At 70.7% G+C, this 110,689-nt stretch carries 114 protein-coding genes, 1 tRNA gene and 2 pseudogenes (2 of these 117 cut by a window edge); 44 read left to right on the top strand and 73 right to left on the bottom strand.

What is annotated here, in order from left to right:
- The 3 genes and pseudogenes from ABD327_RS04835 to ABD327_RS04825 all read right to left on the bottom strand — a co-directional run.
- Positions 1-267 carry the beginning of an anti-sigma factor gene (locus tag ABD327_RS04835; protein ID WP_344448912.1) on the bottom strand. It extends 435 nt beyond the left edge of the window, so only the first 267 of its 702 coding nucleotides appear in the window; its start codon is at positions 265-267; its stop codon lies beyond the left edge, outside the window.
- A complete protein-coding gene (locus ABD327_RS04830) occupies positions 264-863 on the bottom strand; it encodes a sigma-70 family RNA polymerase sigma factor (protein ID WP_344448911.1) in 600 nt (199 codons plus the stop codon). Before ABD327_RS04830 ends, ABD327_RS04835 begins: the two co-directional genes overlap by 4 nt.
- 78 nt (positions 864-941) lie before the next feature.
- A pseudogene (locus tag ABD327_RS04825) lies at positions 942-1,406 on the bottom strand (fasciclin domain-containing protein); the annotation flags it as partial.
- A gap of 630 nt (positions 1,407-2,036) precedes the next feature.
- On the opposite strand from ABD327_RS04825, the gene ABD327_RS04820 reads away from it, so the two are divergent.
- From ABD327_RS04820 to ABD327_RS04780, 9 genes are all read left to right on the top strand, one after another.
- Positions 2,037-3,293, top strand: a complete 1,257-nt coding sequence (locus tag ABD327_RS04820) for a DegT/DnrJ/EryC1/StrS family aminotransferase (protein WP_344448910.1) — start codon at positions 2,037-2,039, stop codon at positions 3,291-3,293.
- Entirely contained in the window at positions 3,290-4,441 is a 1,152-nt protein-coding gene (locus ABD327_RS04815; protein WP_344448909.1) for an MFS transporter, read from the top strand. The genes ABD327_RS04820 and ABD327_RS04815 overlap by 4 nt, the downstream gene beginning before the upstream one ends.
- Positions 4,438-5,373 carry a sulfotransferase gene (locus ABD327_RS04810; RefSeq protein ID WP_344448908.1) on the top strand — a complete coding sequence of 312 codons (936 nt, stop codon included), beginning with the start codon at positions 4,438-4,440 and terminating at the stop codon, positions 5,371-5,373. The genes ABD327_RS04815 and ABD327_RS04810 overlap by 4 nt, the downstream gene beginning before the upstream one ends.
- Positions 5,357-6,184, top strand: a complete 828-nt coding sequence (locus ABD327_RS04805) for an SDR family NAD(P)-dependent oxidoreductase (RefSeq protein ID WP_344448907.1) — start codon at positions 5,357-5,359, stop codon at positions 6,182-6,184. Before ABD327_RS04810 ends, ABD327_RS04805 begins: the two co-directional genes overlap by 17 nt.
- 10 nt (positions 6,185-6,194) lie before the next feature.
- Positions 6,195-7,040, top strand: a complete 846-nt coding sequence (locus tag ABD327_RS04800; RefSeq protein WP_344448906.1) for a family 3 encapsulin nanocompartment shell protein — start codon at positions 6,195-6,197, stop codon at positions 7,038-7,040.
- Positions 7,037-8,254 carry an NAD(P)/FAD-dependent oxidoreductase gene (locus ABD327_RS04795; RefSeq protein WP_344448905.1) on the top strand — a complete coding sequence of 406 codons (1,218 nt, stop codon included), beginning with the start codon at positions 7,037-7,039 and terminating at the stop codon, positions 8,252-8,254. The genes ABD327_RS04800 and ABD327_RS04795 overlap by 4 nt, the downstream gene beginning before the upstream one ends.
- 8 nt (positions 8,255-8,262) lie before the next feature.
- Entirely contained in the window at positions 8,263-8,952 is a 690-nt protein-coding gene (locus tag ABD327_RS04790) for an aspartate/glutamate racemase family protein (RefSeq protein WP_344448904.1), read from the top strand.
- Positions 8,953-9,074: 122 nt separating this feature from the next.
- Positions 9,075-12,011, top strand: a complete 2,937-nt coding sequence (locus ABD327_RS04785) for an AfsR/SARP family transcriptional regulator (RefSeq protein ID WP_344448903.1) — start codon at positions 9,075-9,077, stop codon at positions 12,009-12,011.
- Positions 12,012-12,083: 72 nt separating this feature from the next.
- Complete coding sequence (locus ABD327_RS04780; protein ID WP_344448902.1) at positions 12,084-12,941, top strand: hypothetical protein; 858 nt, start codon at positions 12,084-12,086, stop codon at positions 12,939-12,941.
- 85 nt (positions 12,942-13,026) lie between these two features.
- Here ABD327_RS04780 and ABD327_RS04775 read toward each other — a convergent pair whose 3' ends face one another.
- From ABD327_RS04775 to ABD327_RS04765, 3 genes are all read right to left on the bottom strand, one after another.
- Complete coding sequence (locus ABD327_RS04775) at positions 13,027-14,358, bottom strand: FtsX-like permease family protein (protein WP_344448901.1); 1,332 nt, start codon at positions 14,356-14,358, stop codon at positions 13,027-13,029.
- A gap of 1 nt (position 14,359) precedes the next feature.
- Positions 14,360-15,127, bottom strand: coding sequence for an ABC transporter ATP-binding protein (locus ABD327_RS04770; RefSeq protein WP_344448900.1), 768 nt, complete (start codon positions 15,125-15,127; stop codon positions 14,360-14,362).
- A 230-nt stretch (positions 15,128-15,357) separates the two neighbouring features.
- Entirely contained in the window at positions 15,358-16,233 is an 876-nt protein-coding gene (locus ABD327_RS04765; protein ID WP_344448899.1) for an alpha/beta hydrolase, read from the bottom strand.
- A gap of 140 nt (positions 16,234-16,373) precedes the next feature.
- Between ABD327_RS04765 and ABD327_RS04760 the strand changes: the two genes are divergently transcribed.
- Positions 16,374-18,200 (top strand): class I SAM-dependent methyltransferase, encoded by a 1,827-nt coding sequence (locus ABD327_RS04760; protein WP_344448897.1) that lies wholly within the window; start codon positions 16,374-16,376, stop codon positions 18,198-18,200.
- 44 nt (positions 18,201-18,244) lie between these two features.
- Here ABD327_RS04760 and ABD327_RS04755 read toward each other — a convergent pair whose 3' ends face one another.
- Complete coding sequence (locus ABD327_RS04755) at positions 18,245-18,763, bottom strand: OmpA family protein (protein ID WP_344448896.1); 519 nt, start codon at positions 18,761-18,763, stop codon at positions 18,245-18,247.
- Complete coding sequence (locus ABD327_RS04750) at positions 18,760-19,275, bottom strand: hypothetical protein (protein ID WP_344448895.1); 516 nt, start codon at positions 19,273-19,275, stop codon at positions 18,760-18,762. Before ABD327_RS04750 ends, ABD327_RS04755 begins: the two co-directional genes overlap by 4 nt.
- Before the next feature lie 180 nt (positions 19,276-19,455).
- Between ABD327_RS04750 and ABD327_RS04745 the strand changes: the two genes are divergently transcribed.
- The 4 genes from ABD327_RS04745 to ABD327_RS04730 all read left to right on the top strand — a co-directional run bounded on the left by ABD327_RS04745 (position 19,456) and on the right by ABD327_RS04730 (position 22,508).
- Positions 19,456-19,947: a hemerythrin domain-containing protein gene (locus ABD327_RS04745; protein ID WP_344448894.1), complete on the top strand. Its 492-nt coding sequence runs from the start codon at positions 19,456-19,458 to the stop codon at positions 19,945-19,947.
- A 195-nt stretch (positions 19,948-20,142) separates the two neighbouring features.
- Positions 20,143-21,045 (top strand): MEDS domain-containing protein, encoded by a 903-nt coding sequence (locus ABD327_RS04740; protein ID WP_344448893.1) that lies wholly within the window; start codon positions 20,143-20,145, stop codon positions 21,043-21,045.
- Positions 21,042-22,007 (top strand): anti-sigma factor RsbA family regulatory protein, encoded by a 966-nt coding sequence (locus tag ABD327_RS04735; RefSeq protein ID WP_344448892.1) that lies wholly within the window; start codon positions 21,042-21,044, stop codon positions 22,005-22,007. The genes ABD327_RS04740 and ABD327_RS04735 overlap by 4 nt, the downstream gene beginning before the upstream one ends.
- Positions 22,008-22,256: 249 nt before the next feature.
- Entirely contained in the window at positions 22,257-22,508 is a 252-nt protein-coding gene (locus ABD327_RS04730) for a hypothetical protein (protein WP_344448891.1), read from the top strand.
- Positions 22,509-22,635: 127 nt separating this feature from the next.
- Here the strand turns inward: ABD327_RS04730 and ABD327_RS04725 are convergent, their stop codons facing one another.
- Both ABD327_RS04725 and ABD327_RS04720 read right to left on the bottom strand, forming a co-directional pair.
- A complete protein-coding gene (locus ABD327_RS04725; protein ID WP_344448890.1) occupies positions 22,636-23,367 on the bottom strand; it encodes a 3-oxoacyl-ACP reductase family protein in 732 nt (243 codons plus the stop codon).
- A gap of 78 nt (positions 23,368-23,445) precedes the next feature.
- Positions 23,446-24,888, bottom strand: coding sequence for an MDR family MFS transporter (locus ABD327_RS04720; protein ID WP_344448889.1), 1,443 nt, complete (start codon positions 24,886-24,888; stop codon positions 23,446-23,448).
- 189 nt (positions 24,889-25,077) lie between these two features.
- On the opposite strand from ABD327_RS04720, the gene ABD327_RS04715 reads away from it, so the two are divergent.
- Both ABD327_RS04715 and ABD327_RS04710 read left to right on the top strand, forming a co-directional pair.
- Positions 25,078-25,674 (top strand): TetR/AcrR family transcriptional regulator, encoded by a 597-nt coding sequence (locus tag ABD327_RS04715; RefSeq protein WP_344448888.1) that lies wholly within the window; start codon positions 25,078-25,080, stop codon positions 25,672-25,674.
- 61 nt (positions 25,675-25,735) lie between these two features.
- On the top strand, positions 25,736-25,867 hold the full coding sequence (locus ABD327_RS04710; protein WP_344448887.1) for a hypothetical protein: 132 nt from the start codon (positions 25,736-25,738) through the stop codon (positions 25,865-25,867).
- 323 nt (positions 25,868-26,190) lie between these two features.
- On the opposite strand, the gene ABD327_RS04705 is transcribed toward ABD327_RS04710, so the two are convergent.
- On the bottom strand, positions 26,191-26,616 hold the full coding sequence (locus ABD327_RS04705; RefSeq protein ID WP_344448886.1) for a hypothetical protein: 426 nt from the start codon (positions 26,614-26,616) through the stop codon (positions 26,191-26,193).
- A gap of 154 nt (positions 26,617-26,770) precedes the next feature.
- On the opposite strand from ABD327_RS04705, the gene ABD327_RS04700 reads away from it, so the two are divergent.
- The 3 genes from ABD327_RS04700 to ABD327_RS04690 are packed head-to-tail and all read left to right on the top strand — an operon-like array spanning position 26,771 to position 29,096.
- The gene (locus tag ABD327_RS04700) at positions 26,771-27,415 is read left to right on the top strand and encodes a DUF998 domain-containing protein (protein WP_344448885.1); all 645 of its coding nucleotides are present in this window, start codon (positions 26,771-26,773) and stop codon (positions 27,413-27,415) included.
- A gap of 41 nt (positions 27,416-27,456) precedes the next feature.
- A complete protein-coding gene (locus tag ABD327_RS04695; RefSeq protein WP_344448884.1) occupies positions 27,457-27,828 on the top strand; it encodes a YciI family protein in 372 nt (123 codons plus the stop codon).
- Positions 27,825-29,096: an RNA polymerase sigma factor gene (locus ABD327_RS04690; protein ID WP_344448883.1), complete on the top strand. Its 1,272-nt coding sequence runs from the start codon at positions 27,825-27,827 to the stop codon at positions 29,094-29,096. The genes ABD327_RS04695 and ABD327_RS04690 overlap by 4 nt, the downstream gene beginning before the upstream one ends.
- Before the next feature lie 86 nt (positions 29,097-29,182).
- On the opposite strand, the gene ABD327_RS04685 is transcribed toward ABD327_RS04690, so the two are convergent.
- The gene (locus tag ABD327_RS04685; protein WP_344448882.1) at positions 29,183-29,449 is read right to left on the bottom strand and encodes a helix-turn-helix domain-containing protein; all 267 of its coding nucleotides are present in this window, start codon (positions 29,447-29,449) and stop codon (positions 29,183-29,185) included.
- An 87-nt stretch (positions 29,450-29,536) separates the two neighbouring features.
- On the opposite strand from ABD327_RS04685, the gene map reads away from it, so the two are divergent.
- From map to ABD327_RS04670, 3 genes are all read left to right on the top strand, one after another.
- Positions 29,537-30,301 carry a type I methionyl aminopeptidase gene (gene map, locus ABD327_RS04680; protein ID WP_344448880.1) on the top strand — a complete coding sequence of 255 codons (765 nt, stop codon included), beginning with the start codon at positions 29,537-29,539 and terminating at the stop codon, positions 30,299-30,301.
- A 328-nt stretch (positions 30,302-30,629) separates the two neighbouring features.
- On the top strand, positions 30,630-31,442 hold the full coding sequence (locus ABD327_RS04675; RefSeq protein WP_344448878.1) for a phytanoyl-CoA dioxygenase family protein: 813 nt from the start codon (positions 30,630-30,632) through the stop codon (positions 31,440-31,442).
- Positions 31,443-31,480: 38 nt separating this feature from the next.
- Positions 31,481-31,720: a GyrI-like domain-containing protein gene (locus ABD327_RS04670; RefSeq protein ID WP_344448877.1), complete on the top strand. Its 240-nt coding sequence runs from the start codon at positions 31,481-31,483 to the stop codon at positions 31,718-31,720.
- Positions 31,721-32,127: 407 nt separating this feature from the next.
- Here ABD327_RS04670 and ABD327_RS04665 read toward each other — a convergent pair.
- A tRNA-Tyr gene (locus ABD327_RS04665) sits at positions 32,128-32,209 on the bottom strand.
- Between the two features lie 162 nt (positions 32,210-32,371).
- Here ABD327_RS04665 and ABD327_RS04660 point away from each other — a divergent pair.
- Positions 32,372-32,863: a YajQ family cyclic di-GMP-binding protein gene (locus tag ABD327_RS04660; protein WP_344448876.1), complete on the top strand. Its 492-nt coding sequence runs from the start codon at positions 32,372-32,374 to the stop codon at positions 32,861-32,863.
- Between the two features lie 54 nt (positions 32,864-32,917).
- Here ABD327_RS04660 and htpX read toward each other — a convergent pair whose 3' ends face one another.
- The 11 genes from htpX to ABD327_RS04605 all read right to left on the bottom strand — a co-directional run bounded on the left by htpX (position 32,918) and on the right by ABD327_RS04605 (position 43,062).
- Positions 32,918-33,766: a zinc metalloprotease HtpX gene (htpX, locus tag ABD327_RS04655; RefSeq protein ID WP_344448875.1), complete on the bottom strand. Its 849-nt coding sequence runs from the start codon at positions 33,764-33,766 to the stop codon at positions 32,918-32,920.
- Between the two features lie 73 nt (positions 33,767-33,839).
- The gene (locus ABD327_RS04650; RefSeq protein ID WP_344449080.1) at positions 33,840-35,300 is read right to left on the bottom strand and encodes an NADH-quinone oxidoreductase subunit N; all 1,461 of its coding nucleotides are present in this window, start codon (positions 35,298-35,300) and stop codon (positions 33,840-33,842) included.
- 2 nt (positions 35,301-35,302) lie between these two features.
- Positions 35,303-36,790 (bottom strand): complex I subunit 4 family protein, encoded by a 1,488-nt coding sequence (locus tag ABD327_RS04645; protein ID WP_344448873.1) that lies wholly within the window; start codon positions 36,788-36,790, stop codon positions 35,303-35,305.
- Positions 36,787-38,805, bottom strand: coding sequence for an NADH-quinone oxidoreductase subunit 5 family protein (locus tag ABD327_RS04640; protein ID WP_344448872.1), 2,019 nt, complete (start codon positions 38,803-38,805; stop codon positions 36,787-36,789). The genes ABD327_RS04645 and ABD327_RS04640 overlap by 4 nt, the downstream gene beginning before the upstream one ends.
- Positions 38,802-39,125 (bottom strand): NADH-quinone oxidoreductase subunit NuoK, encoded by a 324-nt coding sequence (gene nuoK, locus ABD327_RS04635; RefSeq protein ID WP_344243778.1) that lies wholly within the window; start codon positions 39,123-39,125, stop codon positions 38,802-38,804. Before nuoK (ABD327_RS04635) ends, ABD327_RS04640 begins: the two co-directional genes overlap by 4 nt.
- Positions 39,125-39,718, bottom strand: a complete 594-nt coding sequence (locus ABD327_RS04630) for an NADH-quinone oxidoreductase subunit J family protein (protein ID WP_344448871.1) — start codon at positions 39,716-39,718, stop codon at positions 39,125-39,127. The genes nuoK (ABD327_RS04635) and ABD327_RS04630 overlap by 1 nt, the downstream gene beginning before the upstream one ends.
- Positions 39,715-40,188, bottom strand: a complete 474-nt coding sequence (locus tag ABD327_RS04625; protein ID WP_344448870.1) for a NuoI/complex I 23 kDa subunit family protein — start codon at positions 40,186-40,188, stop codon at positions 39,715-39,717. The genes ABD327_RS04630 and ABD327_RS04625 overlap by 4 nt, the downstream gene beginning before the upstream one ends.
- Entirely contained in the window at positions 40,185-41,129 is a 945-nt protein-coding gene (locus ABD327_RS04620) for a complex I subunit 1/NuoH family protein (protein ID WP_344448869.1), read from the bottom strand. Before ABD327_RS04620 ends, ABD327_RS04625 begins: the two co-directional genes overlap by 4 nt.
- Complete coding sequence (locus tag ABD327_RS04615) at positions 41,122-41,673, bottom strand: NADH-quinone oxidoreductase subunit C (protein ID WP_344448868.1); 552 nt, start codon at positions 41,671-41,673, stop codon at positions 41,122-41,124. Before ABD327_RS04615 ends, ABD327_RS04620 begins: the two co-directional genes overlap by 8 nt.
- Positions 41,660-42,700: an NADH-quinone oxidoreductase subunit NuoB gene (locus ABD327_RS37425; RefSeq protein ID WP_425547058.1), complete on the bottom strand. Its 1,041-nt coding sequence runs from the start codon at positions 42,698-42,700 to the stop codon at positions 41,660-41,662. The genes ABD327_RS04615 and ABD327_RS37425 overlap by 14 nt, the downstream gene beginning before the upstream one ends.
- Positions 42,691-43,062, bottom strand: a complete 372-nt coding sequence (locus ABD327_RS04605) for an NADH-quinone oxidoreductase subunit A (RefSeq protein ID WP_344448867.1) — start codon at positions 43,060-43,062, stop codon at positions 42,691-42,693. The genes ABD327_RS37425 and ABD327_RS04605 overlap by 10 nt, the downstream gene beginning before the upstream one ends.
- 405 nt (positions 43,063-43,467) lie before the next feature.
- On the opposite strand from ABD327_RS04605, the gene ABD327_RS04600 reads away from it, so the two are divergent.
- The 7 genes from ABD327_RS04600 (at position 43,468) to ABD327_RS04570 (ending at position 52,253) form a co-directional block, all read left to right on the top strand.
- A complete protein-coding gene (locus ABD327_RS04600; RefSeq protein WP_344448866.1) occupies positions 43,468-44,910 on the top strand; it encodes a LolA-like protein in 1,443 nt (480 codons plus the stop codon).
- 269 nt (positions 44,911-45,179) lie between these two features.
- Complete coding sequence (locus tag ABD327_RS04595; RefSeq protein ID WP_344448865.1) at positions 45,180-47,021, top strand: 2-oxoacid:acceptor oxidoreductase subunit alpha; 1,842 nt, start codon at positions 45,180-45,182, stop codon at positions 47,019-47,021.
- The gene (locus tag ABD327_RS04590) at positions 47,014-48,042 is read left to right on the top strand and encodes a 2-oxoacid:ferredoxin oxidoreductase subunit beta (protein WP_344448864.1); all 1,029 of its coding nucleotides are present in this window, start codon (positions 47,014-47,016) and stop codon (positions 48,040-48,042) included. Before ABD327_RS04595 ends, ABD327_RS04590 begins: the two co-directional genes overlap by 8 nt.
- 86 nt (positions 48,043-48,128) lie before the next feature.
- A complete protein-coding gene (locus tag ABD327_RS04585) occupies positions 48,129-48,650 on the top strand; it encodes a SecDF P1 head subdomain-containing protein (protein WP_344448863.1) in 522 nt (173 codons plus the stop codon).
- A gap of 46 nt (positions 48,651-48,696) precedes the next feature.
- Positions 48,697-48,996 carry a hypothetical protein gene (locus ABD327_RS04580; RefSeq protein ID WP_344448862.1) on the top strand — a complete coding sequence of 100 codons (300 nt, stop codon included), beginning with the start codon at positions 48,697-48,699 and terminating at the stop codon, positions 48,994-48,996.
- A 54-nt stretch (positions 48,997-49,050) separates the two neighbouring features.
- Entirely contained in the window at positions 49,051-51,438 is a 2,388-nt protein-coding gene (locus ABD327_RS04575) for an alpha/beta fold hydrolase (protein WP_344448861.1), read from the top strand.
- The gene (locus tag ABD327_RS04570) at positions 51,435-52,253 is read left to right on the top strand and encodes an ABC transporter permease (protein WP_344448860.1); all 819 of its coding nucleotides are present in this window, start codon (positions 51,435-51,437) and stop codon (positions 52,251-52,253) included. The genes ABD327_RS04575 and ABD327_RS04570 overlap by 4 nt, the downstream gene beginning before the upstream one ends.
- A gap of 450 nt (positions 52,254-52,703) precedes the next feature.
- On the opposite strand, the gene ABD327_RS37420 is transcribed toward ABD327_RS04570, so the two are convergent.
- Positions 52,704-52,898, bottom strand: a complete 195-nt coding sequence (locus tag ABD327_RS37420) for a DUF6980 family protein (RefSeq protein WP_425547057.1) — start codon at positions 52,896-52,898, stop codon at positions 52,704-52,706.
- A 277-nt stretch (positions 52,899-53,175) separates the two neighbouring features.
- Between ABD327_RS37420 and ABD327_RS04565 the strand changes: the two genes are divergently transcribed.
- The 6 genes from ABD327_RS04565 to ABD327_RS04540 all read left to right on the top strand — a co-directional run bounded on the left by ABD327_RS04565 (position 53,176) and on the right by ABD327_RS04540 (position 60,873).
- A complete protein-coding gene (locus ABD327_RS04565) occupies positions 53,176-55,434 on the top strand; it encodes an esterase-like activity of phytase family protein (protein WP_344448859.1) in 2,259 nt (752 codons plus the stop codon).
- A gap of 154 nt (positions 55,435-55,588) precedes the next feature.
- Positions 55,589-56,638 (top strand): mechanosensitive ion channel family protein, encoded by a 1,050-nt coding sequence (locus ABD327_RS04560; protein WP_344448858.1) that lies wholly within the window; start codon positions 55,589-55,591, stop codon positions 56,636-56,638.
- A gap of 191 nt (positions 56,639-56,829) precedes the next feature.
- Positions 56,830-57,726 carry a class D beta-lactamase gene (gene blaOXA / locus ABD327_RS04555; protein ID WP_344448857.1) on the top strand — a complete coding sequence of 299 codons (897 nt, stop codon included), beginning with the start codon at positions 56,830-56,832 and terminating at the stop codon, positions 57,724-57,726.
- 42 nt (positions 57,727-57,768) lie between these two features.
- Positions 57,769-59,067, top strand: coding sequence for an MFS transporter (locus ABD327_RS04550; RefSeq protein ID WP_344448856.1), 1,299 nt, complete (start codon positions 57,769-57,771; stop codon positions 59,065-59,067).
- A 4-nt stretch (positions 59,068-59,071) separates the two neighbouring features.
- Positions 59,072-60,211 carry a sensor histidine kinase gene (locus tag ABD327_RS04545; protein WP_344448855.1) on the top strand — a complete coding sequence of 380 codons (1,140 nt, stop codon included), beginning with the start codon at positions 59,072-59,074 and terminating at the stop codon, positions 60,209-60,211.
- Positions 60,208-60,873 carry a response regulator gene (locus tag ABD327_RS04540; RefSeq protein WP_344448854.1) on the top strand — a complete coding sequence of 222 codons (666 nt, stop codon included), beginning with the start codon at positions 60,208-60,210 and terminating at the stop codon, positions 60,871-60,873. The genes ABD327_RS04545 and ABD327_RS04540 overlap by 4 nt, the downstream gene beginning before the upstream one ends.
- Here ABD327_RS04540 and ABD327_RS04535 read toward each other — a convergent pair.
- Positions 60,854-61,492: a DUF2306 domain-containing protein gene (locus ABD327_RS04535; protein ID WP_344448853.1), complete on the bottom strand. Its 639-nt coding sequence runs from the start codon at positions 61,490-61,492 to the stop codon at positions 60,854-60,856. The genes ABD327_RS04540 and ABD327_RS04535 overlap by 20 nt on opposite strands.
- A gap of 177 nt (positions 61,493-61,669) precedes the next feature.
- On the opposite strand from ABD327_RS04535, the gene ABD327_RS04530 reads away from it, so the two are divergent.
- Positions 61,670-62,653 (top strand): NAD(P)-dependent alcohol dehydrogenase, encoded by a 984-nt coding sequence (locus ABD327_RS04530; RefSeq protein WP_344448852.1) that lies wholly within the window; start codon positions 61,670-61,672, stop codon positions 62,651-62,653.
- Positions 62,654-62,692: 39 nt separating this feature from the next.
- Here the strand turns inward: ABD327_RS04530 and ABD327_RS04525 are convergent, their stop codons facing one another.
- From ABD327_RS04525 to msrA, 4 genes are all read right to left on the bottom strand, one after another.
- A complete protein-coding gene (locus tag ABD327_RS04525; RefSeq protein ID WP_344448851.1) occupies positions 62,693-63,289 on the bottom strand; it encodes a hypothetical protein in 597 nt (198 codons plus the stop codon).
- A gap of 94 nt (positions 63,290-63,383) precedes the next feature.
- Positions 63,384-63,773 carry a type II toxin-antitoxin system death-on-curing family toxin gene (locus tag ABD327_RS04520; RefSeq protein WP_344448849.1) on the bottom strand — a complete coding sequence of 130 codons (390 nt, stop codon included), beginning with the start codon at positions 63,771-63,773 and terminating at the stop codon, positions 63,384-63,386.
- Positions 63,770-63,970: a ribbon-helix-helix domain-containing protein gene (locus ABD327_RS04515; RefSeq protein ID WP_344448847.1), complete on the bottom strand. Its 201-nt coding sequence runs from the start codon at positions 63,968-63,970 to the stop codon at positions 63,770-63,772. Before ABD327_RS04515 ends, ABD327_RS04520 begins: the two co-directional genes overlap by 4 nt.
- 49 nt (positions 63,971-64,019) lie before the next feature.
- The gene (gene msrA, locus ABD327_RS04510) at positions 64,020-64,676 is read right to left on the bottom strand and encodes a peptide-methionine (S)-S-oxide reductase MsrA (protein ID WP_344448846.1); all 657 of its coding nucleotides are present in this window, start codon (positions 64,674-64,676) and stop codon (positions 64,020-64,022) included.
- A 119-nt stretch (positions 64,677-64,795) separates the two neighbouring features.
- Between msrA and rarD the strand changes: the two genes are divergently transcribed.
- Complete coding sequence (rarD, locus tag ABD327_RS04505) at positions 64,796-65,695, top strand: EamA family transporter RarD (protein ID WP_344448845.1); 900 nt, start codon at positions 64,796-64,798, stop codon at positions 65,693-65,695.
- Between the two features lie 74 nt (positions 65,696-65,769).
- Entirely contained in the window at positions 65,770-66,411 is a 642-nt protein-coding gene (locus tag ABD327_RS04500) for a C39 family peptidase (RefSeq protein WP_344448844.1), read from the top strand.
- Between the two features lie 30 nt (positions 66,412-66,441).
- On the opposite strand, the gene ABD327_RS04495 is transcribed toward ABD327_RS04500, so the two are convergent.
- The 19 genes from ABD327_RS04495 to ABD327_RS04405 all read right to left on the bottom strand — a co-directional run bounded on the left by ABD327_RS04495 (position 66,442) and on the right by ABD327_RS04405 (position 86,224).
- A complete protein-coding gene (locus tag ABD327_RS04495; RefSeq protein ID WP_425547056.1) occupies positions 66,442-67,437 on the bottom strand; it encodes a polyprenyl synthetase family protein in 996 nt (331 codons plus the stop codon).
- A gap of 14 nt (positions 67,438-67,451) precedes the next feature.
- On the bottom strand, positions 67,452-69,053 hold the full coding sequence (gene nuoN / locus ABD327_RS04490) for an NADH-quinone oxidoreductase subunit NuoN (RefSeq protein ID WP_344448843.1): 1,602 nt from the start codon (positions 69,051-69,053) through the stop codon (positions 67,452-67,454).
- A complete protein-coding gene (locus tag ABD327_RS04485) occupies positions 69,050-70,588 on the bottom strand; it encodes an NADH-quinone oxidoreductase subunit M (RefSeq protein ID WP_344448842.1) in 1,539 nt (512 codons plus the stop codon). Before ABD327_RS04485 ends, nuoN begins: the two co-directional genes overlap by 4 nt.
- The gene (gene nuoL / locus ABD327_RS04480; protein ID WP_344448840.1) at positions 70,588-72,486 is read right to left on the bottom strand and encodes an NADH-quinone oxidoreductase subunit L; all 1,899 of its coding nucleotides are present in this window, start codon (positions 72,484-72,486) and stop codon (positions 70,588-70,590) included. Before nuoL ends, ABD327_RS04485 begins: the two co-directional genes overlap by 1 nt.
- Before the next feature lie 13 nt (positions 72,487-72,499).
- Positions 72,500-72,793 carry an NADH-quinone oxidoreductase subunit NuoK gene (gene nuoK, locus ABD327_RS04475; RefSeq protein ID WP_344448839.1) on the bottom strand — a complete coding sequence of 98 codons (294 nt, stop codon included), beginning with the start codon at positions 72,791-72,793 and terminating at the stop codon, positions 72,500-72,502.
- Entirely contained in the window at positions 72,790-73,572 is a 783-nt protein-coding gene (locus ABD327_RS04470; RefSeq protein WP_344448838.1) for an NADH-quinone oxidoreductase subunit J, read from the bottom strand. Before ABD327_RS04470 ends, nuoK (ABD327_RS04475) begins: the two co-directional genes overlap by 4 nt.
- Positions 73,572-74,099, bottom strand: coding sequence for an NADH-quinone oxidoreductase subunit NuoI (nuoI, locus tag ABD327_RS04465; protein WP_344448836.1), 528 nt, complete (start codon positions 74,097-74,099; stop codon positions 73,572-73,574). The genes ABD327_RS04470 and nuoI overlap by 1 nt, the downstream gene beginning before the upstream one ends.
- Positions 74,086-75,372: an NADH-quinone oxidoreductase subunit NuoH gene (gene nuoH / locus ABD327_RS04460; protein ID WP_344448835.1), complete on the bottom strand. Its 1,287-nt coding sequence runs from the start codon at positions 75,370-75,372 to the stop codon at positions 74,086-74,088. Before nuoH ends, nuoI begins: the two co-directional genes overlap by 14 nt.
- Entirely contained in the window at positions 75,372-77,771 is a 2,400-nt protein-coding gene (locus ABD327_RS04455) for an NADH-quinone oxidoreductase subunit G (protein ID WP_344448834.1), read from the bottom strand. The genes nuoH and ABD327_RS04455 overlap by 1 nt, the downstream gene beginning before the upstream one ends.
- Positions 77,772-79,064, bottom strand: coding sequence for an NADH-quinone oxidoreductase subunit NuoF (nuoF, locus tag ABD327_RS04450; RefSeq protein WP_344449078.1), 1,293 nt, complete (start codon positions 79,062-79,064; stop codon positions 77,772-77,774).
- Positions 79,061-79,732, bottom strand: coding sequence for an NADH-quinone oxidoreductase subunit NuoE (gene nuoE, locus ABD327_RS04445; RefSeq protein WP_344448833.1), 672 nt, complete (start codon positions 79,730-79,732; stop codon positions 79,061-79,063). Before nuoE ends, nuoF begins: the two co-directional genes overlap by 4 nt.
- Positions 79,729-81,087, bottom strand: coding sequence for an NADH-quinone oxidoreductase subunit D (locus tag ABD327_RS04440; protein WP_344448832.1), 1,359 nt, complete (start codon positions 81,085-81,087; stop codon positions 79,729-79,731). Before ABD327_RS04440 ends, nuoE begins: the two co-directional genes overlap by 4 nt.
- A complete protein-coding gene (locus tag ABD327_RS04435; protein ID WP_344448831.1) occupies positions 81,084-81,725 on the bottom strand; it encodes an NADH-quinone oxidoreductase subunit C in 642 nt (213 codons plus the stop codon). Before ABD327_RS04435 ends, ABD327_RS04440 begins: the two co-directional genes overlap by 4 nt.
- Positions 81,722-82,276, bottom strand: a complete 555-nt coding sequence (locus tag ABD327_RS04430) for a NuoB/complex I 20 kDa subunit family protein (protein ID WP_344448830.1) — start codon at positions 82,274-82,276, stop codon at positions 81,722-81,724. The genes ABD327_RS04435 and ABD327_RS04430 overlap by 4 nt, the downstream gene beginning before the upstream one ends.
- 4 nt (positions 82,277-82,280) lie before the next feature.
- Positions 82,281-82,640: an NADH-quinone oxidoreductase subunit A gene (locus tag ABD327_RS04425; protein WP_344448829.1), complete on the bottom strand. Its 360-nt coding sequence runs from the start codon at positions 82,638-82,640 to the stop codon at positions 82,281-82,283.
- 111 nt (positions 82,641-82,751) lie between these two features.
- Positions 82,752-84,002: a geranylgeranyl reductase family protein gene (locus ABD327_RS04420; protein WP_344448828.1), complete on the bottom strand. Its 1,251-nt coding sequence runs from the start codon at positions 84,000-84,002 to the stop codon at positions 82,752-82,754.
- Between the two features lie 229 nt (positions 84,003-84,231).
- Complete coding sequence (locus tag ABD327_RS04415; RefSeq protein WP_344448827.1) at positions 84,232-84,945, bottom strand: demethylmenaquinone methyltransferase; 714 nt, start codon at positions 84,943-84,945, stop codon at positions 84,232-84,234.
- 9 nt (positions 84,946-84,954) lie between these two features.
- Positions 84,955-85,191: a DUF4229 domain-containing protein gene (locus ABD327_RS04410; RefSeq protein ID WP_344448826.1), complete on the bottom strand. Its 237-nt coding sequence runs from the start codon at positions 85,189-85,191 to the stop codon at positions 84,955-84,957.
- A gap of 82 nt (positions 85,192-85,273) precedes the next feature.
- Entirely contained in the window at positions 85,274-86,224 is a 951-nt protein-coding gene (locus ABD327_RS04405; RefSeq protein ID WP_344448825.1) for a threonine ammonia-lyase, read from the bottom strand.
- Between the two features lie 271 nt (positions 86,225-86,495).
- On the opposite strand from ABD327_RS04405, the gene ABD327_RS04400 reads away from it, so the two are divergent.
- Positions 86,496-86,693 (top strand): BldC family transcriptional regulator, encoded by a 198-nt coding sequence (locus tag ABD327_RS04400; protein WP_106397192.1) that lies wholly within the window; start codon positions 86,496-86,498, stop codon positions 86,691-86,693.
- Here the strand turns inward: ABD327_RS04400 and ABD327_RS04395 are convergent.
- The 8 genes from ABD327_RS04395 to hemL all read right to left on the bottom strand — a co-directional run bounded on the left by ABD327_RS04395 (position 86,690) and on the right by hemL (position 93,651).
- Entirely contained in the window at positions 86,690-86,998 is a 309-nt protein-coding gene (locus ABD327_RS04395) for a hypothetical protein (RefSeq protein WP_344448824.1), read from the bottom strand. The two genes, ABD327_RS04400 and ABD327_RS04395, sit on opposite strands and share 4 nt — an antisense overlap.
- A gap of 11 nt (positions 86,999-87,009) precedes the next feature.
- Complete coding sequence (locus ABD327_RS04390; protein ID WP_344448823.1) at positions 87,010-87,813, bottom strand: hypothetical protein; 804 nt, start codon at positions 87,811-87,813, stop codon at positions 87,010-87,012.
- A gap of 62 nt (positions 87,814-87,875) precedes the next feature.
- Positions 87,876-88,820 carry a c-type cytochrome biogenesis protein CcsB gene (gene ccsB, locus ABD327_RS04385; protein WP_344448822.1) on the bottom strand — a complete coding sequence of 315 codons (945 nt, stop codon included), beginning with the start codon at positions 88,818-88,820 and terminating at the stop codon, positions 87,876-87,878.
- A 4-nt stretch (positions 88,821-88,824) separates the two neighbouring features.
- Positions 88,825-90,348, bottom strand: coding sequence for a cytochrome c biogenesis protein ResB (resB, locus tag ABD327_RS04380; RefSeq protein ID WP_344448821.1), 1,524 nt, complete (start codon positions 90,346-90,348; stop codon positions 88,825-88,827).
- On the bottom strand, positions 90,349-91,101 hold the full coding sequence (locus tag ABD327_RS04375; protein ID WP_344448820.1) for a cytochrome c biogenesis CcdA family protein: 753 nt from the start codon (positions 91,099-91,101) through the stop codon (positions 90,349-90,351). It abuts the gene before it with no gap.
- Positions 91,098-91,640 carry a TlpA family protein disulfide reductase gene (locus ABD327_RS04370; RefSeq protein ID WP_344448819.1) on the bottom strand — a complete coding sequence of 181 codons (543 nt, stop codon included), beginning with the start codon at positions 91,638-91,640 and terminating at the stop codon, positions 91,098-91,100. The genes ABD327_RS04375 and ABD327_RS04370 overlap by 4 nt, the downstream gene beginning before the upstream one ends.
- A gap of 52 nt (positions 91,641-91,692) precedes the next feature.
- Complete coding sequence (locus ABD327_RS04365; RefSeq protein WP_344448818.1) at positions 91,693-92,325, bottom strand: histidine phosphatase family protein; 633 nt, start codon at positions 92,323-92,325, stop codon at positions 91,693-91,695.
- An 18-nt stretch (positions 92,326-92,343) separates the two neighbouring features.
- On the bottom strand, positions 92,344-93,651 hold the full coding sequence (hemL, locus tag ABD327_RS04360) for a glutamate-1-semialdehyde 2,1-aminomutase (RefSeq protein WP_344448817.1): 1,308 nt from the start codon (positions 93,649-93,651) through the stop codon (positions 92,344-92,346).
- Positions 93,652-93,834: 183 nt separating this feature from the next.
- Between hemL and ABD327_RS37415 the strand changes: the two are divergent.
- Positions 93,835-94,518: pseudogene (locus tag ABD327_RS37415) on the top strand (serine/threonine-protein kinase); the annotation flags it as partial.
- Here ABD327_RS37415 and ABD327_RS04350 read toward each other — a convergent pair.
- On the bottom strand, positions 94,401-94,721 hold the full coding sequence (locus tag ABD327_RS04350) for a hypothetical protein (protein ID WP_344448815.1): 321 nt from the start codon (positions 94,719-94,721) through the stop codon (positions 94,401-94,403). The pseudogene ABD327_RS37415 and the gene ABD327_RS04350 overlap by 118 nt on opposite strands.
- An 89-nt stretch (positions 94,722-94,810) precedes the next feature.
- Between ABD327_RS04350 and ABD327_RS04345 the strand changes: the two genes are divergently transcribed.
- On the top strand, positions 94,811-95,533 hold the full coding sequence (locus ABD327_RS04345; protein ID WP_344448814.1) for a hypothetical protein: 723 nt from the start codon (positions 94,811-94,813) through the stop codon (positions 95,531-95,533).
- 95 nt (positions 95,534-95,628) lie between these two features.
- Here the strand turns inward: ABD327_RS04345 and ABD327_RS04340 are convergent, their stop codons facing one another.
- The 8 genes from ABD327_RS04340 to ABD327_RS04305 form a co-directional block, all read right to left on the bottom strand.
- Entirely contained in the window at positions 95,629-96,300 is a 672-nt protein-coding gene (locus ABD327_RS04340) for a bifunctional DNA primase/polymerase (protein ID WP_344448813.1), read from the bottom strand.
- 191 nt (positions 96,301-96,491) lie between these two features.
- Positions 96,492-97,460 carry a porphobilinogen synthase gene (gene hemB, locus ABD327_RS04335; RefSeq protein ID WP_344448812.1) on the bottom strand — a complete coding sequence of 323 codons (969 nt, stop codon included), beginning with the start codon at positions 97,458-97,460 and terminating at the stop codon, positions 96,492-96,494.
- The gene (locus ABD327_RS04330) at positions 97,457-99,001 is read right to left on the bottom strand and encodes a bifunctional uroporphyrinogen-III C-methyltransferase/uroporphyrinogen-III synthase (protein WP_344448811.1); all 1,545 of its coding nucleotides are present in this window, start codon (positions 98,999-99,001) and stop codon (positions 97,457-97,459) included. Before ABD327_RS04330 ends, hemB begins: the two co-directional genes overlap by 4 nt.
- Positions 98,998-99,900, bottom strand: a complete 903-nt coding sequence (gene hemC / locus ABD327_RS04325) for a hydroxymethylbilane synthase (RefSeq protein WP_344448810.1) — start codon at positions 99,898-99,900, stop codon at positions 98,998-99,000. Before hemC ends, ABD327_RS04330 begins: the two co-directional genes overlap by 4 nt.
- Entirely contained in the window at positions 99,897-101,222 is a 1,326-nt protein-coding gene (locus ABD327_RS04320) for a glutamyl-tRNA reductase (protein ID WP_344448809.1), read from the bottom strand. Before ABD327_RS04320 ends, hemC begins: the two co-directional genes overlap by 4 nt.
- Positions 101,219-101,920 (bottom strand): redox-sensing transcriptional repressor Rex, encoded by a 702-nt coding sequence (locus ABD327_RS04315; RefSeq protein ID WP_344448808.1) that lies wholly within the window; start codon positions 101,918-101,920, stop codon positions 101,219-101,221. The genes ABD327_RS04320 and ABD327_RS04315 overlap by 4 nt, the downstream gene beginning before the upstream one ends.
- Positions 101,921-102,107: 187 nt before the next feature.
- On the bottom strand, positions 102,108-102,341 hold the full coding sequence (locus ABD327_RS04310; RefSeq protein ID WP_344448807.1) for a glutaredoxin family protein: 234 nt from the start codon (positions 102,339-102,341) through the stop codon (positions 102,108-102,110).
- Entirely contained in the window at positions 102,338-103,666 is a 1,329-nt protein-coding gene (locus tag ABD327_RS04305) for a putative quinol monooxygenase (RefSeq protein WP_344448806.1), read from the bottom strand. The genes ABD327_RS04310 and ABD327_RS04305 overlap by 4 nt, the downstream gene beginning before the upstream one ends.
- Positions 103,667-103,902: 236 nt before the next feature.
- On the opposite strand from ABD327_RS04305, the gene ABD327_RS04300 reads away from it, so the two are divergent.
- Complete coding sequence (locus ABD327_RS04300; protein WP_344449076.1) at positions 103,903-104,775, top strand: HAD family hydrolase; 873 nt, start codon at positions 103,903-103,905, stop codon at positions 104,773-104,775.
- Positions 104,776-104,805: 30 nt separating this feature from the next.
- Here ABD327_RS04300 and ABD327_RS04295 read toward each other — a convergent pair whose 3' ends face one another.
- The 6 genes from ABD327_RS04295 to ABD327_RS04270 all read right to left on the bottom strand — a co-directional run bounded on the left by ABD327_RS04295 (position 104,806) and on the right by ABD327_RS04270 (position 109,444).
- On the bottom strand, positions 104,806-105,732 hold the full coding sequence (locus tag ABD327_RS04295; protein ID WP_344448805.1) for a lysophospholipid acyltransferase family protein: 927 nt from the start codon (positions 105,730-105,732) through the stop codon (positions 104,806-104,808).
- Complete coding sequence (locus ABD327_RS04290) at positions 105,729-106,730, bottom strand: NAD-dependent epimerase/dehydratase family protein (RefSeq protein ID WP_425547055.1); 1,002 nt, start codon at positions 106,728-106,730, stop codon at positions 105,729-105,731. Before ABD327_RS04290 ends, ABD327_RS04295 begins: the two co-directional genes overlap by 4 nt.
- Before the next feature lie 170 nt (positions 106,731-106,900).
- On the bottom strand, positions 106,901-106,999 hold the full coding sequence (locus tag ABD327_RS04285; protein ID WP_012854759.1) for a 30S ribosomal protein bS22: 99 nt from the start codon (positions 106,997-106,999) through the stop codon (positions 106,901-106,903).
- Positions 107,000-107,186: 187 nt separating this feature from the next.
- Entirely contained in the window at positions 107,187-107,390 is a 204-nt protein-coding gene (locus tag ABD327_RS04280) for a helix-turn-helix domain-containing protein (protein WP_106397174.1), read from the bottom strand.
- 111 nt (positions 107,391-107,501) lie between these two features.
- Positions 107,502-108,269, bottom strand: coding sequence for a phosphatase (locus ABD327_RS04275; protein WP_344449074.1), 768 nt, complete (start codon positions 108,267-108,269; stop codon positions 107,502-107,504).
- Positions 108,270-108,283: 14 nt separating this feature from the next.
- Entirely contained in the window at positions 108,284-109,444 is a 1,161-nt protein-coding gene (locus ABD327_RS04270) for an acetoin utilization protein AcuC (RefSeq protein ID WP_344448803.1), read from the bottom strand.
- Positions 109,445-109,629: 185 nt separating this feature from the next.
- Between ABD327_RS04270 and ABD327_RS04265 the strand changes: the two genes are divergently transcribed.
- Positions 109,630-110,664 (top strand): alpha/beta hydrolase, encoded by a 1,035-nt coding sequence (locus ABD327_RS04265; RefSeq protein WP_344448801.1) that lies wholly within the window; start codon positions 109,630-109,632, stop codon positions 110,662-110,664.
- Between the two features lie 16 nt (positions 110,665-110,680).
- Here ABD327_RS04265 and ABD327_RS04260 read toward each other — a convergent pair whose 3' ends face one another.
- A protein-coding gene (locus tag ABD327_RS04260; RefSeq protein ID WP_344448800.1) for an ABC transporter permease crosses the window boundary here: on the bottom strand, positions 110,681-110,689 show its 3' end. Its footprint extends 1,176 nt past the window's final position; only the last 9 of its 1,185 coding nucleotides appear in the window; the start codon falls outside the window, past its right edge — the gene reads right to left on this strand; it ends in the stop codon at positions 110,681-110,683.

Genomic DNA, 110,689 nt, shown 5'->3' with positions numbered 1-110,689 from the left:
GGGGAGGGTCCAGCGGCGGCGGGCTCCCGTTCCGGGCGGAAGCTGCCGGGTGCGGGCGATCTCGTCCATGACCCGGGTGCGGAGCGCGGCGGGCGGGCGGCTGGAGGCGGCGAGACCGAGCATCGCGGTGGTCTCGCGCAGGCCGCGCAGCTCCTCGGCGCAGCTCGCGCACTCGGCGAGGTGGTGCTCGAACCGGCGGCGCTCCAGGTCGTCGAGCGCGTCCAGCGCGTAGGGGGCGAGGAGGCCGTGGGTGTCGTGTGCGGTCATCGGTCCACTCCCAGGCAGTCGCGCATCCGGATGAGGGCGTCGCGCATGCGGGTCTTGATGGTGCCCAGCGGCACGCTCAGCAGTCCGGCCACCTCCGGGTAGGTATATCCGGAGTAGTAGGCGAGAGTCACGGACTCGCGTTGCAGCTCGGTGAGGCCGCCGATGCAGCGGCGGACCCGTTCGCGGTCCAGCCGGGTCTCGACCTCTTCGGCGACCTGGTCGTGCTCCCGCTCCAGGTACGGTACCCGCTGCTCCCTGTCGGAACTGGCCTGCGAGCTGCGGACGCGGTCGACGGCACGGCGGTGGGCGAGGGTCAGGACCCACGCCATCGGGCTCCCCCTACTCGGGTCGAACCGGGACGCCTCCCGCCAGACCTGGACGAGGGTCTCCTGAGCGACCTCCTCGGCCTGCGCGGGATCGCGTACGACGCGCAGCACGGTGCCGTACACGGGCGCCGAGATCTGCTCGTACACGAGCTCGAACGCCTGCCGGTCGCCTCGCGCGACGTTCCGCAGGAGCGCGGAGAGCCCGTCCGGAGGCTCGGGAAGGTCCTTGTCATCGGTCCGCGAAGTGAACCGGGCGAACGGTTCGCTCATGTCTCTCCCTGGTCGCGACGTGCACGGAGCTTGGCGCGCCGGAGCCGCCCCTCGCACGGGGCGGCTCCGGCGCCGGTCTCACTTCGCGGGCATCAGGACGGTGTCGATGATGTAGACGGTGGCGTTGCCGGTCTGCACGTTGCCGCAGACCACGTTGGCCCCGTTGACCGTGTAGTCGGAGCCGCCGCCCTTGGTGGTGACGGTGCCGCCCTGCAGGGTCGTGAAGGAGCCGGACGCCAGGTCGGCGGGGGTCTTTCGGCCCTCTACGACGTGATAGGTGAGGACTCCGGTCAGGGCCTTCTTGTCGGCCAGGACCTTGTTGAGGTCCGCTTCCGGGATCTTGGCGAAAGCGTCGTTCGTCGGCGCGAAGACGGTGACGTCCTGCGCGGTGTTGAGGGTGTCGACCAGCCCCGCCTTCTTCACCGCGGTGACGAGGGTGGACAGGGCGGGGTTGTTGGAGGCCGCGGTCGCGACCGGGTCGGCGGCCATGCCGTCGAAGCTACCGGGTCCTTCGGACGGCACCGTCGAGCACGCCGGGCCGAAGCTCCCGTCCGCCGACGCCTCGGAAGCGACCGGGGCCGCCGGGGTGCTGGAGGCCGCCTCGGTCTCGCCGTTGCGGGGGCGGCGCCGAACGCGAGGGCCAGGAAGAGCCCGGTGGTGAGGGTGACACGCTTCATGACGGTTCTCCTTGTTCGTTGACTCCACCAGCCATTCGCCGCCGGTGACACGGCGGATTGGTGTGACGGGAAGAAATTTCTCCGGCCGGTCCGGGCGGCCGGGGGCGGCCCGATGCGCAGGGCGGCGGTCGACGGATCCGCCGCGGTCCCGGGCCGTCATGGCGTCCGGCCGGATCCGGCCGCCGGAGGGCTTGTTTTCAACAAGATGTTCACGTCAGTCAACACCTTGCGTTTCATGCGCGTTTCCGAGATCAAACGCAGATCACAGACCGTGGAGATGGCCCGGCCGAGCATATTAACGAGTATTAATCAACTATTACCGAGTGTTGACTTGCCCCTGCCCCGTCGAGGAACATCGCAAAGTCTTCGCTGTACTTCGAATCCGTGTCCGCCCGCTGAACGACATTCGCCCTCGACCTCGAAACCCGAGGTGAGAGCGCTATCAGGCGTCCCCGAAGCCGCCTGTCCAGTTGCGTCCAAAAAGGGAGAACGGCCGGTGCAGAGAAATACTGGCAGTACCGCGATGCTCGCGATCGACGGCGGCGACCCCATTCGACGGAGCCCTTGGCCCACCTACGACAAGGGGGCAGTGCACGTCCATCCCGATGACGAAGAGGCTGCCATCCGTGCCATTCGCAGCCATCTCTACTTCCGATACGACTACCGGCCGGAGCAGGAGACGGAGTGCGGTCGGTTCGAGGCCGAGTTGTGCGACTACTTCGGCACCCGGCACGCGCTGGCCGTCTCCAGCGGCACCACCGCGATCGCCTTGTCGATCATGGCGGCGGGCATTCCGCCGGGGTCGCTGATCGCCTGCCAGGGGTTCACGTTCGTGGCCAGCCCGAGCGCGATCACGCTGGCCGGGTGCCGTCCGTTGCTGGTCGAGGTGGACCAGAACCTGCAGTTGGACGTCGAGGACCTGCGGCGGCGCTGGTCGCCCGAGGTCAAGGCCATCCTGGTGGTGCACATGCGGGGGTTCGCCGCCGACATGGAGGCGATCACCCGGTTCGCCACCGAGGTGGGGGTGCCGGTCTTCGAGGACGCGGTGCCCGCGATGGGCGCGGAACTGCACGGGCGCAAGCTCGGCACGTTCGGGCTCGCCGGGGCCTTCAGCACCCAGTCCGACAAGTCGCTCAACTGCGGCGAGGGCGGGTTCCTCGTCACGGACGACAGCACGTTGTTCGCCCGCGCGGTCGTGTTGTCCGGCGCGTACGAGGGACGGGTGCGGCGGCATTTCCCCGACGGCCTGCCGCCGATCGGCACCGACCTGGACCTGCCTCTGCTCAGTTTCCGCATGGACGAGATCCGCGCGGCGCTGCTGCGGTCGGAACTGGCCCGGCTGCCCTCCCGGCTGGAGCTCTTCCGGCGGAACTACGCCTACGTCTCCGGTGAGCTCGCGGACGTGCCGGGCATCCGGATCCGCCGGCCGGTCGAACCGGGCGCCTGCCTCGGCGAGGCGTTCATCTTCCGGGTGGGCGGCGGCCTGGCCGAGTGGTTCGCGCGGGCGCTGTGCTGCGAGGGCATCGACGCGCGCAACCTCGGCTCCGGCGCGGACACGAACGTCCGGGTCTTCTGGAACTGGCGGTTCCTGTTCGGCGACCGGACCGTCCCGGAGATCAAGGCCCTGCTCCCCGCGACCTCGCGGTATCTGGAGGACGCCGTGGACGTGCCGTTGTCCTCCAGCCTGACCCTCGAGGACTGCGACCACCTCATCGCGGCGGTCCGCAAGATCGCCTCGCGGGTCGGCCCGTGAAGGAGGACGAGGCCGACGGGTTCTCGCGCGGCGCGCTCGCCGGGATCTTCGGCGGGCTGTTCTTCGGCTACGTCGGCCTGACCTCGGTGATCCCGGTCCTGCCGGGCTTCGTCCGCGACGAGTACGCCGCGTCGAACCTCGTGGTCGGCACCGTGGTCACCGCGACGGCCTTCACCGCGCTGCTCGTCCGGCCGGTCGCGGGCCATCTCGCCGACCGCTACGGCCACCGCCGGGTCATGCAGGCGGGCGCGCTGGCCGTCGCCGTCTTCGGACTGGCCTACTTCCTGCCCTTCGGCCCCCTCTGGCTGATCGCGGTCCGGCTGGTGCTCGGCGCGGGCGAGGCCGCCCTGTTCACCGCGGGCGCCGCCTGGACGATGTCGATCGCGCCGCACCACCGGCGCGGCCAGCTCATCGGCCTGTACGGGATGAGCATGTGGGGCGGCATCTCGCTGGGAACGTTCCTCGGCGCGCTGCTCGAGAACTTCGGTCGCGGTGCGGTCTGGACGTTCAGCGCGCTGGCCGGGCTCGTCGCGTTCGTCCTGGTCCGTACGGTCCGGGATCAGGAGACGGCCGCCCCTTCCGGAGCCGGGGGCCTGATGCTCCGCCCGGCGCTGGTGCCCGGTCTCGCGCTGGCCCTCGGCTCCGCCGGGTACGCCGGGCTCGCCGCGTTCGCCGTCCTGCACCTGGAGGGAAGGGGCAGCGGCTCCGGGGTCGTCGTACTGAGCTGCTTCAGCGCCGTCTACGCCGGGACCAGGCTGTTCATCGGCCACTTCCCCGACAAGTACGGCGCCCGCCGGGTCGCGATCTGGTGCGGAGCCGGAGAGTGCCTGGGCCTCCTGACGGTCGCGGCCGCCCCGAACCTGCCGGTGGCGGTGCTCGGCAGCGTCGTCATGGGCGTCGGCTTCTCCCTGCTGCACCCGTCGCTGGCCGTGCTGGTGCTGGACCGCGTCGACCCGGCGCGGCAGGGCGCGGCGCTCGGCGCCTACACCTCGTTCTGGGACCTGGGCCTGGCCGCCTGGGGGCCGCTGCTGGGCGTGGTCGCGTCCGGGTTCGGCTACCCGGCGGTCTTCGTCGCCGGCGCGGTCTGCGCCGCCGCGGCGGGCCTGGTCGCCCTGTCCCTCCCCCAGCGGAAAGCGGTGCCCGCATGAAGATCCTCTGCATCGTCGGCTGGTGCCGGAACGGCAGCACGATCATCGGGAACGTCCTCAACGAGGTGCCCTCGTTCTTCCACGTCGGCGAGATCCACTTCCTGTGGAAGAACGCCGCCGGACGGGGCGCGAACACCTTCTGCGGCTGCGGCCTGCACCTCACCGAGTGCGGGCTGTGGTCGAAGGTCCTCGCGGAGGGAAGGCCCCCCGGCCTGTCCGTGGAAGAGCACGCGGCGGAAGTGGTCGCCCGCCAGCGCGCGCACGTCCGCACCCGGCACACGTGGCGCGTGCTCCGCCACGGCCTGGACGATCCCGGCGTCCGGGCGCACACCGGCCTCATGGCCCGCACGTTCCGCTCCGTCTCCGAGCTCACCGGCGCGGACGTCCTCGTCGACACCACCAAGATCCCCGGAGAGGCCGCGCTGCTCCCGCTGATGGACGGCGTCGAACCGTACTTCGTCCACCTCGTACGGGATCCGCGCGCCGTCGCGGGTTCGTGGAGCGTGGACAAGGAGTACTGCATCGCGATGCCCGCGCACACCAGCACCGCCTACTGGAGCGGGTTCAACACCGCTTCACGCGCGCTGCTGCGGCGTTACCCCGAACGGTCGATGCTGCTGCGCTACGAGACCTTCAGGGCCGATCCCGAAAGGACGATCTCACGGCTGCTGCGGTTCGTCGGCGCCGATCCGGCGGACAACCCGGTGCACGGCCGCGAAGTCCGGTTGCACCCCAACCACACCGTCACGGGCAACCCCGACCGGTTCCGCAGCGGCACGACGCTCCTGCGAGAGCACGACGACCAGTGGAAGGAACGGCTGACCGTCCGGGCGCGCCTCGCGACCGCGGCGCTGTCCTGGCCCCAGTTCCAGCGCTACGGCTACAGCCATCGGGGCACCTGGGAGAGGAGAACCAGTGGATCTGGGACTTGAAGGCAAGGTCGCCCTGATCTCGGGTGGATCGAGCGGCCTGGGCCTGGCAAGCGCACGGGAACTGGCCCGGGAGGGCATGCACGTGGCCGTCGGCTCCCGGGATCCGGCCAAACTCGCCGACGCCGCGCGGTCGATCAAGGAGGTCGCCCGCGGCAGGGTGCACACCACCAGCGTGGACCTCACCGACCGGGCCGCCGTCGAACGCTGGGTGGCGGACGTCGCGGACGAGTTCGGCGCCCTGCACGTCGTGCTCGTCTGCGGAGGCAGCCCCCCGGTCGGCGGCTCGGCGGACTTCACCGTGGAGGACTACGGCGCGGCGGTCGACCTGGTGCTGCTGCCCGCCGTCCACCTCGCCCTCACCGCGCTCCCGCACCTGCGCGCCGCGGGCTGGGGACGGCTGCTGTTCGTCGCCTCCGAGACCGCGAGCTCCCCGTCGACCAGGCTCGCGCTGTCCGGGGTCACCCGGGCCGGGCTGGTCCGGTTCGCCCAGTCGCTCGCCTGCCAGACCGGACGGGACGGCATCACCGTGAACGTCCTCGCGCCGGCCACGACCCGCACCCCGCCCATCGAGCGGGTCGCGGCCCGGATCGCCGAGGACGGCGACGTCGAGGCCGCGCTGCGGGCGATGGGCGCGCACAACCCGCTCGGCCGGATCGCCGAACCGGAGGAGTTCGCCGCGCTCGTCGCCTTCCTCGCCGGCGCCCGCGCCTCGTTCATCACCGGAGGGGTCCACCCCGTCGACGGCGGAGCGGGAGCCGTCGGCGCCGAACTGCCCTACCTCGACGACGTCCCGAAGAACATCCTCACCTGAAGGAGCGCTCATGGAGCAGACCCTGGTCGAACGCGGCGGGAAGCTTTCCCCCGGACGGAGGTTCGTGGAGGAGTGCCTGGTCAAGGGCACCGAGGCACACCTCGAGTACGACGTCACGATCACCGATTCGCTGACCAGTTCACGGCGCAAGCCCCGCAACCCGGCGCGGAACATGCTCAAGGTCGTCGACCTGTCCCGCAGCCCGCGCGACCACTACTGGCACGAGAGCCCGCCGCTTCCCGGCGACGCGCCCATCCCGGGCGCGGACGTGCGGCGCGAGGCGGCCAGCCGGTTCCACCGCTCGCCGGTCCCGCCGCTGCTGACCACCCGGGCCTGGGTGCAGGTCCCCGACCGGTTGTGGGAGGACCCCGAGACGTTCCAGTCGTTCATCGACTACCGGCTGATCGTCCGGCTGTGCACCGCGGAGAACGTGACGATCCTCCAGGGCGAGGGCGGGCTGCTCAACATGCCCGAACTGGGCCGGATGACCGATCGCGGGCCCTTCGCCTCGACGCTCCTGCGCGCCTGCGACGAGGTCGAGCAGATGGGCGGCACCGCCGACGGGCTCATCATCAACCCGGCCGACTTCTACCGCTATATGGGCGAAGGCACCCTGATGGACGACCTCGAACGCAACGGGGTGTTCATCGTCCGCACCCGGCTGGTCGAGCCCGGCACCGCGGTCATCGGCGACTTCGGCCACGGCGTCCAGCTGTTCGACGCGGGCCGCTCGGTGATCAGGTTCGCCGAGCCCCCGCCCGGCACCTTCGCCGAGGACGGGATCGCGCTCATGGCGGAGATCTACGAACGGGTCGTGGTGAACCTGCCCACCAACCTCTTCATCGTCGGTCTGTGAACGACCTCGACGTCCTGGTGGTCGGCGGCGGCGCCGCCGGCCTGTTCACTGCCCACCAGCTGCGGCGACGCGGCGCGCGGGTGACGGTCGTCGAACGCGGCCCCATCGGCGGGGACCAGTCCTGCTCGGCGGGCAACACCGGTTTCGCGGGCACCCAGGGCTCGGCGCCCCTCGCCGTGCCCGGCGCGGGCTCGCTCCGCCGCCTCCTCGACCCGGCGGGCTCCCCGCACCTCCGCCCCCGCCCGGATCCCGGCCTGTGGCGGTGGGTGCGCGACTTCCGCCGCGCCTGCACCGAGGAGGCGGCCTCCACCTCCTCGCGGGTGCTGTACGCCCTGAAGAAACACAGCCTCGCGCTGCTGGCCGAACTGGACTCCGCCCACTTCCACGCCCCCGGCATCGTGCTGGCCTACCGTTCGCCCGAAGGGTTCGAACGGGCCGCGGCCGCCGCCGCCCGTTCGCCCGTCCCCCTGCGCGTCCTGTTCCCCGCCGAACTGGCCGAACTCGAACCGGACACCGAGTTCGCCGTCGCGGGCGCGCTCTACAACGAGGAGGGCGCCTACCTGGAGGTCCCCCGGTTCCTGCACGCCTTCGCCCGCGACCTCGCCGAGGACGGCGTCGAGATCCTCGACCGGACGGAGGTGACGGGCTTCGAGCTCTCCGGCGGGAAGGTCGTCTCCGTCCGCGTGCCGGGCCGGGAGCTCCGCCCCGGAACCGTCGTCCTCGCCGCGGGAAGCTGGACGGCCTCCCTGGCCCGCCTGCTCGGCCAGAGGATCGCGCTCCAGCCAGTCAAGGGCTACAGCGTCACCGTCAAGACGCCGCCCGGCGCCCCCCGCCTGCCCGTCCTCCTGCCCGAGGGCCCCGTCGCGGTCTCCCCGCTGGACGGCGAACTGCGGTTCGCCGGTTCCCTGGAGCTCACCGGCATGGACCGGCGGATCGTCCCCCGCCGGGTCGCCGCGATGCTCGCCCCCGTCCGCTCCTGCCTCCCCGCCCTGGACCTCACCGGCGAGCAGCGGGTCTGGGCGGGGCTGCGCCCCTGCGCCCCCGACGGACTCCCCTACGTCGGCCCCGCACCGGCCGTCGACAACCTCTTCCTGTGCTGCGGGCACGGCCACATCGGCATGGGCCTGGCCCCCTCCACCGGCCGCCTGCTGGCCCAGCTGCTCACCGGAGAACGCCCCGATCTCGACCTCCGCCCGTTCCGGATCGACCGCTGAGGACCGCCATGATCGGCGTCATCTGCCTGGACACCTCCTTCACCAAGATCCCCGGCCATATCCGCAACCCGGCGACCTTCGACTTCCCCGTCCGCTACGAGGTGGTCTCGGGCGCCACCGCCGAACGGGTCGTGACCCGGCCGGATCCGGAGCTGCTCGGCCCCTTCGTCGCCGCCGCCCGCAGTCTCGTCGCCTCCGGCGCCCGCGCCGTCACCAGCGGCTGCGGCTTCCTCGCCCTCCACCAGCGGGAGCTAGCCGACGCCGTTGACGTTCCCGTCTTCGCCTCCAGCCTCGTCCAGCTCCCGCTGGTCCACCGCATGCTCCGCCGCGACCAGAGGGTCGGCCTGCTCGTGGCCAGGAAGGGCTCCCTGACCCCCCGCCACCTCTCCGGGGTGGGAGCCGGGCACGTCCCCGTCCGCGTGGTGGGCATGGAGGACCAGCCCGAGTTCCGCGAGGTGGTCCTGGAGGCGCGCCGCGACGAACTGGACGCCTCCCGGCTGGGCCGGGAGGTCCTGGCCCGGGCTTCACGCCTCGTCTCCGAGAATCCGGATATAGGCGCCCTGGTCATCGAATGCACCGACCTGGCGCCCTACTCCCATCTCGTCCAGCAGAAGCTGCGGATGCCGGTCTTCGACATCGTCACCCTCACGGAAATGGTCCACCGCACCCTCGCCCACCGCCCCTACGGCCCGCCGTGAGCCCTTCCGGGAACAGTTCCGGCATGCTCCGGCCGACGGCGCGGAAGGCCTCCGTCTCGCCTGATCGGTCCAGCAGGTTCCGGACGCGCCCCACCGCACGGATGTAGTACACAATCTGGGTCATGCGGTTCGGCATTCTGGGGGCGGTCCAGGTCTGGGACGATCAGGGGACGCCCGTCTCCGTCGGGGGGCCGCGGGTGCGGGCGCTGCTGGCGCTGCTGCTACTCAACGCTGGCAGGGTCGTCCCCTCCGAATCCCTCATCGACGGGTTGTACGGGGATGAACCGCCTGCGGGGGCGGGGAACGCGCTCCAGTCCCAGGTGTCGCGGCTGCGGCGGGCGCTGAAGGGCATCGCCGAGGTCGAGTCCTCGGCGGCGGGGTACCGGCTGGCCGCCGATCCACAGGATGTGGACGCGCACCGGTTCCAACGACTGGCCGACGAGGCCTCCGGGCGGGGGGCCGCCGAGAGGGCCGCCCTGCTGGACGAGGCGCTCGGCCTGTGGCGCGGACCGGCGTTGGCCGACGTGCCGGAGGCCCGCGGGCAGGCCGTCCGGTTCGAGGAGGCGCGGGTCACCGCGCTGGAGGACAGGGCCGCCGCGCGGCTGGAGCTCGGCGGGCACCGCGAGCTCGTCGCGCCGCTGCGGGAACTCGCCGAGGCCCATCCGCTGCGGGAGCGGCCGCGGGCGCTGCTGATGCGGGCGCTGTACGGCTCGGGACGGCAGGGCGAGGCGCTGGAGCTGTACGAGCGGACGCGGCGGATCCTCGCCGACGAGCTGGGCGCCGACCCGTCGACCGAACTGTCGGACGTCCACCTCGCGATCCTGCGGGGCGAACCCGAACCGGCGGCGGGACCCGAACCCGGACCCGAACCGGTCAGGTCGCGGGTCCCGGCCCAGTTCACCAGCTTCGTCGGCCGGGACGACGACCTCGCGCGGGTCGGTTCCCTGCTCCGGGACGCGCGGCTCGTCACCCTGACCGGGCCGGGCGGGGCCGGCAAGACACGGCTGGCGATCGAGGCCGGCGCCCGCGCCGGCGGCACGTTCGTGGACTTCGCGGCGGTCTCCTCCGGAGAGGGGCAGACCGCGCTGGCCCGGACCGTGATGGGCGCCCTCGGGCTGCGGGAGGCCGGCGTCCTGCCGTCCGGGGAGCGGCTCGGACCCGTCGAACGGCTCGAGACCGCGCTCGGCGACCGGCCCGCGCTGCTGATCCTCGACAACTGCGAGCACGTGATCGGCTCGGCCGCCCCCCTGGCCCGGCGGCTGCTCGCCGCCTGCCCGGGACTGCGCGTCCTGGCCACCAGCCGGGAGGCGCTCGGGATCACCGGCGAGGCGCTCTGGCCGGTGCGGCAGCTGGCCGTACCGGACGCGCGGGCGACGCTGACGGAAGCCGCCGCCGCACCGGCCGTCCGGCTCTTCGCCGACCGCGCGTCGGCCGCGTCCCCCGGCTTCCGGCTCACCGCGGCCGACCTCGAGGACGTCATCGGGATCTGCGAGGCGCTCGACGGCCAGCCGCTGGCCATCGAACTCGCGGCGGCGCGGCTGCGAGCCCTGACCGTCAAGGAGGTCGCCGACCGGCTGGGCGACAGGTTCCGGCTCCTGTCGCGCGGTGACCGCACGCAGAGCCCGCGCCACCGGACGCTGCGCGCGGTCGTCGAGTGGAGCTGGGACCTCCTCGGCCCCGAGGAGCAGCGGCTGGCCCGGCGGCTCAGCGTGTTCACCGGCGGGTTCACCGCCCGCGCCGCCCGGGAGGTCTGCGGCGGCGACGAGGACCTGCTGCTCGACCTGGCCGACAGGTCGCTGGTGCAGCGCACGCCGTCCGGCCGCTACCGGATGCTCCAGACGATCTACGCCTACTGCGCGGAGCAGCTCGAAGAAGCCGGGGAGGAGCGGGAGCTGCGCCGGGCTCACGCGGAGTACTTCCTGACGTTCGCCCGCGAAGCCGACCCCCATCTGCGTTCCGCCGAGCAGGTGGCCTGGCTGGAACGCCTCGACGCCGACCAGGAGAACCTGCACGCCGCGCTGCGCTGGGCCCTGGACGCCGACACCGCCCTGGCGTTGCGGCTCGTCGGCGTCCTGGCGTCCTACTGGTGGCTGCGCGGCATCCGCAGCGAGGGCTCGGAGGCCGGGCTGCGCCTGCTCCGGACGTTCGGCGACGCGCCCCCACCGGAGTTCGACGAGGAGTACGTGGTGTCCGTGGCGCTCGTCTCGCTCGGCAACCAGGAGGTGCCGGAACTGCCCTCCCTGGTGGCGCGCGGCGAGGACCTCCTCAACCGCATAGACCGCCCGCTGCGGCAGCCCTACCTGCTCGCGATGTGGGCGCTGGCCGCCGGGCCCCCGAAGGACTCCGACGACGTCGACCGGATCCTGAGCGAGCGCGACCCGCAGTTCACCGGCCACCCCTGGAACCAGGCGCTGGTCGAGATGGGCGCGGGCTACCTGTACCTGTTCCGCGGACGTCCCGACCTCACCGAGCCGTACCTGGACCGGGCCCTGGCCGGCTTCCGCGCCGTCGGCGAACGCTGGGGCATGACGCAGACCCTCGACGCCCTGTCCACCACGGCCGAGCAGGCGGGCGACGCCCCCCGCGCGCTCGCCCTCCTGGACGAGGCCCTGGTCCTGGTCCACGAGCTGGGCTCCCTGGCCGACACCGCCGACATCCTGCAACGCCGCGGCGACGTCCTGACCACGCTCGGCCGCCTGGACGAGGCCCGCGCCTCCCACCTCTCGGCCCGCGACCTGGCCCGCCGCGTCGGCGCGCAGAACACCCTCGTCGCCGTCCACTGCGGCCTGGGCGACCTCTCCCGCCTGGAAGACGACCTGGACACCGCCACCGCCCTCTACGAACGCGCCCTCGCCGAGTGCCCGCCCCGCTGGTACGCCTCCGAGATCCGCGCCCGCGGCCTCCTGGGCCTGGCCCACGTCGCCCTGGCCCGGAACGACCGCCCCACGGCCCGCACCCACGCCGCCCGCGCCGCCGAAGCCGTCCGCGACCACCCCCTGGGCCGCCTCCTCTCCCAGGAGGCGGAGACCCTCCTCACCACCCTGACAGACCCCGTTTAGTCACATGACCAAGACCATAACGATTACCCAAAGTAGCGTTACAGCAACACTACTTTCAGTAAAGTCCCGTACATGCCAAGCCCATCTCACGAAGCCCTGCATCACGCATTCCGGGGCGATCCAGACCTGATCACCCATGCGCTCCGCAAAGTCGGCGGCACTGACCTGGAAGTGATCAAAGCGGTCGAGCTCAACATCGACACCACCGAAACGCGCCCTCTGGAGCGCCGCTGCGACACCGTTCTCGAACTGGAACTGGCCGAACACGGCTCCTGCATCCTGGCCGTCGAGGCCCAGACCGACCCCGACGAGGAGAAGATCACGGCCTGGCCCCAGCTCGTCAGCCACCTGTACGCCAAATACCGCCGCCCGGTCGGCCTCCTGGTCACCACCCAGAAGCCCGCCACGGCCGCCTGGGCCCGTCGCCCCATCCTCTGCGGCGTTCCCGGCCTGCCGACCACCCTCAGGACGACCCCGTACGTCATCGGCCCCGACAACACCTCGAAGGTCACGAATCTGGCAGACGCCTGCCGAAGCGTGTCCTCGACCGTACTCTCCGTAGCGATCCACGGCCGTTCTCCGGACACCGCTGGCATACTGGGGATAGTGGTGGACGCCCTGGGAACAGTCGATGAGGAGAGAGCCATCCGCTACGCGGATCTCATCGAAGGGGCCCTCGTGAACGCGCTGAACGCTCGCACCTGGAAGGCAATCATGAAGACCAGCACCCAGCCCTTCGTCTCCTCCATTCGTGCCGAGATGCGCGCTGAAGGAGAGGCCAGAGCGCTCCTCCTGATGCTCGAACGTCGGGGCATCGCCGTCACCGACGAAGCGCGTGGCCGCATCACCGCGTGCACCGACACGCAGCAGATCGAGACCTGGGTGTACCGCGCCTTCGACATCTCCACCATCGATGAGCTCTTCGCCTGAGCTCCTCGGTCTGCACGAGCTCTCGTTCGAAAAGCCCTGATCCCGGTCCGCGATGTGCGGGCCGGGATCACTGCGTATACGGGGGTCAGGCCATGACGGCGGTGACGGGCGGGACGGCCAGGGAGCGGCGGGTGGTGAGGAGGGCGGCGGTGAAGGTGACCGCGGCGGTGAAGGCGATGGTCGTCAGGTAGACGGAGGGGTCGAGGTCGGGGGTCCAGGAGCCGGTGCGGGCGTAGGAGAAGGGGACGATGGTGACCAGGGAGGCGAGGGTGCCGAAGAGCACGCCGGTGGCGGTGACCGCCAGGGTCTCCAGGGCGACCATCGTCTGGACCTGGCCGGTGGTGGCGCCCGCGAGGCGGTACTGGGCGAACTCGCGGGAGCGGGCCGTCGTCGAGGCGACCAGGGTGTTGATCAGCATGATGCACAGGAACAGGGCGATCATGCCGGTGACGACGTAGTTGAGCGTCTCGACGGCCTGCTGGCCCTCCTCCGCCATCAGGCCGGCGGACGCCTCGCCGTCGAGGTCCTGCATGTAGAGGGTGCCGACGCCCGCGCCGATGAACAGCACGACCGGGACCAGCGCGGCGGCGAGCGAAGCGGTGCGGGCCCGCAGGGTCTCGCGGGTCAGGGCGCCCATCGTGCCGAAGCCCGGCAGCGGGATCCCGCGGACGATCACCGGTGCGAAGCAGGCGAGCCCGAGCGCGAACAGGATGTCGGCCGTGCCCGCGTACTGCTGGGCCTCGAAGCCCGCGCCCTTCCCGAGCGTCACGGTCAGCACGGCCTGAGCGGCGGCCCCGGCGAAGAACAGCAGCCCGAACGCGGTACGTCGGCCGTTCAGCCGGGCCGGAGGCGTCGTGGCGTCCATCAGTGACTCGGCCGCCCGCATCCGGACGGCGCGGCGGGCCGTGATGAGCGAGGCGCCCACCGCGGACAGAAGCGTGATCCCGAATCCCTGCCCGACCGCGACGGCCCCGAAGGCGTGCTCGATCCCCGGCGCGATCTGCCCGCCGTCCTGCAGCAGCCCGAGCACCAGGCTCCCGCCCGCCATCCCGAGCGGGACGGCCAGCGCCGCGCCGGCGAGCGCCAGCACCAGCACCTCGGCGAGGATCATCCGGGTGAGCTGCCCGGGGAGGGCGCCGACGCTCTTCAGCAGCGCGATCTCCTTCGCGCGCTGCCGGACGCCCAGGGTCGCGGTCGAGGTCACCGCGAAGACCACCAGTAGCAGGCTCCAGCCGCCGACGACGCCGCCCATGATGACGAGGGTCTCCTCGCTCGCCGGGTCGACGCCCTCGCCGAGCGCCGTGTCGACGAGCGACCCGAACGTCATGACCAGGGCCGCGCCGAGGAACAGGGCGAAGAAGGCCGCGGCGAAGGCGGCGGTGCGGTGCCGCAGCGAGGACAGCGCCAGCGAGAACATCTCAGGCCCCCTTCTGGACGAGCTCGTCGCCCAGGCGCGTCAGCCGCTCGGCGACGGCCTCGGCGGTCGGGTCGGCCATCCGTCCGACGAGCCGCCCGTCCGCGAGGAACAGCACCGAGTCGGCGTACGACGCGGCCACCGGGTCGTGCGTGACCATCACGAGCGTCCGCCCGTGCACCCGCACCGCCTGCCGGAGCAGCCCCAGGACGGCCCGCGCGCTGCGGGTGTCGAGCGCCCCGGTCGGCTCGTCCGCGAAGACCACCGCCGGCGAGGTGACCAGCGCCCGCGCGATGGCCACCCGCTGCTGCTGCCCGCCCGACAGCTCCTGCGGCCGGTGCGACAGCCGCTCCCCCAGGCCGACCTGTTCGAGGATCCGCGCCGCGCGCCCTTCCTCGACCCGCTTCCCGGCGAGCCTCAGCGGAAGCGTCACGTTCTGCAGGACGGTCAGCGAGGGCAGGAGGTTGAACTGCTGGAACACGAACCCGATGTGCTCCCTGCGGAACCTCGTCAGCTCCGTCTCGCTCCCCGTCATCTCGTGCCCGCCCACGAAGACCCGTCCCGCGGTCGGCCGGTCCAGCCCCGCCGCGCACTGCAGCAGGGTCGACTTCCCCGACCCCGACGGCCCCATGACCGCGGTGAACGTCCCGGCCGGCAGGCTCAGCGAGATCCCCGCCAGCGCGGTCACCCGGTTGTCGGTGTTGTCGGTGTGGTCGGCGTCGCCGTACACCTTGCGGACTTCGTCGAGCCGCAGCGCCTCTGTGTTCGTCATGCCCCCGACTCTCCGCCCCGCCGCTGACCGCCCCCGCACCGTCCGCTGACCGTTCCCCGTCAGCGGACGGTGCGCATCTGTTCTCTCCCGCCGGGACTCACTCGGCGAAGGATCTCCCCTTCTTCATTCGAATCTCCTTCCATAGATGGGAAGCGTCCTCCGGCACACACTGTGTTTCTCTTCTCCGCCAGGAATGAGGACTCCGTGCGATCGAGAATCCGTTCTCCGCTTCAGGGCTTCGCCAGCGCGTGCGTGAGCGAAGGCCAGACTCGATGAAATTCGCGTTCCCAGCAGGGCCAGTCGTGGGTGCCGTCGCGGTAGAGGTGCGCGGTCACCGGGATCCGGTGGACGCGCAGGCGGCGCAGGAAAGGCGCGATGGTGGACCGGACGATCGGCTCGACGAGGTTCGCGGCGTTCCACGGCGTGCCGGGAGCGTCCTGGGGGCCGGGCCGTCCCGTCAGGCCGCAGGACAGGAACAGGCCCGTACCGCGCAGTCCCGCCGCCAGGTGTGTGGGATCGCCGGCCCGCCAGAACCGGTCGTGGACGAGCGGGTATCCCCACATGTCGAAGGGATTGACACGTCCCGCGATGCCGGTGGCGGCCAGGAGCGTGACCGAGGCGAGCGGGGAGCGGATGGTGCAGGGACCGCTGAACGAGGCCGCGTAACGGAACGTCCCCGGGTTGCTCGCGGCGCCCAGCAGGGCCCCGTACCCGCCGCCGGAGACTCCCGCGACCGCACGCACGTCGGCCGCCGCGTACCTTTCCCGCATCAGCTCGAAGACGTCGCGGACGTGGAACGTCTGCCACTGCGGGCCGCGTCTCCAGTCGGCGTAGCCTCCCGCCCTCCCCCCGTCCGGCATCACGATCAGCATTTCGGCGTCCCGGCTGAGCTCCTCCACGTCGGTACGCGCCACCCAGGAGGAGGAGTCGTCGAGGCCGCCGTGGTGCAGGGTCAGCAACGGCCAGAGCCGGCTGCCGCGAGCCGACCAGGAGCGCGGCAGCAGCACCCTGATCTCCAGCTCCCGGGCGCCCACGGCGTCGGCCCGCACGGTCAGTTTCCGGAGCCGGTCGCCCAGCCGTTCCTCATCGAGGACCTTGATGCTCATGAGCGTGCATCATTCCTCTTCCATTCGGAGATTCCCTCGTTCTCGGACGACTAATTCCCGCGCCCTTTTAGCATTTTCGCCTCGCGCTCCACCGGTTCTCTTAAAGCTGCCCTGATCTGCTCCATCATGGGAGAATTCACATGACCCCGTCCCTCTGGTTCGTCTTTCTGGTGGGTCTTTGCATGGTCGTCAACGCGCTGCGGCTGCGGCGGCGGCTGCTCGGGCTGCGGCGGCTTCCGCCCGCCGCCCCGGACGGCGGGCGGGGGTACGGACTGCTGACCGCGGCAGGGGTGGAGGTCTCCGACGGGGTGCGCCGGGCCGCCGAGGCGTACGCGCGGGAGCACGACCTGGGCATGCTCGACCTGCTCCCGGCCGACCTGCCGGTGGACGAGGCGCTGGACCTGGCCCGCCACCTGGACTTCGACGCCTACCGGCAGGACCGCTTCGGGATGGGTCGGGGAGCGTGCCACGCCCTGCTGGCCGATCCCCGGGCGATCGCCGCGGCCGGGATCGAGCGGCTCTCCGGCCTCGACCCCGACGAGCTCGGCGAGGCCACCGCGCGGCTCCGCCTGCACACCGGAGCCGCCGACATCGTCGTCGCCGGCATCCCCGGGACGCGCCGCCTGGAGTTCCGGCGCTCCCGGATCCGCTCCCTGGCGCTGGTGATCCCGCAGACCCTGGCCCTGCCGCAGACGCTCGCGGCGTCCCTGGCCGGGTACTCCCTGGTGCTGGCCGGGCTGGTGCTCGCCCCGCCTGCCGGCCTGGGCCTGGCCGTCCTGTACTGCCTGACGCCCTGCCTGGCCTTCGCCGGGACCCGGGTGAGCCCCCGCGACCTGCCCCTCGTGGCCGCCTTCCGGCTGCTCTACACCCCCTGGTCGGTCTGGCGGACGCTGACGGCTCCCCGGACGCGCTGGGAACGCGGGCTGATCGCCGCGCGCGAGGAGGCCCGCGTCCGGTATCGCGCCGAGATCGAGCGGGGCGTCGAGCGCTTCCTGGGGCCCCCGGCCGAAGAGTGCCCCTGGTGCGGCTCACCGGAGCTCCGGCGGCATGCCGTCGCCCGCGACCTCCTTCAGGGCAAACCAGGCCGCTTCCCCCTGGACCGGTGTGTCCGCTGCGGCCATGTCTTCCAGAACCCGCGGGTGACCCCCGAAGGCCTGGCCTTCTACTACCGGGACGTCTACGACGGCCTGGGCGACGTCCTGGCCGAGCGCATCCTCAGCTCCAACACGTCCTGGTACCGGGCCCGGGCCGAGATGGTCTCCCGCTTCGCCCGCCCGCGGAACTGGCTGGACGTCGGCACCGGGAAGGCCCATTTCTGCCGGGTCGCCCGCACCCTGCTGCCCGAGGTGCGCTTCGACGGGCTCGACCTCGGCTCGGCCGTCGAGGAGGGCGCCGCGCGCGGCTGGATCGAACGGGGCCACCGCGGCGAGTTCCGCGCCCTCGCCGCCGAGCTGGCGGGCCGCTACGACGTCATCAGCATGCACCACTACCTGGAGCACACCGCCGATCCGCGGGCCGAGCTGGGCACCGTCGCCAAGGTCCTGCGGCCCGGCGGCCACCTGCTCGTCGAGCTCCCCGACCCCGAGTCCCGGTTCAGCCGGATCCTGCGCGGCTTCTGGGTGCCCTGGCTGGCCCCCCAGCACCTGCACATGATCCCGATCGGGAACCTGAAGGAGGCCTTGGCCCAGTGCGGGCTGGAGGTCGTGGCCGAGGAGCGCCGCGAGGCCGACCAGGGCCCCGACTTCACCACGTCCGCCGCCGCCGTCGTGAACCTGCTGGGCCTGGACGTCGACCGCCCGTGGTGGCCGCGTCCTCCCGCCCGTGCCGAGTACCTGAGGGTCCTGTGCACCCTCCTGCTGGCGGCGCCCCTCATGGCCGCGGCGATCCTCGCCGACCTGCTCACCCTCCCCCTGGCCCGCCGCGACAGCAACGCCTACCGCGTCCTGTCCCGCAAGCCCGCCGCCTGACTCCGCGCCCGCCGAAGCGACGGGCCGGGCCGCGGCCGTGGCCGTCAGGAGCCGAAGACGAGTTCCACGCGGCGGTTCTCGGCGCGGCCGTCGGGGTTGTCCTTGCCGCCGATCTCGTTGGGGGCGACGGGGCGTGCCTCGCCGTAGCCCTTCGCGGTGACGCCGGTGACGCCGAGCCGGACGAGTTCGGCCTTGACGGCGTCCGCGCGCCGCTGGGAGAGGACGCGGTTGTAGGCGGGCGCGCCGAGGGAGTCGGTGAACCCCTCGACCTTGGCCTCGCGGTCTTTCAGGCGTCCGGCCAGACGGACGAGGTGGGTCTTCGCCTCCGGAGTGAGAGTGGCCGAGTCGAACTCGAACAGCACGTCCGAGCTGATGCGGATCGTGGTGCGGGCGCCGGCCCGTTCCTCCTCTTCGAGGGGGATCACCGATTCGGCGAGCCGCAGGTCGAGGACCTCGGGGAGCAGGGTCTCGACCGAGGAGCCCGGGTCGGGCACCGGCGGTTCGGCGGCGGCCGCGCCGGGGAGGGCCACGGCCAGCAGCGCGGCGGCGATCAGGTGCCTCATCGGCTGACCGGGACGTTGCGGAACGGCGGGAAGTCGTCGAAGTGCACGTCGACGGAGGCCACGTTCTCGGGCGGTGCGGCGAAGGTGTAGTTCAACGTGTTCGGCTGGTCGACGTTGTAGTTCTCGTTCCCCGAGCCGAGCATGTTCCCCGCGGAGTCCTTGACGACCAGATAGCGCTTGAGGCCGACCGGATCGACCAGCGAGACCACCGGATAGTCCCCGCTGAAGTACAGGAAGGCCAGCACCGAGGTCTTTCCCGGATAGTGCGGGGTCAGCGACAGGGTGAGGTTCGCCAGTCTCCCCTTCGCGGTGAGGCTCACCACGGCGAGTTCGAACCTGCCCTTGGGCCCGTCGAAGGTCGCCTGCTTGAGCGCAGCGCCCGGGTCGGCGACCGACACCTCGCCCTGTAGAAGGGGCGCCGCCCCCTGCGGCGTGGGATCGTCCCCCGCACCGCCCGCGCTGCATCCCGCCACCAGCACCACCATCGAACCCGCGAGGACCTTGAGTCTCATGTGATCTAGGTATGCCAGAAGATACGGAGAAACTCTAGGAAAATAACGATCTATACCTATTCACCAATTTGGCCGGACTTGACGGGCCGACGGAACGGTGGTGGGATCCCGGACCAGCGTCGCAGTGCACCCGGCCAAGAGACCGCCGCGGGCATGGAGGCGCCGGGACATGGGACGACCATGGACACACCCCACGGGCGCCTGACGGCGTTCGGCAACCAGCTGATCGAAGTACACCTCTGGCTCCGCCGGGAGCTCGACGACCTCCGCGAGAACGTCGAGACCCAGCTCGCGGAGGGCGCACGGCCCCGCGAGCTGCGGGCCCACTGCCTGACCTTCTGCTCCGCCCTCGACCGGCACCACACCGGCGAGGACGGCGGCGCGTTCCCCCGCCTCGCGGAGGAGTTCCCCGAGCTCCGCCCCGTACTGGAGGAGCTCCAGCGCGACCACCGGCTGATCGAGGACTCCCTCCGGCGCCTGGAGGAGCTCCTCGACGGACTGGACGAGCACACGGACCCCGTCGCGGTACGCGGTGAGCTGGACAGCCTCGCCGCGCTGATGGAGACCCACTTCGTCTACGAGGAGAAGCGGATCGTCGCGGCGCTCAACACACTGGACGTCCCGGGTTGGCGCCGTTCCCCACCCGGTTTCCTGCTCGTCGACGAGCACTGATCTAGGAAAATGTCGGATCTCACATCACGTTCCAGACCGGCCCCCTCCTTGCCTGCGTGACGAAGGACATGCCCGTTCGTGGTTATAAATCCCACTTTGGGCGGCATAACAAGCGGGCCGTCAGGGGTACTGGCGAGTAGGGTGCCGTCAAGTGATGTGTTGTCCCCAACCGATGATCAACGACGCCGCGGAGCGATGGTGACACAGACGATCGATCGTGAACGCCTTGTCGAAGAGGTGGGACACGGCGATCACCTGTGTCTCGCGTTCGACGACGACGCCGAGAAACGCAGGGTCGCCACCCGGTACACGGCCGACGGGCTGATCCGCGGAGAGCGCGTCCTGTACTTCGCCGACCGGAGCGACCCCGACACCGTGCGGGAATGGCTGCACGCGGCCCGGATCGACGTCGCGGGTGCCTCGGCCCGCGGCCAGCTGCGGGTCGTCACCGCGGACGAGACCTACCTGGCCCCGGGCGTCTTCGACCCCGACACGATGGTCCGGAGGCTGCGCGCCGAGATCGGCGCCAGCCTGGACGCCGGCTACACCGGCATGCGGGTCACCGGAGAGATGGACTGGGCGCTGCGCGAGGTTCCCGGCTCCGAACGGCTGCGGGAGTACGAGACCAAGGTCAACGAGGTGTTCGTCGGCAGGCCCGCCTCCGCGATCTGCCACTACGACGCCCGCCTGTTCGGCCCCGACGCCCTGGCCGCCTTCGACGACTGCCATCCGCGTCGGGTCGAGCTCACGCCCCTGTACAGCACCAGCGTGCTGCGCATCGTCCCCTCCTTCCAGGAGGGGCAGCGGACGCTGCGGGTGAGCGGCAGCGTGGACATGCAGACCGCCGACCGGCTGGAAGAGGCCCTGCGCGCCACCCGGGCCTGGCCCGGGGACGTCCGGATCGACATGAGAGACCTGGAGTTCATCGACCTCACCGGCCTGCGCGTCCTCGTCCGGACCGCGGACTCGCTGGACGACGGCAGACGCCTGAGAGTCGAGCACCTGCCCGAGATGCTGTGCAAAGTCATCCACCTGGCGGGGCTGGACCGGTCGCCCGCCCTCATCGTCACCTCCTCCGAGGAGGTCATGGCACGATGAACACCCCTCGAGGCGGCGACGCCTCCGGCACGTTGGTCCACCACGCCCTGATCTACGACACCGACGAGCAGTTCCTCGCCTCGACCCTCCCGTTCTGTCTGAAGGGGCTCGGCAAGGGGGACGCGGTCCTGGCCGTCACCAACCCGGCCAACATCGCCCTGCTGCGCGAGGCGCTGGGCGAGGCCGCCGAGCGGGTGGAGTTCGTCGAGGCGGCGGACTGGTACCGCACTCCCGGCCTCACCCTGGCCGCCTACCACCGCTACGTCGAGGAGCGGGCCGGCGACCACGCGCGGATCCGCATCATCGGCGAGCCGGTGTGGGACGGGCTCGACGAGACGGAGACCGGTCAGTGGACCCGCTACGAGGCGGTCATCAACAGGGCCTTCGCCGACAGCCCCGCCTGGATCGTCTGTCCTTACGACACCCGCGTCCTGCCCATCGCCGTGGTGGCCGACGCCAGGCGCACCCACCCCGACCTGATGTACGACGGCTCGGCCCTGCCCAGCCCCAACTACCTCCCGCCCGACGCCGGGCAGAGCGTCTGGGAGCGGTATCCCAAGCCCCCGCCTCCCGGCGTCCGGACGTCCCGCATGGACTTCGGCTCCGACCTTTCGGCGGTACGCGGCTTCACCGCCGCCCGCGCCATCGAGTTCGGCCTGGCGCCCGAGAGCGTCGACCGCCTGGTGTTCGCCGTCAACGAGGTGGCCTCCAACGCCATCCGGCACGGCGGCGGCGAGCGGAGCCTCGCCCTGTGGCTCGACGGCCGGCGCGTCGTCTGCGACGTCACCGACACGGGCGGCGCCAGCCCCGCCTGGTACTCGGGCTGCCTCCCCCCGAACCCGGGCCAGGCCGCCGGACACGGCATGTGGGTCATCCGCCAGCTCTGCGACCTGGTGGAGGTCCACTCCCTCGATCCGGGCACCCTCGTCCGGATCCAGCTGGACCTGCGAAAGGCCCCCTGAGCCCCGTCGCGACGACGACGCCCGCCCCGTCCGCCTCGGCGCCGGGAAGAGCCTCGAATCGCGGCCTGTGATCGCCGACCGCCCCTTTTCCCCTTGTCCCGGGGGGCTGAGCACGGACCTGTGATTCCTTGACCTGGACGAGCCCTTGAAGGGCCTCCGGCCAAGGACCGGTAAGGAAACTCCAGGGTCACTCTCCCGACCCCAAAACCGGACATAGCGTCGGGTGCAGCAGAGTGAAAGGGAGACATCATGCGGGTCGGCAAGAAGTCCAGGTCCATGATCATGGCGGGGACCCTCGCCCTGGCGGCGACGGTGACCGGGGGTTCGGCCCTCGTGTCCTCCGCGACGGCGGCTCCCGACGGGGGCTGCAGGACCTACTCCAGCGCCACGGCCTGCGGAGAGATCAAGCTGACCACCGAGCAGAGCACCTGCGTGGCCCGTTCGGTCGACCTCGGCATGACCGAGCGCCGCGCCGAGGTCGAGTGCTCGCGCCTGCCGTGATCGACGTCCCGCCCGCCGATCCCGGGCCGCGGCCTTCCCGGGAGAGCGGCCGCGGCCCTCGACGCACGCGGCGGAACGACGTTCGCGCCGCGCCCTCGGCGGGACGAGCACCGGCCGAGGACGTCCGCTAAGCGGCGTGGCCGCCGTCCACGGAGAGCCTGGCGCCGGTGACGTACGACGCCTCCGGGCCCGCGAGGTAGGCGACCATCGAGGCGATCTCCTCGGCGTTCCCGAAGCGGCCGAGAGCGGTCAGGGACGCCTGCGCGTCCGCGTACGGGCCGTCCGCCGGGTTCATGTCGGTGTCGACCGGCCCGGGATGGACGATGTTGGCGGTGATGCCGCGGCCGCCCAGTTCACGGGCGAGCGCCTTGGTCATCCCGGTCAGGGCTGACTTGCTCATCGCGTAGAGCACGCCCCCGGGGCCGGGGACCCGGTCGGCCATGCAGGAGCCGATCGTGATGATCCGCCCTCCGGCCGTCATCAGCGTGGCCGCCGCCTGCGAGGCCAGGAAGACGCCGCGGACGTTCACCGCGAGCACCCTGTCCACGTCCTCGGACGCCAGGCCCTCCAGCGGCCCCAGCACCCCGATCCCCGCGTTGTTGACCAGGACGTCCAGGCGCCCGAAGGCCTCCGCCGCCCGGCGCACCGCGTCGACGGCCTCCTCGGCGTCGCCCGAGTCCGCGCGGAGCGCCAGCCCCTTCCGGCCGAGCGCCTCGATCCGCCGGACGACGTCCTCGGCCGCGTCCTTCCCGTCCCGGTAGGTCAGGACCACGTCGGCGCCCTCCTCCGCGAGCCGCACGGCGGTCGCCGCCCCGATCCCCCTGCTTCCCCCGGTCACCAGAGCCGTCTTGCCGTTCATGATTCCTCCCGGAGCCACATTTCATTGATGTTTCAATGAAATCGGCCGCGACCCCGCCCCGCTGGCGGCATTCGGCCGTCATGATCGTTCGACGAGGTCCCCGCCGGAGGGGCGGCTGCGGGGAAGGAACAACGCGGGGAGGAGCGCCGCCGCCATGATGACGGCGACCCAGAGATAGGTGGACCGGAAGGCGTCCGCGAGCAGCGGCGCCGCGGAGGCCGGCAGGGCGAACGCCTGGTCCAGGTCCCGGACGCCGGGGATCCTGCCGAGGACCTCGTGGTTCAGCCGGGCCGCGAGCACCGCGGTGCCCGTCGCGACGGCCACCTGCTGAATGATCATCAGTCCGGTGCTGGCGGCGGGCGCCTCGTCGTGCGAGAGGCCCCGGGTGCCGGCGGCCATGGAGGGCATGAGCGTCATGCCGATCCCGACCCCCATGACCGCCATCGCCGCCATGAGCCGCCAGTAGGGGACGTCCGCCGAGACCTGGAACAGGAAGAGCAGGACCCCGGCGGGCGCCACGACGGTGCCGAGGGCGACGACCCTGCCGGGCGGGACCCGGTCGACCAGCCGCGTCGCCACCTGCATGGTGAGGCCGACGGCGAGGACCTGCGGAATGCCCAGCATCCCCGTCATCGCGGCGCTCTCCCCGCGGACGACCTGGTAGTACAGCGGCAGGATCGTCATCGACCCGAAATAGGCGGCCGGGACGAGCGTCAGGGTTCCGGCCGCGGCGGCGAGGCGGCGCCGGAAGAACAGCCTGAGCTGGATGAGCGGTTCTTCGCCGGTCAGCGCCCTGACGACGAACACCGCGCCGAGGACCGCCCCCGCGACCGTGAAGGCGGCGCCTCCGCCCGTCAGCCCGTAGATCAGCGAGGCGAGACCGGGCGAGAGCAGCAGCAGTCCGAGGACGTCGAGGCGGCGCCTGGAGCGGGCCGGGTCGGCGGGCAGCGTCCGGGCCGCCAGCAGCCAGCCGCACAGGCCGACCGGCACGTTGATCAGGAAGATCCAGCGCCAGGACGCCCCGTCGACCAGGAAGCCGCCCAGGATCGGCCCGAGCAGCGGGCCGATGAGCGGCGGGATGCCGAGCGTGCTCATCAGGCGGCCGTTGGCGCCGGACCCCGCGGCACGCATCACGATCGTCATGCCGACCGGCATCAGCATGCCGCCGCCGAGCCCCTGCAGCACCCGGAAGGCGACCAGAGACCACACGTCCCAGGCCAGACCGCACAGCGCCGAGCCGATCACGAAGAAGGCGATCGCGGTGAGGTAGAGCCGTCTGGTCCCGAACCGGCCGACCGCCCAGGCGGTGATCGGGATGATCGTCACCAGCCCGAGCACGTACCCGGTCGTCACCCACTGGATCGTGGTCAGCGGGGCGTGGAACTCCTGGGCGAGCGTGCCGATCGCGATGTGCACGATCGTCGTGTCGAGCACCACCATCAGCGAGTTCAGCACCACGACCAGCGCGACGGCCATCGGCTCGGGCCCGGTGCGCGGCGTCGTCGGCGCGACGGCGGTCATGCCGCCGCCCGCAGCGGCTTCAGCGCCCCCGCCCGGACGACGGCTCCTCCGCGTCGTCCGGGCCGGGTACTGCCGGGAATGATGGTGCTGCGCGTCATGGTGCTCTCCTCGCACGGGTCGAATGCGAGTAAAGTACAACGTGCATTGCAATAACTACAACGATCGTTGCATCTATGTGAGGCGGGACACATGACTCCGAGAGCGGACAAGCGGCACTCGATCCTGGACGGCGCGCTCCAGGTCTTCGCCCGGGACGGCTACACCCGCGCCAGCATCGACGTGATCGCCAAGGAGTCCGGCGTCTCCACCCGCACGATCTACAACCACTTCCAGGACAAGGCCGCCCTGTTCCAGGCGGTCGTCTCCGAGAGCACCGACACGGTGGCCGAAGCCCACATCGCCCTCATCGACTCCCATTTCCGCAAGATCACCGATCTGGAGGACGACCTCACCGACTTCGCCCTGGCCTGGACCCCGCACAAGACCACCGGACACACCACCCACTTCGCCCTCGTCCGCCACATCCAGGCCGACGCCGACCACATCCCCGCCCCCACCATCCAGGCCTGGCAGGAAGCGGGCCCCCTCCGCGTCCGCCGCCACCTGGCCGCCCGCCTGGCCGCCCTCCCCGGCCTGACCCTGGACGACCCCGAGCGCGCCGCCCTCCACTTCGTCGTCCTGATCAGCCCGGACCCGGCCTACAACTCCCCCACCCCCGACGAACCCCACATCCGCTCCGGCGTCCGAGCCTTCCTCTACGGCTACGCCACCGCAAGACCGAACTAACCGGCTCGAAGCCTCCTGCAAACTACTCGAAGGACTCACCGCCGTTCCGGAAGGCACCGGCATGCCGATCGACCGGGACTTCGGCGGCCTGCGCCCCCGCCAACCACCCGAAAACCGCGGCATCGTCTACCTGTGCCGCTCCCACAGAGAAGCCCTCCGCTACCCCCAGCAGGCCTCCGAACCCGACCTCTGACTCCCGTCACCGCCCGAGGTCCTGTCGCACCTCAGGCAAAGGCCGCCCCCTGATCGGGGCGGCGTCGACGGGGCTCATCCAGACGATCATCCTCGGCCACTCGACGGGCAGGATCGTCTCTGCTTCGCCCCACCGCCCAGGCGGCCTCAGATACGGCGGTAGCCCTCACGACGGCGCACCCCATCACGGTGGGCAAGGCGGACCCCAGCCGACGCCGACCGCACGGCCGCGGCCGTCGGCGGTGCCATGCCGGAGCCTCCGGCCCCCCGCCGCCCCGACGTGGCCGGATGAAGCCCGTCGGGGAGCGGGGTCGTGCGCCGGTCTCAGATACGGGTCATGGTGGAGGCGTATCCACCGCCGCCGGGGTAGATCCATTCCCCGGTGACCGTGGTGCCGTCGGCGCTGAAGTCTCCCTCGTAGTACGCCGGACCGCCCTTCGCGCCGGCCCAGATGGTCAGCTTGTCGCCTGCGAGCTCGTAGACGTAGTCGAAGGTGTTGCCCTCCGCGTCGTAGAACCGCGACACCACGTCCGCGCCGACCGGCTCGCCGAACGGGTGCAGGTTTCCGATGACCTCCAGACCGGTGACCGGCTGGCCGAACTGACTGAGCTCCACGTGCTGCAGCAGGAAGAACCGGCCGAGCATCCACTCGTACCGCACGGTCCCTTCGGCGCCGCCGGTCACCGACCAGGTGCCGACCAGGCGGTCCAGGGCCTTCAGTTCAGTACTCGGCTGGGTGTTCTCGCCCATTGTTTCCTCCTCGGTGAGTGCTTGCTTGCCGGTACCTCGAAGGCGGCATCCTCGCTTCGACACCCGCCGAGAGTGATGTGGATCACATCATGGACGTGTCGAGACCCTTGGGGCGGCCACGAGGTAGCGGCAGGAACCCATCAAGGAGGAAGCCATGGCCACGGGAACCGTCTCCGCCATTCCCGCCACCCACCGCCCGTCCGAGCGTCTGCTGCTCGCCGGCGCCCTCGCCGGGCCGGTCTTCTTCGCCTCGGCCGCCGCCCAGTCGCTCACCCGGGAGGGCTTCGACATCACCCGGCACCCGATCAGCCTGCTCTCCACCGGCGGCCTCGGCTGGATCCAGATCACCACGTTCGTGCTCACCGGCCTCGGCGGGCTGGCGCTGGCCGCCGGCGTCCGGCGCACGCTCACCGAAGGGACCGGCCGGCGCGCGCTGCCGATCCTCCTCGGAGTCTTCGGCGCCGGATTCATCATGGCCGGTCTGTTCGTCATGGATCCGGAGCACGGCTTTCCGGTCGGTACCCCCGACGGGCCGGTCGCCCGGATGTCCTGGCACGGCGTCGTCCACTCGGCCGCGGCCGCCGTCGCCTTCACCGCGCTGGCCATCGCCGCCATCGTGCTGGCCGTCCGCCACTTTCGCCGCCGGGCCGTGCTCCCGGCCGTGCTGAACACCGCCGTCGCGCTCGTCCTGCTGCTTCCCATGTCACCGGATCACATGAGCATCCAGATCGCCGTGAACGGCCTGGTCGCCTTCTCCTGGACGACCGTCCTCGCGCTGTCCCTGCGCCGCCGCGCATGACCGTCGTATCGTGACCGGACGAGCTCGACCAGAGGAAGACCATGAAGTATCTGCTGCTCGGCTACACGCCCGCCGAAGCCTGGGACGCCGCGACCGCCGGCGCCCCGTCGGAAGAGGCGCTGGCCGCGTTCGCCGCCTACCAGGAGTTCGAACGGGAGCTGATCGAGACCGGCGAGTTCGTCGGAAGCGAGGGCCTCGGCCACCCGGCGGTCAGCACCACGGTCCGCAGGACCCCGGACGGCATGGTCGCGACCGACGGGCCGTTCGTCGAGCTCAAGGAGGTCCTGGCCAGCTTCGCGGTGATCGACGTGGCGGGCCACGAACGCGCCGTCGAGATCGCCTCGCGGATCGTCGAGGTGATGGGCGAGCCGATCGAGATCCGGCCGATCATGGGCGAGGACTTCACGGCATGACACCGGAGGTCGAGCACCTGCTGCGCGCCGAGGCGCCGCAGGTGCTCGGCGCGCTGGTGCGGCGCTTCGGCCGCTTCGACCTCGCCGAGGACGCGGTCCAGGAGGCGCTGCTCGCCGCGAGCCGGGAGTGGCGGGCGGCCGGCGTGCCGGAGAACCCGCGCGGCTGGCTGATCCGGATCGGGTACCACAAGATGGTCGACCTGCTCCGCTCCGACCAGGCGCGGCGCCGGCGCGAACGGCAGGCCGGAACCGCCGAACTGGCCATGCGGGAACCCGGCCGCCTGGCGCGCCCCCCGCGGGAGACCGACGACAGCCTCACCCTGCTGCTGCTCTGCTGCCACCCCGCGCTGAGCACGACCTCCCAGGTGGCGCTCACCCTGCGCGCGGTGGGCGGCCTGACGACCGCCGAGATCGCGCACGCCCACGGGACCACCGAAGCCACCATGGGCACGCGGATCAGCCGCGCCAAACAGCGGCTGGCCCGCGCCGGAGCCCGCTTCACCCCGCCGGACGACGCCGACCGGGACGGCCGGACGGCCACCGTGATGCAGGTGCTCTACCTGATCTTCAACGAGGGTTACACGACCTCCACCGGCGACGAACTGGCCCGCGTCGACCTGACCCGTGAGGCGATCCGGCTGACCCGCATGCTCCGCGACTCCCTGCCGGACGACGCCGAGGCGGCGGGCCTGCTCGCGCTCATGCTGCTCACCGAGTCGCGGCGCGCCGCCCGCACCGACGGCGACGCGCTGGTCCCGCTGGACGAGCAGGACCGCACCCGCTGGGATCCCGACCTGATCCGCGAGGGCACCGAACTGATCGACGCCGTCTGGACCCGCCGCGAGGTCGGCCCGTACCGGTTGCAGGCGGCGATCGCCGCCGTGCACGCCTCGGCCGCGTCACCCGAGCGGACGGACTGGCCGCAGATCGCGGCGCTGTACCTCTGGCTGGAGCGGCTCACCCCGACCGCCCCGGTGCGGCTGAGCCGGGTCGTCGCGGTGTCCCGGGCGTACGGCCCGGACCGCGGCCTGGCCCTGCTGGACGACCTCAACCGCCGCCACCGGCTGGACCGGGAGCCGTTGACCCGGCGACGAGAACGCGCGGTGCGCGCCCACCTCCTGGAGACGACCGGCGACCCGGCCGCCGCCGCGGCTCTCTACCGCGAGGCCGCCGCCCTGACCGCCAACCAGGTGGAGCGGAGATACCTGCTCGACAAGGCCCGCCGCCTCGACCGACCGGCCCGTGGGCGGCCATCGGAGACCGCATGATCCCGAAGTGAAGGCTCCCGCCCGGTTTCCCGGGGCCGGATCGGCGGCCTGCCCGGGCTCGGCTTTTCGACCCGCGGCCCAGCGCGTCAGGCGGTGTTGCGGGCCTGGGGGGCGGAGCGCCAGACCTCGGCCAGGTCGGCCAGGGGGATACCGAGGACCTCGCTGAGCTGGACGATCGTGCCGAAGCCGGGCGTGGGGAGGCGGCCCGTCTCGATCTTGCGGAGGGTTTCGGGGGAGATGCCCGCGGCCAGGGCCACCTCGGCGGGGCGGCGGGTTCCCCGGGCCGCGCGGAGGGCGAGGCCGAGGCGACGGCCTGCGTCGATCTGTTCGGGGGCGAGCGGAAGCCGGACCATGCCGCCAACCGTAAGGCCGCGTCCCTCCGGAGACAACCGGATGGTATAAAAATACCGTTCACGCCATCCGGGAAACGAGGACCACCAGTGATCGAACTCAAGTCGCCCGACCAGATCGAACGCATGGGCGTGACCGGCCGGTTCGTCGGCGAGGTGCTCACGGAGCTCGGCGAACTCGCCGAGGTGGGCGTCGACCTGATGGACCTGGAGCACCACGCCCGGCGCCGGATCAAGGAACGCGGCGCGCGATCCTGCTACTGGGACTACTCCCCCTCGTTCGGGCGCGGTCCCTTCCGCAACGTGGTGTGCCTGTCGGTCAACGACGCCGTCCTGCACGGACTGCCGCACCGCTACAAGCTGCGCGACGGCGACCTGCTGACCATGGACATGGCGCTGACCATCGACGGCTGGTCCGCCGACTCCGCGCGCTCCGTCATCGTCGGCACGCCGTCCGAAGCCGACCTGCGGCTGATCCGCGCCACCGAGGAGGCCCTCGAGGCCGCCATCGCCGCCGCCGTCCCGGACAACCGCCTGGGAGACGTCTCCGCCGCCATCGGCTCGGTCGCCGCCGCCTACGGCTACCCGGTCAACCTGGAGTTCGGCGGCCACGGCATCGGCCGCACCATGCACGAGGACCCGCACGTGCCCAACGCCGGCCGGCCCGCCCGCGGCTACAAGCTCCGCCCCGGCCTGACCCTCGCGATCGAACCCTGGTTCGCCGCCACCACCGACAAGATCATCTACGACTCCGACGGCTGGACGATCCGTTCCGCCGACGGCTCCCGCACCGCCCACTCCGAACACACCGTCGCCGTCACCGAGAACGGCCCCCTCGTCCTCACCCGCCGATGACCACAGGACGTCCATCGAGCGAAGGCTTCGAAGCGGTTCAGCAGTCGTTGAGCCAATCGCCGGAAATCAGATCACGGACGCGGCCGAGAGCCTCCTCGGTACGGGCTCTCGCCATCAGGGTCATGCCGTGGTCCTCGCGGAGGAGCGAGTCGGGACCAGCGAACCAGCGAGTTCCAGGCGGTTCCTCATTGGCCGGATACTCCGGGAACGACAGAAGCGTGTAGTGCTCCGGCGACCACCTGCCCCCGCTCCCGCCCGATGAACACCCGACAAAGGCAGTGCGGAGAATGTCGGGTGATATGGACCGGTGTCGTCGCACGATGGGGACATGGATGACACGACCTTGGTATCCCGCTTCCTCCGCGACGGCTTCGTGAAGTTGGAGGGCGCAGTCGCGCCGCGCGTGGCCGCGGACTGCGTGCGGCTTCTGTGGCGAGAGACCGGCTGCGACCCGGACGATCCGGCGACGTGGACACAGCCCGTGCACTGGGTGGGCGGCCTGGCGCAGGGGCCGTTCGCCGCCGCGCCCAATTCCCCGTCCCTGCATCGCGCGTACGACCTGCTCGTCGGCGCGGGACGCTGGGAGCCCCGCTACTCGTTGGGCACGTTCCCGCTGCGCTTCCCGCACGAGGAGGAGCCGGACGACGCGGGCTGGCACATCGAGGGGAGCTATCTTCCGGAGGGCGAGAGCTGGTACTTCACGAATCTGCGCTCTCGGGGCCGGGCACTGCTGATGCTGTTCCTGTTCAGCGAGGTCGGTGAGGAGGACGCCCCGACTCGGATCCGGGTCGGCTCGCACCTCGACGTGCCGAAGGTGCTGGAGAAGTACGGGGAGGAGGGGGCGAGCGGGCTGGCCCTTGCGCCCGATCTGGTGACGGCGTCCGACCACCGGCCGCTCGCCCTCGCCACCGGGTCCCCGGGCGACGTCTTCCTGTGCCATCCGTTCCTGGTGCACGCGGCGCAACCGCACCATGGGGTGCGGCCGCGCTTCATGGCCCAGCCGCCGCTGATGCCGGCCGCGCCGTACGAACTGGAGCGGGCCGACGGCGCGTACTCACCCGTGGAGATCGCGATCCGTCGGGGCCTGGGACAGGACACCCCCGGTCCGGACGGGGACGGCACCGACTGCAGCACCGGGTAGGCATGCTTCATCCGTTTCCGGAACCGGGCGGAGAACCGGTGTCCGGCGGCGGCCCGCCCGACAGCGCCGCGCAGGCCGGCACCTGGGCGGTCTTCACCGCCGCCGGGCCGGCGCCGCAGACCGTCCAGGAGTTGTGGCGGGACGTGTTCACCGAGTGGTTCCCGTCGAACCCGTACCGCAGCCGCACCGGACCTGAGATCCTGCGCACCCGCCTGTCGCCGGACAAGACCGAGGCCGACGCCGAACTGTGGCTCCCGGTGGAGCCCGAGCACGGCTGAACAAAGCGGCAAGCCCCCGAGCCGACCGGGGCACCCGGTCACATCGAGCGATCTTGAGCAAGCCGGGCCTTCTCGCGCCGGAGGCAGAGCCGTCCCGGCCCTTGGCCCACCGACGTCCAGCTCGTCCAGGCTCTGACGTCGTGGGCCTTCGACCGGGACCGGCCGGGCGAGATCCCCGAGCCGCACGCCCGAGTGATCTCCTGGGCGGCCGGGCGGTCCCGGCCCCCGCGGTCCTGGGACTCGGCACGGCTCAGGGCCGTCCCGTCCCATCTGGTGCGGCGGCTGAGATCGAATCCACGAATAGTCCACAGGCGACCGTCAGAGCCCGGTGATCGCCGGGAACGGCCGTGATCCCAAAGCGAAGAGCCCCTGCCTGGTCTCCCAGGTCAGGGGCTCTTTCGCGAGTGTGGCGGCTGGTGGGTTCGAACCACCGTAGGCTGAGCCGGCAGATTTACAGTCTGCTCCCTTTGGCCACTCGGGCAAACCGCCGTGTGTCGCTTGCGACGTCAGAAATACTAGCGGACGTCGGGAGTGGTCGTCACATGGGTTAGGTGCCGGGGCGGCGGGCGGGGCTGGAAGACTGGGAGGCGGGCGGGACCGGAGAGGGTCCGTCCGGAGTGGTCATCTCTATGCGTGAGGACATCTGAAACCGTGGCATCCGAGAGTTCGTTCGACATCGTCTCGAAGCTTGATCGGCAGGAGACGGACAACGCGCTGAACCAGGCGGCCAAGGAAGTGGCCAACCGGTTCGACTTCCGCAACGTGGACGCCGGCATCAAGTGGTCGGGGGAGTCCATCGAGATCCAGGCCAACAGCGAGGAGCGGGCGCTGGCGATCCTCGACGTCTTCAAGGAGAAGCTGATCAAGCGCGGGCTCTCGTTGAAGATCCTGGACGCCGGGGAGCCCAAGGCGTCCGGGCGGATCTACAAGCTGGGGGTGAACCTCAAGGAGGGGATCTCGCAGGAGGACGCCAAGAAGATCAACAAGATCATCCGCGAGGAGGGGCCCAAGGGCGTCAAGTCGCAGATCCAGGGCGAGGAGCTGCGGGTCAGCTCCAAGAAGCGGGACGACCTGCAGGAGATCATCGCGCTGCTGAAGGGCAAGGACCTCGACGTCGCCCTGCAGTTCGTGAACTACCGGTAGAGACGCACAGGACCCGCCCGGGAGAGGGCGGGTCCTGGAAATCGCGGTAAAGGATCAGCCGCGGATCCCGGCCATCCGCTCCAGGCGGGCTATGCGTTCCGGCATGGGCGGGTGGGTGGAGAACAGCTTGCTGAGGCCGCCGCCGCTGAACGGGTGGGCGATCATCAGCGCGCTGGTCGACTCGATCTGCGGATCGGCGGGCAGCGGCAGGGCCCGGACCCCGCCGGAGATCTTGCGCAGGGCGCTCGCGAGGGCCAGCGGGTCGCCGCTGAGGCGGGCGCCGGACTCGTCGGCCTGGTACTCGCGGGTCCGGCTGATCGCCATCTGGATGATCCCTGCCGCGACGGGCCCCAGGACGACCATCAGCAGGGCGCCGAACATCCCCGGGCCCTCCCGGTCGTCGGAGCGGCCCGGCAGGAACATGCCCAGGTACGTCAGGTACGTGACGACCGTGGCGAGGGCCGCCGCGACGGACGCGATGAGGATGTCGCGGTTGTAGACGTGCGACAGCTCGTGTCCGATGACGGCGCGCAGTTCCCGCCGGTCGAGCATCTGCAGGATTCCCCGGGTCACGCAGACCGCCGCGTTGCGCGGGTTGCGGCCGGTCGCGAAAGCGTTCGGCTGCGGCGTCTCCGAGACGTACAGGCGCGGCATCGGCTGCCGGGCGGCCGTCGCCAGCTCGCGGACGATCGCGTACAGGCCTGGCGCCTCGACCTCGCTGATCGGGTGCGCCCGCATCGAGCGCAGCGCGATCCTGTCGCTGAAGAAGTAGGCGACCCCGTTGCTTCCCAGGGCGATCACCAGAGCGATCATCAGCCCGCCCCGCCCGCCGAGCCCCCACCCGACGAGCAGCATCACCGCGGAAAGCGCGGCGATCAGAACAGCAGTCTTCACGCCGTTCATAGCTCAGAACCTCCCCTTGGCTCTACGTCCGGCACAACGTGCGGATCAGGGGAAACGTTCCGTCATGGGGTTTTCAGCCGGTGGGGAATACCGCCTGGAGCAGCAGTTGCGGCACGACGGAGAGCACCACGGCGCCCACTCCGGTGACGCCCAGCGCCAGCCGGTAGGGCAGCCCGGCCGGCAGCATCGGTCCCGTCCCGGGCGCGAACAGCCGCACCGCCCACACCAGGTAGTAGTAGAGGCCGATGACGACGTTGACGGCCATGACGGCGGCCAGCCACAGCACCGGCCCGGTCACCACCGCCTTGAAGACCAGGACCTTGGCGACGAGCCCCATCACGCCCGGCGGCAGACCCGCTAGACAGACCAGGAAAAACGCCAACGAAAACCCAGAAAGCGGGTTACGTCGCGCCAGTCCCCTGTAGTCCGCCAGCAGGTTCTCCTCGGACGAGGCCGCGAACCGGTGGACGACCGCGAAGGCCCCCAGGTTCATCACCGCGTAGAACGCCAGGTACCCGGCGGTCGCCGCGATGCCCTGCGCGATGTCCCCGGCCCCCACGGCCAGCGGCGCCAGCATGTAACCCGACTGCGCCACGGACGACCAGGCCAGCAGCCGCACGGCCTGCGTCTGGCGCAGCGCCATCACGTTGCCGACGGTCATCGTCACCGCCGCCAGGACCGCCAGCAGCGGCCCCCAGACGTGGTCCTGCGCCGGGAACGCCAGCGCGACGACCAGCGCGATCCCGGCGAACCCGCCGGCCTTGGAGACGACCGACAGGAACGCCGCCACCGGAACCGGCGCCCCCTGGTACACGTCCGGCGCCCAGAAGTGGAACGGCACCGCCGCGACCTTGAACGCGAACCCGGCGACGACCATGACGATCCCCGCCGTCAGCACCGCCTCCAGCGGCCCCTCGACGGAGGCCGCGGAGATCCGGTCGAAGTGCATCGCCCCGGTCGTCCCGTAGACGAGGCTGACGCCGAACAGCAGCACCGCCGCCGAGACCACCGAGACGAGGAACAGCTTCACCGCCGCCTCGGTGGCCCGCCCGTCGTAGCGCTTCAGCGCGACCAGCGCGAACACCGGGAGTGAGAGCGTCTCCAACGACACGAACAAGAGCACCAGGTCGCGCGCCGCGACGAGCGTCATCGCGCCGGTGACCGCGCACAGCAGCAGGAAGTAGTACTCCCCCGCCGGGATGTCCGCCGCCTCCAGGTCCGCGAGCGACATCAGGACGACCACGACGGCCGCCGCCAGGACGATGCCCTGGAAGAGCAGTGTGAACTGGTCGACGACGTAAGAGCACGACGCGGGCCCGTCTCCGCGCAGCGTCTCCGGCACGCAGAACGTCCGCCGGGCCTCTCCCGGGATCAGCGTGAAGACGGCGACGAGCCCCGCGGACAGCGCCAGGGCCGTCAGCCAACCCAGCCACTTCGCGCCCAGTTCGAACGCCCCGGCCAGCAGCAGCCCGACCGCCGCGAGCGCGACGACCAGCACCGGCGCCACCGCCGCGTAGTCGATCTCCTGGATCACGTTCAAGACCCCGCTCCGATCAGTGCGCGTACCGGGCCGTCGGTGAGGGCCAGCAGCACCTTGGGCCACAGTCCCACCAGCACCACCAGGATGATCAGCGGCACCCACGACGCCCATTCCACGGGGTGCACGTCGGCGACGGCGGCGCCCGTCCCGGACCGCCCGTGGGTGATCTTGCCGAGCAGCCGCAGGAAGTAGGCGGCCGTCAGCACCGCGCCGACCGCGGCCACGGCCATGTACGTCACGAAGGTCTCGCGGGGCAGCCCGGCGCCGGGCTGGTAGGCCCCGACCAGCGCGAGCATCTCGCCCCAGAACCCGGCCAGCCCCGGCAGCCCGAGCGACGCGACGGCCGCGAAGGCGAGCACCCCCGCCAGGTGCGGGGCCTTGGCCAGCATCCCTCCGCCGATCCCGGCCAGGTCACCCGTCCCGTACCGCTCCTTGATCGACCCGGCGAGGAAGAACAGCAGCCCGGTGATGAGCCCGTGCGCGATGTTCCCGAACAGCGCCGCGTTGATCCCGGTGGCGGTCAGCGTCGCGATGCCCAGCAGCACGAAGCCCATGTGCCCGATGGACGAGTAGGCGATGAGCCGTTTCAGGTCGGTCTGCGCCAGGCAGGCCAGCGACCCGTAGACGATCCCGACGACGGCCAGGCAGCCCAGCCAGGGCGCCCAGAACTCCGCCCCCTCGGGCAGGGCGGGCACGGCGATGCGCACCAGCCCGTAGGTGCCCATCTTCAGCAGCACCCCGGCCAGCAGGACGGACCCGACGGTGGGCGCCTCGGTGTGCGCGTCGGGCAGCCACGTGTGCAGCGGCCACATCGGCGCCTTCACCGCCAGCCCGAGCCCGATGAACGCGAACGCCGCGATCTGGACGCCGCGCGCGATGTCGAAGCCCTGCCGCTCCGACAGCGCGACCATGTCGAACGTCCCCGCGCTGACGCCCAGCAGCATCAGCCCGGCCAGCAGGACGGCGGACCCCAGCAGCGTGTAGAGGATGAACTTGTAGGCCGCGTGGCGCCGCTTCTCCCCGCCCCAGATGGCGATGACCGCGTACATCGGGATCAGCACGATCTCGAAGAAGACGAAGAACAGCACCAGGTCCAGCGCGAGGAACGTCCCGATCATGCCGACTTCGAGGACGAACAGCAGCGCCGTCAGCAGCTTCGCGTCCGGCGTCTCGCGGCGTCCCAGGTACAGGAAGCACAGGAACGTCAGCAGCGTCGTGAGGACGATCAGCGGCAGCGAGATCCCGTCGACGCCGAGGTGGAAGCGCACCCCGATGGCCGGGATCCACGCGACGTTCATCGACTGCTGCATCCGCTCGGGTTCGGCGTAGTCGAACGCCGCGACCTGCACGAGCGCCATCGCCAGGATGAACCCGGACGCGACCCGCCCGAACCCGACGGGGTCGAGCCTGGCGCCGGCCGGCACCAGGTAGGGCAGGACGGCTGCGACCAGCGGCAGCCAGAGAAGGTGGATGAGAGTGCTCACGTGAGGGCCACCACCGCGAGGACGAGGAGCACGGCACCGGCCAGCAGGCCGGTCAGGTAGGTCTGCGGGTTGCCCGTCTGCGGGAGCCTGGCGAGCGCCCCCAGCCCGCGTGCCGCCGGGACGGTCGCCTCGACGGCCCCGTCGACGACGCGCGTGTCGGTTCCGCGCACCACGCGGCCCGCCCATTTCACGGGGCGGACGATGGCGCGGTCGTAGAGGCCGTCCATGTAGAAGGCGTTCTCCAGCAGGGGTCGGACCCTTCCCATCCGGTCGGACGGGTCGGAGGCCGGGGCGTCGCGCCAGGCCAGGAACATCCCGGCGGCGCCCGCGGCGGTGAACAGCAGCGCCATGGCGGCTGCCCCGAAGTGCGGCCGCAGCTCCTCGGCGGCCAGCCCGAAGAACCCGATGACGGCGCTCGCCCCCGCCAGCACGATGATCGGCCACCGCATGGCGGCGGGCGCCTCGTGCGCCTCCCGCTCCGGGCCGAAGAACGTCATCAGCCAGGCCCGCAGCGCGTACGCCGCCGTCAGCGCGGTCGTGAGGAGCAGCGAAAGGTAGACGGTCCAGGCGACCCATCCGGGAATGCCCTGGTCGCCGGCCGGCAGGACGTCGAGCGCTCCGCCGTTGAACGCGACGCTCTGGGCGTGTTCGATGACGGCGTCCTTGGAGAAGAATCCAGCGACCGGCGGCAGCCCGGCCAGCGCCGCGTACCCGATGGTCGCGCACACGAACGTCACGGGCATGGCCTTGCGCAGCCCGCCCATGTCGGCGAGCAGGTTCGACCCCACGGCGTGGATGACGCACCCGGCCGCGAGGAACAGCAGCGCCTTGAACGCCCCGTGCGTCACGAGGTGGAACATCGCCGCCGGCCTGGATCCGACCGCCAGCCCCGCCGTCATGATGGCGAGCTGGCTGATCGTGGAGTAGGCGAGGACCCGTTTGAGGTCGCGCTGGGCGAGCGCCGCGAGCGCCGCCCCGACCATGGACACCGCCGCGAGGACGCCCAGCACGGCCAGCGCGACGGGCGCCGCGAGGAACACCCCGTACAGCCGCGCCACGAGGTAGACGCCCGCCGCGACCATCGTCGCGGCGTGGATGAGCGCGCTGATCGGGGTGGGGCCCGCCATCGCGTCCGGCAGCCAGGTGTGCAGCGGGAACTGGGCGCTCTTGCCCGCGACCCCGCACAGCACCAGGAGCGCGGCCACGACGACCGTCGTGTGCGGCATCCCGCCGACCTCGTCCAGGACCGTCGCGATGTCGAAGCTGCCCGCGCCGAGCCCCAGCACGATGATGCCGAGCAGCAGCCCGGCGTCGCCGACGCGAGTGACCAGGAACGCCTTCGTCGCGGCCCGCGAGTTGGCCTTGTCCTCCCAATGGTGGCCGACGAGGAAGTACGAGCAGATGCCCATGATCTCCCAGCCGACGTACAGCACCATGAGGTCGCGGGCGAAGACCACCAGCAGCATCGCGGAAGTGAACAGGGACACGAACGCCGCATACGACGAGTAGCGCGGCTCGTCCCGCATGTAGGCGACCGAGTAGACCTGGACGGCGAGCGCGACGACCCCGACGAGGACGCCCAGCAGCGCCGCGAGCCCGTCGACGCTCAGGCCGACGAGGATCGGCGGGCCCCCGGTCTGCACCTCGACCAGCGTCCCCGTCCTGGTTCCGGGAGTACGCCACACCGTCAGCGCGATGACCAGGGTGAGGACCGTCGTCAGCGCGGTCGGCAGCACCGCGAACAGCACCGGCCCGAGCGCGCCGCGCGAGCCTCCGCCCCGCAGCCCGGCGGGCGCCGGGCGCCCCTCCTCGGGCACCGGCTCCCCGGGCACCCCGGGGACGGCCTCCACGTGCTCCTCGACGCCCCGCGCCTCGGTCGGCGGGGCGGTCGGCGCGTCCTCCGCCGTGCGCAGCCCCCCGGCCACCAGGACGCGGGTGAGCCAGGGACCGAGCAGCAGGCCGCAGAGCGCGCCGAGGAAGGGCAGGACGACCGCCTGCGCGGCGAGGACCGTCACCGTGCCTCCTGCTTCGTCTCGCGCAGGGTGTCCTGGCGGTCCACGTCGATGTTCTGCCGGTTGCGGTAGAGCAGCAGCACGATCGCCAGGCCCAGCCCCACCTCGGCGGCGGCGACGACGATCGTGAAGAGGGTGAGCACCTGGCCGCCGTGCAGCGCGTCGCGCAGCCACACGTCGAACGCGACGAGGTTGAGGTTGACGGCGTTGAGCATGAGCTCGACGGACATCAGCACGAGGATCGCGTTGCGCCGCGCCAGGACCCCGTACACGCCGACGGAGAACAGCAGCGCCGAGAACACCACCGGATAGGCGACCGACATCAGCGTCCCTTCCCGTTCGGCCTGGAGGACGACCCGGGGGACGACCCCCGGACCCCCGGACCGGACCGACCGATCCTCGCTCCGCCGCGGTCGTTCGGTCCGCGGCCCTTGGAAAGGACGATCGCGCCGACGAGCGCGGCGAGCAGGAGGACGGACAGGACCTCGAACGGCAGCACCCACTCCCGGAAGATCGCCTCGCCGAGCGCGTCGGCCGACCCTCCTCCGGGCTTCAGGTCGATCCGGGCGTCCTTGAAGCCCCGGACTAGCAGCGTCACCAGCACCGCGGCCGTCCCGAGGGCGACCGCCAGGGCGGGCAGCCTGTTCCCGGAGTCCAGGCCCTCGCTGGGCCCGATCGGCGCCCGCGTCAGCATGATGCCGAACAGCAGGAGCACGACGATCGCGCCGACGTAGATGAGCACCTGCACCCAGGCGACGAACTCGGCGGTCAGCACCAGGTACATCCCGGCCAGCGCCCCGAACGACACCACCAGCCAGAGCGCCGCGTGGACGAGCTGCTTCGTGGTGACGACCAGCACGCCGGATCCGACGGCGACGACCCCGAGCGCGGTGAACACGATCTCCGGCGTCGTCAACGCAGCTCCTTGGGGGGGTCGGCGTTGGGCTCGTGGGCCTGCGGCGGGGGCACCGTCCACATCCACTCGCGCAGCCGGTCCTTCTCGTGGGTCAGTTCGGCGATGTCGTAGGCGGCGTACTCGAACTCCGGCGACCAGAACAGCGCGTCGAACGGGCAGACCTCGACGCAGATCCCGCAGTACATGCACAGCGAGTAGTCGATCGCGAACCGGTCGAGGACGTTGCGGGAGCGGGCGCGCGCCGATCCCTCGGCGGGGAGCGTCTCCTTGTGGGAGTCGATGTAGATGCACCAGTCGGGGCACTCCCTGGCGCACAGCATGCAGACGGTGCAGTTCTCCTCGAACAGCGCGATCACGCCGCGGGAGCGGGGCGCCAGGTCCGGCGCCACCTCGGGGTACTGGCGGGTCCCCGAGCGCTTCATCATGGTCCGCAGAGTGACGGCCAGTCCCTTGGCCAGGCCCAGTTTCACGGTCCGGTCACCACCTTCACCACACCGGTCAGCGCGAGCTGGAACAGGGAGATCGGCACCAGGTACACCCAGGCCAGGCGCTGGAGCTGGTCCTCGCGCAGCCGGGGGAAGGCGACCCGGAACCAGATCACCACGAACGCCAGCAGGAAGACCTTGATCAGAGTCCACACGAAGCCGGGCAGCAGCGGGCCCTGCCAGCCGCCCAGGAAGAGCACGGTGGTCAGCGAGCAGACCACCAGGATCCCGGCGTACTCCGCGAGCAGGAAGAACGCGAAGCGCAGCCCCCCGTACTCGGTGTACGGGCCGAAGATGATCTCCGAGTCGGCGACCGGCATGTCGAACGGCGGGCGGCGCAGCTCGGCGACCCCCGACAGGAAGAACACCACCAGGGCCGGAGCCTGCCAGGCCAGCCACCACCACTCCCACGCCTCGGCGATGCCGCTGAGGTTCAGCGTCCCCGCGGCCATCGCCGCGGACGCCGCCGCCAGCACCATCGGCAGCTCGTAGGAGACCAGCTGGGCCGCCACCCGCATGCCGCCCAGCAGCGAGTACTTGTTGGCCGACGCCCAGCCCGCCATGATCGAGCCGATCACGCCGATGCCCATCACGGCCAGCGCGAAGAACAGCCCGAGCGACAGGTCGACCGCGACCTGCCCCGGCCCGACCGGGATCACGGCGAGCACCACCAGGTACGGCACGAGCGCCACGCCCGGCGCCAGCAGGAAGATCCGCCGGTCGGCGGCGGCCGGGACGGTGTCCTCCTTCTGCGCGAACTTCACGCCGTCCGCCACCAGCTGCGCCCAGCCGTGGAAGCCTCCGGCGTACATGGGGCCGAGCCGGCCCTGCATGTGCGCCATCACCTTGTGCTCGGCCTGGCCGATGATCAGCGGGAGGGTCAGGAAGGCGACGGTGACCAGCACCAGGGCCACGACGTCACGCATTCGGCCCCCAGCCCGTCGGCACTCCCGGCGGAAGGTTCTTGCGCCGGGACGGCGCCCCGCCGCCCTCGCCCGGCTCCTTGGCCCCCGGCCACGCCTTGGCGACGCGGGCGGCCAGCACGAAGTCCTTGCGCAGCGGGTGCCCCTCGAAACCGTCGGGCAGCAGCAGCGGCTTCAGGTCGGGGTGGCCCTCGAAGAGGACCCCGAACATCTCGAACGTCTCGCGCTCGTGCCAGTTCGCCCCCCGGTAGACCCCGACGGCGGAGGGCAGCACGGGCTCCTCCCGGGGCACCAGGGTCCGCAGCAGGACGTGGTGGCGGCGTTCCAGGGAGTAGACGTGGACGACGATCCGGAACCCGTCGTCCAGCTCGTCCACCCCGGTCAGCCAGTCGAAGAAGTCGCAGCCGAGGTCGTCGCGGGCGAACTCCAGCGCCTCCAGCCACGAGGCCGCGGGGACGTCGACGGACAGCTGCCCGAAGACGTCCTCCGTCCGGACCTCGGAACCGAACCGGTGGATGAACTCGACGGCCGTCTCAGTCGTCGTCATCGGCCATCCCCGGGATGATCGAGTAGTCCACGACCTCGGCGGGGCGCGTTCCGCTCCTCCGGAACCGCTGCGTCCACTCCGTGCCGCTCGTGCTCCGGGCCTCTTCGGGGCCGCCGGCGCTCTCGGGCTTCTCCAGGCTCACGGTCTTCTCCGCGTCCGCGGGTTCCCCGGTGCCGGCGGGCTCCTCGGGCCCGGCGTCCTTCCCGGTGTCCGCGTCCTCGCCGACGTCCGCCGGCCTCTCAATGCTCACGGTCTTCTCGGTGCCCGAAACGTCCGCGGGCCTCTCGACGGCCGCCGTCTCCTCGGCATCCGAAGCGTCCGCGGGCCTCTCGACGCTCACGGTCTTCTCGGCGTCCGGAGCGCCCGACGCCCCGTCGAGCTCCCGCGTCCGCTCCGGGTCCTCGACGACGCCGAGGGCCTGGGTCGGGAGGTCGGCCTCGGCGAGCATCTCGGGGACGGGCTGCAGCGGCCGCTGCAGCACGCTCGCCCGGTGCTCCCAGGGCGGCGGCGAGGCGGGCCCGGAACCGGTGTAGCGCTCGCCGAGCGACTCGCCGGCGATCTTCTCCTGGAGCCGGACGATCCCGTGCAGCAGCGCCTCGGGGCGCGGCGGGCAGCCCGGCACGTACACATCGACGGGGATGATCTGGTCGACGCCCTTGGTGACGCAGTACGAGTCCCAGTAGGGGCCGCCGCAGTTGGCGCACGACCCGAAGGAGATGACGTACTTCGGCTCGGGCATCTGCTCGTAGAGCCGTTTGACGGCCGGCGCCATCTTGTCGGAGACCGTCCCGGACACCACCATCAGGTCGGCCTGCCGGGGTCCGGGCGCGAACGGGATCACGCCGAGCCGCATGAAGTCGTGCCGGGCCATCGATGCGGCGATGAACTCGATGGCGCAGCAGGCGAGCCCGAAGTTGAAGACCCAGAGCGAGTAGCGGCGCCCCCAGTTGAGGACGAACTTGACCGGCTGGGGCGCGAACCTGGACAGGGGGCCCACGGTCGGCTCGGGGAGGTCCACTACACCCATGTGAGCACTCCCTTCTTGTAGGCGTAGAGCAGGCCCGTCGCGAGGAAGCCGAGGAAGACGAACATCTCCCCGAGCGTCACTGCCCCATACCCTTGGGCGCTGAAAATAGTGGCCCACGGGAACAGGAAGATCGCGTCTACGGCGAACACCACGTACAGATACGTGAAGACGTAATAGCGGACATGGGACTGGGCCCAGCCCTCCCCCACCGGATCGATGCCGCACTCGTAGGTGGTGAGCTTCTCCGGAGTGGGCCGGGAGGGCCTCAGCAGCCTGTTGGCGAGGAGCCCGCCGGCGACGATCCCGCCGCCGATGAGGAACAGGACGGCGACGAGGACATAGGAGCCGTAGTAGTCGCGCACGAAGGAAGCGTAAACCGTCGGGGGGAACCGTCGGCGCGCGCCTTCCTTCCGTCTTTAACGCCACCGGAACAAATCGTAGAGTTTTCTGATGATCACGCATATACAGAACCAAGCAGAGTAATGCCCGATTTATCCACACGGCCTTACCCCGCCCTCCCGGCCTGCGGCTGCTCGCGGGCACTGTGGCGATCTTCACGATCGGGGACCGGACGCCGTGTCGTCCGTCACTGCGTCCTTCCGCGGCCGGGCGCGCGGACCGCCCCGGAGACCCCCGGGGAGAACTGGCTGAAGCCGGACACAAGGAGGCGGGAACCAGAAGCATCCGCCCTACATCTATCTTTACGGATCTATGGGACGAACATAAAGTCTCTCCAAGAACACGCGTTATACGGGGTGGTGCGGCAGATGGCGCAGGGACCTGAGCAACCCGGCTGGGAACCCCCCGGCCAGAACTGGGGACCTCCCGGGCAGCAGCCTCCCCAGCCCGACCAGGCGGGACAGCCTCCGGCGCCCGGCCAGGAACCGCAGACGCCGCAGGGCCCCCAGGGTCCGCCGGCCCACCCGGGACCGCAGACGCCCCAGCCCAACTGGAGCCAGCCGCAGCAGGGCGGCTGGACGCCGCCCCCGTTCCAGCCGCCGGGCGGTCCGCCGCCCTTCGGGCAGCCCCCCGGTTTCGGCCAGCCTCCCGGTTTCGGACAGCAGCCCGGTTTCGGGCAGCCCATGCCGCCCGGGGGCCCGCGGCCTCCCAAGAGCGGCAAGGGCCCGCTGATCGCCGTCCTGAGCGCCGCCGTGGCTCTCGTCCTGGTGCTCGCCGTCGTCCTTCTCATCGTCGCCGACGGCAAGGGCGGCGACGAGAAGACGAAGGCGCTCACCCCCCAGCAGAAGTCGGCGCAGGTCGTGACGCAGCTGAACTCCCTGTCGGGACTGCGCTACACCGGGACGTACGACGCCTCGGGCACGTCCGTGCAGGCCGACCTGTCGGTGACGCGGGCGGGCACGGCGTCCGGCACCCTGACGGTCAGCGGCGACGTGGTCGACGCGATGCTCCTAGACGGCGACCTCTACGTGAAGGCGCCGGCCGCCTTCTGGCGCAACCAGCCCGAGGTCGGCGAGGACGCCCTCGACGACTTCGCCGACAAGTGGGCCAAGGCCCCCTCCTCGCTGCGGTCCTTCGACATCCGCAGGCTGCTCGTCCCCGCCGCGCTCGGCCAGGCCCTCCAGCAGGCCAAGCCGCTGGTGCCGCCGTCCGGAGCGCCGACCGCCGAGCCCGTCGCGGGCACCCAGGCGATCGCCTTCGAGGGGATCGACGCCCAGTACTACGTCTCCGACGCCGCCCCGTACCGGCTCGTGAAGATCAAGGCGGGCGGGGCGCAGGTCTTCGACTTCGACGTCGCCGAACTCACCGCGGACTCCGCCGGCACCCTCTACACCGAGCTCAAGGACAAGGTCCGCAACGGGCTGGCCGGAGCGCTCGACCCCGCCGCCAAGATCAAGCCGACCTCCACGGCGAGCAACTCCAATTGCTCCGCCAGCGGCTGCACCGTTCGGCGGAAGATCAGCAACACCGGACCCACCGCCACCGTCACCTACGTCGCCAGGATCTGGCGGGACAAGGGCGGCGGCAGGACGCTGGGCGAGTGCACCAAGACCCAGTCCGTGCGGGCCGGATCCTCCACCCTGGAGTGCCGGGTGACCAGCGGCGGCTGGAAGTCCTGGGTGCGCAACCTCAAGCCGGGCAGCACCAACAACCGGTACTACTTCAACTCCTGGCTGCGGGTCGAGTCGGTGTCCAAGAGCAAGGCCGAGACACTGATCGGCAAACTCGAGGCCGAACAGCAGGGCGCGTAAGTAACCCTCCTTCCTGGTTCGGTACATTGGCCGGGACCGAATCCAGGTCGGCGACGAACCGGGGGTCCCTGCGATACGTCCTGTATCGCAGGGATCTCACGTCGTAGCGGACCGGCTTACAGAGGCTCCCGGCGCAGGGTCTCAGAGCCTGGAACCGAGATGGGTGAGCCATCTCGACTGGGTCGTACCATAAGCAAAAGCCCAAGTAGCCCTCCTGTCACAGGCCCCTCACCTGGGACGAGGCTGCGCGTCGAGGAAGGTCTTCCTCTGTGACCAAACAGGTCCAGCAACTCGACCGCGTCATCATCCGTTTCGCCGGGGACTCCGGTGACGGCATGCAGTTGACCGGCGACCGCTTCACGGCGGAGACGGCCGAGTTCGGAAACGACATTTCGACGTTCCCGAACTACCCGGCCGAGATCCGCGCCCCCGCCGGAACCCTTCCCGGGGTCTCCAGCTTCCAGCTCCACTTCGCCGACCACGACATCCTGACGCCCGGGGACGCTCCGAACGTCCTGGTGGCCATGAACCCGGCGGCGCTGAAGGCCAACATCGCCGACCTGCCCAAGGGCGGGGACGTCATCGTCAACACCGACGAGTTCACCAAGCGCAACCTGGCCAAGGTGGGCTACGCGGACAGCCCCGTCGACGACGGGACGCTGGCCGACTACCGGGTGCACGCGCTGCCTCTGACCTCGATGACGGTCAAGGCGCTCGAGGACTTCGACCTGTCCAAGAAGGACGCCGAGCGCGCCAAGAACATGTTCGCGCTCGGCCTGCTGTCGTGGCTCTACCACCGTCCGGTGGAGAGCACGATCTCCTTCCTGGAGAAGAAGTTCGCGAAGAAGCCCGAGATCATGAAGGCCAACATCGCGGCCTTCCAGGCGGGCTGGAGCTTCGGTGAGACCACCGAGGACTTCGCGACCTCCTACGAGATCAAGCCCGCGACGCAGGAGCCGGGCCTGTACCGGCAGATCACGGGTAACACGGCACTGGCCTGGGGCCTGGTGGCGGCCGGCGACCGCAGCGGCCTCGACCTGTTCCTTGGCTCGTACCCGATCACCCCGGCGTCCGACATCCTGCACGAGCTGTCGAAGTTCAAGAACTTCGGTGTGCGCACGTTCCAGGCCGAGGACGAGATCGCCGCGATCGGCGCGGCGCTGGGCGCCTCGTTCGGCGGCGCGCTGGGCCTGACCACCACGTCCGGTCCGGGTGTGGCGCTGAAGGCCGAGACGATCGGCCTCGCGGTCGCCGTCGAGCTGCCGCTGCTGATCGTCAACGTGCAGCGCTCGGGCCCGTCCACCGGTCTGCCGACCAAGACCGAGCAGGCCGACCTGCTGCAGGCGATGTTCGGCCGCAACGGCGAGTCCCCGGTGCCGATCGTGGCGCCGCTGTCCCCGTCCGACTGCTTCTTCGCGGCGGTCGAGGCGGCCCGGATCGCGGTCAAGTACCGCACCCCGGTGTTCATCCTCTCCGACGGCTACCTGGCCAACGGCTCCGAGCCGTGGAAGCTGCCCGAGGTCGCCGACCTGCCGGTGATCGAGGCGGACTTCGCCGAGCCGCTGCAGGAGGACTTCCAGCCGTTCAAGCGCGACCCCGAGACCCTGGCCCGCCCCTGGGCGATCCCGGGCACCGCGGGCCTGGAGCACCGGATCGGCGGCCTGGAGAAGGCCAACGGCTCCGGCAACATCTCCTACGACCCCGACAACCACGACCTGATGACCCGGCTCCGCCAGGCCAAGGTCGACGGCATCGCCGATGACGTCGAGCCGCTGCGGGTCGACGACCCGGACGGCGACGCCGAGGTGCTGGTGCTGGGCTGGGGCGGCACGTACGGCGCGATCTCCGCGGCCGTGCGGCGCATCCGCAAGGCCGGCGGCAAGGTCGCCCAGGCGCACGTGCGCCACCTCAACCCGTTCCCCGCGAACATGGAAGAGGTCCTGAAGTCCTACGACAAGGTGATCGTGCCCGAGATCAACCTCGGACAGCTCGCCACCCTGCTGCGCGCCAAGTACCTGATCGACGTGGTCAGCTACAACCGCGTGCGCGGCCTCCCCTTCAAGGCCGAAGAGCTCGCCGACGTGATCCGGGATGTGATGGACAGTGAGTGAAGCGCTGGCCCTGGTGCCCAAGAGCGAGATCCCGCTCAAGGCCAAGGACTTCAAGACCGACCAGGAGGTTCGCTGGTGCCCCGGCTGCGGTGACTACGCCATCCTCGCCGCGGTCCAGAGCTTCATGCCCGAGCTGGGCATCAAGCGCGAGAACACCGTGTTCATCTCGGGCATCGGCTGCTCCTCCCGGTTCCCGTACTACATGAACACCTACGGGTTCCACTCGATCCACGGGCGCGCCCCGGCGATCGCGACCGGCCTGGCCTCGGCCCGGCAGGACCTGTCGGTGTGGGTGGTCACCGGTGACGGCGACTCGCTGTCCATCGGCGGCAACCACCTGATCCACGCGCTGCGCCGCAACGTCAACATCAAGATCCTGCTGTTCAACAACCGGATCTACGGTCTGACCAAGGGCCAGTACTCGCCGACCTCGGAGCTCGGCAAGGTCACCAAGTCCTCGCCGATGGGCTCGCTGGACCACCCCTTCAACCCGATCTCCCTGGCGGTCGGCGCGGAGGGCGCGTTCGTGGCCCGCACGCTCGACTCCGACCGCCAGCACCTGCAGTCGGTGCTGCGGCAGGCGGCCGAGCACAAGGGCGCGGCCCTGGTGGAGATCTACCAGAACTGCAACATCTTCAACGACGGCGCCTTCGAGCCGATGAAGGACGCCGACCAGCGGGACGACGTCACCATCCGGCTGGAGCACGGCCAGCCGATCGTCTTCGGCAAGGACCGCGACAAGGCCCTGATCCAGGACGGCTTCGGCTTCAGGGTCGGCAGCCCCTCGGACCCGGGCGTGGTCGTGCACGACGCCCAGAACCCGGACCCGTCGCTGGCGTTCGCGCTGTCCCGGCTGGACCAGCCGGCCTTCACGCACGTCCCGATCGGCGTGTTCCGCTCGGCGCCGCGCCCGTCCTACGACTCGCTGCTCAACGAGCAGGTGGAGGAGGCCAAGGACCGTCAGGGCCGCGGCGACCTCGCCGCCCTGCTGCGGAGCGGCGACACCTGGCAGATCAGCTGATCTCCACGTCGGCACGCAGGACCCGGACGGCCCGCCGTCCGGGTCCTGCACGTTTCTGAGGATCTTTTTCTGCCAGACTTGGCGCCGTGCGCAGACCGCCGAAGACCACTCTGCTCGCCGCGATCATCATCATCGGACTGTGCTCCGCCGCGGTGGCGATGACGGGGGTCCTGATCGCGACCGCCCGCCAGAGCCAGACGAAGCTGGGGTCCCCCCTGCTGCTCTACCCGGTCGTCCGGCAGACGTCCGGCGCGTGCCCGGCCGGCACCCAGGGCGTCACCGGGCCCGAGCCGTCCTGCTACGAGGTCACCGAGGGCATCGTCATCCGCAGGGTCGGCGCGGTCGTGCTCCGGCCGCTGCGGGACGACAGCCACGGGGTGTCCATCCGGCTGGTCGGCGCGGACCGCGAGGCGTTCGCCGACCTCACCCGGGCCCAGCAGGGCAAGCAGATCATCGTGGTGGTGGGCGGCCGGGTCGTCACCGCGCCCTGGGTCGACGCGCCGATCACCGGGGGCGAGGTGCTGCTCACCGGCCGGTTCTCCCGGGCGGACGCCGAGCGGCTGGTCCGGGAGATCACCGGCGCTCCGGGCGACGCCACCGGAACCTGACCCGGGCTTGGGCTTGCCGGGAGCACGAACCTGGCATCTGTCGAACATGGATCACATCACTGACGAAAACGACCTGGGCCTGTTCAACGAGGTGGGCAACGAGGCGCGGGACGACGCTCCGGTGCTGCGCATCACGGCCGCGCTGGCGGGCGGCGGGCTGCTGGTCGCCGTGCTGCTCTTCGGCGCGCTGGGCCCGCTCTCCCTGCGGATCTCCCGGCGCACCGGGCTTCCGCGCTCGGGCGTCCGGACGCTCGCCCTGCTGACGCCGTTCGTTCTGGGGCTCGCGGGGCTCAGGGCGGGGCGCGGCGTCCGGTTGCGCTCCTATCCGGGACGTCACGCGAAGTGATCTCTCGAAGTTCTTGATCTCCGGCTTATGGGGTGCTCGCGTACCATCTGCGCAATGAGGGGGCGATGGGTCGCGGGCGCGGCCGCGGTCGGTGTGCTCGCGGCGGGTGGGGGCTTCGTCCTTCTCTCGGACGACGAGCCCCCCGTCCGGCGTGAAGCGGTGCGGGTAGAGGTCGTCGACGGACCGAAGGACGATCAGAAGGTGGCGCTGGACGCCACCTTCTACAAACCCGTCGGCGTCGAGAAGGCCCCTGCCGTGATGCTGGCGCACGGGTTCGGCGGCAGCAAGGAATCCCAGGCCGGGGCGGCCGTGAAGCTGGCCCGGCAGGGTTACGCGGTGCTGACGTGGTCCGCGCGGGGCTTCGGGCGGTCCGAAGGCGAGATCGCGCTGAACTCGCCGGACTACGAGGTCAAGGACACCCGGCAGCTGATCGACTGGCTGGCCGAGCGCCCGGAGGTGCGGCTGGACGGGACGGGCGACCCCCGCGTCGGCATGGCCGGGCCCTCCTACGGCGGGGCGATCTCGCTGCTGACGGCCGCCTACGACGGGCGGGTGGACGCGATCGTCCCGTCCATCACCTGGCATGACCTGTCGCAGTCGCTGATGCCCCAGGGGGTGTTCAAGAAGCTGTGGGCCGGGCTGTTCTTCACCGGCGAGTCCGACGGGTCCACGGCCTGCGGACGGTTCCTGCCCGCCGTCTGCGAGATGTACCAGGAGGTCGCGAGGACCGGGCGGCCCACAGACGAGGCGCGGGACCTGCTCCGCGAGTCCTCGCCCGCCATCGCGCCGCCCGTCCGGGCGCCCATGCTGCTCATCCAGGGGCAGAGCGACTCGCTGTTCCCCCTCGACCAGGCCGACCACAACGCCCGTGCGGCCAAGGGGCCCGTCTCCGTCGTCTGGTACCAGGGCGGGCACGACGGCGGCGAGCAGGAGACGGAGCGGCTCGCCGGGCTGACCTCCGACTGGTTCGACCACTACCTCAATAACGAGAAGGGCATCACGCTGCCGCCGGCGTTCACCGTCACCCGGGCCGGCGGGGTCGACTCCCGCAACGGCAGGCAGTCGGTCGTGGCGGCCACCGCCGACGCCTACCCGGGACTGGAGAACGCCACGCGGGAACTGCCCCTGGAAGGCGGCCAGCAGGCCGTCCAGAACCCGGCGGGCGGGGTTCCGGCCTCCATCTCAGCGCTGCCCGGTCTGGGCGCCTTGAGCTCTCTGGGCTCCCTGGGCGGGGCCTTCAGTCTTGACATGTCCGGGCAGAACGCCTCCTTCACCACCGAGCCCCTCGACACGGCCCTGCGGGTGACCGGCTCCCCCGCCCTGCGCGTGAAGACCGACCGCGAGGCGACGCTCTTCGCCAAGCTCTACGACGTCTCCCCCGACGGCAGGGCCGCCCTCGCCCGGCGGCTCGCCGCCCCCGTCAAGATCGACGGCGAGGGGGACGTGGTCCTGCCCGCGCTGGACTACGAGTTCAGCCGGGGGCACCGGCTCCGGGTCGTGCTCTCCACCACCGACTACGGGTTCTCCAGCCCGGCCGAGCCCCTCACCTACGAGATCTCGGCGGTCTCAGGGCTGTCCGTGCCCTCCGCGCCCTCGCTGTCGGCCCCGGCGCCGCGCCCGCCCGTGTGGGTGTGGATCGCGCCGGCCGTCGCGCTGGCCGTGGCCGCGGGGCTGCTGGTCCCGCGGAGGCGCCGCCGCCAGGACGACTTCGACGAGGCGTCCGCCGAGGTCCCGCTGCGGATCGAAGGGCTCACCAAGACCTACCGCAACGGGTACAAGGCCGTGGACGACGTGTCGTTCCGGGTCGAGAAGGGGCAGGTCCTCGGCCTGCTCGGACCCAACGGGGCGGGCAAGACCACGACCCTGCGCATGCTCATGGGGCTGATCCACCCGGACGGCGGCGAGATCCGGATCTTCGGGCACCGGGTCGGCCCCGGCGCGCCCGTCCTGGCCCGGCTCGGCTCGTTCGTCGAGGGTCCCGGCTTCCTGCCGCACCTGTCCGGGCGGGACAACCTGGAGCTGTACTGGCGGGCCACCGGACGCCCCGCCGGGGACTCCCGCATGGAGGAGGCCCTGGAGGTCGCCGCGCTCACCGACGAGGCGCTGGCCCGGCCCGTCCGCACCTACTCCCAGGGCATGCGCCAGCGCCTGGCCATCGCCCAGGCCATGCTCGGCCTGCCCGACCTGCTGGTCCTCGACGAGCCCACCAACGGGCTCGACCCGCCGCAGATCCGGCAGATGCGCGAGGTCCTCGTCCGGTACGCCGAGGCGGGACGCACGGTCATCGTCTCCAGCCACCTGCTCAGCGAGGTCGAGCAGACCTGCGACCGCGTCGTCGTGATGGCGCGGGGCCGCAAGGTCGCCGACGGCCCCGTCGCCGAGATCGTCGGCGGGCGCGGCCTGGAGGACGTCTTCTTGGAGATCATCGGGAGTAGGGCATGAGCGGGCCGCTGCCGCTGAAGGTCGAGGCCGTCCGCCAGTTCCGGCGGCGGCGGACCATGGTCGCCTTCGGGTTCCTGCTGCTCCTGCCGTGGATCCTGGTGATCGCCTTCCAGCTCGGCGGGGGCGGGCCGGACGAGGACGGGCGGATGAGCCTGGCCGACGTGGCCACCACCAGCGGGCTGAACTTCGCGCTGTTCACCCTGTTCGTCTCCACCGGGTTCCTGCTGGTGGTCACCGTGGCGCTGTTCTGCGGCGACACCGTGGCCAGCGAGGCGGGCTGGTCGTCGCTGCGGTACCTGCTGGCCGCGCCCGTGCCCAGGGCCAGGCTGCTGCGCCAGAAGCTGGCCGTCGCGCTCGGCTACGCCACGGCCGCCGTCCTGGCGCTGCCGCTGATGGCGCTGCTGGCCGGGACGCTGGTGTTCGGGTGGTCCGACATCACGCTGCCCACCGGCGGCACCTACCCGGCCGAGAGCGCCTTCGGGCGGATGGCGATCATCGTCGGCTACTCCCTCGTCTCCCAGCTGGTGGTGGCGGCGCTGGCGTTCCTGCTGTCGGTCGTGACCGACTCGCCGCTGGGCGCGGTCGGCGGCGCCGTCGGGCTGGTGATCATCAGCAACATCCTGGACGCGGTGACCGCGCTGGGCGACTGGCGGGACCTGCTGCCCACCCGCTTCACCTACGCCTGGCTGGACGCCCTCCAGCCGGACATCTCCTGGAACGGCATGATCCAGGGCGCGTCGCTGTCCGTCACCTACGCGGTGGTGCTCTTCGCGCTGGCCTTCCGGCACTTCCGCGGCAAGGACGTCACCTCCTGAGCCCGCCCGTCCCCGGGGTCCGAGGGCGCTCCGGGGACGCTATGGATTTGGAACGTTTTTTCCTGCCTGGCCTGGGTATCCCCTCAGGAAGCCCGGGAGGGTCATCGCCGATCCCCCATACCGGCCACTGAGCCCCGAAAGCGTGTCGTTTCCCAAGTCGATGCGACCTGACCCCGAGACACCATACGATCGCTCCGAGTGATACCCACACCGGAAAATCGGATGAACAACAACCCGACGTCGCATAAGCTCACCAAAACCTGGCGGTTCTTCCGCCTCAGGTGAAAAACCCGGGCGGTTCGACGCCGCCGCGAGAGGGGAGATGGTCGAAATGGCACAGCAGCAGATCGTCAAGCTTCCAAGAGTCCCGCGCAAGCCCCAGTCGCTGGACCTCCGCACCCCGTCAGGCCGGATCCTCCCCTACTGACCGGGCGCCTCTCCGAGAGCCCGCTACGCCAGCTTCGCCCCGCACCAAGGGCAGAAGGCGATCGGAACCGCCGACCTGCCCCCGTCATGGACGATCAGCCCCCAGACCCCGAACTCCGCCGAGTGGACCACCAGACGATCCGGACACCGGTACGGATCGTCATGCCGAGAGCAGCGCTTCTCCAACTGAGCCCGCATGCCCTCGCAACAGATCCGCATCCCCCGACCCTACTTCGCCTCCTCCGGGCCCTCCAGCCCGCCCTTTCCCGTCCGGACGGCCCTCGGCCGCGGACGAGCCCGGCCGGTCGCGCCTCCCCGCCATGACCGGTCGGCCCTCCCGCCCGAGCGCTCCTCGCCGCGGGCCCCTTCGCCGTTCCATCCCGCCTCCTCCCCGTAGCCGTCCGGGTCTTCAGGCGGAGGCCTCCCGCCGTTCACCTGCCGGTTTCGTCGCGATGCGAGGGTCATCGCGGGTTTTTGGAACGAAACAGGAGAAACGATGCGTCGACGCATGCGTTGGACGGCGGGGCTGGCCGCAGGCGCGGTCGTGTTCGCGGGAATGGCCGGCCCGACCCCGGCGGGGGCCAAGGACAAGGCGGACAAAGCCCGCCTCTTCGAGCGGGTCGCGACGTACCCCGTCCACCAGAACGGCGGAGGCGCCGAGGAGACCGTCGCCGAGATCAGCGCGGTCGGCGAGGACGGACGGACGCTGATCTACACCGACGCGCCCGGCGGGAAGGTCGGGTTCCTGGACATCCGCGACCCGAGCAGGCCCAAGAGCCTCGGAACACTGAGCTTCGGGGGACACGAGCCGACGTCCGTGGCCGTCGTCGGGCAGTACGCGCTCGTCGTCATCAACACCAGCGCGAGCTACACCGAGACCTCCGGACGGGTCGAGGTCATCCGGATCAAGGACCGCAGGACCGTGCGGAGCATCGAGCTCGGCGGGCAGCCGGATTCGATCGCGGTGTCGGGGAAGTACGCGGCGATCGCCATCGAGAACGAGCGGGACGAGGACCTCACCCCGCAGGGCGGCGACGAGGGGGACCTGCCGCAGGCCCCCGCCGGCTTCCTGCAGATCCTCGACGTGGAGAAGTCCGACCCCGCCCGGTGGAAGCTGAAGAAGGTCCCCTTCACGCAGGCCGACGGGAGCGCGCTGCCCTCGTTCGTCAAGGCCGGGCTCGACACCCCGCAGGATCCCGAGCCCGAGTACGTGACGATCAACGGCAGGGGCAAGGTCGCCGTCACGCTCCAGGAGAACAACGGCATCGCCGTCGTCGACCTGGCGAGCGGGCGCGTCGAGCGGGTCTTCTCCGCCGGAGACGTCACCGTCACGGGGATCGACACCGAGGAGGACGACTCGATCTCGCTGACCGGCTCCATCGTGGACGTCCCCCGGGAGCCCGACGCGATCGCCTGGATCGACGACCACCACCTGGCCACCGCCAACGAAGGCGACTGGAAGGGCGGCAGCCGCGGCTGGACCGTGTTCGACGACCGCGGAAACATCGTCTGGGACGCGGGCAACACCTTCGAGTACCTGGCGGTCGAGCACGGCCACCACAATGAAGACCGCGCTGGCAACAAGGGCTCCGAGCCCGAAGGCATCGCCGTCGCCACCTACAAGGGCCGCCGCCTGGCTTTTGTTGGTTCCGAACGGTCGAACTTCGTCGCCGTCTACGACGTGAGCAAGCCGTCCAAGCCGAGTTTCGTGCAGTTCCTGCCCACCAACGCCGGGCCCGAGGGCCTGCTGGCGGTGCCGTCCCGGAACCTGTTCATCGTCTCCAGCGAGACCGACGACGCCTCCGTCGGCCTGCGGGCGGGCGTCCAGCTCTTCCGCCTGGACAAGACCAAGGCCCCGGCCGCCGTGCCCGGCCTGGTCTCAGCCTCCGAGAACGGCAAGCCGATCGGCTGGGGCGCCCTGTCGGGCCTGTCCTCCGTCCCCGGCAGCCGCGACGGCCTGTACGCCGTGTGGGACTCGGCCTACAAGCCCACCAGGATCTTCACCATCGACACCGGCGGGAAGCCCGCGAAGATCACCCGGGCGCTGACCGTCACCAAGGGCGGGGCCCCGGCGTCCTACGACGCCGAAGGCATCGCGGCCCGCGAGGAGGGTGGCTTCTGGCTGGCCTCCGAAGGCGCCAAGGGCCCGGGCAACCTGCTCGTCCGCCTCGACGCGTCCGGCGCCGTCCAGCAGGAGGTCCCGCTCCCCGCGGACATCGCCTCCCGGATGGGCGGCCAGGGCCTGGAGGGCGTCGCCACCGTCGGCACCGGAACCGGCGAACAGGTCTGGGTGGCCCTCCAGCGCCCGCTGACCGGCGACCCCGCCGACACCGTCCGCCTCGGCCGCTACGACGTCGCGAGCGGCGCATGGGCCTGGTTCGGCTACCCGGTCGAGCCCTCGGCGTCCACCGCGAACTGGAACGGCCTGTCCGAGCTGACCAGCGTCGGCGGCCGCCTCCTGGTCGTCGAGCGCGACAAGGCCTCCGGCACCGCGGCCGCCCACAAGAAGGTCTACTCGGTGGCCCTGCCCTCGGGCGCCCCCGAAGGCCTGCCCGTCCTGGCCAAGACCCTGGAGCGCGACCTCCTCCCCGACCTGAAGGGCTTCGGCGGCTGGGTCCAGGAGAAGGTCGAGGGCCTGGGCGTCACCGGCGGCGGCCGCGTCTGGATCGTCACCGACAACGACGCCGTCGACGACGCCACCGGCGAGACGGTCTTCTACTCCCCCGGCACGGTGAAGTCCGCGTTCAGGCGCTGATCTCTCGTCCTCGGTCCCCTCCCGGTCCCCGGGCGGGGACCTTCGTCTTCTCCGGCGGGCCGCGAGGGCCACTGTTCCGTGGGCTTCGGCGACGAAAAGAGCATGATCACCATACGATCGAAGGGTTCCCCTTCCCTTCACCGAATGGAGTGCCGTGCCTGAGCTCGAATGGGGGCGTGCCGTCGGAGCCGCCGTCGTCATGGTGATCATGCTGGGGGTGGGACTGGGCCTCCGGCTGGTGCTGCGCCGGCTGATCCAGCGGGCCGAGGGCAACCACTGGGTCTGGGACGACCTGTTCCTCCGGCTGCTGTACGACCTGGCCGTCGTCCTGTCCGTGACCGGCGGCGCCTGGATCGGGGTCCTGGTCCTGAAGTTCCAGCCGAGCGTGCGGACGGTGATCGGGCAGGTCATCGTCGCACTGGTGATCTTCGCGGTGTCGCTGGCCGCCGCCCGCCTGGCGGGCGGGATCGTCGGCTCGATCGCGATGGCCCGCTCGGGGATCTCCCAGTCGGTCACGATCTTCGCCAACATCACCCGCACCGTCGTGCTCGTGGTCGGCACACTGGTGCTGCTGCAGAGCCTGGGCGTGTCGATCACCCCGCTGCTGACCGCGCTGGGCGTCGGCGGCCTGGCCGTGGCCCTCGCCTTGCAGGACACCCTGGCCAACCTCTTCGCCGGCGTGCACATCCTGGCGTCCAAGACGGTCGTGCCCGGAGACTTCGTCCGGCTCAGCACCGGCCAGGAAGGCCACGTCGTCGATATCAACTGGCGCAAGACCACTATCCGCACCATGTCCGACAACCTGGTGATCGTTCCGAACGCCAAGTTCGCCGACGCGATCCTCACCAACTACCACCAGCCCGAACAGGACATGGGCCTGCTCCTCCAGGCCAAGGTCGGCTACGACAGCGACCTCGAACACGTCGAGAAGGTCGTCATCGAGGTCGGCAAGGAGGTGATGGCCGAGGTCGAGGGCGGCGTCCCCGACTACGACCCCCTGGTCCGCTTCCACACTTTCGGCGAGTCCAGCATCGACTTCACCGTCATCCTCCGCACCCGCGACTTCACCGACCAGTTCGTCGTCAAGCACGAGTTCGTCAAACGCCTGCACACCCGGTTCCGCGCCGAGGGCATCGGCATCCCCCTCCCCACCCGCCAGCTCATCTTCTCCGACGCGCCCACCCTCATCCCGGGCCCCCGCTGACCCGTCACCCCGGCGGGAGCGGCGCCTCGCGGCTCCCGCCTCGATTTTCAGCCTCCGCCTCCACGCATTCGCCCTTCCTGCCAGCATGAATATCCATTTCGATATTGATTTATCTTCTATATCGATATTGGACATGATCTCCCGGGTTCTGGTCTGCTCTCCTCCTGAAGATCGCGAGCAAGGAGATCCGGATGCAGAGACCCACCCCCCGAACACGGCTGCGCGCGACGCTGGGCGCGGCCGTCCTGACCGCCTCCGCCCTGTTCGGCGGAGCCGCCTGCGGCGCCGCGAGCACCCCCACGGCGAGCACCCCCACCGTCCACGGCGCGGGGCCCCGGGCCGTCGTCCAGAGCGGCCTGGTCGTACGGGACGACCTCCAGAAGGCGTTCCGCGAAGCGGGCGTGCGCGGGACGTTCGCGCTCCTCGACGTGAGGCGGGGGCGGACGACCGTCGTCGACCGGCGGCGGGCGGAGCAGAGGCTGATCCCGGCCTCCACGTTCAAGATCCCGCACAGCCTGATCGCGCTGGAGACCCGGGTCATCGAGGACGAGCACGAGGTGATCCCCTACGGCGGGCAGCCGCAGCCCTTCCCCCAGTGGGAGCAGGACATGGACCTGCGCGACGCGGTCCAGGCGTCCAACGTGCCGGTGTTCCAGACGCTCGCCCGCCGGATCGGCGTCGAGCGGGAACGGCGGTGGGTGAACCGGCTGCACTACGGCGACCGCCAGGTCGGCACCGTCGTGGACCGCTTCTGGCTCGACGGCCCGCTGGAGATCTCCGCGGTCGAGCAGACCCGCTTCCTGTCCCGGCTGGCCCGCCGGGAACTGCCCTTCGCCGAGCGCCACCAGCTGACGGTGCGCGACATCCTGAAGACCGAGGAGAAGGACGGCTACGCGCTGTTCGCCAAGACCGGCTGGGGCATGTCCACCGAGCCCGGCATCGGCTGGTGGGTGGGCTGGGTCGAACGCGGCGACGACCTCTACGCCTTCGCGCTCAACATCGACATCGTCACCGACGCGGACACCGCCAAGCGCGTCCCCCTCACCCGGGACCTGCTGCAGACCCTCGGCGTGCTCCCGCGGGCCTGACGGGCCGAGCGGCACCACGATCACATGAAACCCTCCGATGTCATGACTTCATCGCGCACGGGACCCCGTCCCCCCGGCCGCCCGCAGGCCGGGGGGACGGCCGCGCCCCGGAGCCGGCGGACGGTCTCCGACCGCCGCGTGGTCGCGATCGTCGTGGGGATCCAGCTGGCCATCTCGCTCGGCTACTTCGCGGTGATGGCGCATGTGGTCGCGCACCTGCGCCACGACCTCGGCATGCTCGCCGGCACCATCACGGTGGTGCTCGCCGTGCGCGTCGCCGTCCAGAACATGCTGTTCCTGCCGGCCGGCGCGCTCACCGACGTGATCGGCCCGGCGCGTACGGGAGCGCTGGCCTGCGCCCTGCGGGCGGCGGCCTTCGCGCTGCTGGGAGCCGCGAACGGAGCCGGCGGGCTGCTCCTCTCGGTCGTGGTGATGGCCGTCGGCGGAGCGCTGTTCCACCCCGCCGCCCAGTCCGTGCTGGCGGGAGTGACGCCGGAGCACCGCTCCCGCGGCTTCTCCGCCTACGTGATCGCCGGTCAACTGGCCGCCGTGGCCGGGCCTCCCCTCGGCCTGGTCCTGCTGACCGGCGGTTTCGGGCTGCTGTCGGCGGTGACGACGGGAGCGTGGGTGGTCGGCGCCCTGCTGTTCACACTCCTGCGCCGCGAACCCGGCGCCCTCCGCGAGGACTCCCCCCGGCCGGGCCCGCGAGGACTCACCGAAGGCGTGTCGGCGGTGCTCCGGGACCGGAGCTTCCTGCGTTTCGCCCTGACCGCGGCCCCCAGCACCCTGCTCACCACCCAGGTCACGACCGTGCTCCCCCTCAAGGAGACCGACCCCGGCACCACGACCCTGTTCTTCTGCGTGGTGGCGATCGTCGCGGCCGCGATCCAACCGTGGTGCGGCGGCCGAGGCGAGAGCCCCCGGCTGCTCAGAAGCGGCCTGCTCTCCGCAGGCGCGGGCTACCTGCTGCTGCTCGCGTCCCCTTCCGGCCACCACGCCTCGATCGCCGTCCTGACGGCGGCCGCCGTCATGCACGGACTGGCCACCGGCCTGACCCAGTCGGCCCTGTTCCAGGCCGTCACCCGCTGCGCCCCGCCCCGGCGCTTCGGCGTGTACACCGGCCTGCTCAGCTTCCTCTCCGGAGCCGTCTCCCTGGCAGGAGGATTCACCGTCGGCCCGCTCCTCGACGCCGGAACCCCCGGCTCGGCGACCGCGATGACCGGCCTGGCCCTCCTCGCCACGATCTCCGCGGCCGTCCTGCGGCTCCCCCGCCCCCCGGCGGAGACGCAGCGGTCCGGCAGGACCGCCCGGCCCTTACTCGCACGGGTTCTCGTACGATGAGGGGGTGCACGGCCTCCCCCGCTCCGTGTGGAACGAGCCCCGGCCCCCCGGCGCTCCTCCGCGGGTATGGCGGGACTGGGCGCTCGTGGGCGTGCTCGTGCCGCTCACGGTGCTCGAAGGGGTGCTGCGTCCGGACCTTCCCTGGCGGCTCCTCTCGGTGGCCCTCACCCTCGGGCTGATCCCCACGCTGCTGTGGCGCCGCACCAGGCCGCTGCCGATGGTCGCGATCGTCTTCTCCTGCACGGGCCTGGTCGCGCTGTTCACGGGCGGCGAGTCCGCGGAGACGAACACGATGGCGTTCCTGCTGATCGTGATGTACTCGCTGTTCCGGTGGGGATCCGGACGCGAGGCCGTGATCGGGCTGGCGATCATGCTCGTCGGGGTCTCCGTTCCGATCGCCTCCGGCCGCCTTCCCCTCCCCGACGCGATCGGCGCGTTCGCCGTCATGTTCTCGGCCCTCGCCCTGGGTGTCGCGTTCCGCTACCGGGCCGGGACGAGGGCGCGTGAACTCGACCGGGTGAAGCTGCTCGAACGCGAACAACTGGCCCGCGACCTGCACGACACCGTCGCGCACCACGTCTCGGCGATGGCGATCCGGGCCCAGGCGGGCCTGGCCGTCGCGGCGACACGGCCGGAAGCCGCGGCCGAAGCCCTCCGGGTGATCGAGGCCGAAGCGGGACGCGCCCTCACCGAGATGAACGCCATGGTCCGCGTGCTCCGCCGGGACCGGCCCGCGGAGCTGGCACCCGGCCGCCGCCTCATCGACCTCCGGGAGCTCGCCGGACGGCCCCGCGTCGGCCTGGCCGTCGACGTGGAGCTCTCCGGAGACCTCGACGGGATCCCCCCGTCGGTCGAAGCCGCGGTCTACCGCATCGCTCAGGAGTCGGTCACCAACGCCCGGCGGCACGCGCGCCACGCCACCCGCGTCGAGGTCCGCGTCTCCGCCGACGACGCGTCGGTCCGCCTGCGGGTGAGCGACGACGGCGACGCCGCTCCCCTGCGCCTGGCGGCGTCACCCGGATACGGGCTCATCGGCATGATCGAACGCGCCCACCTGCTCGGCGGCACCTGCACCGCCGGGCCCGGTCCCGAACGCGGCTGGGCCGTGACCGCCGTCCTGCCCCTGAAGAGGTCCACGAAATGAGCATTCGGGTACTCGTCGCCGACGACCAGGAGATCGTCCGCACCGGCCTCTCCATGATCCTCGACGTCCAGCCCGGCATCGAGGTGATCGGCCAGGCCTCCGACGGGCGGAGGGCCGTCGAACTCGCCTGGCGACTGCGCCCCGACGTCTGCCTGTTCGACATCCGCATGCCCGGCATGGACGGCATCGAAGCCACCCGCGTCCTCGCCGGACCGGACGTCGACGACCCCCTCGCCGTCGTCGTCATCACCACCTTCGACCTCGACGAGTACGTCTACGCCGCGCTCAGAGCCGGAGCGCGGGGCTTCCTCCTCAAGAACGCGGGCGCCGACCTGCTCTCCCAGGCCGTCCACGCCGCCGCCGAGGGCGACGCGCTCATAGCCCCGAGCGTCACCGCGCGGCTGCTCGACGCCTTCGCCCACGCCGGCCCCGCCTCACCCGCGGCGGACCCCGTCGAGGCGCTCACCTACCGGGAGGAGCAGATCCTGGCGACCGTGGCACGCGGCCGGACCAACGGCGAGATCGCCGAAGAGCTCCACATCTCCCTGAGCACCGTCAAGACCCACATCGCCAGCCTGATGGCCAAGCTCGGCGCCCGCAACCGCGTCGAGATCGCCATCTGGGCCCACGAGACCGGCCGCGTCAGGAACCGGCCCGGATGATCCGTTCCGCCACCACGAGGTTGATCACCCAGCCGGCGCCCATGAGCAGCCCCCGAGGGAACTCGCCGGGATCGCCGAAGAGCAGCGTCCACGGCAGATGGGTCAGCACCTGCGTGCCCGCGCCCAATCCGATCGCGTAACCGCGGATCATCCAGGCACGGTGCCGGACGACGTCCCGCCGCCGGATCGCGGCGAACCCGAGGACGATGGAGACGGCCATGGCCACGCCGAACACGAGCCGGAAGCCGAGGACGAGCTCGCCGTCATGCTCGGGGAGGGTGAAGAACAGGGCCATCCACAACCCTGTGAGCGCTGCGACGAACCCGCTCGGGACCAGGAGCCGCCCGGCGGCCCGATGCCACCCCGGCCGTCGGCGGCGGAAACCCGGAGCGAATTGGAAAGCACCCAGAACGCTGTAGAGGCCGGCACCGAAGATGTGCAGCACCACGGGCAGAGGGGCGGCGAAGAACCGGGCGTTCTCCGGCGTGGTCTCCGCGCCGCCGGCCAGCTCGTTCAACCGGACCGCGCCGGCGAGCACGGGAATGGCGCTGAGCGCGAGCAGCGCGGCGGGCACCCGCCATCCCCCCTTCGTCTTCACGGGGGATTCGAGATCGTTCATGGCCCGATCGTGGAGGTCGAGGCGGCGGCCGGTCATCGGGAAAAAGGCCCGGCCGGAGTCGGAAGACCGGCCTCGGATCAGGCGTACTTTCGGCCGATGACCCCTCCGCGCCGGGTTCTTACCGTGGTCTTCCACGGCCCGAGACACGCTCGCCGCCGACCGGCCCATGAGGAAGTCATGAAAGCGTTCGTCCTGCGCTCGTACGGCTCACCCGACGTCCTGGAACTCAAGGAGATCGACAAGCCCGTCCCCTACGACGACGAGGTGCTCGTCCGGGTACGCGCCACCTCCGTCAACCCCTACGACTGGCACCTGATGCGCGGCGAGCCCCGCCTCGCCCGCCTGGTCGGAGGCATCGGCCTCCGCAGACCCAGACTCGGCGTCTTGGGAGCCGACATGGCCGGCCAGGTCGAGGCCGTCGGCAAGGACGTGACGGAGTTCCGCCCCGGCGACGAGGTGTACGCCGTCCTCGAACAAGGCGGTTTCGCCGAGTACGTGTGCGTCAAAGAGAGCGAGCTGGCCCCGAAACCGCAGAACCTGTCGTTCGAACAGGCCGCGGCCGTACCGATGGCGGCCAACACCGCCCTCCTGGGCCTCCGCGACCACGGCCGCGTCCAGCCGGGCCAGAAGGTCCTCGTCAACGGCGCATCAGGAGGCGTCGGCACCTTCGCCGTGCAACTCGCCCGCGCGTTCGGCGCGGAGGTCACCGCCGTCTGCAGCACCCGGAACCTGGACCTGGTCCGCTCCCTCGGCGCCCACGAGGCCATCGACTACACCAAGGAGGACTTCACCCGAAAAGGCCCGCGCTACGACCTCCTCCTCGGCATCGCGGGAAGCCGCTCCCCCCTCGCCTGCCGACGGGCCCTGACCCCCGAAGGCTCCTACGTCGTCATCGGCGGAACGGGCGGCCGCTGGCTGCAACCCATGGGCCACGTCTTCTCGTCCCTAGCCCTCTCCCCGTTCGTCCCCCAGCGGATCGCCCTGGTCGACGCCACCCGCTGCACGACGCCCAAGCAGAACCTGATGGCCCTGACCGAGCTCATCGAGAAGGACGAGGTCACCCCGGTCATCGACCGCACCTTCCCCTTCGAGGAGATCCCCGCGGCCGTCGCCTACCAGGAGCAGGGCCACGCCCCCGGAAAGGTCGTCATCACGCTCTGAACCGTATCCACCAACGGCCGCCACCGCTCCCGGCCCTCTTCACACCGCCGGACCTCGTCCGGCAGTCCCCATGTACGCGTCCAGTCGCGTCAGAGCCGCACGGCTCTCGGGCACGGCCTTGGTGCAGCGGAGTGCCCACACGGCCTTCTCGGCGGCCATCCCCCGTTGCACGTACAGCTCGGCGAGGTCCATGAGCCAGGGCGTGAGCGCCTCTTCGTCATCGACCATGAGGCCGCACCAGTGCATGGTCTGCTCGGCGATCCAGGCGGTGATGCGCCGCGTCCAGACCTCCTCGAAGTCCGTGGTGTCGATGCCCTGGCGGGCGCACTCGGCCTCGACATCGGCCATGCGCTCGGCGGTGACGTCCCGGGCGTAGGGCATGCGCTCGCGCAGAACGGCCCGGATCCCGGTCCACTCGGGGTACGCGTCGTCCTCACAACCCCAGACGACCGGCTCCTCCGGCGGCTCGGGCAAGGCGAGCACGGCCCGTGGCAGACATGCTTCGAGCACGTCCCGCGCGTAGGCCAGATTCTTCTCGCTCTCCTCCGTCCCCGACGGCCAGACGAAGCCTGAACCCCAGGAGAACGGGTAGACCCGGACCACGTCCGGCAGCAGCGGCGTTTCAGCCGAGATCATGTGACTCCCGGGCATCGCATCGCCCCCTTGGATCCTGCTCGCCGCCGCTTCTTCGCTCTCGCCACGGTCGAGCACGCTCCGGAGGGCAGCACGCCTACTCCGTTCCCGGTGCGCTGCGGAGGTCTCGCAGACGGCGTGCCAATTCGGGGATGTCGTCCATCTCTCCCTTCGCCAGGGAGATGATGATGCTCTCCGCCTCATCGACGTCCCGGTAGTCGAGGACCTCGCCGTTGTCTTCGAGGAAGGCCACGGCGGCGGCCCAGCACAGCCGCTTGTTGCCGTCCACCAGAGGGTGGCCCAGAACGACGCTGTGCATCAGCGCCGCGGCCTTCTCCCAAAGGTCCGGATAGGCGTCTCCGCCGAACACCGACGTCTGTGGTCGCAGCACCGCCGCGTGCAGGAGCCCGCCGTCTCGCAGTTCGACGACCGGGAGCAGGGCATCGGCCAGCGCGAGGACGTCCTCTATGGTGGGGAAGGAGGTCACGCGAGGCGATCCAGCAGTTCACGGTCGCGTTGCGCGACCTTCCTGCCGATCGCCGCATACCGGTCACGCCGTCGCCGAGTGATGTACTCCTCGATCGCCAGGACCATCGCGGAGTTGACGCTCTGCTCATCGCCTTGAGCGATCTGCTTGATCTGCTCGTAGATCTCGTCGGGCAGACGCAACCGGGTCTCAGCCATACCCGCACGGTACCACCGAGTGGTACCACCCCTTGGCCGGAAGATCAGCTCACTCCGCCGGAGCGACGCCGATCGGGCAGGAGACGCCGGTGCCGCCGATGCCGCAGTAGCCGTTGGGGTTCTTGGCGTCCGAGAGGTACTGCTGGTGGTAGTCCTCGGCGAAGAAGAAGTCGGTGGCGGGGGTGATCTCGGTGGTGATCTCGCCGTGGCCGGCTTCGGTGAGGACCTTCTGGTAGGCGGCGCGGGAGGACTCGGCGGCGGAGAGCTGGGCTTCGCCACGGGTGTAGATGGCGGAGCGGTACTGGGTGCCCACGTCGTTGCCCTGGCGCATGCCCTGGGTGGGGTCGTGGGACTCCCAGAAGACCTTCAGGAGGGCCTCGTAGGAGATGCGGGAGGGGTCGTAGACGACGCGGACGGCCTCGGCGTGGCCGGTGCGGCCCGCGCAGACCTCTTCGTAGGTGGGGTTGGGGGTGTAGCCGCCCTCGTAGCCGGCCGCGGTCGACAGGACGCCCTCCAGCTGCCAGAACTTTCGTTCGGCGCCCCAGAAGCAGCCGAGCGCGAACTCGGCGATCTCGGCTCCGTCGGGGTAGGGCGGGGCCAGCGGGCCCGACAGAACGGCGTGACGGGGGGCGACGGGCATCGGCTTGTCCCTACCGGGGAGCGCGTCCTCCGGGGTGACCATCTCAGTCTTCGCGAATCCGAACACGTTGTCAGACTAACCCGTCCGGGACGCGGCGCTCCCCTTCCGGGGGCGCCATGCCGGACAGTAGAGGGTGACATGAGCGACTCTGGTATCGGTCATTACAGATTGATAGCCTGCGCCTTATGGAAGCAAAAAAGGGGTTGGTGTACGGCTTCGCGGCTTATGCCATCTGGGGCCTGTTTCCCCTGTACTTCCCGCTCCTCAAGCCGGCCGGGGCGGACGAGGTCCTGGCCCACCGCGTCATCTGGACCCTGGTGAGCATGGGACTGCTGCTGGCCGTCACCCGCGGCTGGAGCTGGATCCGCCGCATGACCCGCCGCCAGTGGCTGCTCCTGACCGTCGCCGCGACAGTGATCGCGGTCAACTGGGGCACCTACATCGTCGCGGTCAACTCCGGCCACACCATCGAGGCCTCCCTCGGCTACTTCATCAACCCCCTGATCACCGTCCTGATCGGCGTCGTGCTGCTGCGGGAGCGGCTGCGGCCCTGGCAGTGGGGCGCCCTGGCCGTCGGCGCCGCCGCGGTGGTGGTGCTGACCGTCGACTACGGCAGGCCCCCGTGGATCGCGCTGGTCCTGGCCCTGACGTTCGGCACCTACGGGCTGATGAAGAAGAGCGCCGCGATGCCCTCCGCCGAGAGCCTGGCGGTCGAGGGCGCCGTCCTGGCCCTGCCCGCGCTGGGGCTGATGATCTGGATCCAGACGCAGGACACCGCCGCCTTCGGGCACGCCGGCACCGGGAACGTCCTGCTGATCCTCAGCCTCGGCGTCGTCACCGCCGTCCCGCTGATGCTCTTCAACGCCTCCGCCCAGCGCCTGCCGCTCACCAGCCTGGGACTCCTGCAGTACGTCGCCCCGGTACTGCAGTTCCTGGTGGGACTCCTGATACAGCATGAGGCGATGCCGACCAGCCGCTGGATGGGTTTCACCCTTGTTTGGGTGGCGTTGTCAGTACTCACCTGGGACGCTCTACGTACGGCGCGTAGAGTTCGCACCGAAGAACCGGTCACTGTGGCCGCTTGAGGCACTTGCACCGGTCAGTTCTCTTCGGCAGGCTTACTGCACGAACCACCCCGACTGTCCGGAGTTCCACCCAGGTGAACAAGGTACTCGCGAGCTTGGTGTCCGGCACCGCGCTCACCGCCGCGCTCGTCGCGCTCCAGCCTCCGGCCCCCGCGGAGGCCAAGGGGATCAGCCTCACGGGCTCCCCTTCGCGTCTCACGCTGAAAATCAACAAGGTGTACCAGTCGCGGCCGCTGTGGTGCGCGCCCACCGGCGCCTCGGTCTCCCTGGCGAAGCTGGGCATCAAGGTGGGGCAGAAGACCCTCGCCAAGAAGATGAAGACCAGGTCCCCTTACGGCACCTACGACTACGACGCCGTCCGGGTCCTGAACTCCTACGCGGCCAAGAAGGGCTACCGCTTCTCCCTCGTCTACGACGTGAACAAGCCCGGCAGGCTCGCCAAGCGCGTCGTCCACGACGTCGGGGTGCTGCGCAAGGCCGTGCCGCTGCAGGTCTACATGAAGCGCCTGCCCTGGTACAAGGGTCTGATCGACGGCAACCCCGGGCACCTGATCGTCGCCTACGGCTACGACAAGAAGGCCAAGACCGTCACCGTCTGGGACCCGTACAACTACTACTTCAACGGCGGCACGCACGTCATCCCGCTGAAGAAGCTCGCCAAGGCCACGCAGTCGACGGACGGCGCCGCCGGCATGTTCTACCTCACCAAGAACTGAGCGCGGGGGGCCGCGGCCCCAGGAGTGGCCTCAGCCCGTCCGGGACACCACGTAGTCGCACAGGCTCGCCAGCGCGTCCCGCGCGGGCACGTCCGGCAGCGTGAGCAGTTCGGCCCGCGCGTCCTCGGCCCACCGCCGGGTGTCGGCCTTGGCCCGCGCCATCGCCGGGTGCGCCCGCAGCAGGGCCAGCGCCTCGGCGTGGTCGCCGTCGTCGGGGATCGGTCCGGACAGCAGTTCCCGCAGCCGCGCGTCGGCCGGGTCGTCGCCCGCCAGGACGTGCAGCATCGGCAGCGTCCGGATGCCCTCGCGCAGGTCGGTGCCGGGAGTCTTGCCCGACTGGTCGGACTCGGACGCCACGTCCAGGATGTCGTCGGAGAGCTGGAAGGCGACGCCGATCTTCTCGCAGGCCGAGGTCAGCGTGTCCACGACCGAGGACGGGGCCCCGGCCATCATCGCCCCGAACTGGCCGGAGGTCGCGATCAGCGAGGCGGTCTTGTCCGCGACCACCTGCAGGTAGTGCTTGAGCGGGTCGCCGTCGCCGGGGACGCCCACGGTCTCCTGGATCTGGCCCCGCACCAGCCGGGCGAACGTCCGGGCCTGGATCCGCACCGCGTCGGTGCCGAGGTCGGCCAGGAGGTCGGAGGCCCTGGCGAACAGGTAGTCGCCCGTGAGGATCGCCACGGTGTTGGTCCACCGCGAGTTGGCGGACGCCTGGCCCCGCCGCAGCGGGGCCTCGTCCATCACGTCGTCGTGGTAGAGCGTCGCCAGATGGGTCAGCTCCACCACGACGGCGGACGGGATGACTCCGGATGCTGACGGGTCGCCGAACTGCGCGGCCAGCAGCACCAGCATGGGCCGGAACCGCTTGCCGCCGGCCGTCACCAGATGCTGGGACGCCTCGGTGAGCAGCGACTCCTCGCTGTCGACCGTCTCCAGCAGCAGGGACTCGACTTCCACGAGCCCCTGCTGCATCCGCGCGGCGAGCGCGTCGTCCACTCGCAGACCGAACGGCACGGCAGCACCCACAGGAGTAGACCCTTCTAACGTACGAAAAGCTGACCGGCGGCCTGACCAGCCAGATCCAGCAGCGGCTGCGGCAACACGCCGAGTACCACAGTAGCCGCAAGCCCCAGGGCCACGGCCGCCGCGGTGGCAGGTGCCACCACGACGGACGGTCCTTCGGGCTCGGGGTCGCTGAAGAACATGAGCACGATCACCCGTACGTAGAAGAAGGCGGCGACGGCCGAACTGAGCACGCCGACCACCACCAGGGGCGCGGCCCCGCCCTCGACGGCCGCCCGGAACACCGCGAACTTCCCGGTGAACCCGCTGGTCAGCGGGATGCCGGCGAACGCCAGCAGGAAGAACGCGAAGATCCCCGCGACCGCCGGGGAGCGCTTGCCCAGCCCGGCCCAGCGGGACAGGTGCCCCGCCTCGCCGCTGGAGTCGCGCACCATCGTGACGACGGCGAAGGCCCCGATGGTGGTCGCGCCGTAGGCGGCCAGGTAGAACAGCACCGACGAGAGGCCGTTCTCCGAGGTCGCGATCACGCCCGTGAGCAGGAAGCCCGCGTGCGCGATGGACGAGTAGGCCAGCAGCCGCTTGATGTCCGTCTGGGTGATCGCGACGACCGCGCCGACGACCATCGTGATGATGGCCACAGCCCACATCATCGGCCGCCAGTCCCAGCGCATGTTCTCCAGTGCGACGTAGAACACGCGCAGCAGCGCGCCGACGGCCGCGACCAGGGTCCCGGACGCCATGAGCGCGGTGACCGGGGTCGGCGCGCCCTGGTAGACGTCGGGCTTCCAGGAGTGGAACGGCACCGCGCCCAGCTTGAACAGCAGGCCGACCGCCAGCAGCGCCACGCCCGCGTACAGGAGCACGTCGGTGGCCTCCTGCGGCTGGACCCTGCCCGCGACCTCGGCCGGGACGATGGTCTGCCCCGTCTGGACGACCTGGGCGATGTCCCCGAGCGTCATGCTGCCCGAGTAGCCGTACAGCAGCGCGATGCCGAACAGGAAGAACGCCGAGGAGAACGAGCCGAGCAGGAAGTACTTGACCGCCGCCTCCTGCGAGAGGAGGCGACGGCGGCGCGCGAGCCCGCACAGCAGGTACAGCGGCAGGGACATGACCTCCAGCGCCACGAACATCGTGAGCAGGTCGTTGGAGGCCGGGAACATCAGCATGCCGCCGATGGCGAACATCGAGAGCGGGTAGATCTCGGTGTGCATGGCCCCGCCCGCCGAGGCCCTGGCCTCGGCGTCGGTGCCGGGCAGCGCCGCGGCCTGCGCCGCGAACGTGTCCTGGCTGCGGTCGGCGATGAGCAGCATGCTGAGCATCGCCAGCACCAGGATCGTGCCCTGGATGAAGAGGGTCGGCCCGTCGATGCCGAGCGCCCCTTCGGCCGCCACCTGGTGCGGGTCGCCGTTGACCGCCAGGATGACGGTCCACACGAACGCCCCGCCGAGGCCGGCGAAGGCCAGCGGCACCTGGACCTTCGGCCGCCATTCCCGGCCGAAGACCGCCTCGACCAGGACGCCGAGCACCGCCGTCCCGAGGACGATCAGCAGCGGGGCGACGAGGCCGTATTCGATGTGCGGTGCGGGGATGTCCCCCGCGGCGAGAACTGAACCGGTCACGGCTTCACTCCCGTGTTAGTAGGAGCCTCTGCGACGGTGGGCTCCGGGTCGGTCTTCTCCACGACCGTCAGAGTGCGCTCCACGGAGGGGTTGATCACCTTGAGGATCGGCTGCGGGAAGAAGCCGAGCGCCACGATGATCGCCAGAATCGGCCCGATCGCGGCGAGCTCGCGCTTGCCCAGATCGGGGAAGCTGACCAGGGACGGACCGCCGGCGACCCGCTGGTAGACCCACAGGATGTAGATCGCGGCCAGCACGATGCCGGAGGTCGCGACGATCGCGGCCACCTTGTACTGCGAGAACGTCCCGACCAGCACCAGGAACTCCGAGACGAACGACGACAGCCCCGGCAGCGCCAGCCCGGACAGGCCCGCCACCAGGAACGTCCCCGCCAGCAGCGGCGCGACCTTCTGGACTCCGCCGTAGGCGTCGATCCGGGCCGAGCCTCCCCGGGAGATCAGGAATCCGACGGCCAGGAACAGCGCGCCCGTGGAGAACCCGTGGTTGACCATGTAGAGCATGGCGCCGGACTGGGCGGCCGTCGTCATCGCGAAGATGCCCAGCACGATGAACCCGAAGTGGCTGACCGAGGTGTAGGCGACGAGCCGCTTGAGGTCGACCTGGCCGATGGCCAGGACCGCGCCGTAGACGATGCTGATCACCGCGAGGGTGATGACCACCGGCGTGGCCCACTTGGAGGCTCCGGGGAACAGCTCCAGGCAGAACCGGATCATGCCGTAGGTGCCGATCTTGTCGAGCACGCCGACGATCAGCACCAGCGCGCCCGCCGGGGCCTGCCCGGCGGTGTCCGGCAGCCAGGTGTGCACCGGCACCATCGGCGCCTTGATCGCGAACGCGATGAAGAAGCCGAGGAAGAGCCACTTGGCGGTGGTCGGGTGGATGTCCAGCCCGGTCAGTTCGGTCAGCAGGAACGAGTTCTTGCCGGCGACCACGTACAGGCCGATGACGGCGGCCAGCATGAGCAGCCCGCCGAACAGCGAGTACAGCAGGAACTTGACCGCCGCGTACGAGCGCTGCGGCCCGCCGTACCGGCCGATGAGGAAGTAGGCCGGGATGAGGATGGCCTCGAAGAAGACGTAGAAGAGGAAGACGTCGGTCGCCGCGAAGACGCCGATCATCATCGCCTCCATGAGGAGGATCAGCGCGAAGTACGTCTTCACCGAACGCTCGGGGACGTCGTCGGTGGACGCCCCTCCGTACCGGTCGGCCGACGTCCAGCTGGCCAGCATGACCACCGGGACGAGCAGGACCGACAGCAGGACGAGCGTCAGCGAGACGCCGTCGAGTCCGAGCGCCCAGTGCACGCCGAACGACTCGATCCACCAGTACGTCTCATTGAACTGGAAGCGTTCGGTGGACGCGGTGTCGTACCCGAAGGCCACCACGATCGCGTACACCGCGACGGCCACCGAGACGACCAGCGCGACCAGCTTGGCCAGATCGTCCTTCCCCCTGGGGAGCAGGCCGACGGCCAGCGCCCCCAGGGCCGGAAGGGCGATGAGTGCGGTCAACATCAGAGCCTCACCACCAGCAGAGCGGCGACGAGGAGGCCCGCGCCGAGGAACATGGACAGGGCGTAGGACCGGACGTAGCCGGTCTGCAGCCTTCGGACCCGGCCGGACGTGCCGCCGATGAGCGCGGCGAGGCCGTTGACGACCCCGTCCACGCCCCGGTTGTCGAAGAACACCGCGAGCCGGGTCAGCCACTGGCCGGGCCGCATGAGCAGCGACTCGTTCAGGGCGTCCCCGTACAGGTCCTTGCGGGCGAAGGTGGTGAGCGCGGAGCCCTGGGGCGCCGTCTCGGGCACCGGCCTGGCTCCGTACTTCACCCAGGCGATGATCACGCCGATGACCACCAGCACCAGGGTGATGACCCCGTTGAGGGTGAACAGGTGGTGCTCGGCGTGCGGGGTGCGGGTGACCGGCTCCAGGAACGACCCGAACCGGTCGCCCAGCATCAGGAACGCGCCCATGCCGGCCGAGCCGATCCCCAGGATGACCAGCGGGACGGTCATCACGGCGGGCGACTCGTGCGGGTGCACGTCGGGGTCCCAGCGCTTCTGCCCGAAGAAGGTCATGAACATCAGCCGCGACATGTAGAACGCGGTGACGGCGGCGCCGACGATCGCGCACACGCCCAGGACCGCGTTCTGGTCCCAGGCGGCCTCGATGATGCCCTCCTTGGTGAAGAAGCCGGCGAAGGGCGGCACTCCGATGATCGCGAGGTAGCCGATGAAGAACGTCCCGAAGGTGATCGGCAGCACCTTGCGGAGCGCGCCGTACCTGCGCATGTTCACGTCGTCTTCCATCGCGTGCATGACCGAGCCCGCGCCGAGGAACATCCCGGCCTTGAAGAAGCCGTGGGTGATGAGGTGGCCGATGGCCACGACGTAGCCGACGGGGCCGAGGCCCGCGGCCAGCACCATGTAGCCGATCTGCGACATGGTCGAGCCGGCCAGGGCCTTCTTGATGTCGTCCTTGGCGCAACCGATGATCGCACCGGCGAGCAGCGTGGCCGCTCCGACGATGGTGACCACCAGCTGGGCGCTCGGGGACGCCTCGAAGATCGCGCCGGAGCGGACGATCAGGTAGACGCCCGCGGTGACCATGGTGGCGGCGTGGATGAGCGCCGACACGGGGGTCGGGCCCTCCATGGCGTCCAGGAGCCAGGACTGCAGCGGCAGCTGGGCGGACTTGCCGCAGGCGCCCAGCAGCAGGAGCAGGCCGAGCGCGGTCATGACGCCCTCGGACACCGCCGGGTTCTCCACGAGGCCGAAGACCTGCGTGTAGGAGACGGTGCCGAAGGTCGCGAACATGAGCATCATCGCGATCGCCAGGCCCAGGTCACCGACCCGGTTGACGACGAACGCCTTCTTGGCCGCGACGGCCGCGGTGGGCTTGTGCTGCCAGAACCCGATGAGCAGGTACGAGGCGAGGCCCACGCCCTCCCAGCCGACGAACAGGCCGAGGTAGTTGTCGGCCAGCACCAGCAGGAGCATGGCCGCGACGAACAGGTTCAGGTAGGCGAAGAACCTGCGCCGGTTCTTGTCCTCGGCCATGTAGCCGATCGAGTACACGTGGATCAGCGTGCCGACGAACGTGATGAGCAGCACGAAGCTGATGGACAGCTGGTCCAGCAGCAGGCCCATGTCGACGTCGACCGAGCCGGTCTGGATGAACTGGTAGAGGTGCACGCTCCTGGCGCGCTCCTCGCCCGGGTAGCCGAGCATCTGCCAGAACATGAGGAAGCCGAGGACGAACGCGCCCCCCGACAGGATGGTGGCCAGGTAGTGGCCCCATCTGTCGGTGGCGCGTCCGCCCAGCAGCAGGATCGCCGACCCCGCGAGGGGCAGCGCGATCAGCAGCCAGGCGAGCGACTGGAGCCCGGTGGCGGCGGTCAGATGTGTTTCCACGTCCCCAAGCCCCTCAGTACTTCAGCAGGCTCGCGTCGTCGACCGACGAGGACCTGCGGGAACGGAAGATGGTCATGATGATCGCGAGACCCACCACGACCTCGGCTGCGGCGACGACCATCACGAAGAACGCGATGACCTGGCCGTCCAGGTTGCCGTGCATCTTGGAGAAGCTCACGAAGGCGAGGTTCGTGGCGTTGAGCATGAGCTCGACGCACATGAACACCACGATGGCGTTGCGGCGGATCAGGACGCCCACTCCGCCGATGCCGAACAGCAGCGCGGAGAGAACGAGATAGTGGCTCACTTCTGAACCTCCTGTGCTGCCTCGACGTCCTGTACTGCCTCGACATCGGCCTCCGCGGCCTCGAGCTCGGTCGCGCCCTCCAGGTCGACGTGCCGGTCGGCGGCGTCGCCGCGGGCGGTGAGGACCGGGTTGAGGGAGAGCTCGGCGACCGAGCCGTCCGGCAGCAGCGCGGGCATGTCGACCGCGTTGTGCCGGGCGTAGGTGCCCGAGCTCGGCAGGTTGCCCGGGTGCGCCCCGGACTTGAACCGCTGCACGGACAGCTCGCGCTGGGTCGCCTTGGGCGACGTGCGCTCCTTGTGCGCCAGCACCATCGCGCCGAGCGCCGCGGTGATCAGCAGGGCGCTGGTCACCTCGAAGGCGAACACGTACTTGTTGAAGATCAGCCGGGCGAGGCCCATGACGTTGCCCTCGGCGTTGGCCGCGGCCAGTCCGGCGTCGTCGGAGAACACCGCGCCGCCGATGCCGAAGACCATCAACCCGGCGAAGCCCAGGCCCGCGACCGCCGCCCAGATCCGCTGGCCGGAGAGGGTCTCCACCAGCGAGTCCACGGTGGCGACGCCGACCAGCATCAGCACGAACAGGAAGAGCATCAGCACCGCGCCGGTGTAGACGATCACCTGGACGAACGCCAGGAACGGCGCCTCCTGGACCGCGTAGAGCGCGGCCAGGCTGAGCATGACGACCGCCAGCAGCAGGGCCGAGTACACGGCCTTGCGCTGGAAGATCATGCCGAGGGCGGCGGCCACCGAGACCACCGCCAGGATCCAGAACGCCACCATCAGAACTCACCGTCCTTGGCTCCGAGGCCGAGGCGGTAGTAGTCCTCTTCGGTCTCGCCGAGCCGCATCTCGTGCGGCGGCTGCTCCATGCCCTCGCGCAGCGGGGCGAGCAGCATCTCCTTGGTGTAGATCAGCGACTCGCGGCTGTCGTCGGCCAACTCGTACTCGTTGGTCATGGTCAGCGCCCGGGTCGGGCACGCCTCGATGCACAGCCCGCACAGGATGCAGCGCAGGTAGTTGATCTGGTAGATCCGGCCGTACCGCTCACCAGGGGAGAAGCGCTCGTCCTCGGTGTTGTCGCCCGCCTCGACGTAGATCGCGTCGGCGGGGCAGGCCCAGGCGCACAGCTCGCAGCCGATGCACTTCTCCAGCCCGTCCGGCCAGCGGTTGAGCTGGTGGCGGCCGTGGAACCTGGGCGCGGTGGGCTTCTTCACCTCGGGGTACTGGACCGTCTCCACCTTGGTGAACAGCTGGTGGAACGAGACTCCGAAGCCCTTGACCGGGTTCAGGAAGTCAGTGAACCCCACTTCCGACCTCCTTCTGCGGGTCCGCCCCGTGGTAGTGCGGGGCGTCCATCGGCGGGACCGGGAAGCCGCCCGCGAACGGGTCCTTCCGCTCGGCCTTGGCGGCCTGGTCCAGTTCGGGGACAAGCTTCTTGTCCTTGCGGACCATGTCGAAGGCGACCGAGGCGCCCAGGGCCAGCGCCACCACGACCGCGGCGACGACGACGAGGGTGCCGGTGCCGTAGCCCTCCCGGGTGAGCGCCCGCATGGTGGCGACCAGCAGGATCCAGCCGAGGGAGAACGGGATCAGCACCTTCCAGCCCAGCTTCATCAGCTGGTCGTAGCGGACCCGGGGAAGGGAGCCGCGCAGCCAGATGAAGAAGAAGATGAAGGCCCAGATCTTGATCATGAACCACAGGACCGGCCACCAGCCCTCGTTGGCGCCGGCCCACACGGTGGAGATCGGCGCCGGGGCCCGCCAGCCGCCCAGGAACAGGGTGGTGGCCAGGGCCGAGAGGGTGGCGAGGTTGATGTACTCGGCGAGGAAGAACATCGCGAACTTCAGCGACGAGTACTCGGTGTGGAAGCCCGCGACCAGTTCGCCCTCGCCCTCGGGGAGGTCGAACGGGATGCGGTTCGACTCGCCCATCATCGTGATCACGTACACGATGAAGGAGGGCAGCAGCGCCACCGCGAACCAGCGGTCGGCCTGCGCCGCGACGATGCCGGACGTGGAGAGCGTCCCGGAGAAGAGGAACACCGCCACGAACGACAGGCCCATCGCGATCTCGTAGGAGATCACCTGGGCGCTGGAGCGCAGCCCGCCCAGCAGCGCGTAGGGCGACATGGACGACCAGCCGGCCAGCACGATGCCGTAGACGCCGATGGAGGCCATCGCCAGCACCAGCAGGACGGCCACCGGGAGGTCGGTGCCCTGCAGCGGCGTGTGGTGGCCGAAGACCGAGACGGTCGGCCCGAACGGGATGATCGCGAACGAGATGAACGCCGGGACCGCGGCGACGACCGGAGCCGTCCAGAAGATGATCTTGTCGACGCCCGCGGGGACGATGTCCTCCTTCAGGGCCAGCTTCACACCGTCCGCCAGGCCCTGCAGCAGGCCGAACGGCCCGGTGCGGTTGGGGCCGACGCGCAGCTGCATCCGGCCGATGATGCGGCGCTCCACCCACATCGACATCAGCACGGTCAGGACCAGGAAGACGAAGATGACCAGCACCTTGCCGAGCATCAGCCACCACGGGTCCTGGCCGAATGCGGGGAGCGACGGATCGGAACCCATCAGCCCACACCTCCGATCTTCACGATGCTGCCGGCCGTGGCACCGAGCTCGCGCAGCAGGTTCCTGCCGGACGAGTTGCCCGGCAGCCAGATGACGCCTTCGGGCAGGTCCTCGATCCGCAGCGGGACCGTGATCGCCCCCTCGTCGGTGGAGATCGTGACCAGTCCGTTCAGCCCGTTCTCCGCCGCGGTCTTGGCCGACACCAGCGCGACCGAGGGACGGGCCGTCCCCTTGAGGTGCGGCTCGCCGTCCTGCAGGGTCCCGTCATCGAGCAGCAGCCGCCAGGTGGCCAGCACCGCCTCGCCCGAAGCCGGGGTGAAGGTGAAGTCGGCCAGCGTGCCCGGCGCGTCGGGGCGCTCGCCCCGGTGGGCGCCGAGCTCGGCGAGCTCCCTGCGGGCGGCCGCCGGGTCGGGCAGGCCCAGGTGCACGTCCAGCTCGTCGGCGAGCGCGCCCAGCACCCTCAGGTCGGACATGGCGCCGGGCTGCTTCAGCGCCGCCTCGAACGGGCGGCCCCGGCCCTCCCAGTTCACGAACGTCCCGGACTTCTCCTGGACGGCCGCGACCGGCAGCACCACGTCGGCGCGGTCGGTGACCGCGCTGACCCGCTGCTCCAGGCTGACGATGAAGCCGGTCTTCTCCAGCGCCGTCAGCGCGAACCTCGGGTGCTCCAGGTCGTAGGGGTCGACCCCGCCGACGAGCAGTGCCTCGATCTCGCCGGACGCGGCGGCGGCCAGGATGTGCGCGCCGTCGCGCCCGGGCTCGTCCGGCAGGGTGGCGACGCCCCAGACCCGCGCGACCTCGACGCGGGCCGCGGCGTTGCCGACCGGGCGGCCGATCGGCAGCAGGCCGGGCAGCGCGCCGGCCTCCAGCGCCCCGCGCTCGCCGGCGCGGCGCGGCACCCAGCCCAGCCGGGCCCCGGTGTTCTGGGCCAGCCGCACCGCGGCGCTCAGCGCCCCGGTGGTCTGGGCGAGCCGCTCGCCGATCAGGATGATCGACCCTTCGGCCGCCAGGACCTCGGCGGCCTCTCCGGAGATGCTCAGCGCCTCCGGCTCGCCACCGGGACCGGCCTGGATCAGCCTGCCGTTCAGCTTGCGCAGCCCGCCCGTGGCGAACGGGGCGATGGACAGGACCTTCAGGCCCTTCTTGCGCACCGCCTTGCGCAGCCGCAGGAAGACGATCGGCGACTCCTCCTCGGGCTCCAGGCCCGCGAGCAGGACGGCCGGAGCGTTCTCCAGGTCCTGGTAGGAGATCTCGATGCCGTGCCCGGCGACTCCGTAGGCCAGGAACTCGGCCTCCTCGGCGCTGTGCGGACGGGCCCTGAAGTCGATGTCGTTGGTGCCCAGGGCGACGCGGGCGAACTTGGAGTACGCGTAGGCGTCCTCCAGGGTCAGCCGCCCGCCGGTCAGGACACCGGTCTTCTTCCCGGCCAGGCCCGCCGCGGCGACGGCGAGCGCCTCAGGCCACGAGGCGGGCTCCAGCACGCCCTCGGCGTTGCGGATCAGCGGGTGGCGCAGCCGGTCCGGCTCGGTGGCGTAGGTGAAGGCCCAGCGGCCCTTGTCGCAGTTCCACTCCTCGTTGACCTGCGGGTCGTCGCCGGCCAGGCGCCGGGTGACCTTGCCGCGCCGGTGGTCGGTGCGCTGGGCGCAGCCGGACGCGCAGTGCTCGCACACCGACGGCGTCGACACCAGGTCGAACGGGCGGGCCCGGAACCGGTAGGCGGCGCCGGTGAGCGCGCCGACCGGGCAGATCTGCACGGTGTTGCCGGAGAAGTAGGACGAGAACGGCTTGCCGTCCGCGACGCCCACCTGTTCCTTGGCCCCGCGCTCGAACAGGTCGATGAACGGGTCGCCCGCGATCTGCTCGGAGAAGCGGGTGCACCGGGCGCACTGGACGCAGCGCTCCCGGTCCAGCAGCACCTGCGACGACAACGGCAGCGGCTTGGGGAACGTGCGCTTGCGCTCGACGAACCTGCTCTCACCGCGCCCGTTGGACATCGCCTGGTTCTGCAGGGGGCACTCGCCGCCCTTGTCGCAGACCGGGCAGTCCAGCGGGTGGTTGATGAGCAGGAACTCCATCACGCCCTTCTGCGCCTTGTCGGCGACGGGGGACGTGAGCTGGGTGTTGATGACCATGCCGGGCGCGACCGGGATGGTGCAGGACGCCTGCGGCTTGGGGAAGCCCCGGCCGTTGCCGGCGTCGGGGATGTCCACCAGGCACTGGCGGCACGCGCCGACCGGGTCGAGCAGCGGGTGGTCGCAGAACCGCGGGATCTGGACGCCGATCAGCTCGGCGGCCCGGATGACCAGCGTGCCCTTGGGGACGCTGACCTCGAAGCCGTCGATGGTGACGGTGACCAGGTCCTCCTGCGGGACGACGCCCGTTTCAGAGGTGGCAGTCATTTATGCCCCCCACTTCGTGGACTTGGCGTGGTCGAAGGGGCACCCGCCGTGGGAGAAGTGCTCCAGGTACTCCTCGCGGAAGTACTTGATCGAGGAGTGGATGGGGCTGGTCGCGCCGTCGCCGAGGGCGCAGAACGACCGGCCGAGGATGTTGTCCGCGATGTCGTTGAGGGTCGACAGGTCCTCTTCCGAGCCCTGTCCGGCCTCCAGGCGCTTGAGCATCTGCTTCAGCCAGTAGGTCCCCTCGCGGCACGGCGTGCACTTGCCGCAGGACTCGTGCGCGTAGAACTCCGTCCAGCGCAGCACGGCCCGCAGCACGCAGGTCGTCTCGTCGAAGATCTGCAGCGCCCGGGTGCCCAGCATCGATCCGGCCGCGCCGACGGACTCGAAGTCCAGCGGGACGTCGAGGTGCTCGGCGGTGAAGATCGGCGTGGAGGAGCCTCCGGGCGTCCAGAACTTCAGCTCGTGGCCCTCCCGGACGCCGCCCGCCATCTCCAGCAGCTCGCGCAGCGTGATGCCCAGCGGGGCCTCGTACTGGCCGGGCCGGGTGACGTGCCCGGACAGGGAGAAGATGCCGAAGCCCTTGGACTTCTCGGTGCCCATCGAGGCGAACCAGTCGGCGCCGCGGTCCACGATGGCGGGAACCGAGGCGATCGACTCGACGTTGTTCACCACGGTGGGCCCGCCGTAGAGGCCCGCGACGGCGGGGAAGGGAGGCTTCAGCCGGGGCTGGCCCCGGAACCCCTCGAGAGAGTCCAGAAGCGCGGTCTCCTCGCCGCAGATGTAGGCGCCGGCCCCGGCGTGCACCACGAGGTCCAGGTCGAACCCGGATCCGAGGATGTCCTTGCCGAGGTAGCCGGCGTCGTAGGCCTCCTGCACCGCCTGCCGGAGCCTGCGGATGACGTGGAGGACCTCGCCGCGCACATAGATGAACGCCTGGTGCGCGCCGATCGCGTACGAGCTGATGATGACGCCTTCGACCAGCACGTGCGGGTCGGCCATCATCAACGGGATGTCCTTGCAGGTTCCCGGCTCGGACTCGTCGGCGTTGACCACCAGGTAGGTGGGCTTGCCCGTGCCCTGGGCGAGGAAGCCCCACTTCATTCCGGTGGGGAATCCCGCGCCGCCGCGGCCGCGCAGACCGGAGTCCTTGACCGCGTCGATGATCGCGGAGGGCTCCATGCCCAGCGCCTTGCGCAGCGGCTGATAGCCGCCGTTGCGCTCGTACGCCGTGCGCGTGAACGAGTCCGCCTGGTCCCAGTTCTTGGTCAGGACGGGAGCGAGCGTGGTCATGGTGCTTCCCACCCCTTCTCCTTGGCCAGCTCCACGCCGACCACGGACTCGGGACCGGCCTGGACGCCCTCGTGGGCGCGGCCGTCGTTGAACCCGGCCAGGACCCGGGAGGCCTCCTTGAACGAGCAGATGCCGTTCGCGCCGCGGGTGGGCGGCACCGGCCGTCCGGCCCGCAGGTCGTCGACGAGCGCCTTGGCGCTCTCGGGCGTCTGGTTGTCGTAGAACTCCCAGTTCACCATCATGACCGGCGCGTAGTCGCAGGCCGCGTTGCACTCCAGGCGCTCCAGCGAGATCTTGCCGTCCTCGGTGGCCTGGTCGTGCCCGACGCCGACGTGCTCGCTCAGCGACTCCCAGATCTCGTCGCCGCCGAGCACCGCGCACAGCGTGTTGATGCACACGCCCACGTGGTACTCGCCCATCGGCGCCCGCTTGTACTGGGTGTAGAACGTCGCGACGCCGACGACCTGTGCCTGGCTGATGCCCAGGGCGTCGGCGCAGAACTCCACGCCCTGCTGGGTGATGTGCCCGTCCTGCGACTGCACGAGGTGCAGCAGCGGCAGCAGCGCGCTGCGCGTCTGCGGATAACGGGCGATGATGTCCTTCGCGTCCTGTTCCAGACGCTGTCTGGTCTCCACGTCGTACGGGGAGCCCTCGGGGAAGTGACTCAACGGTCAACGCCTCCCATCACGGGATCGATGGACGCGACCGCGGCGATGACGTCGGCGATGAAGGAGCCTTCGCACATCGCGGCCGTGGCCTGCAGGTTGGTGAACGACGGGTCGCGGAAGTGGACCCGGTAGGGCCGGGTGCCGCCGTCGGAGACGACGTGCGCGCCCAGTTCCCCGCGCGGCGACTCGACCGCCGCGTAGGCCTGGCCGGCCGGGACCCGGAAGCCCTCGGTCACCAGCTTGAAGTGGTGGATCAGGGCTTCCATGGACTCGCCCATGATGTGCCCGATGTGGGCCGGGGAGTTGCCCATGCCGTCGGTGCCGATCGCGAGCTGGGCGGGCCAGCCGATCTTCTTGTCCTCGATCATCACCGGCCCGTCCTTGGCCGAGCCCTTGGTGAGCCGCTCGACGCACTGCTCGACGATCTTCAGCGACTCCTCCATCTCGGCGATCCGGACGAGGTAGCGCCCGTACACGTCGCAGGTGTCCTGCGTGTGCACCTTGAAGTCGTAGGTCTCGTAACCGCAGTACGGCTGGGACTTGCGCAGGTCCCACGGCAGGCCGGTGGCGCGCAGCACCGGGCCGGTGACGCCCAGGGCCATGCAGCCGGTCAGGTCCAGGTACGCGATGTCCTTGGTCCGGGCCAGATAGATCGGGTTGGCGTCCAGCAGCTTGCGCATCTGCTTGAAGCGCTCCGGCATGCGGTTGAGGTAGTCGCGCAGCTTGGAGATGGTGCCGGGCCCGAGGTCCTGGGCCACGCCGCCGGGGCGGACGTAGGCCATGTTCATGCGCAGCCCGGTGATCTCCTCGAACAGGTCGAGGGTGTACTCGCGCTCGATGAACCCGTTGAGCATGACCGTGGTCGCGCCGAGCTCCAGGCCGAACGTGCCGATCGCCACCAGGTGGGAGGAGATCCGGTTGAGCTCCATCATGAGCACCCGGATGACGTTCGCCCGCTCGGGGATGCGGTCGGTGATCCCCAGCAGCTTCTCGATGCCCAGGCAGTAGGCGGTCTCGTTGAAGATCGGAGCCAGGTAGTCCATCCGGGTGCAGAACGTGGTGCCCTGCGTCCAGGTCCGGAACTCCATGTTCTTCTCGATGCCGGTGTGCAGGTAGCCGATGCCGACCTGCACCTTCTCCACCGTCTCGCCGTCGAGCGTCAGGATCAGCCGCAGCACGCCGTGGGTGGACGGGTGCTGCGGGCCCATGTTGACCACGAGCCGCTCTTCGGTGTCGCCGTCCTTCGAGCCTTCGACGACCTCGTCCCAGTCGGCGCCGGCCAGGTTGTACACCTTGCCTTCGGTCGACCCGTCGTCGGTCGCCCCGGCCTTGTAGGCGTCATAGGTGGTGGTCATGAGTACGACCTCCGCTCGTCCGGCGGCGGGATCTCCGCGCCGCGGTACTCGACGGGGATGCCGCCGAGGGGATAGTCCTTGCGCTGGGGGTGGCCCACCCAGTCGTCCGGCATCTCGATCCGGGTCAGCGCGGGGTGGCCGTCGAAGATGATCCCGAAGAAGTCCCAGGTCTCCCGTTCGTGCCAGTCGGCCGTGGGGTACACCGGAGTCAGGGAGTCGACGTGGGGGTCCGCGTCCGGCACCCCGACCTCCAGCCGGATCCGCCGGTTGTGGGTGATCGAGAGCAGGTGGTAGACGGCGTGCAGCTCGCTGCCGGTCTCCTGCGGGTAGTGCACGCCCGACACGCCCGACAGCAGCTCGAAGCGCAGTGTGGGCTCGTCGCGCAGCGCCCTGGCGAGTTCGAGCAGCCGTTCGCGCCGCACGTGGAGGGTCATCTCCCCGCGGTGGACCACCACGCGCTCGATCGCGTCGGAGAAACCGGACCGCTCCAGCTCGTCCGCCACGTCGTCGAAGTACTCGCCGTAGGGGCGCGGCGTGGACTCCCTCGCGGGCTGCGGCACGACCAGCCTGCCGTACCCGGAGGTGTCGCCGGTCGTGTTCGCCCCGAACATCCCCTGGCGCTTGACGATGTCGCTCATGGCCGCGCTCCCGACTGGCCCAGCAGCGGCAGCTGCCGGAGCTTGGCCCTCTCCAGTTCCTGGACCTGCTTCTCGCGCTGCGCGCCCAGCTTGGTGTTCTGGATCTTGTCGTGCAGCTTGAGGATCGCGTCCAGCAGCATCTCGGGCCTCGGAGGGCATCCGGGCAGGTAGATGTCCACTGGTACTATGTGGTCCACCCCCTGCACGATCGCGTAGTTGTTGAACATGCCTCCGGAAGACGCGCAGACGCCCATCGCGATCACCCACTTGGGCTCCGACATCTGGTCATAGACCTGACGCAGAACCGGTGCCATCTTCTGGCTGACCCGTCCCGCGACGATCATCAGGTCCGCCTGTCTGGGCGAACCGGAGGCGCGTTCCATGCCCCACCGGGAGAAGTCGTGCCGCGGGTCTCCCGCGGACATCATCTCGATGGCGCAACAGGCGAGCCCGAAGGTCGCCGGCCAGACGGAGCTCTTGCGTGCCCAGCCGGCCACCTGCTCGACCGTGGTGAGCAGGAACCCGCTGGGAAGTTTCTCTTCCAGACCCATGTGATCAGTCCCACTCCAAGCCGCCGCGCCGCCAGACGTAGGCGTACGCGACGAGGACGGTGACGATGAACAGCACCATCTCGATGAGACCGAAGATCCCCAGCCCGTCGAAGGCGACGGCCCAGGGGTACAAGAAGATGATCTCGATGTCGAAGACGATGAAGAGCATCGCCGTGAGGTAGTACTTCACGGGGAAGCGCCCGCCGCCGACCGGCTGCGGGGTCGGTTCGATCCCGCACTCGTAGGCTTCGAGCTTCGCCCTGTTCCAGCGTTTCGGCCCGGTGAAGGCCGCCATGATCACCGAGCCGATGGCGAAGGCCGCCGCCAGCGCGCCGAGCACGATGATCGGGTAGTAGAGGTCCACGGGTTTACACACCCCCCTCATAGCCAGTGATCTGTCTCACGCGTGTGAGCTGCATCATCCTAGTGAGAACGCGCATTGGTCCGTACCGGTGGGTTCAGTTGTAGTCATAGGTCAGGCATCCGGGGCAATCCGGGTCATCGCGTTGATGATCCGGTCCATCGCGTCCCCGCCGCGCGGGTCGGTCAGGTTGGCCAGCAGCTTCAGCGTGAAGCGCATCAGCGTCGGGTGCGGCAGCCCGTGCCGGGTGGCGAACTTCATCACCCGCGGATCGCCGATCGCCTTCACGAAAATTCGCCCGATCGTGAAGTAGCCCCCGTGCTCCTCCTTGAGGATCCGGGGGTACTCGTACAGCGCCCGTTCCCGCTGGGCGGCGGTCGGCCTGGCCAGCGCCTGCACGATGATGTCGGCGGCCAGGTGGCCCGACTCCATCGCGTAGTCGATGCCCTCGCCGTTGAACGGGTTGACCATTCCCCCGGCGTCGCCCACCAGGAGCAGGCCCCGGGAGTAGTGCGGCTGCCGGTTGAAGCCCATCGGCAGGGCCGCGCCGCGGATCGGCCCCGTCGCGTGCTGCTCGTCGAACTGCCACTCCTTGGGCATTCCGGCGGTCCAGCGGCGGAGCATCTCGCGGTAGTCGGTGTTCTGGAAGGACTTGGACGTGTTCAGCAGCCCGAGCCCGACGTTCGAGGTGCCGTTGCCGCAGCCGAACACCCAGCCGTAGCCGGGCAGGAGCTTCTCCCCGTCCCACAGCTCCAGCCAGGACTCGAGGTAGTCGTCCTCGTGGCGCGGCGTCTCGTAGTAGCACCGGACGGCGACGCCCATCGGCCGGTCCTCGCGCTTGCGGATGCCCATCGCCAGTGCCAGCCGGGCGGAGTTGCCGTCGGCGGCCACGACGAGCGGCGCGTGGAACTCCCGGCCGTCCTTGGTGCGCACCCCGGTCACCCGGTCGGTGCGCTCGTCGATGATCGGCTCGGTGACCGTGGTGCCCTGCATCAGGACGGCGCCGGCCCTCACCGCGTGCTCGGCCAGCAGCTGGTCCAGGTCCATGCGCGGGCGGACGAGGCCGAAGTCGGGGAAGGTGGCGAGCTCGGGCCAGGGGAGCTCCAGCCGCACCCCCCCGCCGTAGATGCGCAGGCCCTTGTTGCGGATCCAGCCGGGGGCGTTGATGTCCACGCCCATCGCGATGAGCTGCCGCACGGCCCGGGGGGTGAGGCCGTCCCCGCAGATCTTGTCGCGGGGGAAGGTCGCCTTCTCCAGGAGAAGGACCCTCATGCCCGCCTGCGCCAGGTAGTAGGCCGTGGTCGAGCCGGCCGGGCCGGCCCCCACGACGATCACGTCGGCGGCTTCGGGGGAATGCTCGCTCAACTTCCAACCCTTTTCGCTACGCTGCGGCAAGTGCGTTTGTGAACTACTTCACAAGCACCCTTCGTTGCGAGGCTACACCCGTTGCGCAAGGGATGGACGGACGAGGTTGCTACTCTTCGGTAATTGAAGCGTCCCTGACTTCACCAGGTGAAACGCCCGGCCTTTCGGGACCTCCGCTCACCGGGCGGATTCCCGCCCGGGCCTCAGGCCGGCGCCTCGGACCGGCGCCTCAGGCCGACGCGTCCTTCGGCTTGCGGGCGCGGTGGATGGCGGCGACCCCGAAGGTCAGGTCGCGCCACTGGACGCCCTCCCAGCCGGCCTCCCCGACCATCGCCGCCAGCGCGGGCTGGTCCGGCCAGCGCAGCGTGGACTCGGCCAGGTAGTTGTAGGAATCGGGGTTGGAACTCGCCTTCGCCAGCAGCGGCAGCCCCACCTTCAGATGGAACCCGTGCCCCAGCGAGAGCAGCTTGTTCGTCGGGTGGCTGACCTCGCAGATCACCAGACGGCCGCCCGGACGGGTCACCCGCAGCATCTCCCGCAGCGCGGCGTCCACGTCCGCGACGTTCCGCAGCCCGAAGGAGATGGTGACGGCGTCGAAAGAGGCGTCCTTGAAGGGGAGGCGGAGCGCGTCGCCCGCGACGAAAATCACACCGCGCCGGCCCTCCTGGCGACGGGTGCCGACCTGGAGCATGCCGAGGGAGAAGTCGCACGCGACGCAGTCGGCGCCGCCTTCGGCGATGGCCGCGGTGGACGTGCCGGTGCCCGCCGCCAGGTCCAGCACCCGCTCCCCGGAACGCGCGTCGATCGCCCTGGCCACGGCCTTGCGCCAGGCGCGGTCCCGGCCGCCCGTCATGAGGGTGTTGAGGAGGTCGTAACGCTCGGCCGTGTGGTCGAACATCGCGGCGACGTCGGAGGGCTTCTTGTCCAGATCAGCGCGGGTCATGGGAGCAGCCTAATCGGCCAGGGGCTTGTCCTCCGAGGTGCCCTCTGACTGGCGCCCCATCTTGGACGTGAGCGTGACGGAGACCTTGTCGCGCTGCCTGGACAGCACGACGTAGCTCACGATTCCGGAGATCAGGAAGGCCACGGCGAGGTTGAGCAGCCCCCTCATTCCGAGGAGGTAGAGGATCGCGGCCGTGGCCGCGACCAGCAGGAGCCTCGCGAGGCTGTAGACGATGACTGAACGCATGGTCCCTCGAGGTTATCCGCAGGTCAGCCGAGCTTCAGTCCAGGGTGCCCTCAAGGTAGATCCCGAGCCGGGCCGGCCGGGTTCAGGAGGGGGAGAAGAACAGGTCGGGATCCACGTTCCCGCCGGACAGGACCGCGACCGCGTCGCCCGGGGGCAGCTCCTCGCGGTGGAAGAGGAACGCGGCCGCCGCGACGGCGCCCGCGGGCTCGGCGACCAGGCGGGTCCTGACGGCCAGCAGCCGCATCGTCTCGCGGATCTCCTCCTCGGTCACCGTAACGATGTCGTCCACGTACTCGGCGATGTGCTGGAAGGGGATGTTCCCGACCCGGTCGACCCGCAGCGCGTCCGCCACCGTCCGCCGGGTGTCCTTGACGTCCCAGGCCACCGGGCGGCCCAGCAGGAAGGAGTCGCGCGCGTCCGCGGCCAGGGCCGGCTCGACCCCGACCACCCTGGTGCCGCGTCCCAGGCTCTTGACCGCGACGGCCGTACCGGCCAGCAGCCCTCCCCCGCCCACGGGCACGAGGACCACCCCGGCCTCCGGCGCGTCGGTCATGATCTCCAGCCCGACGGTGCCCTGGCCCGCGATCACCCTCCGGTCGTCGAAGGGCGCGATGAGGTCGTAGCCGTGCGCCCGGGCCAGCCGCTCGGCCGTCTCCGTCCTGGCCTCCATCGTCGGGTCCACCAGCACCACCTCGGCGCCGAGCCGGACGCACTCCCGGACCTTGACGTCCGGCGCGTCGTGCGGGATCACCAGCACCGCCCGGACGCCCAGCTCCCTGGCCGCGTAGGCGACCGCCTGGGCGTGGTTGCCGCTGGAGTGCGCGACGACCCCCGAAGGGCGCGCTCCCCCGAGGACGTCCGAGGTCATCGCCGCGTAGGCGCCCCGGATCTTGAACGCGCCGATCGGCTGCAGCGACTCGGGCTTTATCCACAGGGGCTCACCCGGATAACGGATGAGCGGAGTGCGCACCGCCACCCCGAGCAGCCGGCGGGCCGCTGCTTCGATCTCCGCCAATGTGACCAGATCGGACATGCCCGGGAGCCTATCCGTAAGAACGGTCCCCACAGGGGAGGCGGCACCGGCCGAAACCCTCATCTGCCGACGTATTCCATGGTCAAGCCTGGTGTCAATGGGCTCGCCGGGACTCCTGTGAGGCATGTCATGGTTACTTTTCGAGATAACCCCTGCTCATGGCGTCACTCAAAGTTATGTTTTACGAAAACAAGGCATGAATCGGTCTCGACCCGGCACACTTGGAATCTATCCACCCGCGACCAGAGCGGGACAAAAGGGGAGAGAATCCGTGGAAAGCACTAGTGAGCGTCTGTTGACCCCTGGTGAGGTCGCCGCCCTATTCCGGGTAGACCCGAAGACGGTCACCCGCTGGGCCGCCGCCGGCCGGATCAGCAGCATCCGCACTCCGGGGGGCCACCGACGGTTCCGCGAGTCCGAGGTGCACGCGCTGCTGCGCGGAGACGAACCGCTGGCGGAAGTCCGCTAGTCGGCCACCGGCCCCGGCGGGGTTCCGGGACCGGTGGTCCCCCCGGGCAGGCCCTCCTCGGCCGCCCCCTCCTCGGGCAGAGTGGACTTCCACTCCTCGAACTGCAGTCGCAGGGCCTCGTCGTCGCGCCGCCACCTGCCGCGCGCCTCGGCCAACTCCTCCTCGGTGCGGGCCTGCTCCGCGAGCCTCTCGTAATCCGGATCGTCCGGGCCGATCTCCACGTAAGCCTGCACGATCCCGTCCGCCTCGGTGAGCTCGCCGTGCGGCACGAGCAGCCTCCCATTGGCGAGTCTGATCACGTACATCCTCGTACCCCTCAGATTCCGTACCTGCGGTTGAAGAAGAGCATCACGTCGAGCGCCAGGCGGATGTTCCCGCCCAGCATGTCGACGAGGGCGGGACGCTGGTGCGAGGCGATGGCCGCGAACGCGTCGGCGAAGAACTCGCGCCGTCCGAGCTGTCCCCGCTGCCGGTGGAAGTCGCTCTGCAGGAACGGCGCGCAGTCGGCGTAGAGCCGCTGGAACCCGTGGGTGTCGGAGATCCAACCGCCCTCGGGATCGTCCACGTCGTCCAGGGCGTGGCCGATCTCGTGCATCATCACGTCCGGCGTGGGCGAGGGGCGGTCCCCCACCACGACCTTGCGGTTGCCGTAGGCGCCCGCGCAGATGTCCCATGTCGCCCGTCCCGAGGGCAGTCTCCTGCCCTTGAGATGGCCCATGTCGTCCAGTTCGGGCACTCCGCCGGGACCGACGTAGATGCCCTCGAGTCCCTCGGCCAGCTTCAGCTTGAGCCTCTCAGGGAGCATGGCGAGGCTCTCCACGGCGCGGACGACCTCGGGAGAGGGTGTCCCGTCGGCGAGATCCCACTGGCGGTGAAGGATGCCCTCCAGCGGACCGCAGTGCAGCCTGCCGTCCCCTCCCCAGGGATGGTCCGGAGCGTGCGGAGGCACCCGGGCCGCAGCCTCGGGTGCCTCTTCCAGCTCGAAGGCGCCGTAGTCGATCTTCCCCGCGGCGCGGAACCTCCCGCCCTGGTCCCTGGGCTGGGACTCCCTGGGCCTGGTCTCGGTGAGGGAGGCCCGCGCGGAACCGTCCGCGGTCTTACGGTGTCGACCCCAGCGCATGGCCCTCTCCCGCTTGAATGGACGCTTCCGTCCATTCAAGCGTGAAAGAGCACAAGATCACATTAAACGTCGGCGTAGGAGTGCAGTCCTTCGAGGAAGATGTTCACCCCGACCAGGTTGAACAGCAGCGCCGCGTAGGCGACGACGGAGACGACGGCGGCCTTGCGCCCCTTCCAGCCCGCGGTCGCCCGCGCGTGCAGGTAGCCGGCGTAGATGGCGAAGACGATGAAGGACCAGGTCTCCTTGGGGTCCCAGCCCCAGTAGCGGCCCCAGGCCTCGTCCGCCCAGATCGCGCCCGCGATGATGGCGAACGTCCAGACCGGGAAGACGAACATGGTCGCCTTGTAGGAGAGCCCGTCGAGGACCTCGGCCTTGGGCAGCCGGTCGAGGAGGCCCGTCCCGCCCTTCTCCTCGTGCCGGGCGGCGGCCAGGTACAGCAGCGCGGCCACGAAGCCGACGGTGAACCCGCCGGAGGCGACGATCGCGGCGCCGACGTGGATGGCGATCCAGTAGGACTTCAGCGCCGGGACCAGCTCGCCGGGCGCCTGGTAGAGCCAGATGGTCGCCGCGCCCATCCCCAGCACCGCCGCGAGCATGACGAACGTGCCGAGGAAGCGCGCCTTGCTGCGGACCAGCAGCACCAGGTACGCGGTCACCGCGGCCAGGCAGATCGCCACCACGAACTCGTACATGTTGCCCCACGGCCAGCGGGACACCGACAGGCCGCGGGCGACCACTCCGCCGGCGTGCAGCAGCCAGCCGAACACCGTGACGAGGACGGCGAACCTGCCCCAGTCGCGGCGCGGCGCGGCCTCGTCCACGACGGCGGCGGCGCCGTCGGCGTGCTCCACAGGAGCACCGGCTCCGGCCAGCTCCTTGGCGCGCGCCTTCACAGGGCGGGGGGAGAAGGCCAGATCCGCCGCGTAGCCGAGCATCGCGACCACGTACAGCAGGACCGCGCCGAGCAGCATGTTGTTGCTCAGGTCGGCGAGTTCGGTGTCGACCACCGTGTCACTCCTTGATCTTTCCGGCCGGCACCGGCTCGGGTTCCTCAGGGCGCAGATCGCGCAGCAGGTCGTCGAACTCCCCAGTGGGGGTCCCCAGGGTGAGGCCGCCGACCTCGACCACCGTACGCCCGTCCTCCCCGGCGCTCGCACGGACCCACACCCTGCGGCGCCGGGTCATCAGCGAGACGACCAGTCCGGCGATCGCCAGCGTGGCCGAGACCAGGGCGGGGACGCGGCCGGGGTCGTAGTTGACGGTCAGGGAGACGTACTCCTTGTACCCGGTGAAGGCGATCTCGCCCGCCCCGTCGGGGAGCTTCAGCGTCTCGCCGACGGCCATCGCCTTCCGCTCGGTCTTCAGCATCTCCAGCTTCTCGGCGTCCAGCTTGTAGACCGACTGGGGGACGCCGGAGTCCATGCCGAGGTCGCCCTTGAACGCGCCGATCACCGCGGCCATCGGGTTCAGCGCCCCGGGGAAGGAGGAGACGACCGACCGGCCGTCGTGCGAGGGCGCGGCCGTCGGCCAGAACATCATCTGGAAGCCCAGCTGCGGTTCGGCGTCGGGGGCCTTGAGGACGCCCTCCGAGGCCAGCGTCGCGGAGTCCATCGGCAGGAACTGGACCGCGTCGTCGAAGACCACGTTCCCCTTGCTGTCGGTGACCTTGAAGGTCGGGGCGTAGCCGTGGCCCAGCAGGTAGATCTTGGCCCCGGACACCTCCAGCGGGTGGTTCACCCTGACCGTCTCGGAGCGCTCGGCGGAGCCCGGCTCCTCGCGGTAGGTCATCCGCGCCGTGAACTCCCTGGCCTGCCCGGTCTGCGCGCCCGAGGAGACGAAGGTCGCCTCGAAGTCCTCCAGCGTCACCTGGAACGGGGCCAGGTCCTCGGGGTCGACCATGTGGCCGGGGTTGTACTCGGCGTAGTAGGACACCGAGTTGGAGAAGCCGTTGCCCTCGGTCAGCAGCAGGTTGCCCCGGTAGCCGAACATCGCGCCGAGGCCCACGGAGAAGATCAGGGCCAGCAGCGCCACGTGGAAGACCAGGTTCCCCGCCTCGTGCAGGTAGCCCTTCTCCGCGGAGACCGAGCCGCCGTCCGAGGCCAGGCGGAAACGACGCCCGCGCAGCTTCTCGCGGGCCTGCTCCAGCACCCGCTCCGGCGTCTCGGCGGAGGAGAACTCCGCGTGCTGCGGCAGCCTGGTGAAGCGCTTCGGCGCGGCCGGGGGGCGGGAGCGCAGGTTCTGCAGGAGCTGCCAGGAGCGCGGCAGGACGCAGCCGGCCAGCGAGACGAACAGCAGCAGGTAGATCGCCGCGAACCACGGCGCCGCGAACACGTCGAACAGCGACAGCCTGTCCAGCCACGGCGCGAGCTTCTCGTGCTCCTCGAAGTACTGGGCGACCCTCTCCGGCGACTGCCCGCGCTGAGGGAAGATCGAACCCGGTACCGAGGCCAGCGCCACCAGGAACAGCAGGATCAGCGCCGTCCGCATGGACGTGAGCTGCCTCCAGCCCCAGCGCAGCCACCCTGTCGGACTCATCTAGATCACCGTCCCGAAGCCGCCGATCCAGACCCGCAGCTCATTGTTCAATTCGGTCCACAGCCCGGTGACCAGCAGCACTCCGATCAGAACGAGCATTCCGCCGCCCAGCCTCATCACCAGCCGGTAGTGGCGTTTCACCCACCCGAAGACGGTGAGCGCCCTGCGGTAGGCCAGCGCGGTCAGCAGGAACGGCAGTCCCAGGCCCACGCAGTAGAAGAAGGAGAGAACGCCGCCGCGCAGCGGGGTCGCCTCGGTCATCGCCAGTGCCTGGATGGCGCTGAGCGTCGGGCCGATGCAGGGCGTCCAGCCCAGCCCGAACAGCAGCCCCAGCAGCGGCGCGCCCACCACGCCCGGACTGGGCAGGCGAGAGGATTTGAAGGTGCGCTGGAGGTCGGTGAACAGGCCCATGAACAGCAGGCCCATGAGGATCGTGATGACGCCCAGGACCCTGGTGAGCACCTCCTCGTAGGAGGAGAGCCAGTGGCCCAGGCCGCCGAACACGAACCCGTAGGCCATGAACACCACGGTGAAGCCCAGGACGAAGAGCGCGACGCCCGCGACGAGCCTGCCCTTGCGCTGCTCGGCGAGGTCCTCTCCGGTCATGCCCGTCACGTACGACAGGTAGCCGGGGACCAGCGGCAGGACGCAGGGGCTGAGAAAGGAGACCATGCCGGCCAGGAGCGCGAGCGGCAGGGCCATCACCAGCGCACCGCTGGTGATGGTCTCCTCGATGCCCGCCGCGACGGTCATCTCTCCGCGACGATCTTCGCCAGCGCCGGGTCGAGCCGGGACTTGCTGACGCTGCCGGGGAACTGCACCGCGACCCGGCCCTCGCGGTCCAGGATCAGGGTGGTCGGCAGCGCGCTCGGGTTCACCGACGAGAAGGCGTGGGTGATCTCGCCCTTGGGGTCGAAGAGGCTCGGGTAGGTGCTGCCGTACTTGCGCATGAACGCCTTGGCGCCGTCCCGGGTGTCCTGAACGTCGACGCCGAGGAACTCCACGTCCGCGTCCTTGTTCTCCTTGTAGGTCGCCTCCAGCGCGGGCGCCTCGGCCCGGCAGGGGCCGCACCAGGAGGCCCAGAAGTTCACGACGACGACCTTGCCCTCGTACGAGGCGAGGTCGATCCGCCCGCCGTCCACGGTCTCTCCTCCGACCTCGGAGGGGGACCTGCGGTCGTCCACCGGGATCGGCTCACCCGGCTTGGCCGCCGCGCCGCCTCCGGCGCAGCCTGCGGCCGACGTCAGAGCGACGGCCGCAAGGAGGGCGGGCACGACGGCACGGCGGATCATCAGCGGTACTCCTCATGCACTACAAGCTGTAGTACGCGACTGTACCCGGAGCTCAGGCGCCCGGGATGCTGGGGTGCCTGACCAGGTGGGCGGCGGGTTCGGCGTACTCGACCCCGGCGAGGACCTCGCCCTCGAAGATGAGGCTGGTGACGCTGGCCAGCCCGCACTGGCGGCGGCGCGGGTCGTGCCACAGCCGGACGCCCTCGGCGAGCCGGCGCGCGGTGTAGATCGGCAGCTGGTGGCTGACGCACACCGCCTCGCGGCCGCGGGCCGCGTCCCTCGCCTCCTGGCTGAAGGACCACATGCGGTCGGCGACCTCCTGGAAGGGCTCCCCCCAGGACGGCTTGAACGGGTTGGCGAACCGGCGCCAGACCCGGGGATCGGCCAGCCTCCCCATCCGGAAGACCTCGCCCTCGAACTTGTTGTCGGCCTCGATCAGCCGCATGTCCACCACGGGGGTCAGCCCCGTCGCGGCGGCCAGCGGGGCGATGGTCTCCTGGGCCCGGTCCAGGGGGGAGGTGTAGAGCACGGCGATGTCCCGGCCGGCGAACCATCCGGCGGCGGCCTTGGCCATCATGTGCCCGTCTTCGCTGAGGTGGAAGTCCGGGAGGCGGCCGTAGAGCACGCCCCTCGGGTTGTGGACCTCACCGTGGCGCAGAAGATGAACGATCGTGGTCTCAGTCATGGCGGGATCAGATTACCTTCACGTCCGGGGCATTCCCGTCTTGGTCGCCGCGGCCCTCGCGGCGTGCGGCAGGGCCTCGGCGATCCGCTCCAGCGCGGCGTCGTCGTGGGCCGCGCTGAGGAACCAGACCTCGTAGGAGGAGGGCGGCAGGTAGACGCCCCGGGCGAGCGCCTCGTGGAAGAAGGCGGCGTAGGCCGCCGAGTCCTGCCCCTGCGCCTGGGTGAAGTCCATCACCCGCTCGGCGGTGAAGAACACCGAGAAGAGGTTGCCCGCGGTCTGCAGCCGGTGCGGGACGCCCTCCTTCGTCAGCGCGTCGGTCACCCACTGCCCCACCAGGGACGCGGCGCGGTCGACCCGCTCGTAGACCTCGGGGGTGCAGTTGCGCAGCGTGGCCAGGCCGGCCGCGGTGGCCAGCGGGTTCCCCGACAGGGTGCCCGCCTGGTAGACCGGCCCGGCCGGGGCCAGGTGGTCCATGATCTCGGCGCGGCCGCCGAACGCGGCGGCGGGGAGGCCGCCGCCCATCACCTTGCCGTAGGTGAACAGGTCGGCCTCGACGCCCTCGCGGCCGAACCAGCCCGAGCGGGTCACCCGGAAGCCGGTGAGCACCTCGTCGATGATCAGCAGCGCGCCCGCCTTGTCGCACAGGCGGCGCAGCAGCTGGTTGAACCCGTCGATCGGCGGCACCACGCCCATGTTGGACGGGCACGCCTCGGTTATCACGCAGGCGATCTCGCCGCCGTACTCGGTGAACGCCTCCTCGAGGGCGACGGCGTCGTTGTAGGGCAGCACGATCGTGTCGGCCGTGGTGGCGCCGGTGACGCCCGGGGTGTCGGGCAGCCCGAGCGTGACGACTCCCGAGCCCGCCGCGGCCAGCAGCGAGTCGACGTGGCCGTGGTAGCAGCCCGCGAACTTGACGATCTTGGAGCGCCCGGTGAAGCCGCGGGCCAGCCGGATCGCCGACATGGTCGCCTCGGTGCCGGAGTTGACCAGGCGGACCTTCTGCACCGGGGTCCGCTCCACGATCTCCTCGGCCAGTTCCACCTCGCCCTGGGTGGGGGCGCCGTAGGACGTCCCGCGCGCCGCCGCCGCCTGGACCGCCCCGACCACCTCCGGGTGCGCGTGGCCCAGGATCATCGGGCCCCAGGAGCAGATCAGGTCGACGTAGGTGTTGCCGTCCGCGTCGGTCAGGTACGGGCCCTGCGCCGAGGCCATGAACCTGGGCGTTCCGCCCACCGCGCGGAAGGCCCGCACCGGGGAGTTCACCCCTCCGGGCACCACTTCCCGCGCCCGGTCGAACAGCTGCTGAGATCGCTCGGTGGAAGTCACCCGACCAGTCTGCCATCGTGGCGGGACCGCCCTCGTCCGGGTCCCACCATGATCACGTTGGGTGCCCGGAGGCCAGCGGGCGGCTACCGTCCGGACGCGTCCTTGTGCCGGACCTGACACAATCGGGTAACTCCCTTGACCATGGGCGGCGATCGCCGGTATCCACCCATGAAGGCGACTTAAATGCGGGTGTGGCAGGGAAGGGCTGAAGTGACGGAAGGCTGGACGGTACCGGGGTTCACTCTCGTAAGAGAGCTGGGTGCCGATGCCTCCGGGCGGCAGGTGCTCGCGACGGACGAGATGACCAAGACCCAGGTCACCATCCGCTACCTGTCCCCCGCGCTGATCAGGGACGAAGAGTTCGGCCTGCGGATGGGCCGGCTGTCCCAGCTGGAGGACGACAACCTCGTCCAGGTCTACGAGCTGGTGGACGGGGGGTCCGGCGCCGCCGTCGTCTCGGAGTACTTCGAGGGCGTGCCCCTGCGCAGGCTGCTCACCGACCCGCTGGACCCCGAGTCCGCGGTGGTGGTGCTGAGCGACATCCTGCTCGGCCTGGCCGCCGCGCACGCCAAGGGGATCACCCACGGCGACTGCTCTCCGGACAAGGTGCTCATCGCCCCCGACGGGCGGGCCAAGCTGTCGGACCTGGGCATCGGGGTGCCGCACGGCAAGGGCGCGCCCTCGGGCGACCCGGTCTACCAGGCGCCCGAGCGCTGGCAGGGCGCCCCGCAGAGCCCGCAGACCGACATCTACGCCGCCACCGGCGTGTTCGTGGAGTGCCTGACCGGCCGGCGGCTGTTCCCCGCCACCTCGATCGGCGCGCTGAACCGGGCGCACAGCAACGCCGCGATCCCCGTCATCGACGTGCCCGGGCCGCTGCGCTCCCTGGTGCTGCACGGCCTGGCCAAGGAGGCCGACAAGCGGCCCGCCTCGGCCGTGGAGTTCCTCACCGAGCTGGACGAGGCGGTCAGCCCCGTCTTCGGCGCCGACTGGGAGAAGCGCGGCCGCGCCCGGGTGCGGGAGCTGGCCCAGCGGGCCGCCACCGCGCCCGCCCCCCAGCCCCTGAACAAGGCCGAGGCCCGGACCTCGNNNCGCCGCCCCGCCGGACCTGAGCCGCGACCGGCGCCCCCTGCTCTTCGCCGGCGCCGGGATCGCCGCCGTGGTCCTGGTCGGCGGCGTCGCCTACGGGCTCAGCGGCTCCGGCGAGGACCCCGCCGCCGGTCCCACCCTCTCCCCCTCCCACCTGGCGGGGCCCGCGACGTCCGCACCGCCCGCCGACGGGACCACCACCCCGGCCACCCCCGCGCTCCAGGAGATCGACGGCTCGGAGCTGGCCGAGCGGATCTCCGACGCCACCGCGGACAAGGGCTCCTTCACGCTGTCCTTCCGCCGGACGGCGGGCAAGGAGGTCACCAGCGTCAGCGGCGGCTCCAAGGAGGGCTCCTACAAGGTCTCGGTGTCCGGCCCCAAGATGGAGAAGCGGCAGGTGGTCGTCGTCGGCGGCGACGGCTACCTGCAGCAGGGCGCCGCCTGGGCGAAGCTGCCGCTGGGCGGCAAGGCCAAGGGCTACGGGGTCCTGGTCGAGCAGGCCCGCTGGGGCACCTCCGTGGAGGAGCTGAGCGCCCTGCTGGAGGACGCCCAGACCGTCACCCGCAACGGCAACCGCTGGGTCGGCGCCGTGCCGCAGGCGTCCGGGCTGGACGCCGTCGCGCCCGGCTACCGCAAGGCCAAGGTCTCCTTCGAGCTCCAGGTGGGCTCCAACTGGCTGCCCAAGCAGGTCAAGCTGACCATCACCGCCGCGGGCAAGCCCAAGGTCGTCACCACCACGGCCTTCTCCAAGTGGGGCGGCAAGATCACCATCAAGGCCCCCGCGAAGCGCTGAGGGCCCGCACGGGCCCGTGGACACGGCGAGCCCTCCTTCCCTGAGGGGAAGGAGGGCTCGATGCCTTCCGAGGGGCCGCAGCGGCCCTGAGAGCCTCAGTCGACGAGGAACTCCAGCACGCGCAGCGGGTCGGGCAGCCCGGAGCCGTCCGGAGGCCTGACCCAGGAGACCGCGCGTCCGAACGGCAGGACGGACGGGGGCGCGACCACGTAGCTGTCCCGGCAGTGCCAGCGCATGCCCGGGGTGTCGGCGAGGGTCTCGGGCGAGCAGTCCAGATGGCAGGACCACCACTCGGCCTCGTCCTCGGGGGCGCCCCTGGTGGCGACGAAGAACAGGTAGCGCTCGCCGCCGACGGCCGCGACGGGCCCGGCCTCGGCCCCTGCGGCGGCCATCGCGGAGAGGGCGGCCAGACCCGTCTCGGCGGGGACGTCGAACACGTCGAAGACCCGGCCGGTGGGCAGGATCACGTTGGCGTCGGGGGTGCGCTCCCACCAGCGGTCGAGCGTCTCCCGGTCGGTGGTGGCCTGGCGCGCCCAGCCCGTCGAGACCGGGTGCGCGCCCGGGTCGGGGCAGCCGATCCGGTCGCAGGAGCAGGCCCGGTCGCCGGCGGCGGGCGCGGACGCCCCCGTCACGGTGGCCCAGCCCCTCGCCGCGTATTCCCGGGCCGCCTCGACCAGCCGTTCCCCGGCCGCGGCCCGCTGCTCCCTGGCCCGCTGCTCCTTGGCCTGCTGGTTCTTAGCGCGAGTACTGCGGGTGACCGCCAACATCTATCGCCCCCCGAGGAGAAACCGCCTTTCCCCAGATCATGGCGAAAGGCGAGGGAAACCTGCGCACCGACCCCTGGATACGGTCCCAAATGACTATACGCAGGCCGCCCCGGCCGCCGTTCGGCCGGGGTTCACAGCGGTTCCACCGCCATATGAATGCGGAAGAGGAGCTCACGCGCCTCAGGAGCCGCTCACAGGCTCCGGGCGACCTCGGTGGCCCAGTAGGTCAGGACGAGGTCCGCGCCCGCCCTCTTGATGGAGACCAGCGACTCGTGGATCGCCCGTTCCCGGTCGATCCAGCCCCGGGCGGCGGCGGCCTCGATCATCGCGTACTCGCCGCTCACCTGGTAGGCGGCGACCGGGACGTCCACGAGGTCCTTCACCTGGCGGAGGACGTCGAGGTAGGCGCCGGCGGGCTTGACCATGACGAGGTCGGCGCCCTCCTCCAGGTCCAGGCGGACCTCGCGCAGCGACTCCCGGGCATTGGCCGGGTCCTGCTGGTAGGCGGCGCGGTCGCCGAACTGCGGGGCGCACTCGGCGGCGTCGCGGAACGGGCCGTAGAAGGCGGAGGCGTACTTCGCCGAGTAGGCCATGATCGGGACGTCCTGGTGCCCGGCCCCGTCCAGCGCGGCGCGGATCGCCCGCACCTGGCCGTCCATCATGCCGCTGGGCGCCACCACCTGGGAGCCCGCCTCGGCCTGTGCCACCGCGATCGAGGCGTACCGCTCCAGCGTCGGGTCGTTGTCGACCTCGCCGGACGGCGTGAGCAGACCGCAGTGGCCGTGCGAGGTGTACTCGTCCAGGCACAGGTCCGTCATCAGGACGATCGCGTCGCCCAGGTCGGACGACAGGTCGCGCAGCGCCCGCTGCATGATCCCGTTCGGGTCGTCGGCCGCCGAGCCCCGCTCGTCCTTCTCCGCGGGGATGCCGAACAGCACCAGCCCGCCGACCCCCGCCTCGGCGGCCTCGTGGGCCGCCTTGCGCAGGCTGTCGAGGGTGTGCTGGTACACGCCCGGCATCGAGGAGACCTCGGCCGGGGTGTCGATGCCCTCTTTGACGAACATGGGCAGGACCAGCTCGGCCGGGTTCAGCCGGGTCTCGGCCACCAGCCGGCGCAGCGCGGCCGACCGGCGCAACCTGCGCGGACGCTCGATCATCATGTGAACCTCTTCTTCCGGGCCCCCCGCCGCATCTGACTGGGCTTGCGCAGCGACTCGCCCGCCTCGATCTGGGCGGCTCTCCGCTTTGCACCGTACTCCGCCAAGGCGACCGCCAAGTCCGTGATGGAAGGCTTCTCGGCCATCACGTCGACGCGCAGGCCGTACTCCTCGGCGGTCTTGGCGGTCTGCGGCCCGATGACCGCGATGACCGTCACATTGTGCGGCTTGCCGGCGATGCCGATGAGGTTCTTGACCGTGGAGGAGCTGGTGAACAGCACCGCGTCGAACCCGCCGCCCTTGATCGCCTCGCGGATCGGCTGCGGGGGCGGGGCCGCCCGGACCGTCCGGTAGGCGGTGACGTCGTCGCACTCCCAGCCCAGCTCGGTCAGGCCCGAGATCAGCCGGTCGGTGGCGATGTCGGCGCGCGGCAGCAGCACCCGGTTGATCGGGTCCAGGTCCTCGTCGTAGGGCGGCCAGATCTCCACCAGGCCCTCGCCCGACTGGTTGACCGGCGGCATGAGGTCGGGCTGCACCCCGAACTCCACCAGCGAGGCCGCCGTCTGGTCGCCCACCGCGGCGACCTTCAGACCGGCGAAGGCGCGGGCGTCCAGGCCGTACTCGGCGAACTTCTCCCGCACCGCCTTCACCGCGTTGACCGAGGTGAAGACCACCCACTCGTAGCGTCCGGTCACCAGGCCCTTGATGGCCCGGTCCATCTGCTGCGGGGTGCGCGGCGGCTCCACCGAGATGGTGGGGACCTCCTCGGGCACCGCGCCGTAGGAGCGCAGCTGCTCCGACAGGTCGGCGGCCTGCTCCTTGGTGCGCGGCACCAGGACCCGCCAGCCGAACAGCGCCTTGGTCTCGAACCAGGACAGCTTCTTCCGCCAGTTCACCACGTCGCCGACCACGATCAGCGCCGGGGATTCCATGCCCTTGGTCTCGGCGTACAGCCGGTTGAGGGTGGTCACCACCGTCTCCTGCTCGGTGGTGCTGCCCAGGCTGGTGCAGGCGGCCGGGGTGGAGTCCTTGCGGCCCGCCGAGATCAGCCGCTTGGCGACCTCGCTGACATGGCCCTCGGCGCCCAGGATGACCAGGGTCGCGTCGCCTCCCGCGACGGACTCCCACTCCACGCCGCCGTCGGACACGTCGATCACCCGCACCTCGCGGGTCCGCTCGTCCCGCAGCGGGAACCCGGCGAACTGCGGGACCGCCGTCACCGCCGACACCCCCGGGACGACCTCGAAGGGGATCTTCTCGTCGGCGCACGCGGCGGCCTCCCGGGCCGCCTTGCCGCCCAGCCCGGAGTCCCCGGAGACCAGTCGGACCACCTCTCCGTCGCGGGCGGCCGCCAGCACCAGCTTGACCGCGTCGCGCTCGTCCGCGTCGACGATCTCGGCTTCGGGAGCGCAGTGCCTGAGCACTTCCGCAGGGCAGCTCGAACGGTTCACCACGACCGTGTCCGCGCGGCCCAGCGCCTCGGCTCCACGCAGTGTCAGCAGGCCGGGGTCACCCGGTCCGAGTCCTACGAAAGTGACGGTCATGGTGCCTCCATCAGCTTGTCGGCCCCCTGGTCGAAGAGCTGGGCCGCGAGCTCCCTGCCCAGCTCCACGGCCCGTTCGGGGTGGCCGCTAGCGGAGAGCCTGATCTGGCTCGCGCCGTCCAGGGAGACGACCGCGGCGGTCAGGCTCAGTACTTCGTTCTCCACCCGTGCGAACGCGCCCACCGGAGCGGAACAGCCCGCCTCGAGCACCGCGAGGACGGTGCGCTCGGCGGTGACGGCCGCCCGGGTGTCCGGGTCGTCCAGCACGCGGAGGAGTTCGATCAATTCGGCGTCGCCGGTGCGGCACTCGACCGCGAGCGCGCCCTGCCCGGGGGCGGGCAGCATCAGCTCGGGCTCGAAGAGCTCGCCGACCTGCCCGGTGCGGCCGATCCTGGTCAGGCCGGCGTTGGCCAGCACCACCGCGTCCAGTTCGCCGTCGGTGACCTTGGCCAGCCGGGTGTCGGCGTTGCCGCGGATCGGGACCACCTCGAGGTCCGGGCGCAGCGCCCGGAGCTGGGCGACCCTGCGCGGCGAGCCGGTGCCGACCTTCGCGCCGACAGGCAGGTCCGCCAGCCGGCAGGGGCCGCACAGCGCGTCCCTGTGGTCGTGGCGCGGCGGCAGCGCGACCAGCTCGATGCCCTCGGCGGGCGAGGTCGGCAGGTCCTTCAGCGAGTGCACGGCGAAGTCCACCGTGCCGGCGAGGATCTCCTCGCGCAGCCGGTTGACGAACACGCCGGTGCCGCCGATCTGGGCGAGCAGCGCCTTGTTGACGTCGCCCTCGGTGGTGATCCCGACCAGCTCCACGGCGCGTCCCGTGGCCTCGGTCAGCGCGTCGGCGACCATTCCCGACTGGGTCATCGCCAGCAGGCTCTTGCGGGTGCCCAGCTTCAGAGTGCTCACGCCTTGCTCCGTTCCTGCCGCTCCGGCCCCTTGGGTGCGGGCAGGTCGGCGCGGGTCACGGCCTGCGGGGCCGAGGGGTCGAGGTCGAAGAGTTCGCGCAACGCGTCGGCGTAGGAGTCGCCGCCGGGAGAGGAGGCCAGCTCCTTGACCCGGACGGTCGGGGCGTGCAGCAGCTTGTCGGCCACCCGCCGGACGGTCATCGCGAGCTCGTGTTCGGTCTTGGGGTCGAGGCCGGGGAGCTTCGCGCGCAGCCGCGCCAGTTCCAGCTCCACCACCTCGGCGGCCCGGGTGCGCAGCGCGACCACGGTCGGCGCCACGGCGGCGGCGCGGGCGGCGGACAGGAAGGCCGCCACCTCGTCCGCGACGATCTGCCGGACCGCCTCCACCGCCTCGGGGCCGATGGCCCGCGCGGACTCCTCCGCGGTGCGCAGGTCCTCCAGGCCGGCCAGGCCGGTGCCCTCGACGGCGCGGACCTCCGGGTCGACGTCGTGCGGCAGGGCGAGGTCGAGGATGAAGCGGCGTCCGGGGACGAGCTGCTCCCGGCTGATCATCAGCCCGGCGCCGGTGCAGGAGACGATCAGGTCGGCGGAGTTCAGTTCCCCGTCGAGGTCCTCCAGCCGCAGCGCGCGGGCCGGGACGCCGGTGGTCCGCGCCGAGTCGGCCAGCCGCTCGGCCTTGGCGTAGGTGCGGTTGGCGACCACGATCTCGGCGACGCCCGCCCGGGCCAGCGTGGCCACGGCCAGGCCGCTCATCGCGCCCGCGCCGATCACCAGGGCCCCGCACCGGGACAGGTCCCCCAGGTGGTTCTCGGCGACCTGGAGCCCGACGCTGACCAGCGACGCCCCCGCCTGGTCGATGCCGGTGTCGGAGTGCGCCCGCTTGCCGACCCGCAGCGCCCGCTGGACGACCTCGTGCAGGGTGCGCCCGATGGTGCCCTCGGTCTGCGCCAGCCGGAAGGCGGCGCGGATCTGGCCGAGGATCTGGCCCTCGCCGACGACCATCGACTCCAGCCCGCAGGCGACCGTGAAGGCGTGCTGGACCGCCCTGTCCTCGTAGTGCACGTACAGGTGCCGGGACAGTTCCTCGAGAGGCACGCCGGAGTGCCGCGCGAGCGACTCGGAGATCAGCTGGACGCCGCCGTGGAACTTGTCCACCGAGGCGTACACCTCGACCCTGTTGCAGGTCGAGACGATCATCACCTCGCTGACCGCCTCGTGCACCTCGTGCAGCAGCTTGACCAGGTCGTCACCCGTGATCGACGTCCGCTCCAGCAGTGTGACGGGGGCTGACCTGTGGCTCAGACCGACGACTAGCAGGCTCATGGATGTACCTCGATGTACTCCTCATGGGGTCCGCCGGCCTTACGCTGCTCGTGGAACGCGAGGATCTGCAGTTCTATCGACAGGTCGACCTTGCGGACGTCGACGCCCTCGGGGACGCTGAGGACGACGGGGGCGAAATTGAGCACGCTGGTGACCCCGGCGGCGACCACGCGGTCGCACACCGGCTGAGCCGCCGCCGCGGGCGTGGCGATGACGGCTATGGACACACCCTGGTCCTTGATGATGGTCTCCAGCTTGTCTGTGTGCTCCACGGTGAGTCCGGCGATGCGCTCGCCGACGATGGAGGCGTCGGCGTCGAGCAGCCCGGCCACCCGGAAGCCCCGGGACGCGAACCCCCCATAACCTGCGAGGGCGCGGCCAAGGTTACCCACCCCGATGATGGCCACCACCCAGTCCTGGGTGAGACCGAGTTCACGTGAGATCTGGTACACGAGGTACTCAACCTCGTACCCGACCCCGCGTGTGCCATACGAGCCGAGGTGGGACAGGTCTTTACGCAGCTTGGCGGAGTTCACCCCGGCCGCCGCCGCCAGCTCCTCCGAGGAGACCGTCTCGACGCCCCGCTCCTTCAGGCCCTGAAGGGCCCGCAGGTAGACGGGAAGCCGCGCCACCGTGGCTTCCGGGATCCCCTTGGAGGAGTCCTTGAAGGCCTTCGCGTTCGTCTGCCGGGGGTTCATCGCGGGTGGCGTGGCCTCTCTGCACTGCCTCCCCCGGAGGGGAGGCGCGTTTCCTTCAGGTTAACCCCATTGTGAACGAACGCACAAAGTCGCCGAATCGCGTTCTAGGAAATTCTCCCCGTTGACAGGCGCGGTCTTCGTGTCGATGTGACAAAAGAGACACACTCTCTCTTCTCCCGACACATGATCACCTGTCGGCCAGCGCCCGGCGCAGCCGCCGCTCGTCCACTCGCCAGAAGTCGATCTGCTTCCCGTCGACCAGGGTCACCGGGATGTGGTCGTGGTACTCGCGCAGCAGTTCCTCGTCCCGGGTGATGTCCTTCTCCTCCCAGGGCTCGCCGGTGTCCGCCGCGACCCGCTCGACGACCGCGCGGGCGTCGTCGCACAGGTGGCAGCCGGGACGGGACAGCAGCGTGATCATCGCAGCACCGGGAGGCTTCCGCCGGTCAGCTTCAGGTCGATCACGTTCGTGGCCAGCACGTGGGTGCGGCTCTCGGCCTGGAACCGGTGCACGTAAGGCTGGGACTGGTGCTCCTCGAACGCCTCGCGGTCGCGGAAGAGCTGGTAGGAGATGCGCTGGGTCGGCGCGCCCTCCACCTCGTGGCAGGTGAAGATCAGGATCCCCGGCTCGGCCTGGACCGCCTGGCCGATGAGCTGGTTGACCTGCCGGTCGAAGGGCTGCTCCCGGCCGTCCAGCAGGGTGTAGACCACCATCTGGCCGTAGGGGCCCATGATCCGGGACGGCTGCGGCGGCGGAGGGGGCGGGGCGAACCAGTCGTCGCCGACCACCGGGCCGGTCGAGTGGAGCGTCGGCGCGCCGTGCTGCGGCATGGCGGGCTGGGGCACCGCGGGCTGCGGCGGCAGCGGCGGCTGGGGGGGCAGCGGCCGGGAGCCGGTGTGCCGCGGCGGCTGAGGCGGCTCGGGCCGCATCATGCCGTGGGTGTCGGGACGGGCGCGGTGGGAACGCGGCGGCTCGTACGCCATCTCGTCCTCAGCCTCCTTCTCCTCGAGGTCTCGGCGTTCTCTACGGGATTCACGGCGGTCCCCGGACCTGCGGTCCCCGGCCTCCTCGTCGTCGTCCGCGTCCTCCGTGACGGTGGTGCGGTAGGCGGCGAACCAGACGAGGCCCGCGGCCGAGGCCAGGCCGACGATCTTCAGCAGGCCGGGCAGGTACCCGACCGCCACCAGGTTGACCAGGCCCGCGCCCACCGCGACGGCGGACGGGACCATCAGGTCGTAGGCCTCCTTGTCCCGCTTCTGCGAGCGGACCACGGTGGTCACCGCGGCGGCGGCCAGCGCGACGATCACCAGCACCACCGCACCGGTCAGCAGCCAGCCGGGGAGCAGCCCGTAGACGTCGCCGGGATCGGGCACCGAATCGCCCAGCACTCCGCTCTTGAGCGGGTCGAAGACGAGGATGACCACCGCGACCAGCGAGTAGGAGACCGCGATCAGCCGGGCGGCGAAACGGGCCTGCAGCGGCTTGACGCACAACTCGATCGCGCCGACCGCGATGCAGACCGGAGCCAGCAGGGCCCCGGTGACCGCCATGGTCCGGAAGGTGAACCCGCCGAAGCCGGCGAAGCATCCGATCGCGATGGCGACCAGGGCGAGCCCCTCCAGACCGGTGGCCCCTGCCCAGGCCCACAGGTGGATCCGCTTCTCCTTCAGGGCGCTCTGAACCAGCGACCCGGCGCCCACGAGGGCTGCCAGGGTCGCCGCCAGAGCCAGTATTCCTTCGACCATCGCGCCCCCATGGTGCCCGATGAATCAAGCTGAGGCGTACCGGGAGGCCAACTTCTCACCGTATTTCCATCTGAGAAGGCGTTGCCGGGCCTACTCGGCGGTACCTAGGGTGAGGATGGGGAGGCGGGCCGCAACCGAGATCATTGTGTCGGCCCGAAGGGTCGGGTAGATCTGTACTCAGGGGAAACAGGCTCGCCGGTAGCGGTTCCGGGGCCCAGCGAAGAAAAGACGTGAGCATGCGGCACTTCTGGCAACGGCAGGCGACGGATCCGGTGAGCGCGGGCAAGGTGGCCGCCGAGGCGGCGGAGATGGTGACGTGGCCCGTGCCCGACCCCACGGGCGCCGCGTTCTTCGACGTCGACAACACGATGATCCGCGGCGCGTCGATCTACCACTTCGCGCGGGGGCTGGCCAAGCGCAAGCTGTTCACCACCCGCGACCTCGCGATGTTCGCCTGGGGCCAGGCCGCCTTCCGGCTGCGCGGCTCCGAGAACGCCGACCACATCGGCAGCGCCAAGGAGACCGCCCTGTCCTTCGTCGCGGGCATGGCGGTGGACGACCTCGTCCACCTCTGCGAGGAGATCTACGACGACGTCATGGCCGACCGGATCTGGCAGGGCACCCGCACCCTGGCCCTGGCGCACCTGGACGCCGGTCAGCAGGTCTGGCTGGTCACCGCGACCCCCGTCGAGATCGCCAAGGTCATCGCCAACCGGCTGGGCCTCACCGGCGCGCTGGGCACCGTCGCCGAGACCGTCGACGGGCACTACACCGGCCGGCTCGTCGGCAGCCTGCTGCACGGGCCCGCCAAGGCCGAGGCGGTCCGCGCGCTCGCCCTCAAGGAGGGGCTGGAGCTGGCCAACTGCTCGGCCTACAGCGACTCCCACAACGACCTGCCGATGCTCACCGCCGTCGGCTACCCGCACGCGGTCAACCCCGACGGCGAGCTGCGCGAGCGCGCCAGGGTCGGCGAATGGCCCGTCCACGACTTCCGCACCGGGCGCAAGGTCACGCTGATCGCGCTGCCCGCGGCGGCCGGCGCGGGCGCCCTGGCCGGCGGCGTGGCCGCCGGCATGGCGCTGCGCCGCCACTACCGCGGGACCGCCTGAGGCGGAGCCGGACGCGCCGGAGGCCCCGGCTCAGAGAAAGGCCGGGCCCCGGCGCAGTAGCAGGTCGTAGAGCTGGTGCTGGATCGTCTCGCGGATCTGGTCCGTGAGGTCGAATACCACCATCGGGTCGTCGGCCTGCTCGGCCTCGTAGTCCTCCAGCGGGATCGGCTCGCCGAACCGGACCATCCACTTGGACGGCAGCGGGACCAGCCCCAGCGGGCCCAGCAGCGGCCAGGTCGGGGTGATCGGGAAGTACGGCAGGCCCAGCAGCCGGGCCAGCGGCCGCAGGTCGGCGACCTTGGGGTAGGTCTCCTCTGCGCCCACCACCGAACAGGGGATGATCGGCACCCCGGCGCGCAGCGCGGTCGCGACGAAACCGCCCCGGCCGAACCGCTGCAGCCGGTAGCGCTCGGAGTAGGGCTTGCCCACTCCCTTGAAGCCCTCGGGGAAGACCCCGACCAGCTCGCCCTGGCCCAGCAGCCTCTCGGCGTCCTGGGGGCAGGCGAGGGTGTGCCCGGACTTGCGGGCCAGATGGGCCAGGAAGGGCACCTGGTAGACCAGGTCGGCGCCCAGCAGGCGCAGGTTCCGGTCGACAGTGTCGTGCAGGCCGACCTGGAGCATGACGGCGTCCAGCGGGATGGTCCCCGAATGGTTGGCGACCAGCAGCGCGCCGCCGTGCTCGGGGATGTTCTCCAGGCCGTGCAGCTCCACCCGGAACCAGTGCTCGTACAGCAGCCGCGCCAGCGGCAGCAGCACCGAGCTGTTGAGGTCGGGGTCGAACCCGAACTCGTCGACCTCGTACTCGCCGGCGATCCGCCGCCGCAGGAAGGCCAGGCCCGAGGCCGCGGCCTTCTCCAGCGGGTGCCGCTCCGGCTCGGGAGGCCGGTTGACGTTCAGGGGGATGACCTGCGCGAGGGCGGGCCCCGGGGGGCCGTCCTCGCCGTACGCGTTCATCATCTGACACCGCCCCCTCGTCCCGGCGCCCCGGGAAGGGAGCCGGTCACCAGATCGAACAGCCCCAACGGGAGGGAGTTGCTCATCCCGTGGGCCTGCAGGAACTCGTTGAAAGCCGCCTCCGACCCGTACTTCGGCCGCCAGGAGAGCTCCTCGACCAGCCGCGTGGTGTCGACGACCCGCCCGTAGGTGAGCCAGCGCCTCAGCTCGTCGGAGAAACCGGGCAGCCCGCCCGTCCGCTTGCCGGTGTCGCCGACCAGCCCGAACGCGGGCCCGGGCAGCGGCAGCTGCTGCCGCCCCGCCCTGCGCAGGCACTGGGAGAGCAGCAGCACGCCGTCGCCGGCCACGTTGAAGACGCCGGGATGGTCCTCCACCGTCATCCGGCGCAGCACCTCGACGCCGTCGTCCTCGTGCAGGAACTGCAGCCGCGGGTCGAAACCCAGCACCGTCGGCACCACCGGCATCCGGAGGTACCTGGTGAGCGGGGAGTCGACGCCCGCGCCGAGGAAGTTGGCGAACCGCAGGACCGAGACCGTCAGGTCCGACCTGCGGCGCTGCAGACCTCGGACGTAGCCCTCGACCTCGAGGGCGTCCTTGGCGTAGCCCGAGGAGGGAGGCACGGCCGCGTGCGAGTCCTCGGTGAAGACCGCGGGGTCTTTCGGCGAGGAGCCGTAGACCGCCGCGGAGGAGCGCACGACCAGCTTGCGCGTGTAAGGAGACCGCTGGCAGGCGCCGAGCAGCTGCATCGTCCCGATGACGTTGATCTCCTTCGTCGCGGACCGCTGTCCGGACGGGGAGGTCACCAGGTTCAGATGCACGACCGTGTCGACCCGGGCGGAGGAGATCACCTTGGCGATGCTCGGAGTCCGGATGTCCACCCGGACGAATTCCGTGCGGCCGAGCGGCCCGGCCGGCGGGACGGTGTCCACGCCGATGACCCGCTCGATGCCCGGATCGGCCTGCAGCGTGTTGGCGACCCGAGCGCCGAGGAACCGTGACACACCTGTGACCAGTACGACACGGGCCGAGCCCGACACACGTGGGGAACCGCCCCCGGCGGAGCCCTCCGGGCACTCTCCGTGCTCCGGGGACTCCCGGGGGTCGTCAGGGTCTGAGGCACGCATGGAGGCCACTCTGCGGCCCACCCCTTACGGCTGGTCGAGCGGCGTGTTCACTTCTTGTTACGACGCTGAACGCGGGTCTTCTTCAGCAGCTTGCGGTGCTTCTTCTTCGCCATCCGCTTACGACGCTTCTTGATAACGGAGCCCACGAAACCTCACTCATACGATCCCCGGCCATCGCCGAGATGACCGTCATGGGGCGTGCAGGAAAACGGGCTACAACGCAGCCCAACGGCTTACATTACCGCTGCTCGCAGGTAGAGGAGAACCGGCGGCCTCTCGGCCGCCGGTGTCGTGCGTCCGCTCCGTGTCCGGACAGGCTTCGACGACCCGTCGCTAACCGGCCTCGATGTAGGCCTCACGCAGGTAGTCATGGACAGCTTGTTCCGGTACCCGGAAGGAGCGCCCGACCCTGATGGCCGGAAGTTCCCCCGAGTGAACGAGTCGGTAGACGGTCATCTTGGACACCCTCATCACCGATGCCACTTCAGCGACGGTCAGGAACCTCACCTCGCTGAGAGGCCGCTCGCCTGAAGCCATGGGCCGTCCTTTTCCACACGTGCCGCGCCACCTGCCCTTTGGGTGACTCCGATCACGCACGTGTAACTTCATCCAGCGTAAATCGTGCATCCCAAGTCGCAAGAGGGTTCTTCACGCCAACAGGCCCGCGTGGCCCAGGAGATAGGTCGTCATCGGGGTGTAGTGGGCGGGGAGCACGTTGTCGTCCAGCGGCACACAGACCTCGATTTTCCCTACGACATGCCCGGCGAACAGGGCGGGATCGTTGCAGTCGGCGAATCCCACCGTCGAAACGCCCGCCTCGCCCGCCGCTCCGGCCCACCCGTGGTCGGCGATGACCAGGTCCGGCCAATACCGGGATTCGTCTGCGAGGTTTGCCAGCATGCGTTCCATGGGAGCGGCGTGGTGCGTGTGGTGGAAGGAGCCTCCGAACTCCAGCGCGGCGATGCCGTCGGTGTAGCGGATGGTGCGCTGCTCGGGCCCGTCCCAGGGCTCGTCCGACAGGTAGGTCCAGCCCTCGGCGGGCGTCAGGATCTCGCAGCCGGCCTCGCGCAGCACCCGGGCGATCGGCCTGTACACCGGGTGCATCAGCGCCCCCGGGTGGCCGGTGGCGAGCATGACGGTCTGCCGCCCCCTCGCCGCCGCTCCGATGCGCTCTCCCATGGCCTCGAGCGCGTCCAGGGTGCGGTCGGGGTCGATGGTGTCCTCGCCGAAGAGGTGCCCGGGGTCGGGGCTGGTCCCGGCGAGGCGGGCCATCACCTCGATGGTCCGCTCGTACGTCCACTCGCCCAGGTCGAGCCCGAACTGGTAGTACGGCTCCCCCGCCGCCATCCTGCGGAAGTTGCGCAGGTTGTTGTGCCTGGGCGTCGCCACGTCACCCGCGATGAAGGTGCGCAGCAGGTGGTCGCGCAGCTCTAGTCGGGAAGGAGGCCGTGTTCCGGGAACACCGCCCGGCGCGTCGCCAGAATCGCCTGATCGATCGGATTGGCCGGGTCGTAGCCCTCGCCCCACGTCTGCACCTCCACCTGGAAACCATCGGTCATCACCTTGGGGGCGATCTCGCCCGTCCGGAGCAGGGCGAACTCCCGCCAGTCCTCGGGGCAGGCGGTCCGCGGGTCGACCGGGTTCCCGCTCGCCTCCGCCAGCAGGTGGGTCCACGCCCTCGGCACCACCTGCACCAGCTCGTAGCCGCCGCCTCCGGTGAGCACCCACTTGCCTCCGGCCGTCTCGTGGGCGAGCGCGTGCAGCCGCTGGTAGATCGTCCGCTGCCCGTCCACGGTGAGGGACAGGTGCGCGAGCGGGTCCGCCTGGTGGGTGTCGCAGCCCTGCTGGGTGACCAGGATCTGCGGCTGGAAGGCGCGCAGCAGCGGCGGCACCACGGCGTCGAACGCGCGCAGCCAGGCCCTGTCGCCGGTGCCCGGAGGCAGCGCCACGTTGACGGCGGTGCCGTCCGCTCCGGTCTCCTGGGGGAAGCCCGTGCCCGGGAAGAGGGTGCGGGGCGACTCGTGCAGGCTGATCGTCATGACCCGGGGATCTTCGTAGAACGCCTTCTGGACGCCGTCGCCGTGGTGGACGTCCACGTCCACGTACGCCACCCGCTGCGCGCCGTGCTCCAGCAGCCAGGCGATGGCGACGGAGACGTCGTTGTAGATGCAGAATCCGGCGGCGGCGTCCGGCATCGCGTGGTGCAGCCCCCCGGAGACGTTGGCGGCGTGCTCCGTCTCGCCCGTCCAGACCGCCTTGGCCGCTCCGACGCTCGCGCCGACGATCAGGGAGGCCGCCTCGTGCATTCCCTCGAACAGCGGGTTGTCGGTGGTCCCGAGGCCGAAGACGTAGTGGGGCTTCAGTTCCCGGCCGGCCCTCTTGACCGCCTCGATGTACTCCCGGCCGTGCACCAGCGAGAGCAGCCCGTCGCCCGCGGACTCGAAACCGCGCAGCTCGGCGTTGGCGAACACTCCGAGCCGACGGCTGAGGTCCATGGTCAACTCGACGCGGACGGGGTTCAGGGGGTGGGTGGACCCGAAGTCGTAGGCGAGAAGTTTCTCGTCCCAGAAGACCTGCAGCGCTCCAGCCATACGTCCGCTCTCCCGCCCGTGCCGATCCCAGCCCTGGGGATCAAAGGTAGCGCGTTACGCAGAGTTACATAGAGCGTACCAAAGTTACCCTTTTGTGAAGTGAAACACTGAGTCAAAATGGGTATGCCGTTAACAAAGCAGAAACAGTGATCGACATCACTGACCGACCCACGAAGGGGGTGGCCATGCTCGAGGACGAGGTCACATCGGCTCTCCCGGGGATGACGCCCCGGGTACCGCGTCCGACCCCGGTCCTGGAACGCGACCCGAGCGTCCAGAGCCGGATCATGGGCGGTGCCCTGAGATTCACGCTGCGCCCGCTGATGCACCGCATTCCCGGCCGCCCCCTGCCGATCCGCGCCGCGCGCGCCGCCATCGACCGGGCCGCCGCCCTGCTCCCGACCGACCGCCGGGTGCGGGTCGAGCGCGTCCGCGACCCGCAGCTGCGCAGCGGGCTCGTGGTCAAGGCCGAATGGGTCATCCCCGACGGCGACCACGCCGACGACGCCGCGGTCCTGTACCTGCACGGCGGCGGCTACGTCGTCTGCTCCCCGCAGACCCACCGCAGCCTCACCACCAGGATCGCGGTGGACAACGCGATGCCCGTCCTCGTCCCGCACTACCGGCTGGCGCCCGAACACCCCTTCCCCGCCGCGCTCGAGGACGCCCTGGAGTCCTACCGCTGGCTGCTGGCCCGGGGCTTCACCCGGATCGTGCTGGCCGGCGACTCCGCCGGCGGCCACCTGGCCGCCAGCCTGGCCGCCGAGATCAGCAGGCACGAGCTGCCCTCCCCGGTCGGCATGGTGCTCTACTCCCCCTGGGTCGACCTGTCGTGCGAGCTCTCCCTCGCCGAGGACGCCCTGGTCCGCGACCCCTACATCAGCCCGCGCAGTGCCCTGCGCGTCGCCCGCCTGGTGACCGGCCAGAAAATGGACCCCCGGCTGGCGCTGCTGTCCCTGGAGTGGTCCGAGCTGCCTCCGGTGCTGATCCAGCTCGGCGGCGCCGAGGTGCTGCGCCCCGAGGGCGAGGCCTTCGCCGAGCTCCTGATGGCCGCGGGCGCCCCCGTGGAGCTGCAGGTCTGGCCCGGCCAGATGCACGTCTTCCAGCTCCTCAACAAGCTGCTCCCGGACGCCGACGAGGCCATGCGCGAGACCTCGGCGTTCATCAGGGCGGTGGTCGGCGACCGGCAGCAGCCCACCAACCTCACCGTCGTCGCGTAGCGACGAGTGGGCCGCCTCAGTCGGA

Source organism: Actinocorallia aurantiaca (assembly GCF_039533685.1).
In the GTDB taxonomy this organism is placed as follows: Bacteria; Actinomycetota; Actinomycetes; order Streptosporangiales; family Streptosporangiaceae; genus Actinocorallia; species Actinocorallia aurantiaca.
The sequence above is the reverse complement of the archived record's forward strand: the minus strand, read 5'-3'. Positions and strand labels throughout refer to the sequence as shown.

Excerpts from the sequence above, each read along its gene's own strand:
- ABD327_RS04830 (WP_344448911.1), bottom strand. The coding sequence starts at position 863 with ATGAGCGAACCGTTCGCCCGGTTCACTTCGCGGACCGATGACAAGGAC.
- ABD327_RS04810 (WP_344448908.1), top strand. The coding sequence starts at position 4,438 with ATGAAGATCCTCTGCATCGTCGGCTGGTGCCGGAACGGCAGCACGATC.
- ABD327_RS04800 (WP_344448906.1), top strand. The coding sequence starts at position 6,195 with ATGGAGCAGACCCTGGTCGAACGCGGCGGGAAGCTTTCCCCCGGACGG.
- ABD327_RS04790 (WP_344448904.1), top strand. The coding sequence starts at position 8,263 with ATGATCGGCGTCATCTGCCTGGACACCTCCTTCACCAAGATCCCCGGC.
- ABD327_RS04785 (WP_344448903.1), top strand. The coding sequence starts at position 9,075 with ATGCGGTTCGGCATTCTGGGGGCGGTCCAGGTCTGGGACGATCAGGGG.
- ABD327_RS04780 (WP_344448902.1), top strand. The coding sequence starts at position 12,084 with ATGCCAAGCCCATCTCACGAAGCCCTGCATCACGCATTCCGGGGCGAT.
- ABD327_RS04775 (WP_344448901.1), bottom strand. The coding sequence starts at position 14,358 with ATGTTCTCGCTGGCGCTGTCCTCGCTGCGGCACCGCACCGCCGCCTTC.
- ABD327_RS04770 (WP_344448900.1), bottom strand. The coding sequence starts at position 15,127 with ATGACGAACACAGAGGCGCTGCGGCTCGACGAAGTCCGCAAGGTGTAC.
- ABD327_RS04765 (WP_344448899.1), bottom strand. The coding sequence starts at position 16,233 with ATGAGCATCAAGGTCCTCGATGAGGAACGGCTGGGCGACCGGCTCCGG.
- ABD327_RS04760 (WP_344448897.1), top strand. The coding sequence starts at position 16,374 with ATGACCCCGTCCCTCTGGTTCGTCTTTCTGGTGGGTCTTTGCATGGTC.
- ABD327_RS04755 (WP_344448896.1), bottom strand. The coding sequence starts at position 18,763 with ATGAGGCACCTGATCGCCGCCGCGCTGCTGGCCGTGGCCCTCCCCGGC.
- ABD327_RS04750 (WP_344448895.1), bottom strand. The coding sequence starts at position 19,275 with ATGAGACTCAAGGTCCTCGCGGGTTCGATGGTGGTGCTGGTGGCGGGA.
- ABD327_RS04745 (WP_344448894.1), top strand. The coding sequence starts at position 19,456 with ATGGACACACCCCACGGGCGCCTGACGGCGTTCGGCAACCAGCTGATC.
- ABD327_RS04740 (WP_344448893.1), top strand. The coding sequence starts at position 20,143 with ATGGTGACACAGACGATCGATCGTGAACGCCTTGTCGAAGAGGTGGGA.
- ABD327_RS04735 (WP_344448892.1), top strand. The coding sequence starts at position 21,042 with ATGAACACCCCTCGAGGCGGCGACGCCTCCGGCACGTTGGTCCACCAC.
- ABD327_RS04730 (WP_344448891.1), top strand. The coding sequence starts at position 22,257 with ATGCGGGTCGGCAAGAAGTCCAGGTCCATGATCATGGCGGGGACCCTC.
- ABD327_RS04725 (WP_344448890.1), bottom strand. The coding sequence starts at position 23,367 with ATGAACGGCAAGACGGCTCTGGTGACCGGGGGAAGCAGGGGGATCGGG.
- ABD327_RS04720 (WP_344448889.1), bottom strand. The coding sequence starts at position 24,888 with ATGACCGCCGTCGCGCCGACGACGCCGCGCACCGGGCCCGAGCCGATG.
- ABD327_RS04715 (WP_344448888.1), top strand. The coding sequence starts at position 25,078 with ATGACTCCGAGAGCGGACAAGCGGCACTCGATCCTGGACGGCGCGCTC.
- ABD327_RS04710 (WP_344448887.1), top strand. The coding sequence starts at position 25,736 with ATGCCGATCGACCGGGACTTCGGCGGCCTGCGCCCCCGCCAACCACCC.
- ABD327_RS04705 (WP_344448886.1), bottom strand. The coding sequence starts at position 26,616 with ATGGGCGAGAACACCCAGCCGAGTACTGAACTGAAGGCCCTGGACCGC.
- ABD327_RS04700 (WP_344448885.1), top strand. The coding sequence starts at position 26,771 with ATGGCCACGGGAACCGTCTCCGCCATTCCCGCCACCCACCGCCCGTCC.
- ABD327_RS04695 (WP_344448884.1), top strand. The coding sequence starts at position 27,457 with ATGAAGTATCTGCTGCTCGGCTACACGCCCGCCGAAGCCTGGGACGCC.
- ABD327_RS04690 (WP_344448883.1), top strand. The coding sequence starts at position 27,825 with ATGACACCGGAGGTCGAGCACCTGCTGCGCGCCGAGGCGCCGCAGGTG.
- ABD327_RS04685 (WP_344448882.1), bottom strand. The coding sequence starts at position 29,449 with ATGGTCCGGCTTCCGCTCGCCCCCGAACAGATCGACGCAGGCCGTCGC.
- ABD327_RS04675 (WP_344448878.1), top strand. The coding sequence starts at position 30,630 with ATGGATGACACGACCTTGGTATCCCGCTTCCTCCGCGACGGCTTCGTG.
- htpX (WP_344448875.1), bottom strand. The coding sequence starts at position 33,766 with ATGAACGGCGTGAAGACTGCTGTTCTGATCGCCGCGCTTTCCGCGGTG.
- nuoK (WP_344243778.1), bottom strand. The coding sequence starts at position 39,125 with ATGTCGGTCGCCTATCCGGTGGTGTTCTCGGCGCTGCTGTTCTCCGTC.
- ABD327_RS04620 (WP_344448869.1), bottom strand. The coding sequence starts at position 41,129 with ATGCGTGACGTCGTGGCCCTGGTGCTGGTCACCGTCGCCTTCCTGACC.
- ABD327_RS04615 (WP_344448868.1), bottom strand. The coding sequence starts at position 41,673 with ATGACGACGACTGAGACGGCCGTCGAGTTCATCCACCGGTTCGGTTCC.
- ABD327_RS37425 (WP_425547058.1), bottom strand. The coding sequence starts at position 42,700 with ATGGGTGTAGTGGACCTCCCCGAGCCGACCGTGGGCCCCCTGTCCAGG.
- ABD327_RS04600 (WP_344448866.1), top strand. The coding sequence starts at position 43,468 with ATGGCGCAGGGACCTGAGCAACCCGGCTGGGAACCCCCCGGCCAGAAC.
- ABD327_RS04580 (WP_344448862.1), top strand. The coding sequence starts at position 48,697 with ATGGATCACATCACTGACGAAAACGACCTGGGCCTGTTCAACGAGGTG.
- ABD327_RS04575 (WP_344448861.1), top strand. The coding sequence starts at position 49,051 with ATGAGGGGGCGATGGGTCGCGGGCGCGGCCGCGGTCGGTGTGCTCGCG.
- ABD327_RS04570 (WP_344448860.1), top strand. The coding sequence starts at position 51,435 with ATGAGCGGGCCGCTGCCGCTGAAGGTCGAGGCCGTCCGCCAGTTCCGG.
- ABD327_RS37420 (WP_425547057.1), bottom strand. The coding sequence starts at position 52,898 with ATGCGGATCTGTTGCGAGGGCATGCGGGCTCAGTTGGAGAAGCGCTGC.
- ABD327_RS04565 (WP_344448859.1), top strand. The coding sequence starts at position 53,176 with ATGCGTCGACGCATGCGTTGGACGGCGGGGCTGGCCGCAGGCGCGGTC.
- blaOXA (WP_344448857.1), top strand. The coding sequence starts at position 56,830 with ATGCAGAGACCCACCCCCCGAACACGGCTGCGCGCGACGCTGGGCGCG.
- ABD327_RS04550 (WP_344448856.1), top strand. The coding sequence starts at position 57,769 with ATGACTTCATCGCGCACGGGACCCCGTCCCCCCGGCCGCCCGCAGGCC.
- ABD327_RS04540 (WP_344448854.1), top strand. The coding sequence starts at position 60,208 with ATGAGCATTCGGGTACTCGTCGCCGACGACCAGGAGATCGTCCGCACC.
- ABD327_RS04535 (WP_344448853.1), bottom strand. The coding sequence starts at position 61,492 with ATGAACGATCTCGAATCCCCCGTGAAGACGAAGGGGGGATGGCGGGTG.
- ABD327_RS04530 (WP_344448852.1), top strand. The coding sequence starts at position 61,670 with ATGAAAGCGTTCGTCCTGCGCTCGTACGGCTCACCCGACGTCCTGGAA.
- ABD327_RS04525 (WP_344448851.1), bottom strand. The coding sequence starts at position 63,289 with ATGATCTCGGCTGAAACGCCGCTGCTGCCGGACGTGGTCCGGGTCTAC.
- ABD327_RS04515 (WP_344448847.1), bottom strand. The coding sequence starts at position 63,970 with ATGGCTGAGACCCGGTTGCGTCTGCCCGACGAGATCTACGAGCAGATC.
- rarD (WP_344448845.1), top strand. The coding sequence starts at position 64,796 with ATGGAAGCAAAAAAGGGGTTGGTGTACGGCTTCGCGGCTTATGCCATC.
- ABD327_RS04485 (WP_344448842.1), bottom strand. The coding sequence starts at position 70,588 with ATGTTGACCGCACTCATCGCCCTTCCGGCCCTGGGGGCGCTGGCCGTC.
- ABD327_RS04470 (WP_344448838.1), bottom strand. The coding sequence starts at position 73,572 with ATGGTGGCGTTCTGGATCCTGGCGGTGGTCTCGGTGGCCGCCGCCCTC.
- nuoH (WP_344448835.1), bottom strand. The coding sequence starts at position 75,372 with ATGGGTTCCGATCCGTCGCTCCCCGCATTCGGCCAGGACCCGTGGTGG.
- ABD327_RS04455 (WP_344448834.1), bottom strand. The coding sequence starts at position 77,771 with ATGACTGCCACCTCTGAAACGGGCGTCGTCCCGCAGGAGGACCTGGTC.
- nuoF (WP_344449078.1), bottom strand. The coding sequence starts at position 79,064 with ATGACCACGCTCGCTCCCGTCCTGACCAAGAACTGGGACCAGGCGGAC.
- ABD327_RS04440 (WP_344448832.1), bottom strand. The coding sequence starts at position 81,087 with ATGACCACCACCTATGACGCCTACAAGGCCGGGGCGACCGACGACGGG.
- ABD327_RS04435 (WP_344448831.1), bottom strand. The coding sequence starts at position 81,725 with ATGAGCGACATCGTCAAGCGCCAGGGGATGTTCGGGGCGAACACGACC.
- ABD327_RS04430 (WP_344448830.1), bottom strand. The coding sequence starts at position 82,276 with ATGGGTCTGGAAGAGAAACTTCCCAGCGGGTTCCTGCTCACCACGGTC.
- ABD327_RS04415 (WP_344448827.1), bottom strand. The coding sequence starts at position 84,945 with ATGACCCGCGCTGATCTGGACAAGAAGCCCTCCGACGTCGCCGCGATG.
- ABD327_RS04410 (WP_344448826.1), bottom strand. The coding sequence starts at position 85,191 with ATGCGTTCAGTCATCGTCTACAGCCTCGCGAGGCTCCTGCTGGTCGCG.
- ABD327_RS04405 (WP_344448825.1), bottom strand. The coding sequence starts at position 86,224 with ATGTCCGATCTGGTCACATTGGCGGAGATCGAAGCAGCGGCCCGCCGG.
- ABD327_RS04395 (WP_344448824.1), bottom strand. The coding sequence starts at position 86,998 with ATGTACGTGATCAGACTCGCCAATGGGAGGCTGCTCGTGCCGCACGGC.
- ABD327_RS04390 (WP_344448823.1), bottom strand. The coding sequence starts at position 87,813 with ATGCGCTGGGGTCGACACCGTAAGACCGCGGACGGTTCCGCGCGGGCC.
- resB (WP_344448821.1), bottom strand. The coding sequence starts at position 90,348 with ATGAGTCCGACAGGGTGGCTGCGCTGGGGCTGGAGGCAGCTCACGTCC.
- ABD327_RS04375 (WP_344448820.1), bottom strand. The coding sequence starts at position 91,101 with ATGACCGTCGCGGCGGGCATCGAGGAGACCATCACCAGCGGTGCGCTG.
- ABD327_RS04370 (WP_344448819.1), bottom strand. The coding sequence starts at position 91,640 with ATGATCCGCCGTGCCGTCGTGCCCGCCCTCCTTGCGGCCGTCGCTCTG.
- ABD327_RS04365 (WP_344448818.1), bottom strand. The coding sequence starts at position 92,325 with ATGACTGAGACCACGATCGTTCATCTTCTGCGCCACGGTGAGGTCCAC.
- ABD327_RS04340 (WP_344448813.1), bottom strand. The coding sequence starts at position 96,300 with ATGTTGGCGGTCACCCGCAGTACTCGCGCTAAGAACCAGCAGGCCAAG.
- hemB (WP_344448812.1), bottom strand. The coding sequence starts at position 97,460 with ATGATGATCGAGCGTCCGCGCAGGTTGCGCCGGTCGGCCGCGCTGCGC.
- ABD327_RS04330 (WP_344448811.1), bottom strand. The coding sequence starts at position 99,001 with ATGACCGTCACTTTCGTAGGACTCGGACCGGGTGACCCCGGCCTGCTG.
- ABD327_RS04320 (WP_344448809.1), bottom strand. The coding sequence starts at position 101,222 with ATGAGCCTGCTAGTCGTCGGTCTGAGCCACAGGTCAGCCCCCGTCACA.
- ABD327_RS04315 (WP_344448808.1), bottom strand. The coding sequence starts at position 101,920 with ATGAACCCCCGGCAGACGAACGCGAAGGCCTTCAAGGACTCCTCCAAG.
- ABD327_RS04310 (WP_344448807.1), bottom strand. The coding sequence starts at position 102,341 with ATGATCACGCTGCTGTCCCGTCCCGGCTGCCACCTGTGCGACGACGCC.
- ABD327_RS04305 (WP_344448806.1), bottom strand. The coding sequence starts at position 103,666 with ATGGTCGAAGGAATACTGGCTCTGGCGGCGACCCTGGCAGCCCTCGTG.
- ABD327_RS04300 (WP_344449076.1), top strand. The coding sequence starts at position 103,903 with ATGCGGCACTTCTGGCAACGGCAGGCGACGGATCCGGTGAGCGCGGGC.
- ABD327_RS04295 (WP_344448805.1), bottom strand. The coding sequence starts at position 105,732 with ATGATGAACGCGTACGGCGAGGACGGCCCCCCGGGGCCCGCCCTCGCG.
- ABD327_RS04280 (WP_106397174.1), bottom strand. The coding sequence starts at position 107,390 with ATGGCTTCAGGCGAGCGGCCTCTCAGCGAGGTGAGGTTCCTGACCGTC.
- ABD327_RS04270 (WP_344448803.1), bottom strand. The coding sequence starts at position 109,444 with ATGGCTGGAGCGCTGCAGGTCTTCTGGGACGAGAAACTTCTCGCCTAC.
- ABD327_RS04265 (WP_344448801.1), top strand. The coding sequence starts at position 109,630 with ATGCTCGAGGACGAGGTCACATCGGCTCTCCCGGGGATGACGCCCCGG.